Source organism: Solibacillus palustris (assembly GCF_022549215.1).
In the GTDB taxonomy this organism is placed as follows: domain Bacteria; phylum Bacillota; class Bacilli; order Bacillales_A; family Planococcaceae; genus Solibacillus; species Solibacillus daqui.
Genome location: NZ_JAKZFC010000004.1, coordinates 1 through 115,343 on the forward strand (window position 1 = coordinate 1; position 115,343 = coordinate 115,343).

The 115,343-nt window shown below is 35.5% G+C and carries 99 protein-coding genes, 1 tRNA gene and 2 pseudogenes (1 of these 102 running past the window's edge); 74 read left to right on the forward strand and 28 right to left on the reverse strand.

The annotated features are described in order from the left end of the window. The first annotated feature begins 28 nt into the window (after positions 1–28). From LZ480_RS11400 to LZ480_RS11430, 7 genes are all read left to right on the forward strand, one after another. Positions 29–4,639 (forward strand): non-ribosomal peptide synthetase, encoded by a 4,611-nt coding sequence (locus LZ480_RS11400; protein ID WP_241369568.1) that lies wholly within the window; start codon positions 29–31, stop codon positions 4,637–4,639. A gap of 486 nt (positions 4,640–5,125) precedes the next feature. Next, the gene (locus LZ480_RS11405) at positions 5,126–8,959 is read left to right on the forward strand and encodes an amino acid adenylation domain-containing protein (protein WP_241369569.1); all 3,834 of its coding nucleotides are present in this window, start codon (positions 5,126–5,128) and stop codon (positions 8,957–8,959) included. Between the two features lie 36 nt (positions 8,960–8,995). Next, complete coding sequence (locus LZ480_RS11410) at positions 8,996–11,305, forward strand: ABC transporter permease (protein ID WP_241369570.1); 2,310 nt, start codon at positions 8,996–8,998, stop codon at positions 11,303–11,305. A gap of 4 nt (positions 11,306–11,309) precedes the next feature. Further along, positions 11,310–12,068 (forward strand): ABC transporter ATP-binding protein, encoded by a 759-nt coding sequence (locus LZ480_RS11415; RefSeq protein ID WP_241369571.1) that lies wholly within the window; start codon positions 11,310–11,312, stop codon positions 12,066–12,068. Between the two features lie 83 nt (positions 12,069–12,151). Next, positions 12,152–13,468, forward strand: coding sequence for an MFS transporter (locus LZ480_RS11420; RefSeq protein ID WP_241369572.1), 1,317 nt, complete (start codon positions 12,152–12,154; stop codon positions 13,466–13,468). 489 nt (positions 13,469–13,957) lie between these two features. Next, positions 13,958–14,653 (forward strand): 4'-phosphopantetheinyl transferase family protein, encoded by a 696-nt coding sequence (locus tag LZ480_RS11425; RefSeq protein ID WP_241369573.1) that lies wholly within the window; start codon positions 13,958–13,960, stop codon positions 14,651–14,653. Between the two features lie 749 nt (positions 14,654–15,402). Then, the gene (locus tag LZ480_RS11430; protein ID WP_241369574.1) at positions 15,403–16,095 is read left to right on the forward strand and encodes a thioesterase II family protein; all 693 of its coding nucleotides are present in this window, start codon (positions 15,403–15,405) and stop codon (positions 16,093–16,095) included. 99 nt (positions 16,096–16,194) lie between these two features. Here LZ480_RS11430 and LZ480_RS19895 read toward each other — a convergent pair whose 3' ends face one another. The 4 genes from LZ480_RS19895 to LZ480_RS11445 form a co-directional block, all read right to left on the reverse strand. Next, positions 16,195–16,323, reverse strand: coding sequence for a hypothetical protein (locus LZ480_RS19895; protein ID WP_255731403.1), 129 nt, complete (start codon positions 16,321–16,323; stop codon positions 16,195–16,197). 447 nt (positions 16,324–16,770) lie between these two features. Then, entirely contained in the window at positions 16,771–17,730 is a 960-nt protein-coding gene (locus tag LZ480_RS11435; RefSeq protein ID WP_241369575.1) for a tyrosine-type recombinase/integrase, read from the reverse strand. Further along, positions 17,727–18,812, reverse strand: a complete 1,086-nt coding sequence (locus LZ480_RS11440) for a tyrosine-type recombinase/integrase (protein ID WP_241369576.1) — start codon at positions 18,810–18,812, stop codon at positions 17,727–17,729. Before LZ480_RS11440 ends, LZ480_RS11435 begins: the two co-directional genes overlap by 4 nt. Positions 18,813–18,814: 2 nt before the next feature. Beyond that, on the reverse strand, positions 18,815–20,122 hold the full coding sequence (locus LZ480_RS11445) for a tyrosine-type recombinase/integrase (RefSeq protein WP_241369577.1): 1,308 nt from the start codon (positions 20,120–20,122) through the stop codon (positions 18,815–18,817). 527 nt (positions 20,123–20,649) lie between these two features. Between LZ480_RS11445 and LZ480_RS11450 the strand changes: the two genes are divergently transcribed. From LZ480_RS11450 to LZ480_RS11470, 5 genes are all read left to right on the forward strand, one after another. After that, positions 20,650–21,558 (forward strand): hypothetical protein, encoded by a 909-nt coding sequence (locus LZ480_RS11450; RefSeq protein ID WP_241369578.1) that lies wholly within the window; start codon positions 20,650–20,652, stop codon positions 21,556–21,558. Between the two features lie 1,202 nt (positions 21,559–22,760). Continuing rightward, positions 22,761–27,704: a hypothetical protein gene (locus LZ480_RS11455; protein ID WP_241369579.1), complete on the forward strand. Its 4,944-nt coding sequence runs from the start codon at positions 22,761–22,763 to the stop codon at positions 27,702–27,704. 181 nt (positions 27,705–27,885) lie between these two features. Continuing rightward, a complete protein-coding gene (locus tag LZ480_RS11460; RefSeq protein WP_241369580.1) occupies positions 27,886–28,065 on the forward strand; it encodes a hypothetical protein in 180 nt (59 codons plus the stop codon). A 15-nt stretch (positions 28,066–28,080) separates the two neighbouring features. After that, a complete protein-coding gene (locus LZ480_RS11465) occupies positions 28,081–28,266 on the forward strand; it encodes a helix-turn-helix domain-containing protein (RefSeq protein ID WP_241369581.1) in 186 nt (61 codons plus the stop codon). 102 nt (positions 28,267–28,368) lie between these two features. After that, positions 28,369–29,502, forward strand: a complete 1,134-nt coding sequence (locus LZ480_RS11470; protein ID WP_241369582.1) for a site-specific integrase — start codon at positions 28,369–28,371, stop codon at positions 29,500–29,502. A gap of 123 nt (positions 29,503–29,625) precedes the next feature. On the opposite strand, the gene LZ480_RS11475 is transcribed toward LZ480_RS11470, so the two are convergent. Both LZ480_RS11475 and LZ480_RS11480 read right to left on the reverse strand, forming a co-directional pair. Next, positions 29,626–29,698 (reverse strand) — tRNA-Val (locus LZ480_RS11475). A 129-nt stretch (positions 29,699–29,827) separates the two neighbouring features. After that, positions 29,828–30,046, reverse strand: coding sequence for a hypothetical protein (locus LZ480_RS11480; RefSeq protein ID WP_241369583.1), 219 nt, complete (start codon positions 30,044–30,046; stop codon positions 29,828–29,830). A 415-nt stretch (positions 30,047–30,461) separates the two neighbouring features. Between LZ480_RS11480 and LZ480_RS11485 the strand changes: the two genes are divergently transcribed. The 17 genes from LZ480_RS11485 to LZ480_RS11565 all read left to right on the forward strand — a co-directional run bounded on the left by LZ480_RS11485 (position 30,462) and on the right by LZ480_RS11565 (position 44,757). Further along, complete coding sequence (locus LZ480_RS11485; RefSeq protein ID WP_241369584.1) at positions 30,462–31,724, forward strand: M48 family metallopeptidase; 1,263 nt, start codon at positions 30,462–30,464, stop codon at positions 31,722–31,724. A 199-nt stretch (positions 31,725–31,923) separates the two neighbouring features. Further along, positions 31,924–32,142 (forward strand): hypothetical protein, encoded by a 219-nt coding sequence (locus LZ480_RS11490; RefSeq protein ID WP_241369585.1) that lies wholly within the window; start codon positions 31,924–31,926, stop codon positions 32,140–32,142. 68 nt (positions 32,143–32,210) lie between these two features. Further along, complete coding sequence (locus tag LZ480_RS11495) at positions 32,211–32,537, forward strand: metalloregulator ArsR/SmtB family transcription factor (protein WP_241369586.1); 327 nt, start codon at positions 32,211–32,213, stop codon at positions 32,535–32,537. Continuing rightward, positions 32,524–33,222, forward strand: a complete 699-nt coding sequence (locus LZ480_RS11500; RefSeq protein WP_241369587.1) for an SRPBCC domain-containing protein — start codon at positions 32,524–32,526, stop codon at positions 33,220–33,222. Before LZ480_RS11495 ends, LZ480_RS11500 begins: the two co-directional genes overlap by 14 nt. A gap of 313 nt (positions 33,223–33,535) precedes the next feature. Further along, positions 33,536–34,249 (forward strand): GntR family transcriptional regulator, encoded by a 714-nt coding sequence (locus LZ480_RS11505; protein ID WP_241369588.1) that lies wholly within the window; start codon positions 33,536–33,538, stop codon positions 34,247–34,249. Positions 34,250–34,505: 256 nt separating this feature from the next. Then, a complete protein-coding gene (gene phnG / locus LZ480_RS11510) occupies positions 34,506–34,943 on the forward strand; it encodes a phosphonate C-P lyase system protein PhnG (protein WP_241369589.1) in 438 nt (145 codons plus the stop codon). Next, a complete protein-coding gene (gene phnH / locus LZ480_RS11515; RefSeq protein WP_241369590.1) occupies positions 34,943–35,521 on the forward strand; it encodes a phosphonate C-P lyase system protein PhnH in 579 nt (192 codons plus the stop codon). The genes phnG and phnH overlap by 1 nt, the downstream gene beginning before the upstream one ends. Next, on the forward strand, positions 35,521–36,603 hold the full coding sequence (locus tag LZ480_RS11520; RefSeq protein WP_241369591.1) for a carbon-phosphorus lyase complex subunit PhnI: 1,083 nt from the start codon (positions 35,521–35,523) through the stop codon (positions 36,601–36,603). The genes phnH and LZ480_RS11520 overlap by 1 nt, the downstream gene beginning before the upstream one ends. Continuing rightward, entirely contained in the window at positions 36,600–37,445 is an 846-nt protein-coding gene (locus LZ480_RS11525) for an alpha-D-ribose 1-methylphosphonate 5-phosphate C-P-lyase PhnJ (RefSeq protein WP_241369592.1), read from the forward strand. Before LZ480_RS11520 ends, LZ480_RS11525 begins: the two co-directional genes overlap by 4 nt. Beyond that, a complete protein-coding gene (locus LZ480_RS11530) occupies positions 37,445–38,281 on the forward strand; it encodes an ATP-binding cassette domain-containing protein (protein ID WP_241369593.1) in 837 nt (278 codons plus the stop codon). The genes LZ480_RS11525 and LZ480_RS11530 overlap by 1 nt, the downstream gene beginning before the upstream one ends. Positions 38,282–38,293: 12 nt before the next feature. Then, a complete protein-coding gene (gene phnM, locus LZ480_RS11535; protein WP_241369594.1) occupies positions 38,294–39,466 on the forward strand; it encodes a phosphonate metabolism protein PhnM in 1,173 nt (390 codons plus the stop codon). Positions 39,467–39,479: 13 nt separating this feature from the next. Continuing rightward, entirely contained in the window at positions 39,480–40,178 is a 699-nt protein-coding gene (locus tag LZ480_RS11540) for a phosphonate C-P lyase system protein PhnL (RefSeq protein WP_241369595.1), read from the forward strand. Beyond that, complete coding sequence (locus LZ480_RS11545; RefSeq protein WP_241369596.1) at positions 40,175–40,996, forward strand: PHP domain-containing protein; 822 nt, start codon at positions 40,175–40,177, stop codon at positions 40,994–40,996. Before LZ480_RS11540 ends, LZ480_RS11545 begins: the two co-directional genes overlap by 4 nt. 106 nt (positions 40,997–41,102) lie before the next feature. Then, the gene (locus tag LZ480_RS11550) at positions 41,103–42,134 is read left to right on the forward strand and encodes a PhnD/SsuA/transferrin family substrate-binding protein (protein WP_241369597.1); all 1,032 of its coding nucleotides are present in this window, start codon (positions 41,103–41,105) and stop codon (positions 42,132–42,134) included. 110 nt (positions 42,135–42,244) lie between these two features. After that, entirely contained in the window at positions 42,245–43,099 is an 855-nt protein-coding gene (phnC, locus tag LZ480_RS11555; RefSeq protein WP_241369598.1) for a phosphonate ABC transporter ATP-binding protein, read from the forward strand. Positions 43,100–43,123: 24 nt separating this feature from the next. Beyond that, the gene (locus tag LZ480_RS11560; protein WP_241369599.1) at positions 43,124–43,912 is read left to right on the forward strand and encodes an ABC transporter permease subunit; all 789 of its coding nucleotides are present in this window, start codon (positions 43,124–43,126) and stop codon (positions 43,910–43,912) included. After that, the gene (locus LZ480_RS11565) at positions 43,912–44,757 is read left to right on the forward strand and encodes a PhnE/PtxC family ABC transporter permease (protein WP_241369600.1); all 846 of its coding nucleotides are present in this window, start codon (positions 43,912–43,914) and stop codon (positions 44,755–44,757) included. Before LZ480_RS11560 ends, LZ480_RS11565 begins: the two co-directional genes overlap by 1 nt. A gap of 177 nt (positions 44,758–44,934) precedes the next feature. Here LZ480_RS11565 and LZ480_RS11570 read toward each other — a convergent pair whose 3' ends face one another. After that, positions 44,935–45,609, reverse strand: coding sequence for a glucosaminidase domain-containing protein (locus tag LZ480_RS11570; protein ID WP_241369601.1), 675 nt, complete (start codon positions 45,607–45,609; stop codon positions 44,935–44,937). A 352-nt stretch (positions 45,610–45,961) separates the two neighbouring features. Between LZ480_RS11570 and LZ480_RS11575 the strand changes: the two genes are divergently transcribed. Both LZ480_RS11575 and LZ480_RS11580 read left to right on the forward strand, forming a co-directional pair. Next, complete coding sequence (locus LZ480_RS11575) at positions 45,962–46,384, forward strand: DUF1801 domain-containing protein (protein ID WP_241369602.1); 423 nt, start codon at positions 45,962–45,964, stop codon at positions 46,382–46,384. Between the two features lie 197 nt (positions 46,385–46,581). After that, on the forward strand, positions 46,582–47,307 hold the full coding sequence (locus tag LZ480_RS11580; RefSeq protein WP_241369603.1) for a YwaF family protein: 726 nt from the start codon (positions 46,582–46,584) through the stop codon (positions 47,305–47,307). 91 nt (positions 47,308–47,398) lie between these two features. On the opposite strand, the gene LZ480_RS11585 is transcribed toward LZ480_RS11580, so the two are convergent. The 3 genes from LZ480_RS11585 to LZ480_RS11595 are packed head-to-tail and all read right to left on the reverse strand — an operon-like array spanning position 47,399 to position 49,847. Further along, the gene (locus LZ480_RS11585) at positions 47,399–48,454 is read right to left on the reverse strand and encodes an LLM class flavin-dependent oxidoreductase (protein ID WP_241369604.1); all 1,056 of its coding nucleotides are present in this window, start codon (positions 48,452–48,454) and stop codon (positions 47,399–47,401) included. A 13-nt stretch (positions 48,455–48,467) separates the two neighbouring features. After that, on the reverse strand, positions 48,468–49,406 hold the full coding sequence (locus tag LZ480_RS11590) for a ring-cleaving dioxygenase (protein ID WP_241369605.1): 939 nt from the start codon (positions 49,404–49,406) through the stop codon (positions 48,468–48,470). A 12-nt stretch (positions 49,407–49,418) separates the two neighbouring features. After that, the gene (locus LZ480_RS11595; protein ID WP_241369833.1) at positions 49,419–49,847 is read right to left on the reverse strand and encodes a MarR family winged helix-turn-helix transcriptional regulator; all 429 of its coding nucleotides are present in this window, start codon (positions 49,845–49,847) and stop codon (positions 49,419–49,421) included. 136 nt (positions 49,848–49,983) lie between these two features. Here LZ480_RS11595 and LZ480_RS11600 point away from each other — a divergent pair, with 136 nt between their 5' ends. After that, positions 49,984–51,105, forward strand: a complete 1,122-nt coding sequence (locus LZ480_RS11600; RefSeq protein WP_241369606.1) for a DUF4362 domain-containing protein — start codon at positions 49,984–49,986, stop codon at positions 51,103–51,105. Between the two features lie 127 nt (positions 51,106–51,232). On the opposite strand, the gene LZ480_RS11605 is transcribed toward LZ480_RS11600, so the two are convergent. From LZ480_RS11605 to mscL, 3 genes are all read right to left on the reverse strand, one after another. Then, on the reverse strand, positions 51,233–52,402 hold the full coding sequence (locus LZ480_RS11605; RefSeq protein WP_241369607.1) for an aminotransferase class I/II-fold pyridoxal phosphate-dependent enzyme: 1,170 nt from the start codon (positions 52,400–52,402) through the stop codon (positions 51,233–51,235). Continuing rightward, a complete protein-coding gene (locus tag LZ480_RS11610; protein ID WP_241369608.1) occupies positions 52,399–53,514 on the reverse strand; it encodes a methionine biosynthesis PLP-dependent protein in 1,116 nt (371 codons plus the stop codon). Before LZ480_RS11610 ends, LZ480_RS11605 begins: the two co-directional genes overlap by 4 nt. A 205-nt stretch (positions 53,515–53,719) precedes the next feature. Further along, entirely contained in the window at positions 53,720–54,112 is a 393-nt protein-coding gene (gene mscL / locus LZ480_RS11615) for a large conductance mechanosensitive channel protein MscL (protein WP_241369609.1), read from the reverse strand. A gap of 139 nt (positions 54,113–54,251) precedes the next feature. Here mscL and LZ480_RS11620 point away from each other — a divergent pair, with 139 nt between their 5' ends. Further along, positions 54,252–54,941 (forward strand): lytic transglycosylase domain-containing protein, encoded by a 690-nt coding sequence (locus LZ480_RS11620; protein WP_241369610.1) that lies wholly within the window; start codon positions 54,252–54,254, stop codon positions 54,939–54,941. Between the two features lie 78 nt (positions 54,942–55,019). Here LZ480_RS11620 and LZ480_RS11625 read toward each other — a convergent pair whose 3' ends face one another. Both LZ480_RS11625 and LZ480_RS11630 read right to left on the reverse strand, forming a co-directional pair. Continuing rightward, a complete protein-coding gene (locus tag LZ480_RS11625; RefSeq protein WP_241369611.1) occupies positions 55,020–55,277 on the reverse strand; it encodes a GlsB/YeaQ/YmgE family stress response membrane protein in 258 nt (85 codons plus the stop codon). Between the two features lie 111 nt (positions 55,278–55,388). Beyond that, complete coding sequence (locus tag LZ480_RS11630) at positions 55,389–55,934, reverse strand: cysteine hydrolase family protein (protein WP_241369612.1); 546 nt, start codon at positions 55,932–55,934, stop codon at positions 55,389–55,391. A gap of 367 nt (positions 55,935–56,301) precedes the next feature. Here LZ480_RS11630 and LZ480_RS11635 point away from each other — a divergent pair, with 367 nt between their 5' ends. The 11 genes from LZ480_RS11635 to LZ480_RS11685 all read left to right on the forward strand — a co-directional run bounded on the left by LZ480_RS11635 (position 56,302) and on the right by LZ480_RS11685 (position 70,286). Beyond that, positions 56,302–57,477 carry an alanine racemase gene (locus tag LZ480_RS11635; RefSeq protein WP_241369613.1) on the forward strand — a complete coding sequence of 392 codons (1,176 nt, stop codon included), beginning with the start codon at positions 56,302–56,304 and terminating at the stop codon, positions 57,475–57,477. Further along, positions 57,465–58,790, forward strand: a complete 1,326-nt coding sequence (locus LZ480_RS11640; RefSeq protein WP_241369614.1) for a D-arabinono-1,4-lactone oxidase — start codon at positions 57,465–57,467, stop codon at positions 58,788–58,790. Before LZ480_RS11635 ends, LZ480_RS11640 begins: the two co-directional genes overlap by 13 nt. A gap of 341 nt (positions 58,791–59,131) precedes the next feature. Then, positions 59,132–60,802, forward strand: coding sequence for a dihydroxy-acid dehydratase (gene ilvD, locus LZ480_RS11645; protein WP_241369615.1), 1,671 nt, complete (start codon positions 59,132–59,134; stop codon positions 60,800–60,802). A gap of 635 nt (positions 60,803–61,437) precedes the next feature. Further along, positions 61,438–63,180, forward strand: coding sequence for a biosynthetic-type acetolactate synthase large subunit (gene ilvB, locus LZ480_RS11650; protein WP_241369616.1), 1,743 nt, complete (start codon positions 61,438–61,440; stop codon positions 63,178–63,180). Then, complete coding sequence (gene ilvN / locus LZ480_RS11655) at positions 63,177–63,692, forward strand: acetolactate synthase small subunit (protein ID WP_241369617.1); 516 nt, start codon at positions 63,177–63,179, stop codon at positions 63,690–63,692. Before ilvB ends, ilvN begins: the two co-directional genes overlap by 4 nt. A gap of 81 nt (positions 63,693–63,773) precedes the next feature. Beyond that, positions 63,774–64,787, forward strand: coding sequence for a ketol-acid reductoisomerase (gene ilvC, locus LZ480_RS11660; protein ID WP_241369618.1), 1,014 nt, complete (start codon positions 63,774–63,776; stop codon positions 64,785–64,787). A 1-nt stretch (position 64,788) separates the two neighbouring features. Then, positions 64,789–66,333, forward strand: coding sequence for a 2-isopropylmalate synthase (locus tag LZ480_RS11665; RefSeq protein ID WP_241369619.1), 1,545 nt, complete (start codon positions 64,789–64,791; stop codon positions 66,331–66,333). 110 nt (positions 66,334–66,443) lie between these two features. Then, positions 66,444–67,544: a 3-isopropylmalate dehydrogenase gene (leuB, locus tag LZ480_RS11670; protein WP_241369620.1), complete on the forward strand. Its 1,101-nt coding sequence runs from the start codon at positions 66,444–66,446 to the stop codon at positions 67,542–67,544. Between the two features lie 15 nt (positions 67,545–67,559). Continuing rightward, entirely contained in the window at positions 67,560–68,969 is a 1,410-nt protein-coding gene (gene leuC, locus LZ480_RS11675) for a 3-isopropylmalate dehydratase large subunit (RefSeq protein WP_241369621.1), read from the forward strand. Between the two features lie 11 nt (positions 68,970–68,980). Then, positions 68,981–69,571 carry a 3-isopropylmalate dehydratase small subunit gene (leuD, locus tag LZ480_RS11680; protein ID WP_241369622.1) on the forward strand — a complete coding sequence of 197 codons (591 nt, stop codon included), beginning with the start codon at positions 68,981–68,983 and terminating at the stop codon, positions 69,569–69,571. A 142-nt stretch (positions 69,572–69,713) separates the two neighbouring features. Then, positions 69,714–70,286 carry an ABC transporter substrate-binding protein gene (locus LZ480_RS11685; RefSeq protein WP_241369623.1) on the forward strand — a complete coding sequence of 191 codons (573 nt, stop codon included), beginning with the start codon at positions 69,714–69,716 and terminating at the stop codon, positions 70,284–70,286. Positions 70,287–70,553: 267 nt separating this feature from the next. Here the strand turns inward: LZ480_RS11685 and LZ480_RS11690 are convergent, their stop codons facing one another. After that, complete coding sequence (locus LZ480_RS11690) at positions 70,554–72,290, reverse strand: ABC transporter ATP-binding protein (protein WP_241369624.1); 1,737 nt, start codon at positions 72,288–72,290, stop codon at positions 70,554–70,556. 153 nt (positions 72,291–72,443) lie between these two features. On the opposite strand from LZ480_RS11690, the gene LZ480_RS11695 reads away from it, so the two are divergent. The 4 genes from LZ480_RS11695 to LZ480_RS11710 all read left to right on the forward strand — a co-directional run bounded on the left by LZ480_RS11695 (position 72,444) and on the right by LZ480_RS11710 (position 79,265). Continuing rightward, positions 72,444–73,847 (forward strand): ABC transporter permease, encoded by a 1,404-nt coding sequence (locus tag LZ480_RS11695; protein WP_241369625.1) that lies wholly within the window; start codon positions 72,444–72,446, stop codon positions 73,845–73,847. 13 nt (positions 73,848–73,860) lie between these two features. Then, complete coding sequence (locus tag LZ480_RS11700; protein WP_241369626.1) at positions 73,861–75,357, forward strand: ABC transporter permease; 1,497 nt, start codon at positions 73,861–73,863, stop codon at positions 75,355–75,357. 20 nt (positions 75,358–75,377) lie between these two features. Then, entirely contained in the window at positions 75,378–77,192 is a 1,815-nt protein-coding gene (locus LZ480_RS11705; RefSeq protein WP_241369627.1) for an ABC transporter substrate-binding protein, read from the forward strand. A 255-nt stretch (positions 77,193–77,447) separates the two neighbouring features. Further along, complete coding sequence (locus LZ480_RS11710; protein WP_241369628.1) at positions 77,448–79,265, forward strand: S-layer homology domain-containing protein; 1,818 nt, start codon at positions 77,448–77,450, stop codon at positions 79,263–79,265. Between the two features lie 213 nt (positions 79,266–79,478). Here LZ480_RS11710 and LZ480_RS11715 read toward each other — a convergent pair whose 3' ends face one another. Continuing rightward, positions 79,479–79,793 (reverse strand): antibiotic biosynthesis monooxygenase, encoded by a 315-nt coding sequence (locus tag LZ480_RS11715; protein WP_241369629.1) that lies wholly within the window; start codon positions 79,791–79,793, stop codon positions 79,479–79,481. A gap of 356 nt (positions 79,794–80,149) precedes the next feature. On the opposite strand from LZ480_RS11715, the gene LZ480_RS11720 reads away from it, so the two are divergent. The 4 genes from LZ480_RS11720 (at position 80,150) to LZ480_RS11735 (ending at position 83,857) form a co-directional block, all read left to right on the forward strand. After that, positions 80,150–80,602: a nucleoside deaminase gene (locus LZ480_RS11720; protein ID WP_241369630.1), complete on the forward strand. Its 453-nt coding sequence runs from the start codon at positions 80,150–80,152 to the stop codon at positions 80,600–80,602. A 246-nt stretch (positions 80,603–80,848) separates the two neighbouring features. Further along, a complete protein-coding gene (locus tag LZ480_RS11725; RefSeq protein ID WP_241369631.1) occupies positions 80,849–81,352 on the forward strand; it encodes an RNA polymerase sigma factor in 504 nt (167 codons plus the stop codon). Then, positions 81,345–82,217, forward strand: coding sequence for an RsiV family protein (locus LZ480_RS11730; protein ID WP_241369632.1), 873 nt, complete (start codon positions 81,345–81,347; stop codon positions 82,215–82,217). Before LZ480_RS11725 ends, LZ480_RS11730 begins: the two co-directional genes overlap by 8 nt. Positions 82,218–82,504: 287 nt before the next feature. Further along, positions 82,505–83,857, forward strand: a complete 1,353-nt coding sequence (locus tag LZ480_RS11735; RefSeq protein WP_241369633.1) for a TraB/GumN family protein — start codon at positions 82,505–82,507, stop codon at positions 83,855–83,857. 62 nt (positions 83,858–83,919) lie between these two features. On the opposite strand, the gene LZ480_RS11740 is transcribed toward LZ480_RS11735, so the two are convergent. After that, positions 83,920–85,287 carry an FAD-binding oxidoreductase gene (locus LZ480_RS11740; protein ID WP_241369634.1) on the reverse strand — a complete coding sequence of 456 codons (1,368 nt, stop codon included), beginning with the start codon at positions 85,285–85,287 and terminating at the stop codon, positions 83,920–83,922. Between the two features lie 174 nt (positions 85,288–85,461). Between LZ480_RS11740 and LZ480_RS11745 the strand changes: the two genes are divergently transcribed. Beyond that, complete coding sequence (locus LZ480_RS11745; RefSeq protein WP_241369635.1) at positions 85,462–85,977, forward strand: sigma-70 family RNA polymerase sigma factor; 516 nt, start codon at positions 85,462–85,464, stop codon at positions 85,975–85,977. Continuing rightward, positions 85,964–87,256 carry a hypothetical protein gene (locus tag LZ480_RS11750; protein WP_241369636.1) on the forward strand — a complete coding sequence of 431 codons (1,293 nt, stop codon included), beginning with the start codon at positions 85,964–85,966 and terminating at the stop codon, positions 87,254–87,256. The genes LZ480_RS11745 and LZ480_RS11750 overlap by 14 nt, the downstream gene beginning before the upstream one ends. An 81-nt stretch (positions 87,257–87,337) precedes the next feature. Here LZ480_RS11750 and LZ480_RS11755 read toward each other — a convergent pair whose 3' ends face one another. Further along, on the reverse strand, positions 87,338–87,676 hold the full coding sequence (locus tag LZ480_RS11755) for a GlpM family protein (RefSeq protein ID WP_241369637.1): 339 nt from the start codon (positions 87,674–87,676) through the stop codon (positions 87,338–87,340). Positions 87,677–87,861: 185 nt separating this feature from the next. On the opposite strand from LZ480_RS11755, the pseudogene LZ480_RS11760 reads away from it, so the two are divergent. The 5 genes and pseudogenes from LZ480_RS11760 to LZ480_RS11780 all read left to right on the forward strand — a co-directional run. After that, positions 87,862–88,260, forward strand: a pseudogene (locus tag LZ480_RS11760) (ABC transporter ATP-binding protein); the annotation flags it as partial. Next, positions 88,250–88,546 (forward strand): hypothetical protein, encoded by a 297-nt coding sequence (locus LZ480_RS11765; RefSeq protein WP_241369638.1) that lies wholly within the window; start codon positions 88,250–88,252, stop codon positions 88,544–88,546. The pseudogene LZ480_RS11760 and the gene LZ480_RS11765, both read left to right, overlap by 11 nt. A gap of 329 nt (positions 88,547–88,875) precedes the next feature. Beyond that, the gene (gene yidC / locus LZ480_RS11770) at positions 88,876–89,637 is read left to right on the forward strand and encodes a membrane protein insertase YidC (protein ID WP_241369639.1); all 762 of its coding nucleotides are present in this window, start codon (positions 88,876–88,878) and stop codon (positions 89,635–89,637) included. 260 nt (positions 89,638–89,897) lie between these two features. Continuing rightward, positions 89,898–90,488, forward strand: a complete 591-nt coding sequence (locus LZ480_RS11775; RefSeq protein ID WP_241369640.1) for an NADPH-dependent FMN reductase — start codon at positions 89,898–89,900, stop codon at positions 90,486–90,488. 92 nt (positions 90,489–90,580) lie between these two features. Beyond that, positions 90,581–91,213 (forward strand): nitroreductase family protein, encoded by a 633-nt coding sequence (locus tag LZ480_RS11780; RefSeq protein ID WP_241369641.1) that lies wholly within the window; start codon positions 90,581–90,583, stop codon positions 91,211–91,213. A gap of 247 nt (positions 91,214–91,460) precedes the next feature. Here LZ480_RS11780 and LZ480_RS11785 read toward each other — a convergent pair whose 3' ends face one another. Further along, complete coding sequence (locus LZ480_RS11785) at positions 91,461–92,651, reverse strand: MFS transporter (RefSeq protein WP_241369642.1); 1,191 nt, start codon at positions 92,649–92,651, stop codon at positions 91,461–91,463. Positions 92,652–92,742: 91 nt separating this feature from the next. Between LZ480_RS11785 and LZ480_RS11790 the strand changes: the two genes are divergently transcribed. Beyond that, on the forward strand, positions 92,743–94,395 hold the full coding sequence (locus LZ480_RS11790) for an ABC transporter substrate-binding protein (protein ID WP_241369643.1): 1,653 nt from the start codon (positions 92,743–92,745) through the stop codon (positions 94,393–94,395). A 437-nt stretch (positions 94,396–94,832) separates the two neighbouring features. On the opposite strand, the gene LZ480_RS11795 is transcribed toward LZ480_RS11790, so the two are convergent. Further along, positions 94,833–96,155: a DUF2252 domain-containing protein gene (locus LZ480_RS11795; protein ID WP_241369644.1), complete on the reverse strand. Its 1,323-nt coding sequence runs from the start codon at positions 96,153–96,155 to the stop codon at positions 94,833–94,835. A gap of 179 nt (positions 96,156–96,334) precedes the next feature. Here LZ480_RS11795 and LZ480_RS11800 point away from each other — a divergent pair, with 179 nt between their 5' ends. Continuing rightward, the gene (locus LZ480_RS11800) at positions 96,335–96,790 is read left to right on the forward strand and encodes a helix-turn-helix transcriptional regulator (RefSeq protein ID WP_241369645.1); all 456 of its coding nucleotides are present in this window, start codon (positions 96,335–96,337) and stop codon (positions 96,788–96,790) included. A gap of 883 nt (positions 96,791–97,673) precedes the next feature. On the opposite strand, the gene LZ480_RS11805 is transcribed toward LZ480_RS11800, so the two are convergent. Further along, positions 97,674–98,333, reverse strand: a complete 660-nt coding sequence (locus LZ480_RS11805; protein WP_241369646.1) for a DUF2711 family protein — start codon at positions 98,331–98,333, stop codon at positions 97,674–97,676. Between the two features lie 453 nt (positions 98,334–98,786). Here LZ480_RS11805 and rsgA point away from each other — a divergent pair, with 453 nt between their 5' ends. After that, the gene (rsgA, locus tag LZ480_RS11810) at positions 98,787–99,842 is read left to right on the forward strand and encodes a ribosome small subunit-dependent GTPase A (RefSeq protein WP_241369647.1); all 1,056 of its coding nucleotides are present in this window, start codon (positions 98,787–98,789) and stop codon (positions 99,840–99,842) included. Between the two features lie 135 nt (positions 99,843–99,977). On the opposite strand, the gene LZ480_RS11815 is transcribed toward rsgA, so the two are convergent. Then, positions 99,978–100,367: a spore coat protein gene (locus tag LZ480_RS11815; RefSeq protein WP_241369648.1), complete on the reverse strand. Its 390-nt coding sequence runs from the start codon at positions 100,365–100,367 to the stop codon at positions 99,978–99,980. A gap of 594 nt (positions 100,368–100,961) precedes the next feature. On the opposite strand from LZ480_RS11815, the gene LZ480_RS11820 reads away from it, so the two are divergent. Further along, positions 100,962–101,462: a hypothetical protein gene (locus LZ480_RS11820; protein WP_241369649.1), complete on the forward strand. Its 501-nt coding sequence runs from the start codon at positions 100,962–100,964 to the stop codon at positions 101,460–101,462. A gap of 99 nt (positions 101,463–101,561) precedes the next feature. Then, complete coding sequence (locus LZ480_RS11825) at positions 101,562–101,747, forward strand: hypothetical protein (RefSeq protein ID WP_241369650.1); 186 nt, start codon at positions 101,562–101,564, stop codon at positions 101,745–101,747. 18 nt (positions 101,748–101,765) lie between these two features. On the opposite strand, the gene LZ480_RS11830 is transcribed toward LZ480_RS11825, so the two are convergent. Further along, positions 101,766–102,122: a gamma-type small acid-soluble spore protein gene (locus tag LZ480_RS11830; protein WP_241369651.1), complete on the reverse strand. Its 357-nt coding sequence runs from the start codon at positions 102,120–102,122 to the stop codon at positions 101,766–101,768. A gap of 148 nt (positions 102,123–102,270) precedes the next feature. Here LZ480_RS11830 and LZ480_RS11835 point away from each other — a divergent pair, with 148 nt between their 5' ends. Further along, positions 102,271–102,435: a hypothetical protein gene (locus LZ480_RS11835; protein WP_241369652.1), complete on the forward strand. Its 165-nt coding sequence runs from the start codon at positions 102,271–102,273 to the stop codon at positions 102,433–102,435. Positions 102,436–102,508: 73 nt separating this feature from the next. On the opposite strand, the pseudogene LZ480_RS11840 reads toward LZ480_RS11835, so the two are convergent. Continuing rightward, positions 102,509–102,811, reverse strand: a pseudogene (locus LZ480_RS11840) (DUF3231 family protein); the annotation flags it as partial. Positions 102,812–102,900: 89 nt separating this feature from the next. Between LZ480_RS11840 and LZ480_RS11845 the strand changes: the two are divergent. From LZ480_RS11845 to LZ480_RS11855, 3 genes are all read left to right on the forward strand, one after another. Continuing rightward, positions 102,901–103,410 (forward strand): MepB family protein, encoded by a 510-nt coding sequence (locus tag LZ480_RS11845; protein ID WP_241369653.1) that lies wholly within the window; start codon positions 102,901–102,903, stop codon positions 103,408–103,410. Between the two features lie 443 nt (positions 103,411–103,853). Beyond that, positions 103,854–105,302 carry a cardiolipin synthase gene (gene cls / locus LZ480_RS11850; RefSeq protein WP_241369654.1) on the forward strand — a complete coding sequence of 483 codons (1,449 nt, stop codon included), beginning with the start codon at positions 103,854–103,856 and terminating at the stop codon, positions 105,300–105,302. 251 nt (positions 105,303–105,553) lie between these two features. Next, the gene (locus tag LZ480_RS11855) at positions 105,554–107,350 is read left to right on the forward strand and encodes a M3 family oligoendopeptidase (protein WP_241369655.1); all 1,797 of its coding nucleotides are present in this window, start codon (positions 105,554–105,556) and stop codon (positions 107,348–107,350) included. 48 nt (positions 107,351–107,398) lie between these two features. Here LZ480_RS11855 and LZ480_RS11860 read toward each other — a convergent pair whose 3' ends face one another. After that, positions 107,399–108,463, reverse strand: a complete 1,065-nt coding sequence (locus tag LZ480_RS11860) for a nucleoid-associated protein (protein WP_241369656.1) — start codon at positions 108,461–108,463, stop codon at positions 107,399–107,401. 624 nt (positions 108,464–109,087) lie between these two features. On the opposite strand from LZ480_RS11860, the gene LZ480_RS11865 reads away from it, so the two are divergent. From LZ480_RS11865 to LZ480_RS11870, 4 genes are all read left to right on the forward strand, one after another. Then, a complete protein-coding gene (locus LZ480_RS11865) occupies positions 109,088–109,594 on the forward strand; it encodes a hypothetical protein (protein WP_241369657.1) in 507 nt (168 codons plus the stop codon). Positions 109,595–109,773: 179 nt separating this feature from the next. Further along, the gene (locus tag LZ480_RS20080; RefSeq protein WP_408641617.1) at positions 109,774–110,031 is read left to right on the forward strand and encodes an ArsB/NhaD family transporter; all 258 of its coding nucleotides are present in this window, start codon (positions 109,774–109,776) and stop codon (positions 110,029–110,031) included. Positions 110,032–110,037: 6 nt separating this feature from the next. Beyond that, complete coding sequence (locus tag LZ480_RS20085; protein WP_408641615.1) at positions 110,038–110,211, forward strand: ArsB/NhaD family transporter; 174 nt, start codon at positions 110,038–110,040, stop codon at positions 110,209–110,211. Between the two features lie 47 nt (positions 110,212–110,258). Continuing rightward, complete coding sequence (locus tag LZ480_RS11870) at positions 110,259–110,936, forward strand: hypothetical protein (RefSeq protein WP_241369658.1); 678 nt, start codon at positions 110,259–110,261, stop codon at positions 110,934–110,936. Positions 110,937–111,993: 1,057 nt separating this feature from the next. On the opposite strand, the gene LZ480_RS11875 is transcribed toward LZ480_RS11870, so the two are convergent. Continuing rightward, complete coding sequence (locus LZ480_RS11875) at positions 111,994–113,352, reverse strand: arsenic transporter (RefSeq protein ID WP_241369659.1); 1,359 nt, start codon at positions 113,350–113,352, stop codon at positions 111,994–111,996. Between the two features lie 388 nt (positions 113,353–113,740). Beyond that, a complete protein-coding gene (locus LZ480_RS11880; protein WP_241369660.1) occupies positions 113,741–114,049 on the reverse strand; it encodes an IS110 family transposase in 309 nt (102 codons plus the stop codon). 681 nt (positions 114,050–114,730) lie between these two features. Between LZ480_RS11880 and LZ480_RS20090 the strand changes: the two genes are divergently transcribed. Beyond that, positions 114,731–114,808, forward strand: a complete 78-nt coding sequence (locus LZ480_RS20090) for an IS3 family transposase (protein ID WP_408641618.1) — start codon at positions 114,731–114,733, stop codon at positions 114,806–114,808. A 508-nt stretch (positions 114,809–115,316) separates the two neighbouring features. Further along, on the forward strand, positions 115,317–115,343 hold the 5' end (the start) of the coding sequence (locus LZ480_RS11885) for a YpjP family protein (protein ID WP_241369661.1). Its footprint extends 570 nt past the window's final position; 27 of the gene's 597 nt are visible here — the first part of the coding sequence; the start codon lies at positions 115,317–115,319; its stop codon lies beyond the right edge, outside the window.

The following is a 115,343-nucleotide window of genomic DNA, read 5'->3' on the forward strand; positions in this document are numbered from 1 at the left end:
GATATTAGCAGGCAGAATTCATAAAGAGATGAATATAGATATTCCACTGAAAGAAATATTTAGTCGAGAAAACATAAAAGGTCTTAGTGAATATATCTTAACCAATAGTAAGAAACAATACGAAGAAATAGAAAAAGTAGAAGAAAAAGAGTACTATGAAGCATCCTCTGTACAAAAAAGAATGTATATGCTGCAAGAGTATGATAGAGATAGTATTGCCTATAATATGCCAGGAATTTTAGAGATAACAGGTAAACTGGATATAAATAGATTAAATAAAGCATTTGCAAAATTAATTGAAAGACATGAAACATTAAGGACAAGTTTTTATGCTAAAGAAGATAAGATTGTACAAAAAGTCCATTCAGCAGAAGAGATAAAATTTGAAACAGAAGAAGTAGAAGTTCAAAGTGAGGAAGAAATAAAAGTAAAAGCAAAGGAATTCATAAAACCATTTGACTTAGAGGAGGCTCCATTACTAAGAGTTTCTGTATTAAGTCCAGAGAAAGACAGACATATTATGCTATTTGATATGCATCACATAATATCGGACGGAGTTTCCTTGAGTATATTAACAAATGAATTTAGCGAGCTTTATGCAGGGAAAGATTTAGCAGAACTCAAGGTGCAATACAAGGATTATTCATCTTGGCAATTGAAGAAAAGAGAAGGTGAAGAATTTAGAAAACAGGAAGAATATTGGCTAAAGGAATTTAGTGGAGAGTTGCCAGTATTAAATCTACCTACGGACTACACAAGGCCAAAAGTGAAAGATTTTAGCGGCGAAAGTATCAGCTTTGTTTTGGATAAGGAAATAACAAAAAAATTAAAAAATATTGCTAAAGAAGCCAGCAGCACTCTGTACATGATTTTATTAGCTAACATTAATATTTTACTATCTAGATACAGCGGTCAAGAAGATATAGTAGTTGGAAGTGCAATAGCTGGAAGAAATCATAGAGACTTAGAAAACATAATTGGTATGTTTGTAAATACTTTAGCAATAAGAACTAATGTAGATAGTGAGATAAATTTTAAAGATTATTTGAAATCTGTTAGAGAAAAGACATTAAGTGCTTTTGAAAACCAAGACTACCAATTTGAAGAATTAGTTGAAAAGGCAGCAGTAAGTAGAGAATTAAATAGAAATCCAATATTTGATGTGATGTTTGTTCTACAAAACACGGAAGAAGAAAAGTTAGAAGCAGAGGATTTAACTTTTAAGCCTTATCATACAAGTTATGATGTGGAAAAATTCGATATAACAATTAATGCAGTAGAGGAAAATGATGAAATTAACTTTCATTTAAGTTATGCAACAAGCCTATATAAGCATGAAACTATAGAAAGAATGGTAAGTCATTTCTTAAATATAGTAAAAGAAATTGTAAGAAATTCTAAGGCTAAACTAAAGGATATAGAAATACTAGACGAAAATGAAAAGAATAAATTAATTGTAGAGTTTAATGATACGGTAACAGATTATCCAAGAGAAAAGGTAATACATGAATTATTTGAAGAACAAGTAAACAATGTACCAGATAATATTGCAGTGGTATTTGAGAACAAGAAACTAACATATAAAGAACTTAATGAAAGATCTAATTCCTTGGCAAGAGTTTTAAAAGAAAAAGGTGTAGGACCAGACGTTATTGTAGGAATAATAACAGAACGTTCGGTGGAAGTGATTGTAGGTATAATGGCTATACTAAAGGCAGGTGGAGCATATTTACCTATAGATTTTGAATATCCGCAAAATAGAATAAAATATATGATTGAAAACAGTAATATCAGAATACTATTAGCTCAAAATGATGTAAGAAAATATACTGATTTCGGTTGCGAGATATTGGATTTAAGCAATGAAAACTTATTCAGCGAAGATAATAGAAACCTTGACAACATACATTCGAGTAATCATTTAGCTTATGTTATATATACTTCGGGAACTACTGGAATACCAAAAGGTGTAGAAGTTATTCAAAGAAATGTAGTAAGACTTGTTAAAAATACTAACTATATAGAGATTAAGGATCATGATAAGATCCTTCAAACAGGTTCAATAGCTTTTGATGCATCAACCTTTGAAATTTGGGGAGCACTATTAAACGGGGCAACTTTACATCTAGTAAGTAATGAAATCATATTAAATGCCAATAACTTAGAACAATATTTATCAAAAAACAGAATAACGATCTTATGGTTAACATCAGCTTTATTTAATAAGTTAGTTGAAGATCATAACAATCTATTTAAATATCTAAAATACTTATTAGTTGGTGGGGATGTAGTTTCCTTAAAACATGTCATGATAGTAAAGAAACAAGCCCCAAATATTAAAGTGATTAATGGATACGGTCCAACTGAAAATACAACATTTTCAACGTACTATGAAATTTATGACACAACAAGTACACTACCTATTGGAAAGCCGATAGCAAATTCAACTGCTTATATTTTGGATAAACATAATAAATTAGTTCCAATTGGTGTGCCAGGAGAATTATGTGTTGGTGGAGATGGGGTTGCTAGAGGTTACTTGAATAATGAGGAATTAACTAAAGCTAAATTTGTAAAGAATCCATATAAGTATGGAGAAAAACTGTATAGAACGGGAGATATAACAAGGTGGTTACCGGACGGTAATATAGAGTTTTTAGGAAGAATAGATAAGCAAGTTAAAATTAGAGGCTTTAGAATAGAGCTTGACGGAATTGAAAATAGATTATCAGAAATAGTAGGAATAAAAGCAGCAGTAGTAGTAGATAAGGGTGAAGCTGAGAATAAGTATTTATGCGCTTATTATGTGGCAGAAAAGGAGTATAGTGTAGCTGAATTAAGAGAAAATCTAAAAAATAATTTACCAGACTATATGATACCATCATACTTTATAAAGTTAAAGGAAATGCCTTTAACATCCAATGGTAAAGTAGATAGGAGGTCATTACCAGAACCAGAAGGAGAAATCAATACAGGAGCAGAATATGAAGCTCCAAGAAATGAATTGGAAAAGCAATTGGTAACCGTATGGGAAAGTGTTCTGGGATTAAATCATATAGGAATTAATGATGATTTTTTTGTATTAGGCGGGCATTCTTTAAAAGCAACAAAATTAGTAGGTAGAATTCATAAGGAGTTAAATGTACAAGTTCCATTAAAAGAAGTTTTTAATTTCAGAAGTATCAAAGGACTCAGTGAATATATAGTAGCTGCTGGCAAAGAAGAATATAAGTCTATAGGTTTAGCTGAGAAAAAGGATTATTATGAAGTTTCATCAGCACAAAAGAGAATGTATATTTTACAAGAATTTGATAAAGACAGTATAGCTTATAATATTCCAATGGCTGTAGAAATCGCTGGTGATTTTCAATTAGAAAGAATGAACGAAATATTTTTGGAGTTAATGAACAGGCATGAAACCTTAAGAACAACTTTTCATACTAAAAACCGAGAAATAGTACAACTAATTCACAGTATAGAAGAGATTCAGTTCAACATTGATAAAATGGATCTTAGTGATAAAGATGAAGTAATTAAAGAGGATCAATTACGAGAGCGAATTAAAGAATTTGTAAAACCATTTGATTTGGAAAAACTTCCATTATTCAGAGTATCTATCATACGATTAGAAAAAAATGAATTTTTAATGTTGCTGGATATGCATCATATTATTTCAGATGGAACTTCAATGGCAATCCTAACAAAAGAGTTTGCCGACTTATATGCAAATAAAAAATTAGAAGACTTAAGGATTCAATATAAAGATTATTCTACATGGCAGCTAAATCGCAGGAAAAAAATAGAGTTTAAAAGGCAAGAAGAGTATTGGTTAAAAGAGTTTAGTGGTACCATACCAACATTAAATTTGCCTACCGTGGATTATACTAGACCTGAAATTAATCATTTTAATGGGGATAATATACAATTTATTTTGGATAAAGAAACCACTCATAACATAATTGAGGTTGCCAAAGAAACAGGAAGTACTCTATATATGATTCTATTAGCTAATATCAATATATTGTTATCAAAGTATAGTGGACAAGAGGAAATCATAGTTGGAACACCAATAGCCGGTAGAAATCATAGAGATTTAGAAAACTTAGTGGGAATGTTTGTAAACACCTTGGCTATAAGGACTATGGTGAAAGAAGAATTAAGCTTTAAGGACTATTTGAAAATGGTTAAAGAAAAGACATTAAAAGCTTATGAAAACCAAGATTATCAATTTGAAGAATTAGTTGATAAGGTAGATGCCAGACGTTCACTAAATAAAAATCCAATATTTGATATTATGTTTGTACTACAAAATTTTGAAGAAAGCAGCATTAAACTAGATAATATAACGTTAAAACCATATGACTTAAATGGTTTTGAAAATACTGGAAGGTTTGACATAACGATAGAAGCTTTTCAAAGTGATGATGAAATTCACTTTAAAGTAAGTTATTTAACTAGTTTATATGATCAACAAACGATAGAAAGAATGGTTCAATTACTACAAGATTTAATGAAATTAACAAGTACTAATTTAGGCAAAGTAATAGGTGATATTGAGTTATTGACTAATGATGAGAAAAGCTTTTTTGAAAAGGAAGTTGACTACTACAATTCAAACGAATTTGAATTCACATTTTAAAAGATTAGCGGCTTAAAAACAGAAAGGAGGATAAATGGGGAAGATAAAGAATATTGAATATAATTATAGGTCAAGATTATGAAAAAGTTAACTTAAGAATGTAGACATGTTTATTCAAAGAAGTCATTAGTAAGAAAAAAATAATAAAAGCTTATGTATATCAATCAATCTTTTGATATGCATGAGCTTTACACTTCAAAGGAATTTTTTAATAAGGTTAATGTTTATTATTGCATGAAGAATATTATGTATTTAATTTTTCCTTTATGGATCAATTAGATAAATCAATTGTGCTCCTTTTCGATAAACCGTCACTTAATAACAACTATTCTAGAATAAGTTGGGTTCAAAAGAAGTCAATTATACAATGATTTTGGCACAATCTTGGGGAAATATGAAATCTGACTTAATTGACAAGAAAGAACTATTGACTAATGAAGAAAAAGCTTTTTTGCGGCTTAGAATCCTGAAAGGGGATATGGTTTTATGAATAACAATGTGAAAGCAAGAGAATATTGGAACAAAATGATAGGTGAAGATTACGAAAAAGTAAACTTCAATAAAGAATACAATGGGAATAAAAGGGAGAATAATCAGGTTGAATTGAAACTAGCCCCAGAGAAATCGGAGTATTTATTAAAAATCTGTAAGAATGATGACATGCTTATTCACATGTTTATCCTAACAGTACTTAAAGTAGTATTAACTAAATATTTACAAAGCACAAAATTAGTCATTGGAATTCCACAATATATTAAAAAAAGTGATGTAGAGAGTAATAACCCATTTATCGTTTTAAATAATAAAATGAATATAGAAGATTCATTTAAAGAAGTCATTAATAATACAAAAAAGCAAATGTTAGAAGCTTATGTATATCAATTTTTTGATATAAATGAGCTTTATACCTCTAAGAATTTTTATCAAAAGGTGAATATATATTATTGCATGAAGAATATTCATAGCAAAAGTCAGATAGACAATATTCTTAGTTTAAATGAAAACGAGCTTACATTAGTTTTAGATAAAAATAATAACGAAATTGAGCTAACGTTTCATTACTGGGATCAATCACTATCCACTGACGTTAAAATAATTGGAAATATTTTTGAAAATGTATTAGATACTATTTTAAAAAATATATCAATACAGGTAAAAGATATAGAAATAGTAAGTAATGATGAAAAGCAAAAACTATTAGTCGAGTTCAATGATACAAAAATAACCTATTCAGAAAATAAAACCATACCTCAATTGTTTGAGGAACAAGTAGAAAAAACGCCTAATCATATAGCGATAGCATATGTTGGTGAGAAATTAACGTATAAAGAACTTAATGAAAAAGCGAATGCTTTTGCGCGAGTGTTAAAAGAAAAGGGCGTTGGTCCAGAGGTAATAGTTGCGGTTATGGTAAATCGGTCAATAGAAATGGTTATAGGGATGATGGCTGTATTAAAAGCAGGTGGAGCATACTTACCAATTGACCCTAAATATCCACAAAATAGAATTGAATATATGCTAAAAAATAGTGGAGTAAAAATCTTATTAACACAAAGTAGCTTAATAAACCTGTGTAAATTTGGGTGTGAAGTAATCGATTTAAATAATGAAAAGTTATATCAAGGAGATAATAGCAATTTTCATGAAATAACAAATAATACAAATCTAGCATATGTCATATTTACCTCTGGAACAACTGGAAATCCTAAGGGGGTTGCTATAGAGCATAAGGGAATAATAAATTTAACAAATACCTTTAAAAAAGACTTTGGGATCAATTCCAATTTGAAGATATTACAATTTGCAAGTATATCTTTTGATGCCTTTGCTTGGGAACTATATATGGCTGTTTTGTTTGGAGCAGAATTACATATTACAACCGAAGAAATCATAATGAATCCAATAAAATTAAGTCAATATATAAAGGATCATGAGATAAATATATTAACAGTGCCGCCATTTGTAGCCAATGAACTAGATTTTGAAGATTCTAAAGTTGAATTGATTATTACAGCTGGAAGTGATGCAAAAAGGAATATGGTTAGCAAGCTTTCTAAAAAAAGTAGATATATCAATGCTTATGGACCAACTGAATGTACAATTTGTGCAACCATGTGGAAGTCTGAAAGTGAAGAATGTAACACAATTCCAATTGGAAAACCTATAAGGAATACAAGGGTTTATATCGTTGATAAGGAACATCATTTGTTGCCAACAGGTGTAGCAGGTGAGTTATGCATTAGTGGAGATGGAATTGCTAGAGGTTACTTAGCTAATCAAGCCTTAACCGATCAAAAATTTGTGAATAACCCCTTTGAGTTAGGTAAGAAAATGTACAAAACAGGTGATTTAGCAAGATGGTTACCTGATGGAAACATAGAGTTTTTAGGAAGAATAGACCATCAAGTGAAAATAAGAGGGTTCAGAATTGAGCTTCCAGAGATAGAAAATCGGTTGTTGGAAATTGAAGGTGTTAAAGAGGTAATTGTTTTAGATAAAGGCGATAGTGAGAGTAAATATGTATGTGCCTATTATGTATCAGAAAAAACATATAAGGTAAATGAGCTGAGAGAAGAACTAAAAAAATATTTGCCGGATTATATGATACCTTCGTATTTTATAAAACTAAGTGAAATGCCTCTAACCACCAATGGAAAAATTGATAGAAAAGCATTACCGGGACCAAATAGTGAAATTAATACAGGTGCAATATATGAAGAACCAAGAAATGAAATTGAAAATGTATTAGTAAAAGTATGGGAGCAAGTGTTAGGAGTTAATAGAATAAGTATTAGTGATAATTATTTTAGTTTAGGTGGGAACTCACTAAATGCTATCAAGATAGCTTCAATACTTCAAGAAGAGAACATAACTATTACACTAAGCGATATATTTATGTATCAGGATATAAAAAGTATTTGTAATAATTACGTTGCACAACATAACGATAATGATCAAAGTAATGATTCTAATGATTCAGATATGACTGATGAATGTAATAGTGAGGCATTTATACAAGGATATATAGACTTGACTAGAAATAAAGTAAACACAGAATATCATGAATTTACAAAAAAAATAATAAATAGAAACGTAATGAATAAATACAAACTTGCAGAAATACAAAAAATGAGTCAAAAAATAGGTTTGACAAAGTCAGGAACAAAAGTCGAATTTAATTTCGAAGTAGATATACAAAGATTGGAAAGTGCAGTAAGTTCTTTAATAAATCGAGAGGAGATGCTTAGAGCGGCAATAGTAGAAAAACAATCTGAGATGTATTTATATGAATACGATACGATAGAAAATGTAAAATTGCCATATCTAGATTTAAGTAAAATAGAGAAAGATAAAAGAGCATTTGTATTAAAGGAAGTAATAAAAGATATAAATATAAAGGTCCATGAAAATAGTAATTATACAAAAAATAAAATTTACTATGCGTTTATCCTAGTTAAAAATGCAAGTAATAGATTTGTTTTATATCTGATGGTAAATCACTTAATATTTGATGGTATGAGTTCAGAAATAGTAAAGAATTTAATCTATAAAGAGTATATGAATGATGGCAGCAACAGATTACAGAGAGATTCTAAAGCTACTTATTTGGATTATATAAATCAAATTAAAAAAGGCCCTCAAGAGATTATGGAAGAAGATATAATAAAGGAATTTAATTTAAATGAGTTTGAGGAAGTTTCTAAAATTTACAACGAAAAGTTAACTGAAATAAAACATAAATTAGTTTTTAAACAACTTGAATTTGATGTACCGCACGAGATTTTAAATAATCAGGATCAGATGTGGGAATTTGCGTTTGGAAAATTTATTGAAATTTATAGAAAAAATTTAGATATAGTGAATTTACCAGTAAGCATTTTAAACATGGGAAGAAGATTTGGAGAAAAAAATTACTTCACAGTAATTGGAGAATTTTTAGATATTGTTCCATACACTTGTACAAAAGGTGATTCTAACTTAGGAAATATAAGTAGCATTATGAAATTAGCAGGTGAAAAGAATATAAATTTTTTAACTATAATGAAGGATGAGGAATTATCAAAAAAGTATAAAAAAGTTGGTCGAATTTTAAATCAATCTAAAATTATGGACTTTGATGTACCAATATTTAATTATTTGGGAGTATATAATGCTGATTATAAAATAGCACAATTGTTTCAATTAAGTGATGATACTAAGCATACTAAAGAAGTTAAAACGCAAAGAGGAGCTAATTGCTATGTAAGCGAGAATAAATTAATCATGTTTATTGATATATTAGAAGATATACCTGGTAATAAAGTGCTAGTAACCATCTAGTAATGTCATTCAACTTTTTTAAGGAGAAAAATTATAATGTGGAAGAAAAAAATTAGAAATAGCAAACTATCATTTGTGTTAATTGCCGTAATATTAATGGTTACCTCTGGCTTACTTTCAACATCTCGTATCTTTATAGATAGTATAAATAGTTCCATAACAGATTACTATAGTAACCCTGCGTTTCCTGATGTATATTTATTTAATTCATCAGATAAAGAATTGGAAATGCTCGAAGAACAAGCTGGTGAAGGAAAACTAATAAAAGATTTCCAAGAATACAAAGCCATGTATTCATCCATGAACATAAATAAATGGAACCATGAAAAGTTTAATGAAGATAGAAACCTTATCATATCTATAAAAGATATAGAAGATTTAAACTGGAAATTAACAATTTTAGAGGGAGAACACTTGTCGTCCCCAGAAGCAGGGGAGATTTGGATTTCTAAAATATTAGCAGATAAGAAAGGCTTGAAATTGAATGATGTTATTGAAATTGATAAAGCGGGTGAAAGTCAGTTTAAAATTTCGGCCATAATAAATGATTCACAAAATTCATCCTTAGCTAATCCTGCCAAAATAATGTATATCAATGAAAGAGATGTTCAGTTGTTCGATGAAGAAGTTAGAGGGGGATTTGTTGTATTCAAATATGCAAGTGAAAAGGAAGCTGTGGCGGATTATCTTCATGAGAATTTTACAAGTAATGAATATTATATGGAAAAGTATTATCTCATATTAAATCAACTAGCTGATACTGGTTTAGTATCGGTTATTATGACTTTTGCAGGTATATTAACGTTAATAAGTGGGATTATTGTCGTCTTATTTACTTTGAAAAGTAATTTAATGAAAGAAATTAAATCGATTGGAACTTACAAAGCACTAGGATTTACGGCATCCGCAATCAAGAAAATATATAGTAAAGCTTATCTTTTTGTAGGTATTATTTCAACATCGATCGGTGTGGCCATTAGTTTTCCAGCGGCTTATATTTTACAAAAAAACATCCTGAAGTATTTTGGTGATTTTGGATATAATAGTAGATATTTTATTATAGGTGGAATAATCATCGTACTCTTTAATGTGATTATTCAAATATTTGTGGCTTTAGAATTAAGAAAAATTAATAAAATATCACCAGTAGAAGCAATTTCGGTCACGAACACTCCCAAAAGCGGTAAAAGAAGTTGGACCCTATTTAAACATACAAATAACCCGATTGCGTTATCCATTAATGATATATTAAAAAATAAAAGATTATCATTAAACGTATGTATCATAACCACCATCTACATGTTTACTACGTTACTTTTTATCAATACGGATCATATGTTTGCCGTTTCAAAAGATCATGCAAACATTTGGCTCAATCTACATAAAACATCGGCCACCATAAATACCAACATCACATCTCAAGAAATGGAAACTGAGATTATAGATTATTTTATTAACGACAAACGAGTTGAACATTATGGGTATGGACTCTATCTAAATGCTGGGAATTATATAAAATACGATAGTGAAAAGTATGGTGTATTGGATGTTTATGCGATTGAATCTTTTTCAACGTATGATCATTTAGGATTTGAAATTTATGAAGGTAGATTACCAGAAAAATATAATGAAATCAATATAAGTCTTCAAATGTTAAGGGATACAAATTTGAAAATTGGCGACAAAATGAACTTTAAGATTCATAGTAAAGATGAAGAATTTTTAATAGTAGGGTCTTTTGGCAGCATAAAATATGGCGGGCGTAATGTAAGGCTGCTAAATGAAGCGATGGAACACTATAACTTAAAACCCTATTATAACACCGTAGCTGTTCAGTTGAAAAATCAAGAATCTTATGATGATTTCAAAAAAGATTTTGAACTTCATTTCAAGGATACATTAGTACAAGCTAATTTAGGAAATTATAATGAGCTACTGAATGATATGACTTCTATGGTACCCCCGGTAGTATCGACAATCTCGATTTTCATGCTTATCCTCAGTGCTTTGAATATCATTTCAATCATTGCCATCATTATTATAGATGAAAGAAGGAATTTGGGAATTCAAAAGGCATTAGGGTTTACAAGTAAGTTTCTTAAGGTCAGGATACTTTCGAGAATTGCCATCTTAACAACAATAGGTATAGCTGTCGCTATATTCATTCACAATGGGATATCAAAACCACTAATTGAACTTGTCATCACGAGTCCTAATGCGATCATTTTTTCACCTTTAAAAACCATCATATACTGTGCTCTTATCTTTATCGTAATGTTAATATTTGCATTTTTAGGAACTTCAAAAGTAGAACGTATAAATGCCATAGAATTAATGGAGGAGTAAGAAAATGAAGAGAGCGATCATCAAAACAACCCATTTATGTAAAAGCTTTAGTATAGGGAAAGAAAAATTAGATATTATTAATAATATGAATTTAGAGATATACGAGGGTGACTTTACCATTATCATGGGGAGCTCCGGTGCAGGAAAATCAACATTGCTTTATGCGATAAGCACAATGGACCAATATAGTCAGGGAAAGGTAGAGCTTCTTGGCAAAGATATAACCTCTTTCAATGAAAATCAAATTGCTAAAATCAGAAAAAACGATATGGCATTTATTTTTCAAGGAATTAATTTATTACCTGATATGACTTTATTTGAGAATGTGTCTTTCAATGGATACAGCCCATCAAAAAGCAAAAAATCAGTCAATCAAAAAGCACAATTGTTATTAAAAAAATTAGGTTTAGAAAAGGATGTATATAAATATCCATCTGAAGTATCTGGTGGGCAAAAACAGCGAACGGCAATAGCTAGAGCCTTGATCAATGAGCCTAAAATTATTTTTGCGGATGAGCCAACAGGAGCTTTGAATTCATCCATGGGAATGGTCGTTCTTGATATATTAACACAACTGAATAACGAAGGACAAAGTATTGTCATGGTAACGCATGACTTAAAAGCAGCATCGAGAGGAAATAGGATCTTATATTTAAAAGATGGAAGAATAGATGGAGAATTGAGTTTAGATCATTTAGGAGAAGGTAGTTTAAAAGAAAGGGAGGAAGTTGTATATAAGTTCTTAAATGAAAAAAATTGGTGATTAATAATTAAATGATGCATAGGCCATAAAAATAAAAACGAAGTGTCATATTGGATACTTTTGTTATGAGGAAGATGAATAGTATGGAAAAGGCATTCCAAAATGAAATAATTACAATTACAGATGAAAAAAGTATCAATCGAATGGTTACAAAGAATGTGTTTATACTTATTCTTGGTCAGTTAGTTTCTTTACTTGGAAGCAGCATTTATAGTTTTGCAATGGGATTGTATATTTTAAGTACGACAGGCTCGGGATTGTACTTTTCTATTACTATAGCATTAGGAGTTATACCAAAAATTATATTTGGACCAATCTCAGGTGTTGTTGCGGATAGAGTTGATAGGAAAAAGATGGTTGTAATTATGGATATATTAAGCGGAATTGTTATTATTGCTATATTTGCATTAAGCAGTTTCGATAGCTTGAGATTAATATATATATATATATCAACCTTTTTAATAGCAACATGTACTATTTTTTCTGAAACACCAATGGAAGCTTCCATTCCAAATTTGGTAGATGAAAAAAGACTAACGAAAGTTACTTCTCTAAATCAGGCTGTTTTATCCATTTCAAGCATTGCAGGACCTAGTATTGGTGGAGTAGTTTATGCTTTAATTGATATTAGACTGTTTTTATTATTCAATGGAATATCTTTTATTTTTGCAGGTTTAATGGAAATTTTCCTAGATTTTAAGGTTAAGAATAAAATATATGGTATCGATAAAAAAAGTAATAAAGATAATGATGATTGTGTAAAAAACACCTTTATAGAAGATTTTAAAGAAGGAATTGCCTATATTAGGTCACAGACATGGTTAGTCGTATTAGGAAGTTTTACAGTGTTTTTTAATATGTTCTTTATAATTGGAATTACCGTCACGGTACCTTATATATCTGTTAATATTTGGGGTTTTTCATCGAGTCAACTAGGTATATTAGAGGCTATGTTTCCTTTAGGTATGCTTATTGGTACAGTTATAACGTTTTTATTACCAGAGGCTAAAAGTAATTATAAAAGGATAATGAGCTGTATAGCAGTCGCTTCAATTGGAATGCTTTTTACTGGGATTTTGACATGCGATTTGATCATTACTCTGGATACTATTTTATATTTTATCATTTCAATTATTATATTTATCATTCTGGCAATATGTTCAGTTTCATATAACATACCTTTTTTTGTATCACTACAAAAGAATGTGCCAAATGAAATGTTAGGCAGAGTAAGAAGTGTAATCTTAACCTTTGTTACGGGGTTAACTCCAGTAGGTGCAGTTATTGGAGGAGTTTTAGTAGATATAGTATCTCCATGGTTATTACCAATGGTATGTGGAATTATTATGGTGGTACTTACAATTATGATGAGTAGAATGAAAGCACTAAAGGATATTTAAGGCGTACCCCTATCATTCATATAGTTCATTTCTGCCCAAAAGTTTCCGTCACAATTTTCTAGTGGACAGCAACAAAGAGTAGATTTTGCTAGAGCTTGTGATAAATGAACTACAGATTGTTTTGGCAGTCGAGCCTACGAGAATCCTGATTATAAGTAATGTGTGTATGTTACTGGATGTATTAAAGAGAATCAATATTGAAAAATGTAAAACGGTCATTTAAGGTATGTATAATACAAATATGTAATTATATGTTGAATGGTTAATAAAAATACGTGATGGTAGGGTTAAAGTAGATAGTATATTTATAATTAAACTTATTGTAAAAGTCATATTAATTAAAAAGTCTTGAGAATCCTATTCATGGCTGTCACGAAATTTACATCATTAATAGGGATTTTTCTCTTGCTTTTTATATTTCTTTATTGGGAGACACTCAAAAATGGCGCGAGCCATTGATACATCAACATTTATAGAGGGAGGTTAGAAATGCTAGATTCAAAGTCAATTATCTATGCATTAAAAATAGATTTTAATATTGAGCAAACTCAATACAATCAATTATTAACAAAACTCACATGCGAGAGACAAAGAAAGGTGAAACAATTTCGAAAAAGAGAGGATGCTATCCGATGTATTTTTGCTGATATATTGGCAAGATATGTTGTCCATAAATTTAATGGATGCACGGTAGATGAAGTCCAAAAGAAGGTAGGGGTAAATGGTAAACCAATCTTAACTTTCCCAAGGAACGTACATTTTAATGTATCACACGCTGGGATTTGGCTTGTATGTATAGTAGATGAAAAGCCAGTAGGAATCGATATTGAAAGAATTCAGGAAATTGACATCGATATTGCACAAAGCTTTTTTACTAAAGAAGAATATGCTTACATAATATATCCAATGACAATAGATGAACAGCAAAAGCGTTTTTTCCAAATTTGGACTATGAAGGAATGCTATGTTAAAGCAACTGGAGAGGGTCTAAGTAAGAATTTGCTTTCCTTTTCCGTACATTTTAATAATCAATACAGTCCCACAATCATAGATAATTCTATCAAGCAACAACTTGATTGGCAATTTGAACAATATATGATAGATGAAAGTTACATTCTATCAGTAGCAAGTCATAAAAAATCTAAAAAAATTAAATTTTTGGAATCGGGAATATTTTTAAATTAATATTGGGGCATTCCTGTTAGAAAGAATTTCAGGGGCTTGAAATAGAAAAAGTCCTCTTGTATGATGCTTGAGTATTAAACGCTAAATTGACTCATACCCATACTGGAGGATTCCATACATGTAATCTAATATGAATCAAAAAATTATTTAAGTTTCTAAAATACGCTTGTGATCGGGATTGATATCCCCAAACATAAACACTATTCTTGTGTGATTGAAAACTGAAGAAGTGGCTTTAAAAATCTTTTCCGTGTTCACAAACATGTGATGTATTGAATCTTATTATGGAAAAGACCAAGCAAGCGCATAATAAAACAACTGAAATTCTCGTTTGTTTTGAGCCTAATAACAACTACTGGATGAATTCAGCTGCTTATCTAAGTGGGTATGGCGGCATCCCATATGTCATGGTGAATCCTCATCACGTCAATCGTTTAAAGGAGTTTAACCATAACATTCGAACGGAGAATGACCAAAAATGCGCTTGTTATTACCCGCTTAATGGGTGAAGGATGCTTCAGTTACCCAAGACTTCTTGAAGGGATTGAAGCAGGAAGCAGCACTCACGCGAGGAAGAACAGCAAGCCTTATTACGGAAAACTTGATGTGTTTTTATCCTGGTGGTGTAGTATAAAAGAAGTGAGCTTAGCTTGAAAAGAGTTGGGTATAAGCAGCCAAAATAATTTTGACACCCAGGATGGTGTGAGCCATTGATATATCAACATTTAAATAGGAAGGGTATGGACAATATGACAAAAACAACATTGATATGTTTCCCTTATGCAGGTGGGTCTTCTGCAATATATAAGCCAATTGACGGATTTTTATCAGAAAAAATAGAACTTGTCACCATGGAACTTCCCGGGCGGGGTAGTCGTTTTTCAGAAAAAACATTTACTACTATTGATGAGATGGTAAATGATGCTTTACTTTGGTTCAATGAAAATCAACCCCGAAACTATGCGCTTCTTGGCTATAGCATGGGCAGTATAGTTGCATATGAGTTTTATTATAAAATATTACAAAATAGATTTAAGCCGCCTCTACATATGTTTTTAGCAGCCTGTGAACCTGTGGGAGTTAAAAGAAAACCAAAGGGTATTGCACAAATGTCAGATTCAGAGTTTATAAATTTTTTAATGAATATGAATGGCACTCCAAAAGAGGTTTTTGCTAATCAAGAACTACTTGATATCATAATTCCTAGTATTCGTGCAGACTTTTTAGCCGTTGATGAATATAATTATAAACCACGTAATTTACAAATAGGTTGTGATGTTACAGTATTTGCTGGAGAAGATGATAGTATCTCAAGAGAAAATATTCTATTGTGGGATAAATATGTTCGAAACGGTTGTAAATATAAATTCTTTAAGGGAGATCATTTTTTTATTAGAGATTCACATAACGAAATTGCTGAGATTATTAATAAAGCTCTGTAATTTTGAGTGTAGATGAGCCTTTAAGTTTTGGATTGTCAGCACTAGACCCAATTATATAAAATAAGAAATCAGGAAATTTTCGAGGTATTTGTAGAAAAATTACAAGCTACTATTAAATCTAATTATCAAATAACTACGAGTGATGAATTGTATAGGGGTGTTAACTCCTATTGGTGCAATTAATACCCAAGCAATTATTTTCCATTTAGTAGTTTGGTCTAATGTCATATAAAACCTCCTATTTTAATCCTAATATTCGATAAAAACTAACTACTTCAAATAGGATTATTTTTTATTATATCTTGAGTATTAATAAAAATGAACCCAAACACTGCTTTAGGAACAATGTTATGTACAACTCGCGGAAAAATACAGCGTAATAAAATTGCTGTTAAAACGAAACAAGAAGACAATATCTTACGCTTTATGACTTAAAGTCCGCAAATTTAGATTATGGTTATTTCCACCCTGGTGGATTAATGTAAATACAAGTTTCTAAAATTAAATAACTTTAAATTTTAGTTCTTATAAGTTATTAGGTGAGTATACAGGTAAAACTTCGTATTTTGATCAAACTTTGTTCGAAATACGAAGTTTTTTTATCCGGAAATTTAGACTTGTTTGTAAATTTTTATCACTATTTATTTGAAAATGTCTTAAATTTCAAGTGTTTGTTCATAATTTTTTCTTTAAATAATCTAAGATTAATTCATTGTTAGGTATGATAAAATTTCTATTTCTTACGTAATGTGGATTGATATATTCCTTTGTTGTAATTAAACTTTCGTGACCTAATAATTGCCTGATAATGTCCATAGGGGCACCTTGGTCTGCCATTAAAGTAGCAAAGGTATGCCTCAATCCATGTATATTAATTGGAGGCAAATTTGCTAATTGTAAATATTTTTTCAACAAAAGCTCTACATCATTACGTGTATATTGTTTTTGGGAATCTTTCATAAATAAATAATCTGAAGCCTTTCGGTTTAAACTTAATGTATACTTATGAATCTCAATTCCCATTCCTGGCCGGAGAAAAATCATTCGTTGGTGTTTAGTTTTAGTTTTTACTAATAAAAATTTGTCGTTTTCAAAATCAATATCTTCACATTTTAAATTTAAAATTTCTGAAATCCTACAACCTGTTGAAATTAGAAGCGTAAAGAGAAGAATGTCTGTCATTAAATTGTTGGAATGGGTAATAATAGAGTTCAGTAATTTTAGTATATTACCTCTGGTTAATACCTTTGAGAATTTCTTTTCAGGTAAATAATCTTTCAACTGAAATTTGATTTGAATCATAGGGTTTTCAAAATAATAATTGTTTTCCAAAAATCTAAAAAAACTCATTAAGGCTTTATATTTATCTTTCAGAACATGGTAGCTTTTATCTTTCAATAATAAGAAATAGTTGTCAATTACAATGCTATTAATGGACATATATCTAAGTGGTTTACCGGAAGAATCTATTAATAAAATTACCTTATCTAAATAAATATCCTTTGGATTAGTATTCATTTCATTTGATAAATAGGAGATGAATTTCTTTAACGAATAGTTATAATTGGTTAGGGTTTTTTTAGATAAACGTACATTACTGTTATAAATTTTAAGCTCATCGAGTACTGTTTTCACTTCTTATCCTCACTAATTGTACTTAGTAGAATTTCGAAAGGGTAGGGGAATTTATTGATAATTTCATCTCTTAGATCTTCGCCACGTAATTTAGTATAAGTCATTGTCGTTTTAGGATCAGAATGTCCTAAAATCTCTGTAAGATGGTGCTCCTTTATTCCAATTTTCAGACAAAAAACGGCAAATGTATGTCGAAATGAATGGACTTTAATAGAAGAAAGTTCTGGTTGATGTTTTCGAATTCTTTCTACTAAATGCTCAATTGTTCGAATAGGAAAATTTCTATTTCGTACAATTCCTTCATCTCTAGCGAATAAAAACCCTTCACATTGTGGATGCCAATTTGACATGCCGCTTTTTTGCAAATACATTAAAATCTCCCCTTTTAATTCAGGAAACATTGGGATAACTCTGTCTTTCTTTCCTTTGCCATTATATATATAAATCAGATTTTCCATCACATTGAAATCTTTAACTTTAATTTTGGAAACTTCACTGACTCTGCAACCTGTTAATAATAAAAACATAATTATGGCTCTACAGCGATAAGGCTTAAACAAATGTTCGACAGTTTCTAATATTTTTTTTATTTGTGCTTCCTTAATATATCGGGGAAGTAATGAAGTTTTTTCTAATTGGAATTTGTTACGGAAATCTTTATTGGTATAATCCATCTCGTATGCAAATTTTAAAAAGCTTTTCATAATGGCGTAATATTTATTAATTGTTCGTACGGAAAACGAATGTTCATATTCATTATCTTTCGTAATTATTTCGTTTATGATAATTTCATTTAGCTCATTTACTTGCAAATTAGGATAGTTAAGTAATAAAAATTTTTTTATTCTCAAAATGAAGTTGTTATAAGTTTTAAGTGTTTCTTCAGATCGTTTATTAAGCTTTACCAAATTAATAAGATGTTCTTGATACTTTTCTAATACATATAAAGCAGTTTTTTCATTATCAATAATACTTTCTCTGTTAGGTGCACTACCTAAAAAATCCAATAATGAATTTTCAGAAACTCCTAGTTGATTACAAATTTCTTCTAACGATATATTTAGTGATTTTTCAATTGCCATGGTCAACCTCCATTAAAAAGTTTTTTATCCATAAATAGTTTCTTCATGTGATTAATATCTCGATAAAAATAATAGTGTGTTGAAATTAAATGTTTATGACCAACGGATTCTTTTACTTGATCAATATGGATATTATGATTGAGCGCATTGGTAATAAAGGTGTGTCTAAGTGTTTTAGGAGTAAAACGAATTTCATTAAACACTTTTAAATTAAATTTTCTGAAAAGATGAGTAATATGATCGCTACGTATTTGTGCACCTGTACCTGAGGCGGCTAAAAACAAAGCCTTTGAATTGAGTTGGGGTAAATAATTTTCTCTGATTTGTAAATATTGTTTGATAAATGAAAGAGTGGTTTCTGTTAAGGTCAGCGTCCTTTGATTTGATTTTTTACACTTTAAAACAATTAATTTCTCATGAAAATAAATATCGTCAATATTCAAATTTTCAATTTCAATGGGTCTACATCCAGTCTCGAGAATAATCAGAAATATAGAAATATCCTGTAAAATATTCTTAGAAAGTTCAAATATTTTTTCTATTACCAATAAGATATTTTGAATTGAAGCGTATTCATTGCTTCTTTTTCCATTTTGAATAAGTCTCTTTGGTATGTGATAACTAAAATGAATTTGATTTTCTTCAGATAAAAATCGCAAAAATAATCTGACTGCTTTTAAATATGAGTATGCTGTGGAAGTAGCAATTTTTTCTAAATTCACTTCCTTTGTTAAATGCTTTTCAAACTGATGGATACTCAATTGCCAAAATTCATTCGGATGTCGCTTACCTTGTTGATAGTTTGAATAAGACAAAAAGTATTTAATGCTTGCTCGATAAATGTGAATTGTAGTTAATGCATAACGTTTGATTTCCAAATATTTTTCGAACTTTCTGATAATACAGTCTTCCAAGTTCATTTTCGAAAAAGAATTCCGACTATGTTTAGGGGGCATATAGTATAGATTTGATATTTCTTTTTTTCTAAGGAAGCTACAAAAAATTTTTAAATATTTCAAAATTATGAGTCCTTTAGAATTTTCGAGTTCACTTTGTGTAAATAATAATTGAACATGTTTTTGTATTTTTAAAATGTGAACTAACTCTAATTTACTCATCTGTATTCCAGCGTTTTTTTGGGGGAAAAGATCCTTTTCCTTTTTCAATACCATATATATTTCATAGGTGAAATACTCAAAAAAATCTGAATTTTTGATACGATATTCTAGTCCGAATTCTTCTATCAATGAAAGATAAGCATTATCATTAATGTTTGAAATCGGCAGTTGATGCTGCTTTTTCTGTTCCATTTAATCCCACTTTCTTATCGGTATTAGTTGTTACAAAAAATCCCTTATTTTGTATTGCAAACGAAATTTGTAACCTTTATAATGAAAATAATAATTAATTTAACTTTTGGCCTTAACCAAACGGTGGAGGCAATTTATTAGCACTTTTGATAAGTGTTCAAACGATTCTATTCCTATTCGTAGGATTCGTCTGTCCATTTATCAAAAGTGCTTTTTTGTTTTGAAATAAAAAATGGACAAAATTATAAACTCACAGCTTGTTTCACCTATTTCTGTCCATTTAGTTAGAAAAATAAACAAAAGTTGCGGGGAATTTAAGTTCCCCGCAACTTTAAGGGGGAATGTAATGAGAAATTTATCTCATTTTCTTACAGAAGTAGCATTCACAAGTGAACGGTGATATTTTGGAATGCAACTTATTAAAGTATTGGTTTAAGTTGAAAAACTTATATTCTTGGCCGAAATATCGGCCAAGAATTACTGTGAAGTTTCGTTACTTTAGTATCTGTATCAGGTGATGATTTAAGATGCAAAAGCTAACAAAACATTATGCTGACTATCTAATAATGATAGTGGAATTAATAAAAGGTGAAATAGATTTTGAGGGATATTTCAAAAAAAGAGGAATAAATCAAAAAGTTATTTTGAACGAAGTTAAATTTATATTAAATAATCCGATTATGTTTAACTTGTTTCTTTCTAAGATATCAATTGGAGTACGTTGCATGGCGATGAAAGCCATTTTTGATTTAAATAATAGACAGATTGTTGATTTAAGTTATTCTTTGAGTCAAACTTATAATTCAAAGACAACAATTGGTGATTTTATTAATGATTATTTAGATGAATCAATAAGTAGCAACTTAAATAAAAAAAGGACATATAATGCTGAATTATATTATGATTTGTCAATTATTTTGGATATACCATTTAGATACCTTATAGACCCTGTAGTACTATATAAAATGACAGGATCATTTGATGAATATGATAGAGAAAAAATTAAATTATACAAATTTAAAGATTTAGTAGTAGAGTTACTTATGATATCAAAAAACTTAACAGGGAACGAAAGGAAAATTTCGGGTATTAAAATTAAAAAAGAAGATTTTTTTGAGTTCGGGGAAGATTTAAAGACGCGAATAGATATAAGGGAAAAGCATTTTACGATCGAAATTCACATTGAAAATGAATCTGATATAGAATACTCAAAAATTTTAAAACTAAAAAAATTATTAAAAGTTCATTGTAAAGTTTATATTCGAGATGGATTTCTACGGGAAAATAAAAAATTAGTTTTTTTAGTAATTTTAGACGATAGTATTAATCCTGATATTTCTTATTTAAGGAACGAACTATTGTTCGAGAATTTATTATTAATGAAAGATACATTGAAAGAATATAATAACAGTTTATTTAATAAGAAGCCCTTCTAAAATATAAATTTCGGGATAATTGCTGAGTAGTGACGTGTAGGTAGTTCTCAATCGCCTGTATTTCTATAATCAGCATATTATTATTACGCAAATTGCAAATAGGTATACTACTTGCGTAGAAGTTGCCGTGTTGGAGATTCTGAAAGCGGTAAATGCACCCTTTTTTAGACGTAGCGACGTGGACCTAGTAATACGTCGTTAATCTAACTTTGACCGGTTTGTATGATGACCGTTGCAATAATTATCGTTAAGACATCGCTATAAGCTTCGCCGTATATGCGCTTGATGTCCAAATGGTGAGATCGACGAACGGGATCGGAGTGGACGAACTGGCGCTTTACGGAGCGCGTGGAACCTATCATACAAAGCACTATAAGACAAATCGAAGTTTTGCTTAACTAGCGAGGGCAGTAATAGATTAGTAGATACGTTGAGTAGATATCTATACTGATCCATGTACTTGCGTTTGCCGAGCTTACATGACCGATTAATTACGTTGAAATACGTACTTGTCGGCATGTAGGTAGGCGAACTGCGTCCAAGCCGCAGTTCTATGATGGCGAGGCGTTGAGTTAATGTCAAGCAAGTAAATAAAAATTTTCTAATAACTATTGTTAAGTAGAACGACATTTTTAGACCTCCGAAGACTTTACCAACCATGGTCAGTATTTTTTTCTTCCCATTCTTTATTTTCTTGTTCTGCTTCAAAATCTTTTTGTCTCTGTTCGTCTGCTTGTTGTTCTGCTAATTTCTTGGCATTTAGTTCTTCCTCTAAGCAATATAGACAGGCTTTCTATCGGCGATTTAAAATATTTAAAAGGGGGAGCAGGCTCAAAATTGTTAGCTAAAGACATTTTGAATTGCGTTAAATAAGCTTATTAAGCTGACTATGCACAAGGCTGTCAGCTTTTTTGTTTTGTAAATGGGTGAAAGAAAATGATGACTTGTTTTGAGGAGTATAACACTGTGTAATTTATAAATACTATTTAAACTTTGAGAAATCAACGTTTTTATTTGGTTCAAACGTTAAGGGAATAGTTACCCAACGACGCTTACAGCTACAATAAAAAAACAGATCTTGTTTATAAATTAGCTATATACCGATTAATAATTGATAATATTATAAAATCCAACTGTATTTCGTTATTTTTTTGTCGAATTATAGTATAATATTTCCAATAAGAAGATTAGGAGCTGAGTATATGAAAAATGTCGTTTTATTACCCAACGTTATAAATATGGAGCCCCCTGCAACACTACCTTATAGTATTGAAAAAGAATATACGAGAGACAGTATATTAAGGAATATTTCTTCAAACCTTAACGATAAAAATACAGCAATTGTTCTATTAGGAGATAAATTTTCTGGCAAAACAACAGTTTTAAAGCAATTTTATCATCAAAATATCCACCGTACTGGTATATATTTTGTACAAAACGATAGCTACAAAGATAGAATCGACTATATTCTTGGAGATATATGTAAGCAGCTCTTACCTATGTGCAGTGTTAAAGTACAGGAAAAAATAAGTAATAACGATTTAGATTATTTTAATGCAGACCGAATTAATGATGCATTTAGAAAAATTTATCTAGATTTATGTAATAAGGCTAGAAAAGAATCCTCTAAGTATTATATTATATTCGACGGTATTGATAAACTAAGTCCAGATGTGGCTACAGAATTAATAAGTTTAATTCCACCTGGAGATTTTAATGGGGTTTATATAATCATTAGTTTTGAAACTAATTATCCAATTAACTTAAATTTTAATTATTTACCCGTCACAGTATTTAATTTTTCAGCTGCTGAAACCGAGTATATTTTAAAGGACATTATATATGATAAAGCATTGATTAATAACATTCATGAATTTTGTGATGGCTTACCAGCATATATAAATGAATTAAGTATTAAGGCTGAAAATGACCCAGATATTATTCGTAAAGGTTTTAGTGAAGGGATACCTAAGGATTTTTCTGAATATACAGATAGCTTGTGGTGCAAAATTGAACATCGCTCTAATACGTATGAACTTGATTTACTAGCAATATTAACTTTCTCTAAAGAAAAATTGAAACTAAACACTTTATGTGATTTCTTACCTGTATCTATTGAAGATATTTATGAAATGAACTCTGAAAATGATTTTATTCGATTAGAAGATGAATATATTTCTATTCCAAATATTTATTATGAGTACTTAAAACATAAATTAGTAGAACGTGAATTATTTGCCAATGAATTCTTAATAAATTTTTATGAAAAGCAAGATTTAATGGACGTTAAAACTATTTCTATGCTATCAGACTTATATCTTGAAAATAACAATTATTCAAAACTGAGAGATTTAATGTCGATACAAACAATTCAATACAACATACAAGAGTTCAATGATACTCAAAATATAAATAATAGCTTAAAACTTTTGTCTAAAATGAGCTTTAGAGAACAAGATTGGGCAACCTATCAAAAAGCTACAATAATTACAGGCATATTAAATGAGATTAAAGGGACACCCCCAACTTTAGAGCATGAAATAAGAACTTTACTAACTCTTAGAAAGTTTGATGAGGCTATAAAAACTACTTATATGTGCTCTCTAAACGAGGATCGAGCTTATTTACTGTCCGTAATTTGTAGAGAATATACTAAAATAAATGAACCTGTACCCAACGCTATTATCCAAGAAATAAACGACTATTTAGATAAAACAAAATTATTTACAGAATTTAATAAAGAACTAATTGATAAACTTACTAGTATAAGCACTAATCTATTTCCTGCCGATATGAATCTATCCTTAGATATAATTAAAAAAATAGTTGAAAAAAGTTCTGCCGATATTTCTAAAGAAAAACTACTAGATTATATGCTTTTAAAATTATTTTTAAAACTAGGGGATGAAATTTCAGAAGAAAGTGGAATTGAAGAAATAACTACTTCCATTGATAATAGTGAAATTAAAAATTACTTAAATTTTATAACCACTTCGAGTATTGAAAGTTTTGATCATGTAAAAGAACGTATTCTGCAAATCACAGATACCTCTGCAAAAATGTTTTATTTAATCAACTGGTCTATTAATCATAAAAATAACGAACAAATTCTTGAGGCCATTGAATTTACTCTAGATTTATTTATTAATAATATAGATCATTCTTTAAGCATTCGAGATTTAAGGATATTAATAGAGTCTTTGATTGAGAATATAGATAATAATGATAAAGAGCATGTAAAAATAATATTAGTAAAGGCGAAGGATGCTAAAGAAAAATTAACTGTAGGAATTAAAAAAGAGAATATTAAATTCTCTATAATTGTCTCTAAAATTGAAACTTATATTAATAAAAGTTCGGCTCAAAATCAATTTCTTGAGTTAATTAATTATGTTAATTCTATAGAAGAGCTAGATACAAAATGCTTGGGCTTGGTTATATTACTTCAAGAAACTTTAAATATCCTAGGTGAAGAAAATATAGAGTATTACAACATGCTGAAAAACGATTTTAATTCAAGTTTCAATAAATTGATTATCAACGCTGCTGATCATTATTCTATTACATCAGAAATTTTTTACGAGTTATCTAAATGTGAACTAAACTTAACTTTTATATATTTTAATAAAATTAATACAGAAAAAAATAGATTTAGAATTTACCAACATATCCTAAAGGGGATAGTTGAAACTAATCAATTCAAACTTGAACATTTAATAAAAATTTTCCAATTATTTAGAGATCCTGGAAATCAAGACTTTTTGGTATTTAGGCTTTTACAAACTTTACAAGAAGATGAGTATATTCTTTCTAGGGATGAAATTTCAAGATTGAAGTCAGTAGTATTAAAAATAAAGCTGACACAATCAAAAGTAATATCATTCTCCATGCTCTATAATTTATCTAGAAATTTTCTTGATTTACAGGAAGAAATATATGATCAAATGAATATTGCCATCGAGAATCTTTCTGTTCATCAAGATAGAAATAAAATTCTATACTATATCATAAAAAATATAAGCACTGATTCAGTAGAAAAAGCTAATAAAATTTATGATACATTGCTAGCTCAAGATTCTAGCATATTTACCGATTCTAGGTTATCAGTAATGCATACACACTTTATTTCGATCCTAATTAAAATGATTCCAGAACTAACAAAAAATCAACAACTTGAATTTTATATAAAATCTATACTGTCTCATATAGAAAAAGCTAATTTTATAGTAGATAAAGCAATGCTATTAAATGAGCTTGGAATAATGCTAATTAAAACTAATAAACACGAACTGCTTAATTTGTTTGCTAAAAAATATTTTGATATATTTACTAATTACTCGGAAAACACAGCTATTTTATTTGATTTAATGCGGGAAAATAGTGTTTTATTATATTTTAAAAATGAAAATCTATACTTTGAATTACTTGAAAAAGTAACATATAGAGAATATAAAGAGACAAGTATCCTAAATAATATTATTTATTTAAGTTCAAAGAAATTAGCTACCGATATAAATGATTTAGAAAGCCTAGCCGTGCATATAAATTTTGAAACAGCAAAAAAGATTGAGACTTTAATTGGTCATTTAAAAATTGACTCTAATATTTCTTTAGCACTGAATATTTTTGCACAAGTTCTTGAAAATTCTATTACAAGAAGCGAATATTCAATCAGAGAAGTTGAGATTTCAAATTTCTATAACAGTTTAATTAATCAAATAGCAGAAATATTCCCTGATTCAGTCAATATTCAACATAATGGATATCTTATTCTATCTAAAGCTAGATTTAGTAAATTTAGAGGATTACGTCTAAAAAACGAAGGAGTTAGAAAAAAACTCCCTATACCAAATGAACTTTTTAATGAAGCCAAAAGCATAAATAACATAGCTGATAGAATCTTCGTATATACCTATATTGCGAAGTTTTGTTATCGTGAAGATTCCAACTTATCAGAGTTAATTCTAAGTGAGGCAGAAAAAGAATTAGAAAAGATTTTAAACTATACGGATAAAATCGATAGAGCAGAACTTATAGCTGAAACATATTATCAGTTAGGCTTAAATAATTCTGCAAGACAAGCTATCATGAAAATTTTAGAGATGCTCCACTATCAAAAAATTACTAAAGGCGACTATAATAACAAAGATTTAGAAAATTTAATTGAACTTTCTCACAAAATACATCCAGAATTTGCACAGTCTCTGAGTAAAGGCTTCGACTCACCTAATGAAAAAATTGAAATTAAAAGAACATTACAAACGATGAACTTCCATAGTACCCCTTCTAAAATCAAAGAAGCTAAAAATGTAACTGGACCTTCTTTAAAAGCATTTTATATTAAAACTTTAAAGTCCTTAAACTCTGGGCGAGGTCATCTATACGATGAAACCTTAATTATGGAAACTTTAAATACCTTAAAAGTTCTAGAACTTGATATCATCTTCTTAGCATTGGAATGGTATATCGAAAATATTAATAAATCCAGAGCAGAGACAAATGGTGTATCTAAACTAAATGATCAATTTAGCATAATTCAACATATCTTAGATTTTATTATAGGTATGGATGCTTACATTGTTAATAATGGGAATAAAAACGCATCAGTAAATAATCTTTATTCATTATATGATGATAAACAAATCAAACATATACGATACGGTGAAGGAAATGAGGCCCTAAGGTATCTTATAGAGTGGATTAATAACAATGCAAAAGAGTCCTTAACTATATTCGAACCATACTTCTCACTTGATGAGCTTCATATATTTTTAAAGATTTTCCTAAAAGATAATATTACTATTATTTCTGCAGCCAAGGATGAACCTAAAGAGGAAATTCAAAATGCATATATAAACAAGTGGAAAGAGCTGAGTAATCAGGCACCCCCATCTATAAGTTTTATAACATTGTCAGCTCCAAATGCAAAGACACCTATGCATGACAGATATATAATTGGAGATGAACTCAGTTTAGAATTGGGTACATCTATAAATGGATTTAATACTAATGATTTTAAGATTAAGGAAGTAGATTCTTCTGAAACTCAAAATACATTACAGAATACGATCATGCCCTATTTATTAAATCCTCCTAGAATTTTCGAAGGGAACACAATAAAGATTTACAAATTTCAGATTGATTAAATGTTTGACAGTAAATCCCTCCAGGGACGTAATAATGTTGTTTTAGAAAATAGCACAAATAAAAATACAAGGTTAGAATAAGAATTTCCACAGCAAAACTTCTTGGCCAAAATATTGGCCAAATGAAAATAATGTTTTTTTTTAGAAACCCTCTTAAGAGAAAAACTTAGGAGGGTTTATTTTGGTTAAAAAAGATTTAGGAAAGTCAAAAAGTAAACAGCAAAAAGCAATGGCAATTTTGAAGTTGTGGGAGGAAGAACTAAAAATTAAGAATGAGGTTAATGAGAACAAAGTCTATTCAAAAGAGAAAAATGAAAGCCTAAAAATCAATGACTCAAAATGTTTAAAAAAGACAAAGTGACGTGTGAAAAATTGTATGAAGCAATCTGAAATCGACTTGTATCCTATTGTCTTAACCGCCATTGAAATTAGTGAAATATTAAAAATTTCCAAACCAACTGCTTATGAACTCATGAATAGACATGACTTTCCACTAATAAAAATAGGAAGGTGCAAAAGAGTGCTAAGAGATGAGTTCTTTTTATGGTTAAGTAATCGCTAATAACTCGCTGCCATTATAAAAGTTTGAACGAGTGGTCAGACTGAGTATCAGACCACTTGTTTACTTTTTGTTGTGCAAAAATGATTTGGAGGTATGTACTAATTGGCGCACATCAGAAAAAGAGGTAAAACTTATTCGTATGCAATTGATATTGGTCATGACCCGTTAACTGGGAAACGTAAGCAAATAAGCAAAGGCGGATTTATTAAAAAGAAGGATGCCGAGGCAGCTGCGCGGAAGATTGAATTGCTGTTAGACGAAAATCGATTTATAGTTCTCAGCAAAGAGATCTTCTCGGAGTATATTGTCAATTGGTTTGAAAACCATTACAAAAATCGAATTAAACAAACATCTGCAACAAATAGTCAGTACATCATAGAGAAACATATCTTAGCTGAAAATCCATTTGCAACGAAAGAAATTGCCAAGGTAACGACTGCTGATATTGACCTTTTCTATAGCCTAAAATTAAAAGAGAATTATAGTACCAGCTATATTCGAAAGATGCATCAACTTTTAAATCAGGCATTCGGACAAGCCGTTAAATGGAAGAAGATTGCGGTTAACCCAGTAGCTGATGCCGATCCACCTTCTGTGAAGTATGAAGAGATGTCCATCTGGTCACTCGATGCGATTCACGAATTTCTTCAACATTGTAAAGGGGAGAGACACTATTTAACCTTTTTACTTGCGATTTATACTGGCATGCGAAGAGGAGAAATTTTAGGCTTACAGTGGCGTGACATTGATTTTGATAAAAAGATGATTCACGTAAGTAGATCGTTAGCGCATGTCTCGAAAAGTGGTTATCTATTGACGACATTGAAAACGAAAAACTCGAGACGACAAATCCCGATTCCAGAATTTGTACTACATGAATTACGCATGCATAAACAACGCCAAGAAGAGTGGAAGGGATTAGTAGGGGAGCTATATGAAGATAACGACTTAGTCATATGTACCAATACCGGGACCTTACAAGATCCACGAAATGTTGTGCGTGTCATGAAGCGCCTTGTTAAAAGCACGAAGGTACCAAACATTCGTTTTCATGACATTCGGCACACGCATGCATCAATTTTAATTTCAGAAGGTGTGGATATCGTAAAAATTTCGAGGCGATTAGGTCATGCCAACCCTAAAATTACGTTAGAGTTTTATGCACATTTATTGCCGAATGCAGATAATGACATTGCAGACATTTTTCACAAAGCCATCCAAACTAACACTAAATAATTGGAAAAAATCTTGCGGACAAATTGCGGACAAATCCTAAAATAGAGATGTAAGATAATAAGTCATTAAAAAAGAAAAACCTGAAAACGTTGATATAACAACGTTTTCAGGCACTTTAAATGATGGTCCCGACAAGTCTCGAACTTGCGACCCCCACCTTGTCGAGGTGGTGCTCTCCCAACTGAGCTACAAGACCGTGATAAGTTACAAAATAACTTGTTCTTATATATCATCATAGCATGTAAGGTGGAAGAGGTACATAGAAAACTACTAAATTTTACTTTTTATGATTCAAAATGGAATGTTTGCGCTTTCCTCCTACACACTAACGTCTTTTCTTTTTATCGTCTTTTAGTAATAGTTCCTTCTTAATTAATTTTTCTAAGATTACATGGACGTGATATTTGTTCTCTTCAATTTGAATGACATTTATAACTTTCCCATTACGGCCTTTAATTCTAATGCTTTCATCGACTTCTGGTATACGTTGTAAACATTGACTAAGTACAGATGTGTTTTTTTCAAAATAATGAATTGCAATCATTTCGATACGCTCCTTGTAAACTCAAATATAAGATTGAGTGAATTTTTTTTCAATTTATGATGATTTCGGAGCGTATAGAACCGACAGAAAAAGGAAAATCAATTGCGCCTCTGCTAACTTTCGTCCAGATTTTTTTCAAGTTCTGGGCCACATGACGTGGATCAGTCAGCCGTTGTCACACGATGTGACGACTTTAGGCTGACATCCTCTTTAAAACTCCTCTAAAAAATCTGTGACATCCGCCCGGGCTTGGGCCAACACGATGTTGGTCACTCAGGCGTTGCCGCACGACGCGGCGTTCTTAGCCTGAGTTCCCCTAGGGGGACTTCTACTGAATCAAGTTAAAAACTTTGAAAATAGTTTCCACCTTTCAATAATATGATAGGGTAATCGAATGAATTGAGGTGGAGAAGAAATGAAGAAAAAATGGGGTTTAATAGCTGTACTAACATTTGGTTTGTATGTTGTGGCGATGTATTTCTATTTTTTTTATAGCCAAAATAGCGGGATACCAGCCACTCTTAAAGGAACGGCAGCGGATCCAAGTACTTTTCTAACAGCGCAGGAATTGGTGTTAAGTGAGGATTTATCAAAAATAAGAAATTTCCTATTTTTTATAGCAACGCCGTTTGAATGGTTGCTTTACATTGTTATTATGAGTACGGGTATCTCACGTTTATTCGAAAGATGGAGCCCCGAACAACAAAAATGGGCCATTTGGAGAAATGCAATGTATATATTTTTGCTATCCTTTCTATTGTTCATCCTCCAATTACCGCTAGACTATTACCAGTATACGTTAAGCAAAAGCTATGGTATAAGTACGCAGCTTTTTTCCTCATGGATGAGGGATAATGTGATTGATTTTTGGTTGGATTTTGGGATGTCGGTTATCATCGTAACGGTTCTCTATTGGCTCATCAAAAAAAGTATGAAGAGATGGTGGTTATATGCATGGGCATTAACTGTTCCATTTTCAATTTTCCTTCTGTTCATCCAACCAGTCGTGATCGACCCAATATACAATGATTTTTCTCCACTAAAAGATAAGGTATTAGAGACGAAGATTCTTTCACTCGCAGAGCAAGCGGATATTCCTTCAGAGCATGTGTATGAAGTGAATATGTCGGAGAAGACGAATGCTTTTAATGCCTATGTGACAGGGATTGGTGAAAATTCTAGGATTGTGCTGTGGGATACGACATTAAACCGATTAACGGATGAAGAAATACTCTTTATAATGGCTCATGAGATGGGCCACTACGTGAAAAAGGATATTTACCTAAACATCACAGTATACTTGTTGATGACGCTCATTGGACTATGGTTAATTGCAAAAATCATGCCTTGGATGATCAGTCGTTATGGATCGATATTAAAAATTAAACAAATGAGCAATATTCATTCATTGCCATTGTTTTTATTGATTTCATCTTTTCTATTATTCTTCTCAAACCCATTGTCAAATGTAGTTTCACGCTATCAAGAGGTCCGAGCCGATGAATATGCAATGGAACTAGTAGAAAATCCCGAGGCTGCGGTCTCGACGTTTCAACAGTTAACCAAAGCTGGACTTGGCGAAGTAAACCCATCAGCACTTGTCAAATGGTTTCGCTACTCCCATCCGCCAATGTTAGATAGAATCAATAAAGTAGCCGATCAAGCTAAAGAGGAATAGAACTAAGATTGTTTCTTGTACTGGTTTCAGCTATAGGATGTATCAAGGTTCAGTTTGAACAAATCGAAAAGCGCATCAAACCCTTTCATCTTAAGGATTTGATGCGTTTTCCCTTTTTTTGAGAAATCGTCAGAACCAAACACCGCTTTAGATGCACACAGACCTAACACCGGATATGGTGTTTTACGGGGACATTCATATGACACTGTTAAGAAGCTATGCTACGAAGATTTTGTGTAACGCACGCAGCGTTGGGATAGAACTCGTCGATGCGACGTATGTCATTTTGGACGGTTCTTTTGGTACGAATACGATTCAATTTGTTCGTGTTCCATATGACCGAGCAGCTGAATTACAAGCTGCACGTGAGCTATGGTTGGATTCTGTGTCTTTATTTGTATTTTCAGAAAAGTCTTGACATTGTTTTTGCTACAATTTATATTTTATATAACTAAATGGTTATATGTATAAAGTGAGGGAATGATCATGCCAAATGTTTATCGGGCATTAGGTGATTCAACGCGCCGCCGTATATTACGTATGCTTAAAGAGGGAAGCAAAACCCAAAAGGAGATCGTTGAGGCATTTGATATCTCTCAACCAGCCATTAAGAAGCATTTGAGTATTTTATTGGAGGAAAAAATTATTTCAGAGAGCATGAATGGAAAGTATCGTATCTATTCAATAAATCTTAACATGCTCCAAATTGCCTCCCAGGAGATGCTTCAATTTATTGGAGAACTGCTTGATGATAGGCTCTTAAGTTTAAAAAATTATGTTGAAGAAGGAGCGTTTAGCGATGAAGAAGATTGAAAATTCTATTAAGAGAAAAATTGTTGTTCATGCACCTTTGAAGCAAGTTTGGGATGCTTTAACGAAGCCCGAGCATTTAAACAATTGGTATACAAAAAATGCTGATATCGATTTTCGCATTGGTGGAAACTGTTATATGAATCATGGCTGGGGGGCAACTTCTGAAGGGATATTCACAGAAATAGATCCAATGAAATTCTTTGTAATTCGTAGCCTGGATGGAGATTTTACGACCATTACATCTTTAGAAAAAGTTGAAAATGGTATTCTGGTGAGTATTGAATATCAGGCTTCATTTATTAGTGAAATGAATCAATCTACAAAGGAAAATATGTTGTTTGGTACAAGTCAATTTTTAGAAAATTTAAAGAGCGTCTATGAAAATGGTATTGATAATCGTGCAAAGTTTTGGAGAACATGGATTGGTATATCACACACAACAAATGATGGGAATAGGGGCATAAAGGTTTTACAGGTAAAAGAAGGTTCGGTAGCTGCAGCAGCTGGAATTGAACCTAAAGATACTATATTGGAGATGGATGGTGAAGAAATAGAAGGCTATGAATCCTTTGAAAGAATATTAAATGAAAAAGATATCAATTCCAATGTTCTATTAACAATAGAAAGTAATAGTGAAAAGGTACACGTAAACTGTCTTGTAGCTGCTTATCCTGTACCTTATTAATAATCATCAGATTCGACAAAATTCAACGCTCTTTCTCGATTGATGAAAATTATTTCAAACTTTTACTTTTCCTTTTTCAGCTAAAGATCCATTTAATGAAACTCATCTGATAAACCCTAGATCCCGTAACCTTGTCCACGAATGGTCTGCATGCCGCCATATAATTTAATGCAACGCTAGTGATCTTCTAGGGTGATTTGATTTTCTAGTATTATTGTTAGTTAATATTTACATTTCTTATCACAACCTTAATAATTCGTTTAGTTCAATGCGTTATTATAGGATAAATACTAAATTAATAGAGGTGAACAAGTTGGATGCACAGGAGCTGAAAATTAAGGACTACTTGTTAGAAGGCATTGTTACAGAGCAATTTAAGCAAGATAAAAAAATGCCAAGCGAATATATGTTGGTAGAGCAATTTAATGTACCACGTATAAAAGTACGAAACGTCTATAACTTGCTTGAAAAGATGGGTTATATATATTCGCGACAAGGAATTGGTCGTTTTATGAAGCATCAGCGTAAGCAGTTGGATGTTGTCATGACAGGGGATGTAAGTTTCACAGAAAAGATGATGAATCAAACAGCACATTATAAGTCGATTGTGACAAAAGTCGAACAGGTGTCACCTGAGCATTCAATTTATAGCAAGCCATATGTCGATGCATCCAATACATTATATTTAATTGAACGTCTCCGATTTATCGAGGACGAACCGGCAGCGATTCATCGTTCCTATGTCGTTGTAGAAAACTTTTCTGAAATTAAGCAGGCCAGCAACCGCATTTCTTCGATGTATGCATTTTATAAGCAACATGGTTTTACGGATTTTCATAGCTCCTTTTCACAGCTAGAGGTAGCTTTTCCGACAGAGCTAGACCGCGTTATGCTCGGCTGCGAAATGCTAGTTCCTCTAGTACGTGTTGAGTCAGATAATTGGGCGAATGATCAGCAAATTTTACTTGAGTATACCGAAATACTTTATCGCACAGATCGTTTTTCCTTCCAACTTTTAGAGAAGTAGCAAGCAATATAAAAAAGAAGAAAAGAGATCAACTCCCGCTATTTGGCGTGAGTTGTGTTTTTCTAGTGCACAAAATCCCATCACTTTGACTACTGTCAAAATGATGGGATTTTATTTTTGGGAAATAAGCACTTTTCCATTACGTCGAGCAAGTTGGCGCCAATTTTGTAAATGGAAATTTACACAACATTCATGAAACCTTGACACTGTATGACTTGGCAACAAGTTACTATGGGTGTTGAAAGGAGCTGGTTATGTGAAACGAGCACAACGAACAAAGCTACTCATCGAAGTAGGACGTCAAGAGGCACAGTATTTAGCACAACAAATAGTAGAACAATATGAGGTCATTGAACTACAAGCTCCGAAACAAGGGCTTGTTATGATCAAACAACGTGAATCTGCACAAAACACATTATTTTACATTGGAGAGACACTTGTTACAGAAACTAAAGTGAAAATTGGTAACGCATATGGCATTGGTATTGTTCGAGAAAATGAACCAGAGCTGTCGACGGCCTTAGCTATTATTGACGCAGCTTACACAGGCGAATTACCGGAGACACAATTATGGGCTACTACATTTGATACATTGCAGCAACGGTTATTAGAGCAACAGCAACATATAAAACGCTCGATTGAACGTACGAAAGTTCAATTCGACACGATGATTACAGAGCAGGGGGCAAAATAATGGATTTAACACACTTTACACAAGACATTTTTCGAAAGTTAGTCGATTGCTTTGCGCGTCCAGGTACGACGGCGCCAATGCCAATGCTAGCAAAGGTAAACATCAACGGATTATATGATGAAACGATGTCTGTCGTGATGGCGCTTTTAGATGGTGAAGTGAGCTTCTATATTGCTTCAACTAATGAACAGCTTCAAAAGGATGTGCGCATGCTAACAGGAGCCAAAATAACAAATTTGGCTGAGGCAGATTTTATTGTAATTCCACATGATGCAACAGCTCAGCAAGTTGAGTCCGTGTTCCATAATGCAAAATCAGGAGACTTAATTGACCCACAAAAATCAGCAACGATCTTATATGAAGTCGCACCAAATGCATCTAGAAATAATTTTTCGCTACAAGGGCCAGGTATTAAATCAAAATATGATATAGCAGTGGGGATTTCTCAGCAACTTATGGAAATTCGGGCAAAGCGTAATAAAGAGTTTCCGCTTGGTATCGATTTAATCATGATCGACAAGCAACAAGAAGTCTATGCGATACCGCGAACAACAGTTATGACGGAGGTGGCAAACTGATGGCATATGTAGCAGTCCGTGGCGGAAAAGAAGCAATTGAGGCGTCACTTGAACATTTATTTTATGAACGTGTGAAGCATGGAGAAAATGTTCAGATCGAAACACTAATCGCAACAATGCGCGGCTTTTTAGATCAGATTATGTCAGAAAGTAGCATATTTAGCGAACGTTTGGCGGCTTTAGCAATGAAGCAAAGTGAGGGCAATTTTGAAGAAGCAGTATTTTTATTACGTGCACATCGCTCAACATTACCACGTATTCATTATTCAACGGTAACGGATCCGCGCGATATGTTCGTGCTCCGTCGTATTTCAGCTAGCTTTAAAGATATTCCAGGTGGACAAATTTTAGGGGCATCGCATGATTATTTCCATCGTTTATTAGATTTTACCTTAGAGGGTGAAACGCAGGCAGATGTGCTTTTAAAGAAAGCGGGCTTCGAGCAGGCAGAGTTACCAGAGATGAGTAATTTACCATTAGAGCGTTTGCCAAAAGTGATGGATTATTTACGGCAGGAAGGCTTGCTGCGCGAGTTTCCAGAAAGTAATGCTGAACCGAGCGATGTTACAAAAGAGGCGTTTGAATTTCCGACAAATCGTTCGCAGCGTCTGCAAACATTGACACGTGGTATTACAGGAACTGTGACATCTTTAGGCTATGCAGGCTTGCGTGGTTACGGCGCATCACACCCAAACGTAGGGGAAGTACGTGTCGGCTGGCAACCTATTCATCTAGTGATTGATGACGAGGAAGATCCTTATTATATCGGCTCATTTAAGCTTACTGAGGTAGAATCTTTTATCCCAGTTAATGTTGAAAAGAATGGGAAGCAAGAGCTAGAGTTTGATGTTGGCTACGGTGCATGCTTCGGGCAAAATGAGACGAAAGCAATTGCAATGTCAATTGTTGACCATGCATTAGAAGTAGGAGGAGATACGCCAATTCATGATGAGGAATTTGTACTACGTCATGTTGATATTATCGAATCTACCGGCTTCATTTCACACTTGAAGATGCCGCATTATGTAACGTTCCAATCGAAGCTTGAGCAAATTCGTAGCATTAAAAAGGAGGAGCAATGATGAGTGTTCCATTTGCATTATTAGATGAGCAATCAAAGCGTGAAATTCGACGTGCAGTGTTGAAGGGAATTTCGATCCCAGGCTATCAGGTGCCATTCGCTTCACGAGAGCTACCAATTGCACGCGGTTGGGGAACAGGTGGGCTACAAGTAACACTAGCATTAATCGGTAAAGAGGATGTGCTGAAAGTAATCGACCAAGGCTCAGATGATTCCGTCAATGCGGTGAATATTAAAAAGTTGGTACAAAATACAACAGGTGTGGACACGACAATTCGTACGCAAGAGGCAACATTGATCCAATCGCGACATCGTATTCCTGAAGTACCGTTACGTGCAGATCAAATTTTAGTACTACAAGTGCCAGAGCCAGAACCACTTCGACAAATTGAGCATAGTGAATATAAAACAAAACGCTATCATGCGGAGAAGGAATATAGCGGTGCATATTTAATGCTATTTGAGCAAATTATGCGTTACAACCAAACATCGCAAGGGGCGGATTATCCAGTAATGGTAAATGGCCGTTATGTAATGAATCCAAGTCCAATCCCGCGCTTTGACAATCCAAAAATTAATAATAGTGACGCACTTATTTTATTCGGTGCGGGCCGTGAAAAGAAAATTTATGCAGTGCCACCACATACGCATGTTGTTTCATTAGCATTTGACGATTATCCATTTGTCGTAGAGCAGTTTGTAGGAAAGGCATGTCGTGAAACGGGCTTAAAGAATGTATTCCTTGATGAGCTGACAAATGAAGTGACAGGTGAGAAGTACTATATGACAAATGATACAAGCTATATGGATGAAATTTTACAGCAAAAGGCGGCGACAAAATAATGCTAGAGCAACCAGTATTAACAGTGCGAAATTTATCAAAGCAATACGGTGAAGGCTGTGAGCATTGTGTTGACACGCAGACACAGCTTGAAAAAAACTACTGTCCAGTATGTAAAACGATATATGCGTGTCGCGATGTATCATTTGATTTATATCGTGGTGAAATTTTAGGTATTGTCGGTGAAAGTGGTAGTGGAAAATCAACACTGATGAAAAGCTTATACTTCGATGAAACAATCACGTCTGGAGAAGGGTATTTAGCCGATTATGAAAATGGTGAAACGAATATTTTCACAGAATCAAACCAAATGAAGCGTGCCATTCGCAATGATATTTTAGGGATGGTTTATCAAAATCCAATGCTTGGCTTAAAGATGAATTTTTCTTCGTTAAGTAATATTGCTGAAAAGCAAATCGCGGCGGGCAATCGTCATGTGCGTCAAATGGAAAACCGTAGTTATGAGCTTTTAGAGCGTGTCAATATTCCTTTGCATCGTAGTAAAGAAGCGCCGAAAAATTTCTCTGGTGGTATGCAGCAGCGTGTACAAATTGCCAAAGCGTTATCCAATAATCCACCTGTTTTATTACTTGATGAAGTAACGACGGGGCTTGATTTGTCTGTACAGGCAGATGTGTTGGATTTAATTAAGCAAATACAACGCGAGCTGCAAATTTCGATGATTGTCGTATCGCATGATTTAGCTGTAATTCGTATGTTAGCAGACCGCACAATTGTTATGCTAAACGGTCAAATTATTGAGCACGGCTTAACGGATCAAGTATTAGAAGACCCGCAACATAAATTTACGCAGCAGCTTGTGTACTCATTACTTTAAGGAGGTAGTTCCATGTTAGCAATTAAAAATGGTGTCATCGTAACAGAACAACAATTTTTGCACGGACACGTAGTATTAGTGAACGGTACGACGATTGAGGGGATTTTGCCAGAGTCTTTAGTAAATCTAGCAAATTATGAGGTTGTTGATGCACAAGGTGGCTATATTTCACCAGGCTTTGTCGATATTCATTCTGATTATATTGAGACAATTGTTAGCCCACGTCCGACGTCAATGATGGATGTCAATCTTGGTTTACGTGAGAGTGAGCGTATTTTAATGACGCACGGGATTACAACGATTTTTCACTCGTTATCTTATTATGGTGACGATAAATATTCGCATAAGCTTATTCGTAATCCAGAAAACGTACAACGCTGCGTTGATGCTATTCATGCGACACATGACGAGCCCCATTTAATACGTCACCGTCTACATGCACGCTTTGAAATTGATTCTTTAGATCAAATACCCAACCTTGAGCGAAATATTTTAGATGGTAAGGTACATCTCTTGTCGTTCATGGATCATACACCAGGGCAAGGACAATATCGCAATTTAGAATTATATAAAAATATTATGCGCGGTTACCGTGATATAACAGATGGCGAGGCAACAACGCTAATTAAAGAGCAGACAGAAAAGGAAAAAATGTCACTGGACGAAATTGAGCGTATTAGCTGTTTAGCAATTGAGCGTAATATTGCCGTTGCTTCGCATGATGACGACGATATAACAAAGCTTGCACTTGTACAGTCTTACGGGACAACGATTAGTGAATTTCCGATTACGTTAGATGTAGCAAAAGAGGCGAAGCGTATTGGCATGCAAACAATTGCTGGCGCACCAAATATTTTACTTGGTGGCTCACATTCGGGGAATTTAAGTGCAGCAGAAGCAATTCAAGCACGTGCCATTGATATTATTTGCAGTGATTACTATCCGCCTGCTATGTTACACGGTATTTTCGAGTTAGCGAATAAATACGAAGAAGATTTGCATAGCCTCTTCCAGCTTGTAACGATTAATCCAGCACGTGCGGTCAATATGGCACATGAAATTGGTTCGATTGAAGTGGGTAAAAAAGCCGATTTACTAATAATTGAGCAAATGGAAGATGGTTACCCTGTTGTAACGACGACAATTGTAGACGGCAAAACGATTATGAAAACGAACTATCGCTAAGGAGGCGTCATCATTGATTACAATCGAAAATCTACAAAAGTCTTTTACGATTCATCATTTAAATCAAACGTTTCCAGCATTAGAAAACTTAACTTTACACGTGCAAGAGGGTGGTTTTTTAGGCATCGTCGGTAAAAGCGGTAGCGGTAAGTCAACTATTTTAAAAAGTATTTACCGCACATACGAGCCTCAAGCGGGAAGTATTTGGTATGATTCAGCAGCGTTTGGCGAAATCGATTTATTAACAGCTTCTTTACGTGACATTATTTATTTACGTAAACATGAAATTGGCTACGTCTCACAGTTTTTAAATGTAATGCCACGTACGACAGCCTTAGAGCTTGTAATGCAGTCACTGTATGGTGTTGGCGCAAAAGAGGAAGAGGCACTAGAGAAGGCAAAGTCAGCGCTACGTCATTTTGATATTGATGAAAAGCTTTGGAATAGCTATCCAAACAATTTTTCTGGAGGCGAAAAGCTCCGTTTGAACATTGCATGTGCAGTCGTAAAAGAGCCGCGTCTATTGCTTTTAGATGAGCCAACAGCAAGCTTAGATCATGCATCAAAAATTAAAGTGCGTGAATCAATCGAAAAATTAAAGGCAAGAGGTACGACATTAATTGGAATTTTCCATGACTTAGAATTTATGGAAGGACTATGTGACCAAGTATTTACGATGACAAAGCTTTCAGAAGAGAGGACCGCTATATGACGACAGATTTGCATACGCACAGCCGCTATTCGGACGGTTCTTCAACACTTGAAGAGCTATTTATAGAAGCTAAAAAAGCAGGCATTACACAGCTTGGTGTCGTTGACCATGATACGATAAAGCACCATGCAGAGGGCCGCAGATTGGCTGTGCAATATGGTATCGATTTTGTTGCAGGTATAGAGATTTCTGCGTTCGATTATAAGCGAAATCGAAAGGTGCACCTACTTGGCTACGGGTTTACAGGAGACTGTGCAAATATGGAAGAGCTTTGTCGGCCATTACTTGCGCGCCGTCATGCCCATTCAATTTGGCAGCTTGAACGTATCAAGGAAGTCGGTTTCCAGCTTGATCTAGAGCGAGCGCTACACTATGCCGAGACGTGTGGAACACTATATAAGCAGCACATTATGCATGCATTAACTGATGCACCGTATAATTCAAAAAGTTATCAAACGATATACCGTTCTTTATTTAAAAATAATGGTGTAGCATCAGGTGATATACGATACGTTGATGCCTTTGATGCGATGCACGCTATTCATGCGGACGGCGGAATTGCAGTGCTAGCACATCCAGGACAGCTACAATCATTTGAAATTGCTGAAGAGCTTATTGCTAATGGCTTAGATGGTATCGAAGTCATTCATCCAGATCACTCAATGGAGGATATCGACTTGGCTAACAAGCTTGCTGAGAAATATCGCTTAATTAAAACAGGTGGCTCCGATTATCATGCTCAATACGGTAATTCTGTAAAGCTAGGTCAATATACTTGTCAGCCTTTACAAACTGCTGAATTGTTAAGCAAACGTTAAGTATTTTAAAGACAACACAAACAATATTTTCAAATGAAAAAAATGATGTTTTAATGGCACTATAGGTAAGTGCCTATAAAATCGAACATAAAAAGGGAGATTAATAATGAACAAAAAGTGGTTAACGGCTTTAATGGCAATGCTATGTGTACTTTTTTTATCAGCATGTAATTCTTCGAGCAACGATGCAGCATCGACAGATGCATCAACTGGTCCAGTAACACTTGTATGGTATCCAAATGAATCTGGCTCAGAACTGTCGGCTTCTCGTGATGCATTTTCAGCATTAATTAAAGAGGCTACTGGTCGTGATGTAGAGCATAAATTAACGACAGACTATGCGATTGCGATCGAATCAATCGCCAATGGTAATGCACATATCGCGTTTATGGGTCCACAAGGTTATATCGAAGCAAATAACAAAAGCAAAGATGTACAAGCATTAGTCGTACCATCTGGTGAATCAGGCACGTTAGACGATGCTGTTTATTATAGCTGGTTAGCTGTACCGAAAGAAAAAGCTGAAGATTATAAAGTAGATGGCGAATTTTCAATGGATGCAATTGAAGGGAAATCAATCTCATTCGTATCAACATCTTCTACTTCAGGATTTAAAGTACCAACAAGTTCTATTATTTCTCACTTTAGCGATAAAAACTTAACAGAAGAAAAACTGATGGAAGGTAACGATGTGTTCCCGACAGTATTATTCGGTGACTCTCACCAAGGCTCAGCGGTAAATATGTTAATGGAACGTTCAGATGTATCGGCATTTTGTGACACTTGTGTAAGCTCATATGTTGAGCTAGTTGAAGGTGAAGCAAATAAACCAGGCGCAGTTTATCGTGTAAAGGACGATGCAGCCGCACCATTTAATACTTTAACAGGTGAAGAATTCACATTGATTCAAGTAACGGCAGTATTAAATTCCCCATTCGTAGTAAACAAATCTGTGTTAACAGAAGAGGAAATTACGAAGCTTAAAGAAGCTTTCATTTCAGATGAAACAGCAAATAACACAGAGATTTTCGTACCAGAAGATTCAGGTGAAGCCGGTTTATTCTCTAAATCAGCGGATGAGCGTTTTTTAGAAGTAGAGGATGCTTGGTTTAACCCAATTCGCGAGCTATCTAAATAAGTAAGAAATAGGCGGGCGGACTTTGTCATGATGATAAAGCCGCCCTTTATTCAAAAAATGACTAGGTTACACCTTTAATTTTAAGCCAATACAAAAGGAGAGCGAACAATATGGTTACTTCTGCGGTGAAAGAAAAACAACGAATTCAACAAAAGCAAACGTTTAGTTATCCACAAGTGGAAGGCTATGAGGATTTACCAACCACAGTTTTAAAGTTAACTAATCTTGTGAAAAGCTATGATCGCCAAACGACTGTGCTTGACGGTATTAATCTAGAGCTTCAAGAAGGAGAGTTTGTATCGATTATCGGAAAATCTGGTGCTGGTAAATCGACACTACTACGCTGTATAAATCGTATGATTGAGCCGTCAAGCGGTACCATTTTATTCAATAATACATCGCTTACTAAGCTTAATAAACGTGAACTACGTAAAGAGCGTACAAAAATCGGAATGATATTCCAACATTATAATTTAGTTTCACGATTAACCGTTTTTGAAAATGTATTACATGGTCGCTTCGGTTATAAATCATCATTAAAAGGCATTTTAGGTATATACAGTGAAGAGGAAAAACTACTTGCCCTACAAATTTTAGATAAGTTAGGAATGAAAGAGCATATTTATAAGCGATGTGACCAGCTAAGTGGTGGACAAAAGCAACGCGTCGGCATTGCCCGTGCACTTGTACAGGAGCCAACACTGTTACTATGTGACGAACCAATCGCTTCACTCGATCCGAACGCGTCAAAGGTAATCATGGATCATTTAAAAGAAATTTCACAATCGATGGGTATTACAGTGTTAGTCAACTTGCACCAAGTCGATGTGGCAATGCGTTATTCAGACCGGATTATCGGGTTAAGTAAAGGTGAAAAAGTGTTCGACGGTAAACCAAAGAATTTAACGCAGCATAACATTAAAGATATTTACGGCTCAGAAGTGGATGAATTAATTTTTGAATAAAATGATGCAAAGTGGAGGCATAGCATGACGGATATAAATATTTTACGAGTGAAAAAATGGCGTATGACAGGTATTTTCGTAGTGATTATTGGGCTATTATATGGCTCGTCGGTGCTGACAAAATTTAATCTTGTAGAAGGCATCGCATCGATTCCGGGGACATTTGCTTGGATGGTTGCAAATCTCATTCCTTCAGCCGAATCATTAGAAAATTTACCGCGTGTACTTGAAAGTTTATGGGAGACGATCATTTTATCGGTGCTCGTAACGACAACGGCTGCGATATTTGCCTTGCTATTTGCTTTAATGGGTGCTAAAACGACACAAGTGAACCATACATTTGGCTTTATTGTACGTTTTATTGCATCGGTATTTCGAAATATCCCAGTCGTAGCATGGGCTTTAGTGCTTGTTATATCATTTGGTCATAATGTGATTACAGGCTATTTTGCGTTATTTTTCTCAACGTTCGGTATTTTAGTGCGTATGTTTATTGAGACGATTGATGAGACGAGTTCGGATGGGGTAGAGGCGCTAACATCAACGGGTGCGAGCTACTTCCAAATGGTGTTTCGAGGCGTTATTCCAGATACGCTACCCCAAATGCTAAGCTGGGTATTTTATATGATTGAGACAAATATTCGTAGCGCTACTTTAGTCGGTATTTTAACAGGTACTGGTATCGGCTTTTTATTTGATATGTACTATAAGCGAATGGACTACGGCATGCTTGGGCTTATTACAATTGCCATCATTATTATCGTAATGGCGATCGAATTTTCATCGAATTACGTAAGGAGAGCGATTTCATAATGCAAGTAATTTCAATCATGCAAGGCGTAAAACAAAAAAATAACCGCATTCAAATAAAATTAATGACAAAATCAAGCCTGGTCATGCGTATTGTACTTTGGTCATTTGCGGTCTTCACAATAATGGGACCTTTTTTATTAAATTATGGCACAGTCGATTGGGGAACAGCGGCATCATTAACACTAAATAATTTAAAAATGATGTTCCTGCAGCCCGCGTTTAACCAAATAACATTTACAGGTACGCTCATTCAAATCTCTATTACATTAGCACTTGCGCTATTAGCGACTGTTTTAGGGGCAATCATTGCATTTTTCTTAGCCATTTTTAGTGCGAAAAACTTAGCCCCCGCATGGCTATCTAATGTAATTATCGCGGGCAATTCATTTGTTCGTGCAGTGCCGACAGTTCTTTGGGTATTAATCTTTGCAATTGTTGCAGGATTAGGTGCCGTTGCTTGTGTTATCGGGATGATTTTTCATACAGTTGCCTATTTAACAAAAGCTTTTGCAGAATCATTTGAGGAATTAGATGAAGGAACAATCGAAGCGTTACGTGCATCGGGTGCCAATTGGTGGCATATTATTTTTGGCGCAGTAGTACCACAATCTTCTTCGTACATTGTATCATGGACGTTTTTACGCTTTGAATCAAATTATGGCGTAGCAGTAGCAATGGGAGCAGCAGCTGCTGCAGGTGGTATTGGTTTCGATCTATTTATGTCTTCAAGCTTCTACTATGACTTGCATGAGGTTGGAATGATTACTTACTGTGCATTAATTGTAGCGATTATTTTGGAGCTCATTTCTATACGTATTAAAAAGAAGCTCATGGCACAAAATTGATGAAATGCAGCATTGAATAGTGAAACTCTAGGCGCCAGGCATAGACACAATTTATTGGTATGAAACGAGTAATCCCATATCTATCATGGGTTTGCACGTTTTTGTATTGTGTGAGTACCGTGTACCGATAATAAATAAAAAAACAAGGATTTGAGTACTTTTACTCAAATCCTTTTTCTAATAATAAATATTTAATGATTGTCCTGCTTCAAGATTATTGGAATTTAGTTGGTTCCATTGCTTAATGGAAGTGACCTTAACATGATGAGCTTCTGCAATTAGAGTTAGTGAATCGCCAGCTTCTACTTGTATCGTTTTTTTGCTTTGTATCGGATAATCGTACTGCGCTAAGTCATATTGTGCAATGAGAGCGTTGAGTTTTTCATTGTATTTGGAATCTGTGGCGTAGGTGCCTGTTAAGAAGTGGGTCGCATCTTTATATGAAGCTGTGTTACTTTTGAATACGTTCATATAAAATTGTTTATTCCACGAGACGCCGTTTCGAAGTAAGTTCACATAATCTTTTAATGACTCTTCATAGGAAGTATACTTGCGGAAATCAGCTTGAATCGTTGTCATATTGCCTTCACCATCATCTTCTAACGTTTCAAGGACGACCGAATTGTTTTGATATTTTCCCTTGATGCCAAATAAATTATAGTTTGGGGATGCAGCGAGTCCACTTTGTCCACTTTTACTCTCAAGAATGGCTTGCGCAATCATAACAGATGCATATAAATCATTGTCAGCACCAAGCTTGCGAGCAGTTTCAGCAATTTCGCCTATAAATGCTTCAACAGTAGGGGTTTCCTCGATCTGTTGAGGAGTAGCTGTGTTCGTTGGCGTAAACAAAAAACGGTCGAGTCCGAAAACTAAGAGCCCAAGGATGGCACCAAGAAATAGGGTAGCTAGCAGAACTTTTCGAATGAATGCCATGCGAATTTACAGATGTTGAAAGCTTACAACATCTTCCTCCTTTCTATTGTCATAAAATATTATTGTTATTAAGTAAAGTTTATCATTATTATAACGAAATTGAGTGTGAAATAGTTTCAAAGAATGGATTTTTAACCTAGACCTTTTCATCCGCAAAAAGGATCATTGGAAGCATTTGTTTTGATACGTTGATTGCTGTAACATAGTAATTTCAAAAGGTAAATTGTGTAGTAAAAAAGTTAGATCATACTAGGTGAGGTGTGGAAATATGTACGAGCTAAAAACGAAGGAAACGGATGAAAATGTAATTGAATTTATTGAAAACGTTGAGAGCCCAAAAAAACGTGAAGATGCGTATAGATTGCTCCAATTATTTACGGAAGTGACAGGCTTTGAAGCGAAAATGTGGGGGCCGAGTATTATTGGATTCGGAGCATACCATTACGTTTATAAAACAGGTCATGAAGGGGACGCACCCCTTGTTGGTTTTTCACCACGTAAAGCAAAAATCAGTCTGTATTTTGCACCGGGTGATACGGCACGTGAAACGCTCCTTGCGAAATTTGGTAAGCATACGACTGGCAAAGCATGTGTCTACATTAATAAAGTTGACGATATTGATACAGATATTTTAAAAGAGTTAATCCATCAATCGATTCTGTTTTTACAAAGTCAGTATCCTGAAAAATAGCGGAACGGGTATTCAAACGAACTTGACGTATCAATGTGACAACCGCTAACAACTTTGCATCGTGCGTCCCTAAATTCAAATCACCTTTGTAAATTTCAGCATTTAGCGACCAGTCGTGCACACAATTCTCTTGCAATTTATAAAATAGAGAATAAGGGAAACATTTATCTTTTTCGTATTAAAAAGAGGTGTTTAGTGTGCTATATGAGACGTTTCAATCATTAGAAAATGGCTTTCGATTATTTGATTGGTATCACCTCAGCTGGTTGATGTTAACGGTGCTTGTTATTTGTATTATGTATAATATTTATAGTAGTGCGGATTTAAAATTGAAAAGAAAAATAAGAATACGATGGGCGCTTGTAATTTTGTTGCTGGAGAGCATAAAAAATTTAGTATTAGTCTGGCAAGGAGAATTTTGGTACGGTTCGTTACCACTACATCTTTGCGGGCTGGGCATTTTTATTGTATTGGCACATGCTTTTTTGAAAGGTCACCACCTAGATATGATTCTCTATTTTTTGACGATGCCAGGTGCATTCATGTCACTCGTAACACCAGATTGGACGAATGTGTCAGCATTTAATTACTTGCATTTTCATAGTTTTTTATTTCATGTATTATTATTTGCCTATCCTGTGACAATGCTATTATCAAAAGAATTAACGTTATCCATACGTAAAATGTGGCAGCCAATTTTATTCTTATGCGTGACCGTTCCAGTTATTTACGTCTTGAATGTGTTGTGGGAAACGAATTTTATGTTTATCAACCAAGCTGCGGAAGGGACACCATTGATGCTACTCGAGCAATATTTAGGGAGGCAGTATTATATCCTAGGCTTCATTGGTCTTGTAATGGTTTTTTGGCTCCTATTGCTTTTGCCAATAATAGTTTGTAATAGCTATAGGAGAACCTATTAGCAATTGAAAATATTGAACAAAGAAAGCAGCTAATAAATCGCTATTAGATTTATTAGCTGCTAAATATTTTGTGTAAAAATTTTTTTAAATCCTATTTCCCCGTAAACTTCTTCACCGCAGGAATGATATCATTACCAATAATCTCAATGTTTTTCATTACTTTTTCTAATGGCACACCACCAAAGTCAATTTGTGCCATAAAGCGTTGCATGCCGTATAGCTCGTATTGATAGTGCAGCTTTTCAATAATTTGATTAGTTGAACCAACCATTAACGCATCTGTTACGGAAGTAGATGCCTCGAATTGTCCACGAGGGTAGCCTTGACCGCGAATCGCCTGCATACCACCATTTAAGTGTGGGTACATGCCTTCTAATGCTTCAGCTTCTGTTTCGGCTACATAGAATAAGCTCGTTGTTGCAATCGGTAGTTTTGATGCATCATGGCCACTGCGCGTTGCTGCTTCACGATATGCATCCACAGAAGGAGCGAATGCCATAGCAGGACCACCTAATGTTGTTAGCATCATTGGAATACCCATATTGCCGGCTTTAATCGCGCTTTCCGGCGGACCACCAACTGCACGCCAAATAGGCAGAGACCCATTAAGTGGCTGAGGTAAAATATGTGCATTGTTTAAAGGTGCGCGGAAATTCCCGTTGTAATTGACGATTTCCTTGTCATTTAATTGCTTTAATAACGCTAATTTATCCTCAAAAATCTCCTCATAATCACGTAGGCTCACACCGAATAATTCATGTGCACCAACTCGTGAACCTCGTCCTGCAACGATTTCTGCACGTCCATTTGATATTAAATCAAGTGTTGCAAAATCCTCATACACACGTACCGGATCGGCGACACTAAGAACCGTTGCCGAGCTTGCAAGTTTAATTTTCGAAGTTGCCTGAGCAATTGCGCCAAGAACAACGGAATGGGCTTGCGTTGCGAAGTATTGCTGATGGCTTTCACCGACAGCAAATACATCTATGCCCGCTTGCTCTGCTAGTTTACTTGTTTCGATAATTTCATGGATACGCTCCTGTGTTGAAATGCGCGTGCCAGTTAAAGGATTCGGGATATGATCGCCTAATGTGTAAAGACCAAATTCCAAGCCGTTTTTTTCATTAATTCGATAGTTTTCCATTTGGAAACACTCCTTATTCAATCGGTTTTAATTTTGCTGTAATTTCTGCTCGTTTTGGCTCTAAAAAGTCTGGCAAATCTAGCTGTTCGCCTAACGTTTCGATGTTCCCATCTATTAAAAATCCTGGGCCGTCTGTCGCAATTTCAAATAAAATGCCGTTCGATTCACGGAAGTATAAGCTCTTGAAGTAGAAACGATCAACAATACCAGAGCTCATAAAGCCGCGTTTTTTCACCTGTTCGTTCCAATAAATCAATTCTTCCTCGTTTTTTACGCGAATTGCTAAATGGTGAATGCTTCCTCGGCCAGGTTTTTCAGAGATGCCATCTTGCTCAATAATATAAATTTCGCCGAATAATTCATTATCAATCGATTGCATAAGCGTAGTTGTAGCTGTTTCCGTTGCTACGCTATAGCCAAAAATTTCACTTAATGTGGCTTTCAATTTGTGCATATTTTTAACAGTTATTTCTACTGTACCCATCCCTTGAATTTGGTGCTCAGTTGGAACAGGGGAGCCTTCATATGTTTCCCAATGCGCAACCTTCGTGTTTGGTGAAGCAATAAGTGCCATACGTAATCCTTCAGAATCCTCAAAAAGGAGAGCAGGTCGACCAGCATACATTGTGATTTCACTCTGTTCAACACCAAAAGAAGTCAGGCGTTGTTGCCAATAAACTAAACTTTCTTCACTCGGTACGATCAAGCCGATTTTCGTAATAGCATTCGTCCCACGGTGTGTACGACCAACTAATGGAATTTCAAAAAAGGATAGCTCTGTGCCAGGGCTGCCAGTTTTATCACCGTAAAATAAGTGATACATAGATGTGTCGTCTTGGTTCACTGTCAGCTTCACTCTACGTAATCCTAAAACTTCGCGGTAGTAGTGATTATTTGATTTTGCATTTTTTGTAATCATTGAAATGTGATGATGTCCTGGAATTGTGTACATATAAAAATCCTCCTAATGTTTTTGACTGTTTTTTTCAACGCGTGATACTAAATCATATAACTGTTTCTGTTGATCTCTTGTTAATACATCATCAAAAAACGATGATTGAAATTGAATTTGTGCATCCAATGCGTTTGTTAATAATAGTTTTCCTTTTTCGGTTAGCGCAATATGTTTTGTTTTCCATTGCTGTGTTCGTGTAATAAGCTCATCCTGCTCAAGACGTGTCAGCATACGGGAAATACCACCTTCTGTAACCGTTACTTTTTTTGCAAGCTCACTTTGGGTAATCGGCTGGGCAATTGAAATTTGGAGCAGCACATCAAATTGTGCGGTCGTCAAATCGTATTGTTTTAAAAATTCGTTTGATAATAAATTGCTTTGGTGTGTAAACCGCATCATTCGTAACCAAATGAGTGTGCCGAGCGTATTATTTTTCAATGTTCCACGTCCTTTCTTAATCATCACTTTACTACTCAAGTGATAACAAGTCAACGAAAATATCTTGAAATCAAAATAAATTTCATTTGTAACTTATTGGATGGTCAAACGTCAAATGCAAAAAGGGGATGAAACGATGAAAAAATGGTTGCTTCTGTTAGGTATTATGCTTTTAGTAGCATGCTCGGATAAGGAACCAATAAATGAAATTAAGCGCGTGCAATTAGAAAAAGTAAATACACCCGAGGAAATTCAAGTTTTTGAACAGCCCGAGCTTGCGTTCATTTCAGAACAATTACAAAAAGTGAAATGGCAACCAAACGTGAAAGCAGAGATGGCACGAATAGAAGATATACAATTACAATTATTTATTGAACGCGAGCCAAACATGCCAGAATATATCATTACCTACCGCATCTGGATTGAAAAAAATCAGTCCTTGACAATCATTAGTTCGGATGAAAAAGAAGGTTACGGACGACTAGATTCCAAAAAAGCCAAGCCCCTTGTGAAATTTTTATTTGAGAAAATGGATTCACTAAAACCGGTCATAGACAAGCATGGGCAAATCGAAAACGGTGAGGTGTTTGAGCAATTTGTACAGCAAGTAAACAACAAAAAGCCAGCAAGTGTAAATATTACACATTACACGATTGAAGGCGACCCGATTTACTACCGTACCGATTACGATGGCACAAAATTTCATTTAGAAATCGATAAGCGTGAAGATAAGTTCGGAAATGGTGGGTTTGAATATTACAGCTGTGAAGTGTTGACTGATGTTCATAATGGAGAATTGTTAGAATATTACTTATCGCAATGTGAGGATACGGAGGCAAAACTTCATTTACTTGTAATGCCATTTAATACTGACAACGAACAATTTACAAAATCTCATCTTCCTGAAATGTCACTTACAATCGGTGAACGGGCTCTCGCTGTTCAAAAGGGAGCGTATTCTTGGACATTGCCAACAAATAATCATGTAGAAATGATGACTATAAGTGTAGACCATGCCGCACCCAATCAAATGGTCAACATGGCTAACGGAGTGAAGGTGGATAAATTCGCTTCCCGAAACATCCAATTTGAAGTAGAGCCGAGCCGTGTGGAATACCGTGTGTGGAATGATGAAAAAATGCTGGGCACATACCCATCACTAAAAGACATTGATACATCCGAGCCGTTTATTTTAGAGGTTTTTGCGTATTGGTGCGAAAACTACGCAAGCTATGTAACCGCAATGCAATTTGAATAGTGAAAGGGTGTCTTTGTAATTGTTCAAGGACACCTTTTTTATTTAAAAGCTATTCATATTTTTTCCAGTACATAAACAAAGGCCAATCAATCCAAAGCAGGATTCATTGACCTTTGATTAATGTATGTTATTTAACTGCCACATTACTAGCGACAGCTAGTGCTTGTGCAAAATCTTCGAGTAAATCATCTTCGTTTTCTAAGCCAACTGAAAAGCGAAGTAAACCGTCTGTAATACCACGTTTTGCCCGTTCTTCTGGTTCCATTGCTGCGTGACTCATTTTTGCAGGGTACGATAAGATCGATTCCACACCGCCAAGACTTACCGCGAATACTGGGATTTGCATCGCATCAACAAAAGCTTTCGCGACCGCATAGCTCGGTAAACTAAATGATAAAACGGCACCAGTTGAAGTGGATTGACCATTGTGAATAGCAGCACCCGGATGTGATGCTAACCCTGGATAATACACCTTTTCAACAAGTGGCTGCTGCTCTAAAAATTCAGCAATACGTCCGGCAACGCGTGTTTGTTCGTTGAAGCGCACCGCCGTTGTTTTCATGTTTTGAATTAATGTAAAACTATCTTGCACACCTAATACTGAACCAAATGAGTTTTGAATGAAGTAAATTTGATTGCCTAACTCCCCATCCTTCGTAACAACTAAGCCCGCTAAAATATCCGAATGCCCTGATAAAAACTTCGTAGCCGAGTGTATTACAACATCGACCCCTAAATCAAGTGGACGCTGGTGAAGTGGTGTCATAAAGGTATTATCTAAAAACGTCATAGCACCGTGTTGTTTAGCAATGTCAACAACAGCGCGAATATCGATAATACCTAGTGTAGGGTTAGAAGGGGTTTCCATATAAATGAGCTTTGTTTCGGGCGTTACTGCAGCTTTTACCGCTTCGACATCAGTAAAATCTACAAATGTGTGTGTAATGCCGTAGCGAGGTAATACTTTTGTGACGAAGCGATAGGTACCGCCGTAAACATCTTCTGTAATCACAATATGATCACCTGCAGATAATATCATAAAGCATGCTGATACAGCCGCCATTCCAGTAGAAAATGCAAAGCCACGATTTCCGCCTTCTAGTTCGGCAATGGCCATTTCAAGTGCTGCACGTGTTGGATTACCTGAACGTGCGTAATCATATTCACCAAATTCATCGATCGATTCTTGATGGAAAGTCGAGCTTAAATAAACAGGAACATTCACTGCACCTTTTTTATCGACATAGCCTTCACGAATTGCCCCATGTATTAGCGCCGTTTCAAGACGTTTACTCATGCAAATTCACCTCGTAATTTGTCGAATACTTGCTGTAAATCGGCAATTAAATCTTCCGCTTCTTCAATACCAACAGAGAAGCGTAGTAAACGGTCACAAACACCACGTGCTACACGCTCCTCATATGGCATATCCGCATGTGTTTGCGTTGCTGGGTATGTAATAAAGCTTTCGACACCGCCTAAGCTTTCTGCGAATGTAATTAGGTTTACTCCCTTTAAGAAAGGATTAATCATTGCCGCATCTTTCACTCGGAATGACAGCATGCCACCTTTACCTGTGTATAAAACGTCTGTAACAAGTGCTTCATTGTTTAAAAATGCCGCTACTTTTTTCGCGTTGGCATCATGTTGCTTTAATCGTAAGTGCAGCGTTTTTAACCCGCGAATTAATAACCAAGAATCCATTGGCGCTAACACCATACCAATCCCATTGTGGAAGAATGCTAATTTTTCACATAGTGCTTCCCCTTTGGCAACAACTAATCCTGCTAATACATCATTGTGTCCACCAATATATTTAGTAGCACTATGTAGCACAATATCAGCACCTAGCTCAATAGGACGTTGGAAGTATGGTGTGTAAAATGTATTATCTACGATTAAAAGTAGGTTGTGCTTTTTTGCAAGCGTTGCATACACCATTAAATCAATTTCCTGCATTAACGGGTTCGTTGGTGTTTCGATGAATAGTGCTTTTGTGTTTTCCGTAATTAAACTTTCAACTTCTTCGACATTCGTAAAAGTATTATAAACTGGCTTAATGTTATAGTTTTCTGCAAACGTTTTAAACAAACGATAAGTCCCGCCATATAAGTCTTCAGGAACGATTAATTCGTCATTTGGCTTGAATAACGACATGACAAGCTGGACAGCTGCCATACCAGAGCTACAGGCAAAACCTTGGTCGCCGCTTTCTAAATCTGCGATGCCTTGTTCTAAAATGGTACGTGTTGGGTTTTTCGTACGTGTATAGTCAAATCCTGTAGATTCACCAATACCCTCGTGCTTATAGGCAGTAGACATATAAATAGGGGGATTGACTGCACCTGTTTTTGCATCTGATAAATTTCCAAGTTGGACAAGCTTTGTTTCGATAGAGCGTTGTGACATGAAAACACTTCCTTAGAATATACTTATAATTTCGAATGAATCGATTATTACATCAATTTAACAAAAAACACTGTATGAAACAATAGTCTACGATAGGAATTCAGAAAAAGTTGTGGAAAAGTAAAGCAGTTGGGAATAGCGCGCTAGTAAGATAGGGAAATAAAAACCCCCTAAATTGCAAAAGAGCATCTTAGGGGGTGGAGGATTATTTTGATTGTGGTTGCTTTAATAAGTCGCGAATCTCTTTTAGTAATTCTTCTTTCACATCTACCTCAGGTGTCGGCTCTTCTACAACTGCTTCTTCCTTCTTGCGATTTAATTTTGTAATTAAACGCAATGCCATAAAGATTGCAAAAGCAATAATGAAGAAATCAATGATCGATTGAACAAATACACCAAGTGCCACCTGTGCATCACCTGAACCAAATGTCCATTTTTTTGTTAAGTCAATGCCACCTGTTAGCATACCAACTAAAGGCATAATAATATTTTCTACTAATGAAGTAACAATTTTACCGAATGCAGCCCCAATAACAACTGCTACTGCTAAATCGATTACATTCCCCTTCATCGCAAATGCTTTAAAATCTTTCCACATAAAAACAGCTCCTTAAAATGTAAATTGTTGCGAATTATTATTGTACAGGTTGTTTTTAACAACTTCAACTAGGAATCTAGTATTCACTTCTATTATAATAGAGGAAGAATCTCACCAAGAAAAAAGGTTGGAGGCATATATGGCTAAAAAGAAACAAAAAAAACCAATATTAACACCGAATGTAAAGCTTTTTTTAATTGTATTATTAATTCCAATTGCATTAACACTCTACATATTTGCCTATTTTAGTTGGCAGCAAATTCGTGAATTACCATTTATGGATTATTTCGCTGAAAAGTCGGTGTACCAGCAAATTCAAGAGCAGTTCGATTTAGCGATTCCGATTGAATACATTCCGGTATATGTAGCGGCAGAAGAAGAATATGGTGTTCCTTGGACACTTTTAGCTGCACATCATCGAGTTGAAACACGTTTTTCAACAATGAAAACACTTGTCTCACCAGTTGGGGCAGAGGGGCATCTGCAGTTTATGCCGTGTACCTTTGTTGGCTGGAAGCATCCATCTTGCAAAGGGTTAGGTCAAGGTGAAATTCCTGAAAAAGATAAAACGAACCCAAATATTATCAAAAAATACGGGGGATATGGGGTAGACGCAAATGGTGATGGAGTAGCAGACCCATTTGATATTGAAGATGCCGTTTTTAGTGCCGCCAAATTTTTATCTCTTGCCGGTGTAAAGGACGGTCAATTTAAAAAGGCCATTTTCCAATACAACCATAGTGACGAATATGTTCAGGATGTATTACACTTCTACAACCAATATAAAGAATACGATGAGCAATTAAAATTAGTAGCACTCAAAAAATAAGTTCTTGATTATTGTCACAAAAAAGGGAATGTCCCAGAAAATATTCCAGGACATTCCCATTAATGAAAGATGCAAAGACTATGTTGCTTTACGCATGGATTTCATGATAAGGCTTACGATGAAAATCAATACGACTGCACCGATTAATGCTGGGAAGACATAGAAGTCAGATACTCTCCAACCCCAGTTACCTAAAACCATACTACCTATCCAAGAACCAATGACACCTGCAACGATATTACCAATAATTCCACCCGGAACGTCTTTACCTAAAATAACACCTGCTAACCATCCAAGAATACCTCCGATGATTAAAAACCAAATGAAACTCATCATTTTCCTTCACTCCTTTGAAAAATATGAAAGATAATTGCATCTAATAAATTATTTCCAATATACCGAAGGATTAAACATGTTTTATTAAAAAATATATTTACAATTGATGTTTTATATGATATTTGCACCTAAAGATGATTCAAAATGACTAATTACCCATTCATGCCCAATTTTATTAAAACTTGCAACTGCATCTTTATATACAGTTATGTTGTAACCTAAGTTATAACTGTCAACTGCAGTATGTAGTACGCAAATATCGGTACATACGCCGACTAATACAACTTCGTTTACATTTCGCTCACGCAGCAATATATTTAAATTTGTACCAGCAAATGCACTATAACGATTTTTATCAAATGAAATGACATCGTGTTGATATTTTTCATACATGTCCTTTACTGTTCCGTATAGCTCACGTCCGTGTGTACCTTCAATATTATGTGGAGGGAAAAGCTTTGTCTCAGGGTGAAACAGATCATTTTCCTTATGCAAATCATTTGCGAAAAATACATATTGTTTTTCTTGAACAAATTGTTCGATTAAAGATGCAATTTTCTGTTCAATTGCTTGACCGGGTCGTCCACAGGTTAGTTTGCCGTCTGTTGCGACGAAATCATAAGTGTAATCAATAACAATTAATGCTTTATTTCTCATAATGAACCTCCTAAAGTTTGTCATTCTATTATGCCATGAATGTAGAATTTATGTTTAGTAAACAAAATGTAATATAATCATAAAATTTTGATTTTTAAATTCAGATAATATATAGTAATAGCATACACATTCAAATGAGGTGATCATAATGGATATGGCTTTAATGAAAAAGTTAAATCGTCAAGGTCTATTGTTTGTGGGAATTCACACTTTAATCGTGTTAAATTTTGCATTGGAATTTTTATTACTAAAGTAAATACAGAAAATCTAAACCTAGCAGACGGATGCTAGGTTTTTTTATGTGAGTTAAAGGGAATTAGCGCGTTATGGAGAACTTTTCATTTAGAAACATCTGTGGGGTGAGGATATGGAACATTACAATGAAGCATTTAAAAACTTGGAGCATCCATTTGCGTGGTTGGATTTAGATGCGCTCAATCAAAATATCGAGTACGTCAACAATAGCTGTGGTAATAAACAGGTACGTATTGCGACAAAGTCGATTCGTTCGGTTGCTGTACTGGAGTATATTGCGAAGCGCCTTAATAATTTTGCGGGTTTCATGACATTTACTGCAAGTGAATCTTTATTTTTATTAGAAAAGGGCTTTGATAATTTACTTATCGGTTACCCGGTTTATGAAGAAAACGCCATTATGAAGCTTGCGGAATGGATAAAAAAAGGGAAGTCACTGACATTTATGGTCGACCATGTGCAGCAAGCATCTTTATTAAACGCAATTGCACGAAAAATGGACGTGATATTGCAAATTTGTATTGATGTTAATGTTTCGACCGATTTTAAAGTACTGTATTTTGGCTCTAAGCGTTCGCCGATTACTAATTTCGCAAAATTAGATGAACTACTAAAACAAGTACAAACATTCCCGTATATTAATGTAAACGCGGTTATGGCCTATGATGCACAAATTGCAGGGGTTGCCGATCAAACGACGACTTATTTTGGGGCAAAAGGTGCGCTTATTCGCACATTAAAAAAACAATCATTGAAAAAGATTACAGCACTACGTCGGCTTGCTGTTTCGTATGTGAAAAGCAGGTATAACATCTCATTTGTGAATGCGGGTGGTTCAGGAAGTATGAAATGGTGCAGCAAGCAATGGGATGTCACAGAAATTACAGTAGGCTCAGCATTTTTTGCTCCTAAGCTATTTGATCACTATATAAACCTGCAATTGACGCCAGCTGTAGGCTTTGCGTTACGAGTGACACGCCAATTTTCTGATGACATTGTCGTTTGTCATGGTGGAGGGTATAGTGCGTCTGGTGCTGCTGGAATCGACCGTCTACCCGCATTTTTTGAGCAGGAACGCTTTAGTCTTCTTCCATTAGAAGGTGCTGGCGAGGTACAAACACCAGTACATGTGAAAGAGGGGAAAGTGGCGATAGGTGATACGATTTATATGCGTCATGCAAAAGCTGGAGAACTATGTGAGCGATTCAATGTGCTCCATACTATTGAAGGTGGGACATACAAAGGACCACTCAAAACATATCGGGGGGAAGGGCAATGTTTTCTTTAAACAAATGGAAAAACGGACAAAAGTGGAAGAACTGGTCCGAAAACTATGTGGCGTATCCAAGCATGTATTACGCACCACATACAATTGAGGAAGTATGCAAAATCGTCAAGGAACATGTGGTATTAAAACGGACGATTCGTGTAACAGGGGCAGCGCATTCATTTAGTCCGATTGCTTTACCGGAACAATCTGCACTGTCACTACATAATATGCGCGGGCTCATTGCAGTTAATAAAGAACAACAAACCGCTACATTTTGGGCGGGAACTTATTTATATGAAGTAGGTTCGATGTTAGCGCAGTATGGATTTGCACTGAGCAATATGGGGGATATACAACAGCAAACGTTGGCAGGTGCAATATCGACAGGTACACATGGGACAGGTATTGAATTAGGCTCCTTTTCTTCAATGGTGACAAGTTGGGGATTTGTAAATGGTGAAGGAGATTACATTCAGCATGAACGCGGAAATGATGCGCTTTCCGAAAGTTTGCATGTATCGGTTGGTATGCTTGGAATTTTAGTGAAAGTAACGTTAAAGGTTGTGCCACTTTATAGTTTGGCCTACACGTCTGAGCGTAGCAATTTTTATAGCGAGGTGTCCCAGTTCCAACAAACGATTCGAGATTATCGAAATGCGGAGTGGTTTTACTTCCCGGGAAGTGATTATATCCAAGTGAAAAAAATGCAGTCGGTTGCACCGGTAGATCAACCAAAGCTAGAAAAGTTCGTTGATCAAGTAAAGATACAAGCGTTAGAAAATGGCGTGTTTTATTTAGCCTCTGAATTTTGCAAGTTTGTGCCAAAAGCAAGTTTAAAGGTGAGTAAGTTGACTTCCAAAGTGGTCGGGGGAGAACAGAGAACGGGGAAAAGCTATGAAATATATCCGTCACCAAGACATGTGAAGTTTGTCGAGACCGAATATGCCGTAGCGCTGTCACAGGCTGAAGCATGTTTAGAAGAAGTACATGCAATGTTTAACAAGAAAAAGTTTGACGTGCATTTTCCAATTGAAATTCGAACAACAGCCGGAGAAGTGGGCTATTTAAGTCCAACGCAAGGGCAAGAGAGTGCGTTTATTGCGTTTCATATGTACAAAGGCATGAACGAAGACCCATTTTTTGATTGGGTACACGAAACGATGCAAAAATATAACGGTCGTCCACATTGGGGTAAAATGAATCGCTATAACAAGGACAACATCGATACGTATTATGTGAATGCACAAAATTTTAATGAAATTCGGAAGCAGCAAGATCCACAAGACGTTTTTTTAACACATTATTTCCGTAACATCTTTCCACGGCAGTAGAAAATTTGGAGTTTCGACATAAAATTTTAAAAATTAAAATTTTCAAAAAATAGTACCAGAAGAGAAAAAGTATGCAAGAATGAGGATGAAAGCGATTCCAAAATTTTTAAACTTTTTGAATTGTGTAAAATATTCAAAAAATAGTGTTGACGCAGTGGGCAGATTCATACTATGATAACAACAATTTAGTACACCACTTCGTAAAACTTCACAGTGATGTTAGTTTACAGCGAAGCAATGTTCGACACTTATGAAAGTAAAAGTTCGAATATTTAGAGTTTTATAGATTTTAGTATAAATATATAGCGTGAGTAAATGTATTGCGTTGAGGGGCGTTAAAAATGAGAAGTGATATGATTAAACTTGGGGTTGACCGAGCTCCACACCGAAGTCTTTTATACGCTACTGGTAAAGTAAAGGCGAAAGATTTAGAAAAGCCGTTTATCGGTGTTTGTAACTCTTACATTGATATTATTCCTGGACATGTTCACTTGCGAGAGTTTGCGGATGTTGTTAAGGAAGCCATTATAGAAGCGGGTGGGATTCCATTTGAATTCAACACAATTGGCGTAGATGACGGTATTGCGATGGGTCACATTGGAATGCGTTATTCATTACCATCACGTGAAATTATTGCAGATGCAGCCGAAACAGTTATTAACGCACACTGGCTTGACGGTGTGTTCTACATTCCAAACTGTGACAAGATTACTCCAGGAATGTTAATGGCAGCGGTTCGTACAAACGTACCATCTGTATTTGTATCAGGCGGTCCAATGGAGGCAGGTATATCGGCAACGGGTAAAACACTTTCTTTAACAAGTGTATTCGAAGGTGTCGGCGCTCACAAAGCTGGTACGATGACTGCGGAAGAATTGCTTGATATTGAAAACAATGCATGTCCGACATGTGGTTCTTGCTCAGGGATGTTCACAGCGAACTCCATGAACTGTTTAATGGAAATGCTAGGTTTAGCATTACCAGGTAACGGTACCATTGTTGCAACGAGTGAAAAACGTAAAGAATTAATCTACGAAGCAGCAAAACATTTGGTGCGCATGATTAAAGAAGACGTAAAACCACGCGACATCGTAACAAAAGCAGCAATTGATGATGCATTTGCGTTAGATATGGCAATGGGTGGTTCTACAAACACTGTACTTCACACATTAGCGATTGCAAATGAAGCAGAGATTGATTATAACATTGAAGATATTAATAGAGTTGCAGAGCGCGTACCGTACTTAGCGAAAATTATGCCAGCATCCGATATTTCAATGGATGACATAGCAAAAGCAGGCGGCGTGCAAGCAATCATTAACGAGTTAACAAAAATTCCAGGTGCGATTCACCCAGACCGTCCTACTATTGCTGGTGTGACAATGCGTGAACTTGTCAAAGATTATGAAATCTCAAACGACAAAGTCATTCGCACAAAGGATAATCCATATAGCCCGGTCGGAGGTTTATCGGTATTATTCGGTAACATCGCACCAGAGGGATCAGTTATTAAAGTAGGTGCAGTTGATCCTTCAATTAAGACATTTACAGGAGAAGCTATCGTCTTCAATTCACAAGAAGAGGCACAACAGGCAATTGACGAAGGTGTTGTTCGTGAAGGACATGTCGTAGTTATCCGTTATGAAGGGCCAAAAGGTGGTCCGGGTATGCCTGAAATGCTTGCTCCAACGTCAGCGATTCAAGGTCGCGGGCTAGGAACGAAAGTCGCATTAATTACGGACGGACGTTTCTCAGGAGCATCGCGCGGTATTTCAATCGGTCATATTTCTCCAGAAGCAGCTGAAGGCGGTCCAATCGCTTTAGTCAATAACGGAGACATAATTGAGATTGACTTACCGAGTCGTACAATTAATTTAATCATTTCCGGTGAAGAATTAGCAAAGCGTCGTGAAAGTTTACAACCATTTGAACCAAAAATTAAACGCGGCTGGCTAGCTCGTTACTCAGCATTAGTAACGAATGCTTCTAAAGGCGGCGTCATGAAAATCTAACTTGAATCATATAAGTTAAAACGTTGATGAGGTTAAAGGTTACAGAGTTTTGTATTTAACAGAGAGCCGGTACTGGTGGAAGCCGGCGATACAACTGTATCCGACATCCCCTCGGAGTGAGCTATTAAACGCGTTTCGCAATTAGATAGCTCCGGGCATAATCGAAGTGCTCGTTATTAATGAATCGTGCGCAAGAGCTTAGTTGCACAGTTTTCTCATACGAAAATTGGAGCTTTGCGGTCAACACGGTTTGCGAGGTAGCAAAATGATATGGGTTGCTTTTATTAGAAGCACCTATTTATTGAAGCTATAGACAAGGGTGGTACCATGGAAAGTCTTTTTCATCCCTACGCAAGAGGTTTTCTTTTGCGTGCGGAGAAAGGGCTTTTTCTTTTTATCTAAAATTTCATTTAACTTGCTTCAGTTAAAGACTTCTACTTCTATAAGTAGCGGATGAATGAAAAGTATGACCTTCACTTATTGGGGCTCAACAACAGCTGAATCAAGTTAATGCCCCCGGCGGATGTTACAGATTTTTAAAGGAGTTTTTCGAGTATGCTCGAAAAAAATCTGAACGCAATTACGACAAGTCGTAATTGATAATATAATTTTCAACCTAGGAAGGAGAATTTTTCATGAGTGCAAATGTTTCAGCTAATCAAGAAACCGAGTCACAAGTAGAAGAAATCAAAAAAGCACGTGATGGTGCTGATATTTTAGTGCAAGCGCTACACGATCAGGATGTAGATATCATTTTCGGTTACCCAGGTGGAGCCGTATTACAAATTTATGATGCAATCTACCGCAATCCGATTCGCCATATTTTAACTCGACATGAGCAAGGTGCGATCCACGCAGCAGAGGGGTATGCACGTGTTACGAATAAACCAGGTGTTGTCATCGCAACATCGGGCCCAGGTGCTACAAACTTAGTAACGGGAATTGCCGATGCGATGATTGATTCGATTCCACTTGTTATTTTTACAGGTCAGGTGGCGACTTCAGTAATCGGTACAGATGCTTTCCAAGAAGCCGACATTATGGGCATTACAACGCCAATTACAAAGCATAATTACCAAGTGCAAGACGTACGTGATATTCCGCGTATCGTAAAAGAAGCGTTCCATATTGCGAACACAGGTCGTAAAGGGCCGGTAGTTATTGACTTCCCGAAAAATATTTCTCAAACGGTATTCCAAGATGAAATTCAAACACCAGAAGAAATTTACCTACCGGGTTATCAGCCAACTACAAAGCCGAACTATTTACAAATCCAAAAGGCAATCCAAGCGCTTTCGTTAGCGAAAAAGCCGTTAGTACTTGCAGGCGCGGGTGTATTATTTGCCGATGCACGTGAGCAATTAACTGAATTTATAGAAAAATACAATTTACCAGTAGTAAATACCTTACTAGGTCTTGGTAGCATTCATGGCGAGCATGAGCAATTCTATGGAATGGCAGGGATGCATGGTTACGCAACGGCAAACGATGCCATCACAAAATGTGATTTATTAATCAATATTGGTGCACGATTTGATGACCGTTTAACAGGTGATTTAGCAACATTTGCACCGAACGCAACGATTGTTCATATCGATATCGATCCAGCTGAAATCGGTAAAAACGTACCGACCGATATTCCAATCGTAGCAGACGCAAAAGAAGCGCTATATGCGTTCTTGAAAAAGGATTTCCAAGTGGCTGACACATCGGCTTGGATTCAATATTTAAACGATAATCGTGAAAAGTATCCATTATGGTATGAAGAAGCTGGAGAAGAAATTTTACCACAGCAAGCGATGGAAATCATTCACCGTTTAACAGGTGGAGAAGCCGTTGTAACAACAGATGTAGGGCAACATCAAATGTGGGCAGCACAATACTACCGACTAAACAATCCACATGGCTGGGTAACTTCAGGTGGACTTGGTACGATGGGCTTCGGTTTCCCTGCTGCAATCGGTGCACAATTTGCCAAACCGGATAAAAAAGTAATTTCAATTGTTGGGGATGCCGGTTTCCAAATGACAAACCAAGAACTAGCGCTATTAAAAGAGTTCAACTTACCAGTAAAAGTTGTCATCATAAATAACAGCTGTTTAGGCATGGTACGTCAATGGCAAGAAACGTTTTACGAGGAACGCTATTCTCAAAGCTTAATGCCGATTCAGCCTGATTTCGTAAAATTAGCGGAAGCATATGGCATTCAAGGGGTTCGCATCGAAAAGCTATCTGAAGCAGAAGCGATGTTTGCTGAAGCGATTAATTCTGATGAGCCAGTCGTAATTGATTGCCGGGTGAAGCAGTTAGTGAGCGTATTCCCAATGGTAGCACCTGGTAAAGGATTACATGAAATGATTGGAGTGAAAAAGCCATGAAACGTGTTATCACTGTGACAGTAATTAACCAAAGTGGTGTATTAAACCGCGTGACTGGTTTATTAATGAAGCGTCAATTTAATATCGAATCAATTACAGTAGGTCATACGGAGCAATTAAACTCCTCAAAAATGACCTTCATCGTAAATGTAGAAGACGAAACAAAAATTGAACAGCTGATTAAACAGTTGTCAAAACAAATTGACGTATTAAAGGTCAATGATATTACTGAAAAGGCCATTGTTTTACGTGAATTAGCGTTAATCAAAGTCGTATCACCACCAAACTTACGCTTAGAAATGAACTCAATTGTAGAGCCATTCCGCCCACAAGTAGTGGACACATCGAAAAACGTTGTAACGTATGAAGTGGTTGGTCATCCAGAAAAAATTGACGCGTTTATTGAGTTAATCCGCCCATATGGCATTAAAGAATTAACACGTACAGGAGCAACAGCAGCAATCCGCGAAGCACAAAAAGTAGAAGGACCTCAGCTGTCGATTTTGAAATAAGGTTATCCATACGGGGCGGCGGATGCCATCCAATGCCCGTATTTCAAAAATAAATTACTTTACTTATTGGAGGAAATGAAAATGTCAAAAATGTATTATGAAAACGAAATCAACGAACAAGCACTACAAGGTAAAAAAATTGCAATCATCGGTTACGGTTCTCAAGGCCATGCTCATGCGCTTAACTTAAAAGAATCAGGCTTTAACGTAGTAGTAGGTGTACGCCCAGGTAAATCATTTGACCAAGCAAAAGAAGACGGTGTTGAAGTGAAAACAGTAGCAGAGGCAGCAGCTGAAGCAGATGTTATCCAAATCTTACTTCCAGACGAGCGCCAAAAAGCAGTATACGAAGCAGAAATCGCGCCACACTTAACAGCTGGTAAAGCATTAATGTTCGCACATGGATTTAATGTGCACTTTGATCAAATCCAACCACCAGCAGACGTTGACGTATTCCTAGTTGCGCCAAAAGGTCCTGGTCACTTAGTTCGTCGCCAATTCACTGAAGGTGCAGGCGTTCCTGGTTTATTCGCAATTCATCAAGATGCTACTGGTCAAGCTCGTGATTTAGCACTTGCTTACGGTAAAGGAATCGGATCAGCTCGTGGTGGATTACTTGAAACTACTTTCGCTGAAGAAACAGTAACTGACCTATTCGGTGAGCAAGCAGTACTTTGCGGTGGTACAACAGAATTAGTAAAAGCAGGTTTCGAGACATTAGTAGAAGCAGGCTATCAACCAGAATTAGCTTACTTCGAAACATTACACGAGCTTAAGTTAATCGTTGACTTAATGTTCGAAGGTGGTATGGCTACTATGCGTTACTCCATCTCAGATACAGCTGAGTGGGGAGACTATGTATCAGGTCCACGTATCATCGATGCTTCAGTAAAAGCTCGTATGAAAGACGTATTAACAGACATCCAAGACGGTACATTCGCGAAACGTTGGATCGAAGAAAACGAAACAGGTCGCCCAGAGTACACAAAATTCAAAGAAGCTGGTGCAAACCACCAAATCGAAGAAGTAGGCGAAAAATTACGTGCGATGATGCCATTCATTAACCAAGGAAAACAAAAGGTAACAGTGAAATAATATGCGAAAAATTGACATTTTTGATACAACATTGCGCGATGGGGAGCAATCGGCTGGTATTAATTTAAATACAGCAGAAAAGCTAGAAATCGCAAAGCAAATAGAGCGTTTAGGTGTCACAATTATTGAGGCGGGATTCCCTGCCTCATCTCCTGGTGATTTAGAGGCGGTATCTTTAATTGCCAAAACGGTGAAAAACTCAATCGTGACAGGCTTAGCACGTGCAGTTAAAGGTGATATCGATGCAGTTTGGGAAGCGATTAAACATGCGGAGCAACCACATGTCCACACATTTATTGCTACAAGCCCAATCCACATGGAATACAAACTAAAGAAAAATCCAGATGAAGTCGTAGAACAGGCAGTTGCAGCAGTAAAATATGCAAAAGAAAAATTCTCATTAGTGGAATTTTCTGCAGAGGATGCATTCCGTTCTGACAAGGAATTTTTAGTACGTATTTGCCAAGAAGTTATTAAAGCAGGAGCAACAACAATCAACATTCCAGATACAGTTGGTTATGCGTCCCCTGAAGAATACGGTGCATTATTCCGTTACCTACGTGAAAATGTGATCGGTTCTGAAAACATTAAGTTCTCAGCTCACTGCCATGACGATTTAGGGATGGCGGTAGCGAACTCGATTGCAGCCGTACAAAACGGTGCAGACCAAGTAGAATGTACAATTAACGGTATCGGTGAACGTGCCGGAAACGCCGCATTAGAAGAAATCGGTGTTGCACTTCATATCCGTAAAGACTTCTATGGTGTCGAAACAGGTTTGAACTTAAAAGAAATTAAACGTACATCACAATTGGTAAGCCGTTTAACGAATGTAGTCATTCAACCGAACAAAGCGGTTGTAGGTAAAAATGCATTTGCACATGAATCAGGCATTCACCAAGATGGCGTTCTGAAAAATCCTGAAACATACGAAATCATCTCACCAGCACTTGTAGGTGAAGACGAAGTGCCATTAGTTTTAGGGAAGCACTCTGGTCGTGCTGCATTCCGTGATCGTGCGGAAACAATGGGCTTCCAGTTATCAGACGAAAAACTAAACAAAGCATTCGCCGAGTTCAAAAAATTAGCGGATCGCAAAAAAGAAGTAACCGAAGAAGATTTGACAACGATTTTAACCGAACAACAAGTGTCAATCGAAAACGTGCCACTATTCGAGTTAAAATCAGTGCAAGTTCAATACGGTACTGAAAATATCCCAACAGCGACAGCATCCGTTGTAACGCCTGAGGGAGAAGTAAAAACACTTGCTGCTACAGGCTCTGGTTCAGTAGAAGCAATCTTCAACACATTAGAGCAATTAGTAAACGGTACAGTGAACATTTTAGATTACCGCGTAAAATCAGTAGGCAAAGGCCGCGACGCACTTGGTGAAGCTGTTGTTAACTTAAAATATAATGGATTCACATCAACAGGCCGCGACTCAGCACAAGACGTACTAGAAGCGTCAGCCAAAGCCTACCTAAATGCAATCAATCGTCAATTAATCCAACAGCGCGTTCGCGAGGAACAAGCTGTGATGAACTAATTGGTAAAATTTAAGTAAGTGCCCATTATTTTTGATACAAAACGAGCGCCATCAACTTGGTGGCGTTTCTACTACAAGTAATTTCACGTCGAAAGAAAGGTGTTTTTCAAATGGAAAAGAAAATTACAGTACTACCAGGTGATGGCATTGGTCCAGAAGTTGTTGCAAGTGCAGTAAAAGTATTACAAGTAATCGGGAAGCGTTTTAATCATACGTTTCATTTAGACTATGCGGCAATTGGTGGTGCAGCAATTGATCAATATAACAACCCACTTCCAGATGAAACAATTGCAAAATGTGAAGCGAGCGATGCGATTTTATTAGGCGCTGTTGGAGGTCCAAAATGGGATAACAATCCACCAGAATTGCGCCCAGAAAAAGGTTTGTTAAAAATTCGTAAGCACTTTGATTTGTTTGCCAATTTACGTCCTGTAAAAGCATTCCCAAGTTTACTTGCGTCTTCTCCATTAAAACGTGAAGTTGCGGAAAATGTTGACTTAATGATCGTCCGCGAATTAACAGGAGGGCTTTACTTTGGAGAGCCACGTAAAAAAACAGATGCAGGTGCTATTGATACATGTGTGTATTCCCGTGAAGAAATCGAGCGAATTGTAGAAAATGCTTTCGAATTAGCTCGCTTACGTCGCGGCAAACTTTGCTCGGTAGACAAAGCAAACGTACTTGATACTTCACGTTTATGGCGTGAGATTGTTGAAGAAAAGAAAAAGCAGTACCCAGATGTAGAAACAGAACATAATTTAGTGGATTCAGTAGCAATGAAGCTGATCACAAATCCTGGTCACTATGATGTCGTTGTGACAGAAAATTTATTCGGCGACATTTTAAGTGACGAAGCTTCTGTTATTACGGGTTCTTTAGGTGTATTACCTTCTGCTTCAATTCGCGGCGATAACTTTGGTCTTTATGAGCCAGTACATGGTTCAGCACCAGAAATCGCAGGCCAAGGTGTCGCAAACCCAGCTGCTACGATTCTTTCAGTGGCAATGTTATTACAATATTCATTTGGCTTAAAAGATGAAGCAGCAGAAATCGAACGTGCAGTTGCCGCAGTATTCGATGATGGCTACTATACAGCCGACTTAGCACAAGAACATACACGTTCACTTTCTACAAATGAATGGACAGAAAAAGTACTAAATGAAATCGACGCAAGCTTCGTTTCAGATAGCATTATGATTTCATATAACTAAGGAACGGTGAAAACTATGGGGAAAAATATAATTGAAAAAGTGTGGGAACAACATGTCGTACATCGTGAAGATGGCAAGCCAGATTTACTGTACATTGATTTACACTTAATTCATGAAGTAACAAGCCCGCAAGCGTTCGAGGGACTACGCTTAGCTGGCCGTAAAGTACGTCGCACAGACCTATGCTTTGCTACAATGGACCACAATGTACCAACAAAAAACCTACCAACAATTAACGATCCAATTGCGAAAAAGCAAATTATGACACTTGCTGAAAACGCAAAAGAGTTCGGAGTTGAACTTGCAGATATCGGTCACCCAGATCAAGGAATAGTACACGTTATTGGGCCAGAGCTAGGGCTTACGCAACCTGGTAAAACAATTGTTTGTGGTGATTCACATACAGCAACGCACGGCGCATTCGGTGCTATCGCATTCGGTATTGGTACTTCAGAGGTTGAGCACGTACTTTCAACACAAACATTATGGCAATTAAAGCCACCAACAATGGAAATCCGTGTTAACGGAGAGCTAGGTGTTGGCGTAACAGCAAAGGATATCATTTTAGCAATTATTGCGAAATGGGGCATCGGCGTTGGTACAGGGCATATTGTCGAGTACACTGGGGAAGCAATTCGCAAACTATCAATGGAAGAACGTATGACAATTTGTAATATGTCAATCGAAGCAGGTGCAAAAGCTGGTTTAATTTCACCAGACGAAACAACAGTAGAATTCCTACGTGGTCGTCGTCATGCTCCACAAGGCGAAACGTTTGAAGAAGCGACAAAATACTGGTTAAGCCTAGCTTCAGATGCAGATGCAACATATGATGTTGTCCTTGAAATCGAAGCGGATGAAATCGAACCAATCGTAACTTGGGGTACAAACCCAGCAATGGGCGTTGGCGTATCAAAAACGGTACCTACAGCGAGCGATTATGATAATGAAACAGACAAAGCAGCTTTAGATAAAGCACTTGCCTATATGGATTTACAAGCAGGTCAAAAAATTACCGATATCGAGATTCAGCACGTGTTTATTGGCTCTTGTACAAACTCACGCATTAACGACTTACGCGCAGCAGCCGAAATCGTCAATGGTGAAAAACTAGCACCAGGCGTGACGGGCATTGTTGTTCCAGGATCTTGGTCAACTAAAAAACAAGCAGAAGAAGAAGGCTTACACCAAATATTCATAGATGCAGGTTTTGAATGGCGCGAATCAGGCTGCTCGGCATGCTTAGGGATGAACGAAGACGTAATTCCTTATGGTGAGCGCTGTGCATCAACATCAAATCGTAATTTTGAAGGACGTCAAGGCGCGGGTGCTCGTACGCACTTAGTGTCACCAGCAATGGCTGCAGCTGCGGCTATTCACGGTCGTTTCGTAGACGTTCGTCAACTACAAAAGCAAGAGGCGTAAGGAGAGATTGTATGAAACCGATTAATATCGTGAACAGCATTTATGCGCCGCTAGATCGCAAAAATGTTGATACAGACCAAATTATTTCAAAAGAATTTTTAAAACGTATTGAGCGTACAGGCTTCGGTCAATTCGTATTTTTTCACTGGCGTTTTGATGCGAACGACAATCCAATCGAGGACTTCGTATTAAACAAACCAGCATACAAAGGTGCAGAAATTTTAGTTGCGCAAGATAATTTCGGCTGTGGTTCATCACGTGAGCACGCACCATGGGCTATTTTAGATTATGGTTTCCGTGTCGTTATTGCACCAAGCTTTGCGGATATTTTCCACAATAACTGCTTCAAAAACGGGATTTTACCGATCAAATTAATGGAAGCAGAGTGTGACGAATTACTTGAAAAAGGGATCGCAGAAGCACAAGCAATCGAAGTCAACCTTGAAGCACAAACAGTAACAACTGGCTACGGTAAAATGTATACATTTACAATTGACCCGTATTATAAAGAAATGTTACTAAATGGCTGGGATGAAATTTCGTTAACATTCAAATACGAAGAGCAAATCGCAGCATACGAGAAAAATCGTGTAGCATATTAAATGTTTAGACTAGGTTAAAAGCACAGGCTTTCAACCTAGTCTATTTTATTTTTACATAAATTGGTACGAGATAATATTGTTGCTTATAAAGATAAGTGGTATAATTTTACATAATTGTAAAGTTTAGATTAGGGGTGTTTTCGTGAAAAGTTTTTGGGGCATTATAGGGATTATTTTTGTGGTCTTACTGATTATTGGCTTTATTATGAGTTATTGGCTGTATATCGTAGGCGCCATAGCTGCATTTTACTTTGTGAAATGGTTGCTAAAGTTTAAGAAAGAACGACAATTGCAAAAGATTGAGCAAGAAGAGCGGAGACGGGAGTTAGAGCATCAATCCACTCTTGAGTACAAAATGAATCGACTATTAAAGCTTGCCAACTATAATACGAATAATCCGAATGTTCGTCATGCCTATCAAACGAAATCTGTATTGAATTTGCAGGATTATTGGCATCAGTACATAGATTTACGCGCAAAACTTTCATTGAATGATACGAATACATATCGTGAAGAAAGTGTAATTGATTTAATGTGCGATGAGCTGTTACAACGATTAGATAACGCTGAGTATGAAACAACGGATGTTATTAAGAAGGAATTTATTGAGTCTAATTTAACGCCTTTGTTAAAAGACGTAGTAGAAATTATGGATGGTATTAGCCCTGAAACATCGATTAACATTAATGCATATCAGCTGTTAAAAGCAAAGTAAGTGATAGAAAAACGGCATTTATTACACGCTCAACGCCCCGCGACCTAAACATACCATTTGTTTAGGTCATGGGGCTTTTTAATGTCCGTGATTTATGTGGAAGGAACATCCATTTTTCCCCTAGCTGCTCTTGCAGTGTATAAGGAGAAAACAATGATGCCTTGCCCATTCAAAATCGAAAAATGCTTTAAATGAATGTCGCTATTAATGAAATGAAACTATCAAAAAAAGATTCTCGGCGCAACATTTGCCGAGAATCTTCCTGTATTAAATCGCTACCCAATGCCCGTCAGAAACCTCAACAAGCTTCGTATTCTCTACATCAAAACGATTGGACAATAACTGTTCTTCAGTCATAACTTCACGTTTTTTTTGTTTTTCGATTGCTGGGTCTGGAATTGGGATTGAATTTAACAGCATTTTTGTATAAGGATGCTGTGGATTCGCATATAATTCTTCGCTTTCTGCTAGCTCCACAATTTTACCACCATACATCACAGCTACACGGTCACTAATATGTTTAACCATCGATAAATCATGCGCAATAAATAAGTAGGTCAATCCAAGGCGTTGCTGCAAATCTTTAAGTAAATCGACAACTTGCTTCTGAATCGATACATCAAGTGCAGATAATGGCTCATCACATACGATAAATTGAGGCTCAACTGCCAGTGCACGTGCAATGCCAATTCGCTGACGCTGACCACCACTAAATTCGTGTGGGTAACGTAGAGCATGTTCTTTATTCAAGCCAACAAGTTCGAGCAATTCCTCTACACGTGCGCGGCGCTGTTCCTTTGATGTTGTTAGCTTGTGTAAATCTAACGCCTCGCCAATTATATCAAGCACCTTTTTACGTGGGTTTAATGACGAATAAGGGTCTTGGAAAATAATTTGCATATGACGACGCATGCATTTTAATTCTTTTTTCGTTAAGCGGCTTACAGGAACCCCTTTATATAACACTTCACCATCTGTTGGCTCATGTAATTGAAGAAGCGTACGACCCGTAGTTGATTTACCAGAACCGGATTCTCCAACGAGACCTAAAGTTTCACCTGGATAAATTTGAAACGATAAATCGTCAACCGCTTTTAAGACATTGCCTTTCGCTAGTTCGAAATGCTTTGAAATATGCTTTACTTCAACAAGCGGTACATTAATATCAAGCTCCGGTGCTAAATTCGGCATCACTTTTGGTTCTTTCTTTTCATGCAGTTTTGGTAGTGCGTTCAGTAAGCGTTTTGTATATTCATGTTGAGGATTTTCGAAAATGTCTTCCGTTGTCCCTTGCTCGACCACTTCGCCCTCCTTCATAACAATAACGCGGTCACACATACCTGCTACAACACCTAAATCATGGGTAATTAAAATGATTGATGTCCCAAGACGTTGCTGCATTTGCTTCATTAATGAAAGAATTTGCGCTTGAATCGTAACATCGAGTGCAGTTGTTGGTTCGTCAGCTATGAGTAGGGAAGGATTACAAGCAAGTGCCATGGCAATCATTACGCGCTGTCGCATACCACCACTAAATTCATGTGGATATTGATTATATCGTTCTTCACTATTTTTAATTCCGACTAATTTTAATAGCTCAATTGTTTTGGTATGTGCTTCTTTTTTCGACAATCCTTGGTGCTTAATCAAGCCTTCTGCAATCTGTTCACCGATACGGATCGTTGGGTTCGTTGAAGTCATCGGATCTTGGAAAATCATACTAATATCTTTTCCGCGAATCGCTTCCATTTGCTTTTCGCTTTGCTGTACGAGATTTTTTCCTTGAAATTCAATTGTACCTGATTTCAAATACGAAGGCGGGGAAGGTAATAATCGCATAATCGAACGCGCAGTTACACTTTTACCACTTCCTGATTCGCCTACAATGCCGACTGTTTCGCCAGCATTCACATGAAAGCTTACACCTTTTACAGCTTCAAATTCTGACTCATTCGTAATAAAAGAAACACGTAAGTCCTTTACGTTTAGCAGTTTTTCACTCATTTTTTACTCATCCTTTAAAAAATTTTGAATATTTGATATTGACGAAACGTTGTTACTAATACATACTGTACTAAACAGGTAGGAATTATGCAATATAAAGTTTTGAACTATTCCGTATCATGTACATAAGAATAGTAGAAAGGGGTTGCACAGGTGAAAGTAGGGCAGATCTTGCATGATAGCTTTGAAAAAAACGCTTCACATAAAAGCTATTTCGTTGCCTATATTTTATTAGGCTTCATCGTGCATATTGTCACATATCTTCTATATATAAGTGGCGGTATGAAAACGAAAAACAGTAACAAAACTGTGGAAATCGAAAAGCAACTAGTTGATGATGGCCATGTACTTAGATGGACAAATGAATATGAAATACAAGAGCGAGCGAAAGCCACATTTTTTAAGCAGACAATTGATGACAAAAAAATCAAGATGCAAGCACAGCAACTAACGCTGCAAAAATTAGAACGAGTGATAGCTAAAGAGCTTGCAGCACAGGGGATAGAGCAAAATACGTATAGTTATTATTTTGGGCAACTATTAAAAAAACCACAGTTTTTATTCATTAGTTTTATACCTGGAATATTCATGTATGTACTACTTTTTATTTCTAGTAATCCATTTATTCGATTTATCTTTGAAAGAATCCTTCAAAGTATTTTCGTAATTTTAGGGGTTGCGACACTTGTTTTTACGATTTTGTACATTTCGCCATTCGATCCTGCTCGTAACTTACTCGGAGCAGAGGCAACGGCAGAGCAAGTTGCCAACTTTAATCGATTATATGGCTTAGATCAACCGTATTTGGTACAGCTATGGCATTCATTGTCTGGATTATTTACGTTTGATTTAGGAACATCATTTGCTGGGAAAGAAGATGTAACGCAGAGTATTTTAAATAAATTCCCGGTAACGTTGGAAATCGCGCTATTCTCGTTATTAATGGCGGTAGCAATTGCGATACCAGTAGGGATTATTTCAGCGGTACGTCCCAATTCATTTGTAGACTATGTATTTATGTTGATTGCATTAATCGGTCTTTCGATTCCAAGCTTCTGGCAAGGGTTAATTTTCATTTTAACGTTCAGTTTAGAACTAAAATGGTTTCCAGCTACTTACAATCCAAACAACTGGATGTCGCTCGTTTTACCGATTGTCGTACTAGGAACTTCAATTACAGCTTCCATTGCACGTATGACACGTTCGAGTATGCTGGAAGTAATTCATGAAGATTATATTATTACTGCAAAGGCAAAAGGATTGTCAGGGCGTAAAGTCATAACCAAACATGCGATTCGCAATGCGATGATTCCGATTATTACGGTAATTGGTTTATTATTCGGTGGGATGCTAGGCGGAGCGTCTGTAACAGAAAAGGTATTTAATATTAGCGGTCTTGGTAGTTATATAGTAGATAAGCAATTCATTCCTGATATTCCTGCTATTTTAGGTGGGGTTGTTTACATTGCAATTACTATTTCAATCGTCAATATGCTTATAGATATTTTATACGCATTCTTTGATCCACGTATTCGTTCAAAAATGAAGAAGTCATAGGAGAGGGTAATAGGTGAAATTCATTTCTGATGTAAAACTGCTATTGAAAATCACACAAGAATATGTAAATGCACAGTTTACCATTGCTTTTTCGGCGATTTTTTCAATGTTGTTTTTACTTTATAGTTTTAATTTTAATGAACAAAATTGGCGACCAATTGTGTTAATATTTTTCGCCATATATGGAGTAACAACGCTTTATGTCGCCATTCTAGCATTATTGATAAAGAAGGATTTGGCTGCTCATAGTGAAATTTCGAAGCGAACTAGATTGTTAGGAATCCCACTAATTTTAACGATTCTCGTAGGTAATGTGTTTGCGGCAGGCTTTGGCTTTATGCTCGCAACGAAAAATAAAACAGTGGAATATACATTTATCGTTTATGCATTTAATACACAAATTTTTCTATTATTGATTTCAAGTTTAAATATTTTTAAACCGTATGTTGTTGATACGTTTTTAGTGGCGATGGGGGCGTTTATTGCGCTAGCGGTGGTGTTTTTAGTCGTAGCGATTTTAGTTGCACGCCAAGTGACACCAATAACTGCACCTAAATGGATGTTTTGGCTTGGGGTTGTGCTACTTATCCCAGTTATTACGGGAAATTTCTTCTCCCTACTGGCGGGCATTACATTAATTCGCAAGGCACGCAATGCGGATCCATCTGCCGTTGAAAAATGGCAAAAAATGTGGGATAAAATTTTGCGCAATACGATGGCATTATTCGGCTTATTTTTCATTGTCTTTATGTTTAGCTTATCCGTTATTAGCCGCTGGACTTTTGACTATGATTTTGCAGTGGAAAATAACTACAGTGCGCTATTATTAACGCCGACATTGGAATTTCCATTAGGTACAGATAACTTCGGGCGTGACTTGTTTTCAAGGATTGTGTTCGGGGCGCAAATTTCACTAATTGTTGGTTTTTGTGCCACAGTCATTCCCGCCTTAATTGGTGGCGCGCTTGGTGCAATTTCGGGGTATTATGGAAAAAATACGGACAATATCATTATGCGCGCATTGGATATTTTATATGCGATTCCTGGTATTTTATTAGCCATTGCGATTATTGCAGCATTTGGTGCGAATACAACGAACTTAATCATCGCATTAAGTGTCGGCGCAATCCCGACTTATGCAAGGACGATGCGTGCAAACGTCATGCAAATTTCCAACTATGAATTTGTAGAATCTGCTCGTGCTTTAGGTGCAAGTGACGGTGCGATCATATTCAAGCATATTGTTCCGAATGCACTTGCTCCAATGATTGTTAAAGCAACATTAACTATTGGTGGCGCTGTTATTTCTACAAGTAGTTTAAGTTTCCTTGGGCTTGGGATTGAACCTCATATTCCAGAGTGGGGCAATATTTTAAAAGTCGGTAGCACATACCTTGAGTCACAATCTTATTTAGCCATTTTCCCAGGGTTATGTATTATGCTACTTGTTTTATCATTTAACTTTTTCGGTGATGGCTTGCGTGATGCACTTGACCCGAAATCTAATTAACTTTTTGGAGGAATTTACTTATGAACAAGAAATTATTTACGTTAGCTTCAACTGCAACAGTTGCAGCGGTGGCATTAGCAGGTTGTGTAGAAACAAAATCGGATGTAAAAGAAAATGATGGCAATACAACGGAAACAGCAAGCGCAAAACCATCAATTGAATTACTAGGGATGGCTTCTTCAGAGCAAGATATGAACATTGTACGTGACCAATTAGTGAAGAATGGCTTTGATGTTAAATTAAACATTCAACCAGATTATGGCTCGTTCAAAGCTCAACAAGATGCCGGAAATTTTGATGTTTCGATATCAGGTTGGACTACAGTAACAGGTAACCCTGACTATGCAGTACGTGGTTTATTTAAAACAGGTGGCGACTATAGCAATACTTCAGATGAAACGGTTGATAAATTAATTGATGAAGCAAGTACATTAACAGGTGACGAAGCAAAAGAAAAGTATAAAGAGCTAGAACAAGCGTTAGTATTCGACAATGCTTATATCGCACCATTATATATATCTCAAAAATTCCAAGGGATATACAAAGCAGAAGTAAATCCAGATACAGTGCGTTTACCGAAATCACGCGCACAAGCTTGGGAAACAATCTCATTCAATGATGAAGGGAAAAATGATAGTGAGACGTTAAATTTACACCAAGCGTTAGCATCATTAACTTCACTTGACCCTGTAAAAGGAAACGACGGCTCGATAAACACATTAAATACAAATATGTATGTACGATTAGTAAATTTATCAGATACAGATGAAGTTGTTTCAGAGGGTTCATTATCATATGATCATGTAGCTGCTGAAAATAACGAAGAATACTATTTTGTATTACGAGATGACATCAACTTTGCAAAAGTAGAAGGTGAAAAAGCAGTAGATACGGGTGATTTAGTATCGGCAGAGGATGTCGTGTTTTCATTAAACCGTGCAAAGGATAAAGAATCGGTACCAGATCACCGAACTTATTCAATTCACGAAAACATTGATACAGTAGAAATCGTATCAGATATTACAGCATTAGAATCAGTGAAAACGGCTGACGGTAAATCTGTGTTAGAAGAGCTTTCTGATAAATTACCTGCAGCGATTTCAGAAATCGTAACAGATGAAAAAGCAGTAGATAACGCAGCTGGGAAATACCAAGTGGTAAAACTAACAACGCCAAAACCATTCCCACAAGTATTAAACTATTTAGCGCATCAATCTGGTGGTATTGTGTCAGAAGCAGCCGTAACAGCAGTCAATACGTTTGACGTAGCAAGCTATGATCCTAATAAGGATATCGCTTACGGTGACCAATCAACAGTGACAGAAGGCGCAACGTATGCCAATCATTTAGCAGCATCAGGTCCATACATTTTAGTAAAGAAAAATGACTATGAAGCAAAATTCGTAAAAAACCCTGCTTACCAAGTAGGTACTGAAAATGAACCGAAAATTAATAACATTTCAGTTCGCTTCATCCAAGACAACGACAGTGCACTTTCAGCATTACGTAACGGTGAAATCCACGTGTTACAATCAGTGCCAGAAACAAAAACAGATGTAGTAGAAGGGGATTCAAATTTACAATTGAAAACAGCGGACAGCAACGCAGTATCTTACTTATTATTTAACACAACTGGCCGTGAAACTTCAAAATCAGCTGATTTACGTAAAGCCGTTCTTTACTCAATCAACCAAGATGAATTCATCAGCTACTACCAAGGAAAGAAAAAACCAGCCGTATCAACAGTTTCTCCTTTAGTAGACACAGGTCTTAAATTAGAAGCAGATGCAGCAAAAGTAAAAGAATTCTTAAACGCATATAACGAATCTAAGTAATTTCTTAAAAGCCGAAGCCACGATTGATCGTGAGCTTCGGTTTTTTGGTGAGATAAAAGTTATATTTATCTTGGAAATTTGTAACCAACATCGTGTTGGCTCCCCGTATTGTAGCAGAACGCATTCTATGAAAATAAATCTCTCCCATCATATGGTGGAGAATCAAATATACATAAAATAAGGAAAATCAAACAACCAATGCTAATTTCATGTTACACTACTGTTACGATTGAAATTCTAGAAAGGTTGATTGACATGAATAACAAAAAATCAGCATTTTTACTATCAATAGCCGCAATTCCAGCTGCCGTGACATTTGTAAGTAATGATGTGTCTGCCAACAATACATATGACTGGACCCAAATTCAAGAAGTTATCAAATTAATCGATAAAATCGACCCGACAAGCACTACATATAATTACTATTTGACAGAAGCGTACAATGCATATTATCGCCTGTCAGAATATGAGCGCCAATATGTTTCGAATTCTTCTCGCTTATTTAATTATTATAATAATACAGACTCTAATGGTAATTATATACAAAATAGTTTAGATGTCTTTATTAAAAAAATGAATTCGATTTCGATTAGTAAATCTTCATTTTTACGTGATGTAAAAGAAGCGAATCGTTATTATGATGCCTTATCCGCAGCACAAAAGGCGGGGCTTTCACAATACTATGTGAAGCAGCTTACTACATATAATACAAATATTGCTAAAATGACAGAGGTGGAAAATAGCTTCAATGCGCTCGATGTAATGGATGCTAACTATGTGGACAATTATTTAGCTGCGTTACGCGACTACAATAGGCTCGATTATAGCTATCGTAAGCTAATCGAAACAGTAGTAAACAAAAAGATAGAGCAATACAATCAATACCATAGCGCAGATTATAATCGTTCCATTGCACAGCAGGTTATTACAGCTATATCCAAATTGACGACTTCATCAAATGGAGCGGATGTTGTGAAAGTTCGCGCCTTATATAACGGGCTAACAACCATCCAAAAAAGCTATATCTCGAACTATCGCGACCTGCAATATATCGAGGATGTACAAAAGAATATCGAAAATGGCTGGAATCCCGACTATGAAAATGAAGATGAAGAGGATATCCCAAAAGACGAGATTTCTGTCATTGAAAGTGGAACTACCTACACGGTTTATTTGCCAGTTGCAAAAATGAAAAAGCATTCCTCTACTACGATTAAAGTGTCTGATACAATCACGCTGTCGATTCCAAAGTCAGCCATTCCTGAATCAAATAAAAGTGCCGTAGTCGTGATAACAATTGACGATTATGAGGATTATGGATTAAATTTTAATGCAACAATGTACGATAAGGAACTTGAATTTTCAACGTATATCGATATTATTGTCAAAGGCTTGAGCGCAAGCGATACGATTTTAAAAGTGGCAGAAAACGGGGATACTGTGGCCGCGCCATTTAAACGTGCATCACAGCAACATACGATTAAAACAAAGACATCAAATGAATATGTCGTTGAAAATGTGGAGCCGCACTTTTATGATATCGCCAAAGAACCACTCCAATACGAAATTATGCAATTAGCAAAGCGTAAAATTGTATCGGGCTTAGAAGAAAATTATTACAAGCCTAAAGCAAACGTAACGATTGCACAATACGCAGTGATGATTAGCCGCGCGATGGATTTAACGACATCGGACCATGCTACATATAGCGACATTCGCGGGAAATGGTTTGAAGATGCCATTGAATCACTTATTGCAGCCAATATTTTAGACAGCAATTCAGGCAGCAATTTTTACCCAAATCAAATCGTGACACGAAAGCAAGCGGCACAAATGTCCATTCGAATGTTAGAGCATGCAGGAGTTGCCATTACTGAACCTAACTATTCAGCCGTGGCGTTCAAAGATTTTAAACAAATGACAGGAACTGAACGTTATTATGCGGCAGTTGCTAATGAATTAGGAATTTTCGGTGGGAAAGCAGATGGTCGCTTTGATCCAAACGGTCAATTAACACGCTCTCAAATGGCAAAAGTTTTATACCGTACACTACAAATTGCTAAAATGATGTAAAGAATGACAGAGATATCAGAATACAACATTTGACAAATGACTTGCGTCTAACCTAGCATTAGAAAACCTGCTAAGTGGGGGAACCAATTTGTTTTAGCAAAGTTATATTTACATCAAAAAACTTAAAACATGAGATAAACTAAAAAGATGTTCGGAAATTGGTACACACCATTTCTGAACATCTTTTTTATTTGCGTTGATTCGATAGGGTTGTTATTTAGCTAACACCCCAGCAATTTCAGAAATGACGACACGATTTGAAATAACAGGAGACTCACCGCTACCGCTAGCTTGACGGCTGTGTATCGCTTTGAAGTCATCCGAAATTCTCCAAGATTCAAATTGCTCCAATGTATCCCAGTAGCTCATAATATTCATTTCATCGTGATCTTCAGGTTGTGTACAAACATTTACTTCCACTTTGTTGAAGCCATCCCAATTTAATAATGATTTACTAGCTATAAATGCGGGTGCCATTTTGTGACCGAAGCCCTTTTTTACACAAATACGGTTTGTAACTGTGAACATATTTCCAGCTCTCCTTTATTATTTTTATTTGATAATGATAATCAGTTGATAATAAAACATAGATTAATTGAGAATACAATATCTTGTTTTAAAGGTTTGTTTATCGTTATTGATTACTGACAATCATTATCATTTAAATAAAATGAAATTTATTATTGATAATGAGAATCAATAAGCTATAAATTAGTATTAATTATATGAAAAAATGGAAGTGTTTATGCACGGCGATGCTGACAATGGCACTAGCAGCATTGGATTTACTTAATTATTGTTTTGAAAAGGTAATAAATATATCATATGCATTATAGGAATACGCACAAATGTTTGCTAAAATTAAGTAGTAAGGGGGCGTTTAAATGAATTCATTTATGGAACGAGCAATCGAGCTAGCAATTGCAAATGTTAAAGAAGGTGGCCAGCCTTTTGGCGCGGTGCTAGTGAAGGACGATCAAATTATTACAGAAGGTGTAAATGAGTTACATATCGTACATGACATTAGTGGGCATGCTGAGTTACTTGCAATTCGCCGTGCACAGCAACAATTAAACACGAATGATTTAACAGGCTTTACGATGTATGCAAGTGGTGAACCGTGCCCAATGTGCTTAGCCGCGATGTATTTTGCAAATGTGAAAGATATTTACTTCGCAGAATCAGTAGAGCAAGCAGCGAAAGTCGGTCTTAGTAAATCTAAATTTATTTATAACGAATTAAAACAAGATAAACATGACCGTTCAATGATGATAAAGCAGCTACCAATTGAAGAAAAATCAATCAGCCCGATGCAAATCTGGAAAGATAATCAATAATACACGACTACTATGCATTTTTGATGTATAGTAGTTTTTTTTGTGGGTAGAAATGTATAAATCTTCGAATACAGTCCACATCAGAAAAGCGAATTGACATGATTAGCCGTGAAATATATTCTTCTAAACTAGTGTTATACGAAGCGGATCAGACCCTTTTAACAAAATTTAAAAATTATTTAAACTTTTTCCTCTACCTTAACCGTCTATTAAGTGTAGATAAAAGAAAAGAAAGGGTCCTACAAGATGAATTCACACATAGAACAGCTATTTATTAACTATGTACGGGACAACAAAAACCAGCTTTACATACTGGCATATAGCTATGTAAAAAATGAGCAAGATGCACTCGATGTCGTTCAAGATAGTATTCAAAAAGGTTGGACGGCGTTAGATACTCTTGAAAATCAACACCAAATAAAAAGCTGGTTATATAAAATTGTTGTGCGTACAGCCATAGATTTTTTACGTAAAATGAAACGCATTCAAGTTACAGAAGACGATACTTTGAATTACTTAAGTGAACAACAGCAAGATGCCTATCGTAATGTTGATTTGGAAAGTGCACTGGAAAATTTACCTTTTTCATTGAAGCAAATAATTATTCTCCGATTTTTTGAAGACTTAAAGCTAGAAGATGTAGCTAATATTTTAGATATTCCATTGAGTACAGCGAAATCTAGACTTTATAAAGCGTTAAAGCTTTTAAAAATTGATATGGAAGATGAGGAGAAAATACATCATGGATAAAAAACTAAGGGATTTAAAAAAGCAGTATCAAAATATTTCAATACCTAAAGAGTTAGATGATGTTGTTGAGCAAGCATTGCAACGCAAAAAGAAAAAACAATGGAAACCACAATGGTTCTTCACATTAGCAGCAGCGTCTGTTTTGCTCTTTACAATTTCAATAAATACCAACTCAGTTTTTGCTAAAAATATGGCGAACATCCCGATCATCAATTCAATTGTAGAAGTACTCACATTTTCAAAAATAGAAGATCATCAAGGCAATCATGAAGCATCGATTGAAATCCCAAAAATTACAGGGGATTCAGAGGAAATTGCCGCGCTCAATGCCCAGTATGCTGCAGAGGGTAGAGAAATTTATGAGCAATACTTGGAATTTTCTGCGGAAATGGATAAGGACGGCCATTTTGGTGTAGAAAGCGGATATCAAGTGTTAACAGATAATGAACAAATCTTGTCCTTTGCACGCTATGTTGTAGAAATGGTAGGTTCATCATCAACTATAATGCGCTATACAACGATTGATAAAGCACAGCAAATTGCGATTACATTGCAAGGTCTATTTAGAGATGAACGCTATGTTGAGACAATTAGCAGCTACATTGTAGAGCAAATGAAGCTAGAGATGGAACAATCGAAAGGTGAGAAAGTTTACTGGGTAGCGACAGGGAAAGAAGATGATGCACTCTTTGAAAATTTCGAAAAGATTCAAAAAGAGCAAAACTTCTATATTACAAATGATGGCAAGCTTGTCATCTCTTTTGATAAATATGAAGTTGCGCCAGGCTATATGGGCATTGTAGACTTTGAAATCCCAACCGAACTTATTCAGCCTTTACTCGTAAGCAATACGTATATTAAATAATTGCTTGAAAATTACAGCAAAATATAGCTTTGGATTTGGGAAATAGTTAAACGGTCACTAATTTTAAGCACACGAAAAAGTACAATTTTTATGCAAAGAGAAATTGTACTTTTTTTAGAACGACGTTTAAATAAAGATACTCTTTGTTATACTCAACACTTGGAGATGAGCTAATAAATGTATAAATAACCCAATAATTTAACAAGGAATACAATATTTTCTAATTTATTTATGTTATAATTGTTTTTGTTCTATGCATATTTATATATTTGTAAGGGGATGAACTCATGAATAAATTAACAAAAACAGCTTTTGCAACAACAATAGGGGCATCGTTACTATTAACGTCCGTAGTGCCGTTAGTAAAAGCAGAACAATTAATGCCGAGCATTAGCGATTGGGCAATTGAAACGTTAAATGAAGGGGAAAAATACGGGATTTTCCCACTTGAATGGTATTATGAAGATTTTCAAACTGCCATTTCTCAAGAGCGATTAAATACATTATTACAATTAACAGAAGAGAAAATAGCCTCTCTTGAATTAGAAAAAAATGCGCAATTCAAACCAGCTGTAGTAAAAGGTAATAATACGCGTGGTGATATTGTTAATCGTTTATATAATATTGCTGCTCAGTATAATATTGGTTCAGGGAAAGACCCAGTTACAGATTTGCAGCAACGTAATGTATTGCGTGGATCTGGAACAGGGCTGATGCTTGAAGAGAAGGCAACAACACAGCAGGCTGTCATTTTTGCCATTCGTTTAATTCAGAATGTTTATGAGCAAGCAAACGCTGGAGCCAAGGGAGTTGCTTGGGTAGTAGCGGACGAAGATACGACAGTTTATTTATTAGGCTCGATTCATCTAGGCGTGCCAGATATGTATCCAATGCATAAAAAGCTAACAAATGCCTTTAATGAATCACAAGGTTTATTTGTAGAAGCGAATATCGTAGATCCAGAAGGTATGGAATACTATATGGAAAAAGCGATATATGAAGAAGGCAAATCTATAAAAGACGATATTAGTGAAGAAGCGTATGCCAAGCTACAAGAAGTTGCTGAGCTGCTAGAGATGCCAATCGAAGAACTGGAAACAATGAAGCCATGGTTAATTACTAATAATTTTTCAACATTAGCGATGGATGGAGCATTTGGTTTATCGGTTGAGGAAATGGCAATGCATGGAATCGATATGCAGTTTTTACTAAAGGCTTATTTACAGCAAAAGCCGATTTATGAGCTAGAGGGTGTCAATGCACAGGTTGATATGTTTGATGGATTATCAAAAGAAGCACAAGAAGAATCTCTAGTTGGTGTGCTTGATAGCATTTTAGAGCCAGTAGAACAAACGGATGAAGACATTGCATTACTGTCAGAATGGTTTATGAACTGGAAAGTTGGAGATGTTGATAAATTCGCGAAGAGCTTAACTGAAGTCGAAGGCGATGAATCAGAATATAATAAAATGCTATTCGGTAAACGTGACGAAAACATGGCGAATTCGATTGTGGAAGTCCTTAAAAATGAACCAGGTAAATTCTTTGTCGTTGTTGGGGCAGGACATTTCTTAGTCGATAAAAATATTCGCTACCATTTAGAGCAAGCTGGATATAGTGTAACACCATTTTACGAATAACATTTCTCCATTGTAACAAGCTCCAAAGCATGATATTAACTATGCTTTGGAGCTTTTGTGATTTAAATAAGTTTATATGGGTTCAATATATTTTTTGGGTCAAGTGCATGCTTGATTGCTTTCATTGCTGCAAGTGCATTGCCATGCTCTTGTTGCTGATATTCCATTTTTCCAACACCAACTCCATGTTCGCCAGTACAAGTACCCCCGATAGACAAAGCATATTCTACAATTTTTTTATTGTATTGCTTCGCTCGTGTAACCTCATCTGCATGATTCAAATCAATCATTATTAACGCATGGAAGTTGCCATCGCCTACATGGCCAGTCAGCCCTCCAATTAAACCGCTCACTTCTAACTCTTTGCGCGCAAACTCAATCGCATTTGCTAATTCGTTAATTGGCACACAAACATCGGTAGACATAAGCTTTTTACCGGGATTGGCATGAATAAATGCGTACGCTAAATTATGGCGTGCATTCCATAATTGATTACGGGCGGCGGTGTCCGATTCAAATTGTATATGGGAACAACCAAAATCTTGTAAAATTTCCGTAGCAAATTCTATATCCTGTTGTAAACCAGCTTCATTGCCGTGAAATTCTAAAAATAATGTAGGCTGTTCTGGATAATCTGTTTCACTATATTGATTTACCATACGGATTGATGCAGGGTCTACCAACTCAACACGACCAATTGGAATCCCTGCATGTTTTATTGCAGTAACAGCTTGCACCGCAATATTGGTTGAAGAAAATACTGCACGGCCAGCCACTTCATGTTCTGGAATACCATATACACGCAAGGTAAGCTCTGTAATACAGCCTAATATTCCTTCTGATCCAACAAACAAGCCATTCAAATGCAAACCTGACGAAGATTTAGCAGCCGAATTACCTGTATGAATAATGTCGCCATTCGCCAAAACAACCTCTAAATCACGCACTTGATCGCGCATAACCCCATAACGTACCGCCGTCGTACCACTAGCATTTGTAGCAGCCATTCCACCTAATGAAGCATCTGCGCCAGGGTCAACTGAGAAAAATAAGCCATGCTTTTTAAGCGCTTGATTTAGTTGAGAGCGAGTGACACCAGGTTGTACTTTTACGAGTAAATTTTCAGGTTCAATGGCTAAAATCGCATTCATTTCATTAAAATCAATAGAAATACCACCATTGTATGGAATGATATGACCTTCCAAACTCGAACCGCGTCCAAATGGAATGACGGGAACTTCATACGTATTTGCTATTTTTAAAATGTCACTAACCTCTTGTGTTGAGCGAGGAAAAACAACTAAATCTGGTAATGCGGGTACGTGATAGGATTCGTCTTGTCCATGTTGAGCACGAATAATGTCATTATCAGAAACTTGTTCAGGCGTTAAGAAAGCAAGTAACTCAACTTTTATTTGTTCATAATGCATAACATTGCCCCCAATAATCGTAATGTACGTCAACAATAACGAAATTTCTTGAAATTGTAAATGTGTTTCTGAATTTTCTTGATATTAAGGATTGTATATTTATTGAAATAATAATAAAATTTTCAACCATCATACATTTCGCCTCGTTATACTAAATAGAAGGGAGTGAAAACCGTGAATGAACAGCAGCTCGACTTACTAATGAAACAACATAGTGCGCAACTTCTGCGCATTGCCTATTATTACACGAAAAATTTACATACAGCTGAAGACATTGTGCAGGATGTGTTTATAAAGTTTTATCATTTGAGGCAGCCCATAGATCCGACAATAACCGAACGATATTTAATAAAAATGACAGTCAATAAAGCGAAGGACTATTTAAAAAGCTGGCATTATCAGCGACTCGTTTTTCAAGAAAAATGGCTGTCTTTAAAAACTTCTCAACAGGATGCACTCATCGTGCGTGATGAGGAACAGCTAATAAGTGATGCGGTACTAAACTTACCAATGAAAGAGCGAGAAATTGTTGCGTATTACTATCTAGAAGGGTTGACGTTAAAGGCAATTTCGGAGCTTCTTCAAATTAATGAAAATACATTAAAATCACGGCTAGTAAAAGCAAGAAAGCTATTAAGAGTGCAATTACAAGAAGTGGAATGGGAGGTGTTAAAGGATGACACGTTATAAATTAAAACAAGTAAAGCAAACTGATGAAATCGAACAGCGTATACGACAAAAGGTGCAGCAGCAAATTAGCCAACCAAAGCGACAACGCAATTTTCTTATTCCGATATTAACGATCGTCGTAAGTACAGCCCTTATCTTTTTACTCATTCAGCTATTAACACCGATTGACACACGACACAATACAGCAAGCAAGCCAACCTTAATGAATATTTTTCACGAAATAGAAGGAGATGGCGTCACCTATAATCAAAATTATATGGCTTTCGATATGCAGCATATAAGAACACTTAAATATTATAAAGAAGTTCCATATACCGAATTTTTACAAAAGACCAACGTGAGTACAATTGATATTCCTACACCATTTCAAGTAAAGGATGGCAACGTAATTGCAGTCAATGATGGGTATTTTACCGAACTTCAATTCCATTTTCCACACGAAGAAGAGTTTATCAATATTTCGATGTCAAGAACATACTTTGAACCAATCGATTATGACACGCTTGCTGCAACACCAGCAGATGCTTACGGAACACCGATTGAGCTAGAGCGCTTAAATCCTTCGACAACACTAGTAAAAAAATTTTTAGAGGGTAATGGGGGATTAGTGTACACGTATTATTCTTATGATGAAGAGAATAATAGCGTTCATTTGACAGCGACGACTGCTAATGAATTTTATACGATTGCAGATGGCTATATTTATTACATCGGATTTAGTGAAAATAGCTCGTTATCAAAAACACAAATGACGGAATTCGTGAAAACTTTTATTGAACACAATGAATTTAAAACGCTAGAATTCGAACAAGCAACATATGAAGCTTCATGGCTTACTCGTGGTGGAAAAACAATGCTCATTTGTTTAGTAATCGCGATTGTCAGTTTAGTGGGTGTGCCGCTACTCATACAGAAACGTTCGCAAAAGGTACAAAAAATGGTATGGTCACTCGTATGGATTGTCATTCAAACGCCAATTTTGACATGGCTTATTGGTTTTTCCGTAGGCACGTTGTATCGTGACGGTTTTGCCGCTATTGGTATGATGTTGATCACATTCCCATCATTACTGATTCTCGGGATACTAATCATCATTTTTGCAAACAAAAACCGAATAACATGGCTGGTCATCCTGCATGTTCTTACATTTGTCTTTGCTTTTAGTACGTCGATATGGAACGAAATCGGTCATAATACAGAAAATGATGCAGCAATGTATGATTTCCCTGTACCGAACTCAACCGAACTCGACTCGACAAAAACCATCAGTCATGAATAGAGTTGAGATCAGGTAAGTTGCATTTCTCACCCGTATTAAAAAACGTAACCGCGCTCCTCGTAAATGAGAAGCGCGGTTTTTTCAGCTTTGTAGCATGGCCATAATCGGCTTACCGATCACCATAAACACAATATAAATCCCAAGCGCACTTAGTACGGCTTGACCTGGCTTCCAAATGCTTGAGAAATAAAATACTAGGCTTGTAAACAGCACCATACCAATCGCACCGAAAATCGCATTTTGCTGCACAAGCTGAAATGTTTCCGCCGTCATGCTTTTCATTTGCAGGCGCATATTAAGCAGCGTTAAAATCGGCAACAGTGTAATAACACCCGATAAAAAATGCAAGTTCGAACGACTTAACCATGAAGCAAGCAGCATCACGGTGCCGCCAATAATAAATTGAATAATGTAAAACACTCAATAACTCCCTCAATTCCACTAAAATACAATTACTATATCGTAGTGAGAATGTTTGCACAATAGTATTTACTACGGAATAGCAACAAAGCCAACATGAAAGAAATAACCAAACAATTTTTAGCAAAATTTTGCTCGCTCATATTAAAAAAGTCCATTTAACGACCGGCTATTAACAAGCACGAATTATTGAAGACTTAAATGTGTCGATACCTGAAGGCAAGGTGACGACGATTATTGGTCCGAATGGTTGTGGAAAATCAACATTATTAAAAACGCTTGGTCGTATTTTAAAAAAAGAGCGTGGAGATATTTTTCTTCAATAAGAAAATATGAATTCAATGTCTACAAAAGAAATCGCAAAAAAATTAGCACTCCTTGCACAATCACCTTCTGCACCTGGGCAATTAAAGGTGCATGAATTGATTGCTTATGGCCGTTATCCGCTCCGTAAAAATGTCGATCGCCTAACAAAAGAAGACGTTGAAAAAATCAACTGGGCGATGGAAGTTACACAAACAATCGAATTTCGTGAACGTGAAATCGCAGCATTATCAGGGGGGCAGCGTCAGCGTGTGTGGCTTACAACACCCGCTTGTATTTACAAAATATGTAGCACTAAGCCCATCGATTTGGTGGAACGATCACGAATCACTAGGCATTTTACAAAGTACCGATTTACAAAATCCAGCACCACTTTATATTACAGTTGGTGGTGAGGAAGGCGATATTGTTGACGATGCACAAAAATTCCATGAAATTGCCCACACAAAAGGCATTCAAAGTGAGTTTTATGTCGCAGAATGTGAAAATCATGCGTCGATTATACCGACAACAATGAGCCGTGTATTACGATTTATAAAGGCATAATGATGTAGGAAAAAGGCTTTTGCTTCGGTAAAAGCCTTTTTGAAGATTCGAAATAGTGGAATGTATTTCTGGAGAGAAAGTAATACGAAGCAAGGTTTATACCAAACAGAGCATCTAAAAGAAGCAATAGACCAAGAGAAACGTAATTCTACAAAATATTGCGAAATTCTCGTAATAAAATGTAAAGAGCCAAATGACACCACTCGCGCTAGTATGTTGCGAGTTTTTTTTACTAAAGAAAAACTTCCAAAATTTCAGAGTTAATACTGTTGTAAATGTAAAAAATAGTGTACGATATTTACGTTACAAATAATGCAAGCAGGTGAATCATGAAAAAATTACAATTAAGCTTATTGTTATTAAGCACAACAATTTTATTAGCAGGTTGTCAAAGCGTTGAAAATAAGGAAGGCTTCTTCTATGGAACGTTTGTTAAGCCGATGAACTGGGCACTCGATACATTAGGAAATGCCTTTGATGGTAGCTACGGTTTAACAATTATCGCCATTACATTAATTGTTCGTTTAATCTTACTACCATTTATGTTGAAAACTTATAAGAGTCAATCCGAAATGAAAGTAAAAATGGACAGAGTTCGTCCGCAAATGACTGACATTCAGACGCGATTGAAAGAAGCAAAAACGCAAGAAGAAAAAATGAGCGTTCAACAAGAAATGATGGCCTTATACAAAGAGCATAATTTAAACCCATTAAATGTAGGGTGCTTACCGACGCTTATCCAAATGCCAATCGTAATGGGACTTTATTTTGCAATTTTGAATTCGACTGAAATTAAAACGCACTCGTTCTTATGGTTTGACCTTGGTTCTCCTGATTTAATCATGACGGCAATTGCAGGTATTGTCTACTTCATCCAAGCAAGAGTATCATTACAGACCGTTCCAGAAGCGCAAAAGGCACAAATGAAATTAATGATCTATATTTCGCCAATTATGATTGTGTTTATTTCATTATCATCTATGGCTGCACTTCCATTGTATTGGGCAGTGGGAGGAGCATTTTTAATTATCCAAACGTATATAGGAAGAAAGCTATATCCACCAGCACCTGTTGCAGAAAAAAATGAATAAACGTTTAAGACTACTGGCTAAACTGTCGGTAGTCTTTTTATTTTGTGGAAATGAAAGGATAAGTTTTTCAATAAAATCTACATTAGAAAAGATGTAAAAACGCGGAAAAGCAGCAATAATTGTGCTTTGAAATGACTTTATAAAAGTTAGTTACTTTTTGTAACTTATTTGTTGACACATACTTTGCGACGTGATATATTTATCTCGAATTTAAAATAATTAAATTCAAGGTAAAATATTTAAATGAGGTGACTTAAGTCATGAGCTTTTTCAATAAATTATTTGGTAAACACAAAGAGGAGGATTTACAAATGACACAAACATTAAACATCGGGATTATTATCGGTTCAACTCGTGAAGGACGCGTATCTCCACAAGTAGCTGCATGGGTAAAAGAAGTAGCTGACAAACGAGGCGATGCAAATTATACAATTATCGACATCGCGGATTACAACTTACCATTTCTAGGAACGGCTGATGCACCAGGCGCAGCAGATTGGTCTAAAGCGGTTGGCGAACAAGATGGATTCGTATTTATCGTACAAGAATATAATCACTCAATTACAGGGGCACTTAAAAACGCATTAGATTACTTACGTGTGGAATGGAACAATAAAGCAGCTGGTATCGTTTCGTACGGTTCAGTTGGTGGAGCACGTGCAGCCGAGCATTTACGCGGTATTTTAGGGGAATTATTGGTAGCAGATGTACGCGTACATCCAGCATTATCATTATTTACAGATTTTGAAAATGGTACAAAATTCACTCCGAAAGATGTACAAAAGGATTCTGTAAACCAAATGTTAGATCAAGTAATTCCATGGTCAACAGCGTTAAAAACGATTCGATAATATGGTAGAATAGTGAATGGAATGTCCGAAAGGATTTTTCGTGACAACCCATTCCTATTTTTCATACATAATATATAAAGTGAGGGGTTAAGATGGATTTCGAACATTTAGCAACAGCGCGTCATTCAGCAGTTAATTTTGAAAAAGACTTTAAAATGACAGAAGCAGATTTTGAAAAAATTTTCAACTTAACAAAAACCGCGCCGAGTGCATACAATTTACAATTTACAAACTATTTAGTTGTTATGGACGATGATAAAAAAGAACGTGTACGTGCATTAAACTACGAACAATATAAAATTCATTCTGCAAGTGCTGCGGTTATTGTAATGGGGAATCGACAAGGCATTGAGATGGAAAATGCAGAAAAAATTTATGGTCCAATGAAAATGCTAAAAATGATGGATGAACATACATACGACATGACAATGGATCTAATTCGTGGTTATTCAGAAGGCTTAAAAACAAATAATACATTAGTAAGAGAGGAGATTATCCGTAACTCCGGTCTTCATGCGATGCTGTTCATGCTTGCTGCAAAACATTATGGCTTTGATACTTGTCCTATGCATATTCATAATGTGGCAGATTTGAAAAAGGAGTTTAATATTCCAGATCACCTTGAGCCAATAATGCTAATTACGATTGGTAAAAGCGTAGACAAAATTCGTCCACGTGGTTACCGTAAGCCTGTTGGAGAATTTGTACAATTTAATAGTTTTTGATTTTAGAAACTAACTGTGATGAACTGCTGCAGTTAGTTTTTTTCTGCTGTTGGGTGGGGCGGAACATTAGAGCAGCCTGAATACGAGCATATCGAATATAATGAGTTTTTTTAGTGGATAAGAAATAGTCACTTTCATCTATCGGGCGTTGCTAGCAACCCTCTGTAGAAGTGCGATGATACCGTTTTTATATGTACCCCAAAAAATAAAGGAGCGTTCTAATATACAGAATGCCCTTAATTTTTTATTAAACCGTATGTTGAAAGTTGTTTTTTAGCAATAAGACAAAGTTAAATAATATCACTGCCGCACTTAATAAAAAGATTGGAGCAACTGGCAAGATGTCTGCCCAGATCCCGCCGATAAATAAACCTACTGGTAATGCGAGCTTCATTATCATCGAAGTGGTACCCGCAACACGGCCGAGTAAATGATTTGGTGTCGTTTCTTGTCGGATTGCTAAATACACAATATTGGTCATGGTGGAAGTTGCAGTTCGAATGGCCAATAAAAAGCCCATCAATAGCCAATGCCCACTGAAAAACATGAGTGTTAAAGCAGTTGCATCTGCTAACATACTAAACGTATAAATTTGTCCACGTGTAAAGCGTATACGCAATGGATGGATTAATTTAGCTCCGATAATCCCTCCGAATGCAGATACAGTAAACATAAAGCCTAACTGTTCTTTCGTAAAATGCAGCTGATCTAACACATAAAATGTGAGGACGCCAATAACTAGGCTTGATGCAAAATTTGAGAAAAAGATCGTCCATGTTTGTAATAATAACGATGGATTCCCTACCAAAGCATGTATACCTTCTCTCATCTCAGCGATAATTGAGCTTTTATTATTGCGTTTTGGTGTCGGTACGGAATCAACAAATAGTGCAATAACCGTTATACAAAGCTGGCAAAAAACAAAGAGCCATAAAAACAATTCATTTGAAAGCCATAAGAGCAGCATCCCAAGTAGGCCAGGTCCGATAATAGTAATCATTGTACTTAACAGTGAAAACTTAGCCTGCATGTCTGTCATAAGTGCCTTATCAAACAATTGTGGCATAATCGCGTTTAACGCACTTCCCACTGTATAGCCAATTGTCGATAATAAAAACCCAAGAACATACACATGCCACAGCACAAAATCTGTCGCAGTTAATATGTATACAAACGTTAAGGAAATAACTAATCGAATTATATTGCCGTATACTAAAACGAATTTTCGATTGATTCGATCTACAAAAACCCCAATCAGCATTCCGAGTAAAATATTTGGCAAGAAATCCATCATCCGCATTGTGCTCATCGCGAGTGCAGATTTTGTTAAGTCATACAAAATAATCGGTAAAATAAATGAAAAAATGGTCATTGAAATATTGACGAAAAAATGCATGGTATAAATTTTTCGAAAAGTATGATTTTTATATATATTCATATCCCTCACTCCTTAAAATCAGTGTAAACTAATAAAAGGAGAACAAAAAGTGAATAGTAATTTTGATTACTTCACCTTTTAGGAGGTAGCTATGAATTATGAACTAGCATTATTCAAACATTTCGAGCCGCATCAACGGACAGAAACGTCAATTGAGTTAATTGCATCCATTTGGCATTGTTCGACACGACATGCGAAAACACAATTGCATCGTTTACATGATGAGCAACTGATTCAGTGGGAACCGTTTAAAGGGCGCGGAAAAAAACCGTTTTTAACAATTACTGCAGAAGAAATTGACATACTGCTTTATGCAATGAAAACATTTTGGAAGAAAAATAAATATGAAGAAGCCATTCAACTAGCAAAGGACATGGAAAAACTCAATCATTCAACAATTCAACAATGGCTGAATGATCAATTTGGCTTGCAAAATGAAAATAACAACCACGTCTTTCGTCAAACCATGTATTATGTGGAACTTTGTTTAGATCCATTAAAGGCCTTGTCTCGCCATGATATGCATGTGTTAGAGCAAATTCATGAAACGTTATTTAAAATAGACGATTGTGGCATTGCACAACCGAATTTATTATTTCATTACGCTACGAAGGACTCTCGTACTTGGCATTATATCTTAAAAAAAGGTGTACAATTTCATCACTTGCAAGAATTGACTGCTCAAGATGTTGTAGCAACACTTATAGCCTCTGCCCATTACTTTTCTCATTTATTTGAAATGGTATCAATAAAAGCAAGGGGACGTTACGAATTTTATTTAGAATTGAAAAAGCCCTGTGCACTCTTACCGTATTTTTTAGCGAGCACACGTCTCGTTATTTTACCAACGGATCGGTCGCCACAAATTGGCTGTGGGGCATTTAAGTTAAAGGCGAGTAGTGATAAGGGGTTAACACTGCAAGCATTTGATAATTATTTTAATGAACGTCCTTGGATTGACAAAGTGGATATTGTATACAATGAGGCGTTTCAAAGTGATTCGATTCGTTATGATCCTTTCGACAAATCCATTCCGAGTCGAAAAATTGTATATAAAGAACCGGGAGCTTGTTACATGTGTCTCAATAGCCGCTATGGCCCATTAGTAGATAAAGAGTTGCGTGCATCTATTTGGCATAGGATAAAGGCGTCAGAGTATATACTGCTTGAAGAAAACGAATGCGTGGCACATGGTTGGCAGTTAGATGCAACACCAATTAATTTAGTAGAATCTAATAAAAAGCTGTCATTTGCAGGACAATTAAAGATTGGTTACCAACAAATTCGTGAAGGGGTTAACCATAAAGAAAAGGCCGAAGTTTTGCAAAAGCAACTAGCAAATATGGGGATCGCTTCAACCTTACAATGCATTAATTTTAAGGAAACACAGGAAGATTTAAATCAACGAATTGATATTTTTATCGGTGGAATTGCGATAGGGAAAAATGTCCCTTTATCACTCGTACAAATGTATTTAGCCGAACCTAAACCTATGATGCAATTTGCGACGATTGAAGAAGAGGAACAAATTACAAAACGATTGCAAACAGTCTTAGAAACGAATGCAGACCTTACATCTTTCGAAGGGATGGAGCATCGTTTACAGCAAAATTATTCGTTGAAATTTTTAACGCATCGTCATCATATTTACTACGTTAGAGAAGATACACCCTACAAACACGTTCAGTTTGATAAAAATGGTCGTATTGATTATCGAAATATGTATTATTCAATGGATACTTAAATCGCAAATTAATTTGCCAATGTGACGGATTTGTAACCTTTTAATTAGGGCCTCATAACGAGTATTTTTCAATACAAAATTTGGAGGCAAGTGCATGTAATATTGTATACAGCGTACTAATTTTTTCATCAACGCCGCCTCGCGATAGCGCAAGCGGCAGCATTTTGCGCTCTTAAAAATATAGAAATGCAACATTTTAGTTTGGTGGGCCTTGCATGCGGCATTAAAGACAGTAGTATGGACACGTACCACGTGGCCATAATGCAGTCATGCCGTAGCCCGCCAAAAATAAGTTACACTGCACTTAATCCATTTTTTGTTAGTGAATTTACTCAAAGTTAGTTAAATAACTGCGATTTCTAGATTTAATTACAAGTAAAAAGTCGATTCATACTAAAAAATTTAGTGTGAATCGACTTTCAGTGCCTAAAAGCGTGCTAGATGGACTTTTCTAACTGTGAGTTCATATGTTGCGCTTCAAAGTGCTGTAAATAATCTGTAAACAATGCGTAATCGGCGTTAACAATCTGCTTATAGCGCATTGCTTGTAGAATAATTGCCTCGATAAAAATTTCCTCATTTCCGCGCAATTGTTTTAAAATTTCATCCTCGCTGTGATACGTAAAGACAGGTGAATAATCCAAATCAGCACGTGCGTGAATTTTAGCTGCGATTTTCCCCATAATTTCAGTTGTCGTGTAGTAATCCTCTAATGTGCGGTAGTTTTTTGGCTTCACTTTCCGTTTGTACGGGGAACGCTCCCGAATATAATATTCCTTGTCGTTCATTGTCACATATGCTAAATGTGGGTCCTGTAAATGGTGCATGGCCTTTTGTGTCCCGACGACACGTGCCCCCTGATGCACATAATGGTTCCAAAATGGCTTATTGTAAGGCAGGAAATAGGCAGGTATCGCTGAACGTACTTCTTTCATTTCTAGCACTAAATCCTTACCACCAAGTGCATCTTGATGGCTATTTACAAGTAAATAATAGCGTTCCAATCCGATTGATGCCGTACCGGAGCCATATTTAATGGCAATATCTTTTACATGATAGTTTGGGACAAGTGCTACAATTTTCGCAAAAAGTGCATTGTCAATTGGTTGAATTTCGTCATTCCAAATAAACACACGTTCTCCATTTGCGTTTATTTCTGTAATGTCATCTATTAGTGCTTCACGTTGGCGTTTTTCTAATTTTTTTAACACACGCTTAATTGGGCCTTTTGTTTTCTGTTGCGTAAATACAAAACTAAGTGCGTCATCCTTTTTACTTTGGAATCGCTTTAATTGCTTTATGTAGGCTTGTAAAAAGCGCTCAATTGCTTGCTGTTGCGTGGATTCATCAAGCTGCTGCTCCTCTAAATAAAGTCCGATACTAATGCTCATACGAAGTACATCGTATAAAAACGATCCAACATAGCCTTCGTCAAAATCATTGACATCAAAAACAATGTCGCCATTTTCATTTTGGAAGGCACCAAAGTTGTCCATATGCATATCGCCCATAATCCATGTCGGACGATCCTCAGGCGTATGGAACGGAGAAGGTGAATTTGTCGTGTCGTAATAAAAAAGGTAAGCACTGCCACGGAAATAACGAAACGGGCTATCCGCCATTTTTTTATATTTTTCGATGCGCTGTTCAGGCGTTAAGTGCAATTTGTGATGGTCAAATTGTTCAAAAATTGTTTGTATCTGTTCTTTACGCAATAAAATTCGTGTGTTTTGTACACTATCGAATAGTTGTTGTGTCATTATTAAAAACCCCCAATTAAGATTGTAACGATTGTATATGCTATTCATTTTACCTTATTTTGGTGAACAGCATCAATATAACTAGGGATCTGAGAAATTGAAAAGTAAGAAAATAGAATCCTGTAGTTGAAAAATTACAATAAAGATGTAAAATTACACTAAAAGGGAGGGGTTTGTCTGTGGAGAAACAACAATTTATTGCACTCATATCACAAAAAATTAAACTCGTGCGTACAGAGCAGGATTATTCGCAAGACAAAATGGCGGAACTACTTGGTATTTCGAAAAAAACGCTCGTTCAAATTGAAAAGGGGCGCAGTGAAGCAGGCTGGACAACGGTAGTCGCATTTTGTGCAATTTTTAATCGGAGTGAGCTCTTACAAACGATTCTTGGCGATGAACCATTGTATTTTGTTCAGTTGTTAACGAATAAAAATGAGATTGTACCAAAGGATAAAACACTTGGTGGGAAAGTATGGTGGAAGGAAATTGAGGTGCGAGGTGAATTTCGTTTGCAGCAAAATATAATTAGTAGCCATTACCGAATTTTAGATGGCGAGCATTTTCGTATGTATAGTTCGTTTGATTTGCAAGATGCAAAAAAAAGACTGCAAGAGCTTTGGCAAGTAGTATAAAAGACATTATTTTAGGAAATCTGATTTCATATTTCAGTTCCATTTATTTTGTTTATTCAATGCAAGCTTTGGAAGGGTGGGACGGTTATTTTAAACCTTTAACAGCGATGCAGCTACTCTTATTCGTCAGTCTGCTTAATATAGTGCCACAATATTTTATTGTGAAACGAATAAATGGGAAAATGGGGAGGCTAGATAATGAATAAACGGTTATTCTTCTTTTGGATGGTTATTGTATTTAGCTTTTGCGTCAATCTCATGCCATCTTTGAAATATCCAGACAGTACTTTAACGAGCATCCATTTTCTATTTTCATGTGTTGTCATATTAGCTCTCTTGCTTTTAACGAATAAACAATTGAAAATGGTTCTTTTCATAAGTGGTATCGCAGGAGCCCTTATATATTCATCAACTTATCAGTGGTCAGTAAAGCGCGGGTAAATAATTCATTATTAGATATTTTATTATCAATTGAATACCCGCTTTATGCCATAATCGTAACGCCCTTATTTGGATTAAACTTTTTATTTTCAATAGATTATGCACATTTTGCGTTAGGCATAGCGACAATAAGCGGTGTAGTTTTACTATCACTTGTCCTACTTAGACGAGAGAAACGTGCTGAAAACATGTAGAATTTTCGATTTTACTAAGCTAAGTAAAAAAGTGACTTGAAATCATGACGGAGAGAGGGTTACTTCTTACTTTCACAATCTTTAGCAAGTCACTTATTTAACCAGGCTAAATATTTGAACCATAAACTAGTCGAATCGAAATGGCCCAACAAAATGGGAATGCAATTTAGGAAAAACATAAATAGAACCATTTCCTACTATTTTCTTCATTGTGCGATGTACTCCTTTTGAAATGCACAAATACTACATCATAAAGTATCTTTTTTGACCCAAAACCAAAGAGGCGTATTTTCATCGCAGATAATCGTTTCTAAGGCAAGAGATTTTAACAATGGCACATTAAGTGCAGTGTTGGATAGGTAAGTCGTTACGAAGGAATCAAAACGACTTAACCAAACAATTGACATTGTTTCATTGGAAACGAGTAATTCCTGTTCAGGTAAATTAACAAATAATTCCGGTTCAACGAAATCAAGTGGTAATACAGAGCTTTGCTGAATAATAGGGCTCGACCAGTACAGTTTTTTACTATTGCTCTTGATTAAAAGCTTTAAAAACGCTGGCCATAAAAGTGGTGACGTTTCATCGGAAGTTGGGAAAAATATATTTTTCGGCAAATATTTATGTAATTGTTCCACTAAATCTGGTCGTGCATAGGGCTCGAGTAAGGCATCAGAGTCGGAAAGTAACGCGAGTAATACATCTTCTTTACGTTTAAAATGACAAAGCTGACAAATCGTTTCCCAACGGACAGGTTTTCCGTACTGCATTTGTTGTTCGGTTGTTGGGTATTGGATAAAATGTTCTGGCATTTCAACAAACGGGTGTAAAATAAGTGCGGCACTTTTATAGTAATCCGGTATTTGCGATAAAATCGGATCTATATGCTCTATCCAAATATAATGCATGCAAAAACCCTCCTAAAATAAATGATTTTGACCACAATTTTGCAATAAATTATTAAATAAATTATTCCAAGTTGCTCTTAAATATACAATATTCAAAAAGTGAAAAAAATTTAGCGTGATTTTAAAATGAAAACGCTTTAAGCTTTGTTATGCAAGACTTTGTGCAGCTTTTAATATTTTAAAACAAACTGTCAGATTGTATTGACAAAACATTTGTAAGCCTGTTATAGTGATGATAACAAATTTCGGAAGTAGGTGAGGAATATGACAAATCAATTAGAGAATGTATTCATGCAATGGGACTTGTCATATGTTGCTCACCATACGTGTGCCTTTTAGGTATATGCTTCTTTAACGTACGTGTGTAGCCTTATGAGAAGCTTCTATTGCCCATCATAAGGCTTTTTGTTTGCCTAAAAACAAAAAAATCATACGCCTAGGAGGCAAACGGAATTGAATAAACAACTATTAGGATTTAATGAATTTTTTGAACAGCAACTTGAACAATTTGAAACAACAAATAAATTAGTAGGTCGCGTGATGTTAGAACATAAGCATTCGTACCGTGTGATGACAGAGCAGGGAGAGCTATTAGCTACCGTGTCTGGTAATTTTGCTTACCATGCATTTTCACGTAAAGATTATCCTGCAGTTGGGGACTTTGTGTTAGTTGAAAAAATGCAAGGCGAGGAGCGCGCAATCATTCATGAGTTATTTGAGCGCAAATCAAAATTTACGCGTAAAATGGCAGGTCTAGAAATTGATGAACAAATTGTAGCGGCTAATGTAGATTTAGTTTTTTTAGTAATGAGCTTAAATGCGGATTTTAATGTACGTCGTTTAGAGCGCTATTTAGTAGCAGCTTGGGATTCGGGGGCAACACCAGTTATTGTATTAACAAAGGCTGATCTATGTGAAGATGTGGAAAGCTATGTTGGTGAAGTCGAGGCAATTGCCTTTGGGGTAGATGTCCTTGTTGTCAGTGCCTTATCAGGGAAAGGCATCGAGCACTTAAATAACCTTTTAATAGAAGGTAAAACTGCGGCATTATTAGGCTCTTCAGGCGCAGGGAAATCGACCTTAACAAATGCTTTATTAAACAGCGAGCAAATGAAGGTTTCTCATATTCGTGAGGACGACGCAAAAGGCCGTCATACAACAACACACCGAGAGCTTGTTGTATTACCAACAGGCGCTTGTTTAATCGATACACCTGGTATGCGCGAATTACAGCTTTGGGATCAGGGAGATAGCTTGGCAGCGAGCTTTGCTGATATTGAACAGCTAGCGGAAAATTGCCGTTTCCGAGACTGCACACATAAAAACGAACCTCATTGCGCGGTACAAAAAGCCATTAAGCAAGGCGAAATAGAACCCGCACGTTTAACGAGCTACTTTAAATTACAGCGTGAACTTGCTTATATTGAAAAGAAAACGAATACCGATGCACAGCTAGCAGAAAAGCGAAAATGGAAACAAATATCAAAGTCGTTGAAAAAACTGAAATAACAAAAAGCAGATGTGTTTCATTATGAAGCGCATCTGCTTTTCTTTAAGATACTTACATATGAAATTTGCAATTCTTATCATAAAATAAATTGGTTGCTCGTTTTCAGTGTCATTTCATTAAAAAAGGGGATACATTTAGTTAATGAAATTTTGAGGAATACATTCACGAACACCAGAATTTCTCATAGAGTTAAATAATGCTGCACCGATTCTTAATAGAACATTGTTATCAGTGCCATTTTCTAAATCATAGATTACATAATATGCATTATCAACTGAAAAAATACATTTACGTTCTAATTTAAATCCAGGTGGTACTGTTGGAAGTTTAAAAACTGGGACAATCACAGGTGTATCTCCTTCAGCTCTTATTAAATTGAAAGTTTGTTGATCAATCTCATAGATATTCACTGGATCAATCTCCACACCTTGATCTGGAATTGTAATTTCATCTTCAACTAATAGGAAAAAGCGTTCGTTTCGAAAATTGAAAAGACTTCTCGCTCCAATCTCAAAGGATGCCATTTTATATTCACCTCCTTTTCTATTTTAGTAAGGTAACGTTAGCCTTACTTTATTAACATATGATTTGAAAAAGAAATTTGATTGGATAATTGTCTATTAAGTAATGAATTACTTTTACAAAAAAAAAATAGTTGATAGTCCATTTTAAGATTTCATTTTTGTACGTTAGTACCATTTTTAATGGAAAAGTGTGCTGGACACGTGGGCGTTTCACATTCGGCTATTTCGTAACAGGTAATTTTAACAATAACGTTAGGCGTTATATGGTATGGAAGTTATCGGGGCTAAATAGAAATACATCGCTAACGATTATAGTGTTTACGGATGAGAAAAAGCAGATAATGCAAAAATTAAAGAGTTGTTTTACCAGTATGAAAAAGATGAATATTTCGGCAACTACGAAAATAAACGCAAGAAATTAAGGAAGAATGGGGCAGTGGGGGATATGAACTTTCTGCTCTAAAATCCAAATTAAATTAATCGAAAAATCGTGAAGAAGTAACAAAGCATTCCGTCAATGACATTAAGTTGAACAAGGAAAATGAGAACAGTAAGTTATTCTTAGAAATGATTGAGGAAAAGAGGGTAGAAAAAATGGACATGAATGCACGAAAAGCAAGGTTAGAGCTGCTATTACAAAAGCAAAAAGAGAAAGAAAAAAATGATGAAATGCAAATGCAATTAGGCTTGATGTTAAAACCTTTTTCAACTAAAGAAGGTATTTGGCAGTTAGATGATAAGGAAAGGGGAAAAATGAAAACTGAACTTATAGAGAGTATCCCAATAATTGAGTGGGTTAGCCTTGATTTAGAGAAAATGCACAACAAGTTCGTGATACCCAATGTTAATAGCGATAAGGTGGCATCGTTTTTTATAGATAAAGAACTATACACGGAGAATTCAGTTTATCTTTTCTTACAAGACGACCTGCCACCTTTTAGCACATGGCCGTGGGTAAAGATGCCACTATCAAAAATTATTGAAGATATTATTGATCTAGCAGCAGAAGATGCCTATCCACAGTATGTATTTAGCCCATTACCCAAATTTGTAATAGAATTCATTGAACCAGACGTAATAACCGTTGCTTGGTAACGGTGAACTTAACTTAGTTACTCCAATAAAGAAACATAATACGTAAGAAGATAAGAATGAGTAGGTGGAAGTTTGTAATGAGCCAATTAATGAGCAATCGTGGTTAAGTATCAAAAGAAACAAACAGAGTGTCGTTGTTGTGGCAGAGATTTTTACGAGAGCGATTTAAATTTGGAAATGTTAAAGAAATTTGAAGTTACTGTTAATGGTTTTTTCAAATGGACTGAGAAAAGTAATGGAAATAAGGTAGAAAATAAAAAAACCGGTAAAAAAATACCGGTTTAGAATGGAGAATGAATAAACTTAATTTGTATTGTTTTCGTTATTTAGAAAACTACCAGAGGCTTGATTTTTATTAGCTTCTGATTTTTGGAGTTGTTGTTTGACTTGGTTAACGTCGGTCTCCATTCCGAATTCTACGTTCATTGAGTTCATTGCATTCGGAGTTGCAAAACTACCAGAGGCTTGATTTTTATTAGCTTCTGATTTTTGGAGTTGTTGTTTGAATTGGTTAACGTCAGTCTCCATTCCGAATTCTTCGTTCATTGAGTTCATTACATTCGGAGTTGCAAAACGACCTGAAGCTTGAGTTTTGTTAGCTTCTGCCTGTTGAATCTTTTGTTTGATTTGGTTAAGGTATTGATTGTTGTTATTTGGCATGAATTTCACCTCCCGAATTTAGTCTGTTCAGAAGAATTTTTATTATCCTTAGATTTTTTCGGGTTGCATTTAAACTTAAATTTACCCATTAAACAATCAAGAATAGATTCTCTCATAAAGGTTAATTTAACCTTAGGAGGTGATGACATTGTCGAATAAAAAGCAGAACAAAAATGAAGCAAATAAAGAAGAATTTGCAGAAGATTTAAGTCCTGATGATTTGGATATCCGCGAAGAGAATGATTTAACGGAAGAACAGTATAAGAATTCAAATCAAGGAAAACAATCCGATAATACTAATAATAAGAAGTAAAAAAATCCCCAGTTTTAAACTGGGGACTAATTTTTAACCCGCTGTATAAATACATATTATTTTCCTGGATGATTTACTGTAATGGTGGAGGCACTAACCACCCCTTATTTTTGTTGAGGCGTAATAGTTTAGCGCCAAGCGGTGCTTTAGCTGTATGAAATTGACCATACATTAGTGCGATGACTTCTCTATTACACATCCCCATTGATTGCCTACATGCAACTAAACCTGGAGCAGCGTCTAATGATAATGCCGCACTTATTTCAGGATCATTAAATTTTGCTCCAGGAGGAATATCTTCTGGTCTTGCGTATGGACGTTCAGGAGGCGCTGGAGGTAAGGCAATACCGTTTGTTATTAGAATCTCTTGTACCTTAGTTAGACATTTTGAAAAAGATGCACAATAATGGTAACTAGTCCGCAGATGCTATATTGGTACATCTTAGTTACGATAGGAGTAAAACTATGAACAAATTTAATAAGACGTTAGCATATGCAAATAAATTACTTTATGAACCGAATAATTTAACAATAAAAAACTTCCGTGAAGAAACTCAAAATTCAGATTATGGGGCTGGGATATTTCAGTTAAATTCTAAATTGGTTAGATTTAGAGTAGCAAAAATAACACCTACCAAGATAGGACAGTTTGTTTCCTTTTGGGAAAAGGATAACACTAACAAAAACCAGGCATTTTCATTTGACAATGCCACTGATTTACTGGTAATAAACACTTTTAATGATAATGGTGATTTTGGTCAATTCGTTTTTCCAAAAGAGGTACTTTTAAAACAAAACATCCTTAAAACAGCTAATACAAAGGGGAAAATGGCAATAAGAGTTTATCCTAGTTGGGATACACCCACAAGCAAACAAGCTATAGCCACACAAAAATGGCAATTACCATATTTTGTTAAAGTGGGTGAAGCTGCTAGTTTGCAAATACAAGAGCTATTAAAGTTATACTCCAACTAAAATTAGATGCTTTAATACAAAAGGATTATCGGGAAAATATGATTAAAAACCGTTAAAACAGGTGCATGTTCCAGTTACAATAATTTGAGACTAATGGAATTTTCCTAATTTTATGTCGTCGCATTATATATATTGTCTAGGTATTTTACTGCGAGAGCGATGTATACAGGGGTTTATTTAGTGATGAATTGCTATAAGAAGTAGCTACCTTTAAAAAAATATCCAGTTAATAAGCAAGGAATTGCACATGAAAAAATAATTGCAGATGATGAGGTTGGCTTAAAAACCGTGCTCAATTATAAATCGAATTCCTTTATGTGTGAATTTATTGGTCTATTAGAGATCACAAAATGGTATCATCTAAAAGTAATAGGTTTATTTATTGTCATTTGGGCAATTGTAATGAAAGCTTATAATTAAAAATTCAAATCGGGGTGAAATCCATGACAGTCGCTAGTGTATTGACAATTACACTCTATGTATTAAACATTATTTTTGCACTTATTGTTATTTTTATAAGTAGAAAAAGTCCTTCATCCACATGGGCTTGGCTATTCGTATTCTTTTTCTTGCCAATTGTAGGATTTTTCCTATATTTATTATTTGGAAGAAATTTACGAAAGAAACATTTCGTTCGTTGGCGAGCAATTCACCAACACGAATTATTAGATACGTATAAAGAACAACAACAGCATATTCATAATGGTACATATGATTATCCGAATGCAATTTCAAAAAAATATGCACCGTTAATTCAAATGAATGTCGATTATAATCACGCGATGTTAAGCGCACATAATGATGTGAAACTATTCACAAATGGGAATGAAAAGTTTGATGCTGTAGTTGAGGACATTATGCAGGCGAAGGAATCGATCCATATACAATACTATATTTACAAAATGGACGATGTCGGCAAACGAATTTTTAATGCATTAGTGCAAAAGGCAAAAGAAGGGGTAGAAGTTAAGCTAATTTATGATGATTTGGGTTCGCGAAAATTACGAACGCGCCATTTACAACAATTAATCGATGCAGGTGGACAAGCTGTGGCGTTCTTTTCATCGGTTTTCAAAATTCTAAATCCACGTGTCAATTTCCGCAATCACCGAAAGTTAGTAATTATCGATGGCAAAATAGGTTACATCGGTGGCTTTAATGTCGGGAACGAGTATGTTGGTTTAGATGAAAAATTCGGCTATTGGCGTGATACACATTTACGAATCGAAGGGCATTCAGTCTATAGTATGCAAGCCCATTTTTTATTCGATTGGCATCAAGCACGCAATGAAGAATTTAAGTCAGGGGATGAAAAATATTTTCCTTCATTTAAAATAGCAAAAACGATACCGGTTCAAATTGTTTCTAGCGGGCCAGATACCGATTTTGAGTCGATTAAAAATAGTTATATTCGCATGATTCTTAGTGCAAAACGCTATGTATATATTCAATCACCATACTTTGTCCCTGATGAGGCCTTTTTACATGCCATTCAAATTGCGGCAAGTTCTGGAGTAGATGTGCGCGTGATGACACCAGAAAATACCGACCACCCATTTATTTATGGGGCAAACTCAGCCTATAATGGTGATTTACTTGAGCATGGTGGACGCGTATTTCGTTATACGAAAGGTTTTTTACATGCGAAAATGCTTGTCATTGATGATGAAGTGGCTACGATTGGTACAACAAACATTGATGTACGAAGCTTTAGTTTAAACTTTGAAATTAATGCCCTTATTTATGATTCAGATATTGCAATGCAATGCCGTCAATTATTTGAACAAGATCAGCAAGATTGTTTTGAAATGACTAATGAGCGATTTGCACAACGAACGAAATGGACAAAAGTACGTGAAGCCATTTCACGATTAATCTCACCGATACTTTAATATTAACTTGCTAAAAAATAAAAGTCCCGGCAGATGTCACCGATTTGAGGAGTTTTTCGAGAGTCGAGAGTGTTTGTAAAAAATCTGGACGGGAGTAATTCGAGAAATAATTGATAAGCCTACATGATTTCTTTATATAGAAATTGTGTAGGTTATTTTTTATTTCAATTTCCGAAATAAATACGAGATTTTTTTACGAAAGTTTAGTAAAATGGGAATTGAATTACAATTCTGAAAGTGAGGCGTTTTACATGACAATCACAACGTATCCACAAGTATGGGACTTAGATGTATTTTTCCCAGGAGGCTCAGCTTCACCCGAGTTAAAACAGCATATTGAAAACTTGAAACCAAAGTTTGATGTATTAAAAGAAAAGGTGGATCGATTAGAAATCCCAACTTCTACAGATGCTGCTCCAACGTTATTATCAATTTTAGAGAGCATTAAAGAAACGTTTATGCACATTTCACAAGCGGGTGCGATGCTTTCGTGTTTAACAGCGCAAGATATTAATGACCGTGAAGCACTTTTATTACAAGGTCAATTATCAGGAATTGCGGCAAACTTCTCGCCGATTTTAGAAAGCTTCAACCAAAAGCTTGGTCAAATCGAGCAAGCAACATTTGATGAATTAGTGAATGACACAGATTTAAACGAATTTGAGTTTATTTTAACGGAATGGCGCGAACACTCAAAAGAGTCATTGTCTGAAGAAGAAGAAGCATTAATTTCAGCGTTAGGTGTAGATGGTTACAGTTCATGGGGTCAGTTATATAGTATGCTAATTGGCGACATTAAAGTGGAAGTAGAAGTGGACGGCGAGAAAAAATTATTATCAGTCGGTCAAGCGAATAACCTATCTTCTCATAAAGATCGCACAGTGCGTAAAGCGGCGTTTGATGCGTTGGAGAACGTGTTTACAGAGCGTGAGGAATTTTTCGCTAAAACGTTAAACCACTTAGCTGGCTTCCGTTTAGCTGTTTATAAAAAGCGCGGATGGGAATCGGTAACAAAAGAGCCACTACAAATTAACCGTATGAAGCAAGAAACAATCGATGCCATGTGGGGTGCCATTACGTCTCGCAAAGCAACGTTTGCCAACTACTTAACACATAAAGCGAACATGCTTGGCACTGAAAAGTTAGATTGGTTCGATTTTGACGCACCGGTAACGGATTCAACAGCGACAATGCCGTATCAAGAGGGAGCAGAGTTCATTTTAAAACATTTCGGCCGTTTCGGTAAGGAAATGGAAAGCTTTGCACGTAAAGCATTTGAAGATGGTTGGATTGAAGCAGAAGATCGCGACAACAAACGTCCAGGTGGTTTCTGTACAGGCATGCCGTTATCTGAGCAATCACGTATTTTCATGACATACTCAGGTTCAATGTCAAACGTTTCAACATTAGCGCACGAGCTTGGACATGCATTCCATACGTATGCATTACGTCCAGTGCATCCATTAAACCGCCGCTATGCAATGAACGTTGCTGAAACAGCCTCAACATTCGCAGAAATGATCGTAGCCGATGCTGCGGTGCAAGAAGCAACAAATGAACAAGAAAAAATCGCATTATTAGAAGATAAAATCCAACGTTCTGTGGCATTCTTCATGAATATCCATGCACGCTACTTATTTGAAACAAGCTTCTATGAAGAGCGAAAAAACGGTGTTGTATCAACAAAACGTATCAATGAGCTAATGGAAGAAGCACAAATTGAGGCACATGCAGGAGGCTTAGGCGAAACACACCCACACTTCTGGGCATCAAAAATGCATTTTTACATTACTGGCGTGCCATTCTACAACTTCCCGTATACATTCGGTTACCTTTTCTCTTTAAGCATTTACGCAAAAGCGAAAGAAGAGGGTACAGGCTTCGAGGAAAAATACATGGCGTTACTACGCGACACAGCGATTATGACAGTAGAAGACCTTGCGATGAAACATTTAGGTGAGGACATTACAAAACAAGACTTCTGGTTAAAAGGCATCGCACTATGTGAAGAAGATGTAGTAGAATTTATTGCATTAACTTCGAAATAATAAAACAGGCTGCTACGCAATTTGACGTAGCAGCCTGATTTTTTACTATTATAATGTTTTCTTACGCAATTTAAAGTCAACTGCATCGGCATCACGAATGGTAATTGTAAATGTGCCGTTTACTTGGTCTTGATGTACTTCGATTTTGTCGTCTAAACGTTTGTCATAACGGAAAAATATTTCACCTTCAGCAGATTTATAAATAACATTTAAATCATCACGCTTTACTTCGAACATAGGGGTGAAATCTGGGTTGCGATCTGTGAATTCGTTAATGAATAATTTCGCGCCTTGCTCGACAAAATTCTCGTCATTATTTTCCGGTGCAATGGCTGTGTATATATTGTGTACGGATGCATCTAGCTCGACATATTTTCCGTGTTCAAATTCATCATCAATGACACGTTGTAGGCGCGGCTTTTCTTCGTCTTCCATAGATTCAGCTATTTTTTCGTACAATTCCTTCATCAGCATTTTTGTTTTCTTTTTGTCAGATGCAATAGGTGTTGCTTGTAGGAATGTTTCCATGAAAAACTTTGCAGGCTCACCGTCTGATTGCTTATCAAGAACATAGACGTTTTCTTCAAGTGGGTTATAATCCATGCGAATCAATGCACATTTTTGCACGCGGCTAGTGGCGTCAGGTAAAATGTTTTCTATGGTTGACAGTTCTAACGTTTCTAAATCAATTTGAACGGCGTCTTTTGGATCTAGTTTTAACAATAAAATATAATTCTCACCAATCATTTCAAGATGCGCAACGAACACTGAGCCATTTGAATTCGATACATTCTGCATAATTTGATAGAGCTTGTTCGAAAGGTCATTTGCTAGCGACAAAAAGTGTGTATCATCGGTAAATTCAATATAACGATTCATTTTTGTTAAAATGTCGTTGTCGCGATCTAAAAACTTACATGCGACCGCTTTTGGGCTGTTCATAGTCGCATCAATATAGCTTTCGAAAAATTCGCTATAAACACCTGATTCAAGTTGTGTTAAGTCCATTGTTTGACTTGCTGATACAAATCGGCTTTGCTGCATATCAAGCAATGTTACCGCCATTCGCTTCATTTTGATGGCTAATGTTGTTTCTTCTTGTAATTCTGTCATTTTCCCGTACTCCTTTACTTCACATTCACTTAGTATATCGAACAAACGATGTAAGCTCAATTCTTTACAAATACGAACGTATATGCTAGTATAATAATGTGCTATTTTAGGTAGTACTATAAATAAATTGGCATTTCTGCTAGTGTTTTTGAGGATACTTATTCACACTGGCGCAAGCTTAAGGGCTGCAAGGACATAGTAGCAGGTAGGGACTATGTTGCTTAAGTTAGAAAAGATTAGTGGAATTTTACCGCGGTTAAAACAGAAGGACATGCACTTCTAATGATATTAATTCCCCGGATGATCGGGTTGAGACTTACATTTATTTATACAACTATCTATTAAATACTAAAGGGGGTTCCTGACATTCAGGAGCCCCCTTGTCCAATATATTAGGCAACTACATACATGTGGTTGCTTTTTACATTGGACAAAATAAAAATCCTTTCAGCTGCATAAGCCGAGTGTGATTTTTGCATTTTGATTCTATTCCCAGTTTCCAGTATAAATAACCGACATACACTAGGCAGAAAAGTATATTCTTTTCTAAATGGGCATTTCCAATAGGTTAATTTTTCAAGTACACATACAGATAGCAAGACAATAAAAATGGGAGGGAAAAGAATGAACAAAAAAATGCTTATGTCATTAGTTGATAAAGTTGTAAAGGTGGATCGAGGAGGTCCAGAATCGCGAGTTGGAAAGTTATTGACAGCTGGAGACGATCATTTTGTGTTACTAACAGAAAAAGACGGTATCGTTTATTATAGAACGCAACACATTAAAAGCATTACCCACAATACAAGAGAGGGTATGGAATTTAATGTTGAAGTTCCAGAGGATCAAACTTATTTACTGCCAACTGATTTTAGATCAGCTGTCAGTAATTTACATCATCAATGGGTGAAAATAAATCGTGGTGGACCAGAAATGTTAGAAGGAATAATGGATGAGGTCACAGATGATTATATTACCATTTTCTCAAAAGATGAAATTATCCGTCTTGCCATGTATCACGTTCGTAATATTAGTTTAGGAACGACTAGTAAAAAAGAAAAGGAAGCTAATAAGGACGAGAACACTGAAGGCAATAACGATAAGGAAAGAAGTTCTAGAAATCGAAAAAGCTAATGTTTTTTTGTATACAGTTTGGCTATAGAAAGGAGGAAGGAATTTGATTATGCTCCTTTACTTCTCTATCATTGGTGGTTTATTTTATAAACTATTTCTTGCTACACCTATAGATCGTAGCCAAGAGATTACAATAAATTCTACTCATTACAACTCCAATCATTATACACATAGTCAAAATCCTTCATTTTAAACCTCATCAAGTATTACCTTATTTAATTTCAGGGGCACTGATTGCTACAGCTGCTAGTGCTCCTATTCCGGTAAGTAATATTTCTAATCTGATTGCTCTAGAAATTGTTGGGCTAAGTTTAAATAGTTACGTGGAAATGGTTTTTGTCCCATCAATGACTGGAATTATTACTATTACGCTTTTGTTAAATTTCTATTTTAAAAGTCTATCCCCAAAAGAACGAAACCTATTCCGATCAATATGAATATAAATGAACAGCTGTTGCATTCTCACCCATATAGGTGCACTATTAACGCCTATAGGAACTATAGCAACGCTCTTTCGGATGTTTATTTTAAAAAAACATGGAATCTTAATTACTTTGGGTAATTATCTAAAGGTAACCATTCTGGTAATCCCTAGGCTTAATTGTAAGCTTATTTAGTTTATATATATGGGTCGCCTTAATATTTGAAAAGAGGAGGGGAGACATTGAAAAATTTGATTCATGATATAGATAAAGTAATTGTTAAAGTGGAAATAACAGGGAAAAATATACTTAGAGGAATATTAATAGATAGTAGTAGCGAGTTAGTTGTATTATTTAACGGTAAAGAATATTTTTATATTCCTTATCGTCATATTCATGAGATAAAAATAGATTACTTTAACGAAGATGGTCTCAAAATCCCATCAATTGATACACAGCATAAACTATTTAACGGTATCAATGAAGAAATGACGTTTGAAAAAGTTCTTACAAATTCTATTGGGACCTATTTAGAAGTCCACGTGTTAAATAACCAGCCATTACATGGATATATATCCAATATACTAAAGGATTATATTGTATTCCAATCTCCCATTTACAAAAAGTTACTTGTTTCAATGAAACATATAAAGACAATAATTCCTTATAATAACAACCTGAAACCGTATCAATTATCAGACAATGAGTTTTTTATTGAAGAATGTAACGAAAATTTCCAAGATACTTTTGAAGCACAAATTGGAAATTTAAGAAATAAACTAACCGTATTAAATGTAAGTGAAAAGAATAATTTTACCGGAGTTATAACTGATGTAAATGGGTCAATTATTGAGTTTCGATCAGCTAAGGATAACTTCTATTATAATATTCAGCATATAAAAACGATACACACGTCTTAATGTGAGTAACGAGTTAATTTTTTATTGAATAATAATAAGTACAATGTATTTCATTTGTATAAATGGATTTCACAAGCAATTAAATGTACCTATAAGATGGACACTTTTGAAAAAGTCCTTCTTGTAGGGTACTTTTGTATATCATGAAAAAAGATGTTGGAGCTGATCAAAAATGACAAAAAAGATTCTTATCGAAATAACCAAGCACTACGAAAGGGAAATTCTTAAGTAATATCAGTCACCGATAAATCAATTATTAACCTACCCGCAAAGAGCGAAGGTAACGAAGAAACACCGTACATGCATGTCGGAACGAAATAAAGCGCAACTTCAAGCAAGGTGTGGCAGGGAAAGTATTGCTAACAAACATCACGCATTTGACGTATCAAAACGGAAACGTGCTAATTTATCAACGATTAAAAACACCTAAACGAACGAAATTTTAGCTCATGAGGGGGCAGATTATCTATCCTTAGATAATGACCTCAATATGCTAAAGAAATTAAGGAAACATAATGGTTTAGCAGAAGTGGCCATTATTCCCTGAGATCAAGGGTTCTATTATACAAGTACGATCTATCAAGCATTAGTGAAGAAAATGGGCATAGAACGGTCCATGTCATGCCGTGGAAAAAGTTGGGATAAGGCGCCTCAAGAATCATTTTTTGGCCATATTATATAAGAAACATTTATAAAAGATTGCGTAACACTGGTAGAAGTAAAATGAAAAATCAAGAGTTACATTACATAATATAATAACTATCGAGAGTAATGAAGATTTATAAACTGCCGCCTGTAAAATACAGACAGCAGCTTCAACAAGTTTCCTAAGCTTTTTCAAAATGTCCATTACAAAGGGGACACTTTAAACTTAATATGACTTTCACATTTTTTCATAAGCTAGCATATATTATAAAGAAGGAAGGCAATGTTTATATGAAAATACTACTCTAATCAAAGGTAATCTTTATATTTAGTAGCTCAACTAATAAATATAAAGATTATTGACATTATAGGCTGAAAAATGGTTGGATATTTAAAAAGTAAAATTATTCTTTTACTTAAGAAAAACTAATTGAACCCAATAGAAGAGCAGAAAAAGTGTGAATACTGTTGTAATTGGAATAACAATCATTGAAACGCTTAAATATTCTTTCCATTTCACTTTAATTTTATTTTGCTTTAAAATATGCATCCAGATGAGCGATGCTAGAGTTCCAATCGGTAATAATAATGACCCTATATCACTACCAATAATATTAGCAAGATAAATCGTTTTTAATGTGATCGGGTCTAGCCCCATTTCTGTTAACGTAATGGTTCCAATCATTAATGCTGGATGATTGTTAAAAATATTAGATAAAATTGAAACTAATCCACCCATAATAAAGCTTGCTTGGAATAATCCTTGATTTACGATGGGCTCACAAAATTGAACGAGTATTTCTGTCAAACCGATATTATGCAATCCATATATGAGAACATACATTGAGAAAGCAAAGATTAAAATATGCCAAGGTGTTTTCTTTAAAATGTCGATTGGATTTGTACCTAATTGATACCATCTCCAAACCAGTAGAACGACTGAACCAAGTACAGCAACTAGCGCGATTGGAATAGCGAAGTATGAAGCAACGAAAAGTAAGCATCTGATGATAAAAACAAACAATAACACTTTTAACATAAGTTTTGTTCGCTTCTTTTTTGTATCAACTGAAATAGTTCCTTTTAATGAATGATATTGCTTAGTGAAAAATAACTCTTCAATATCATACGCCGTATCTGGTAACTTCTTTGGTAATTTCTTTTTTATAACGATAAACATAATGTATGACATAAATAATAAACCAATTGTTGCAGGTACGAACATCATTGCAGTATGCATATAAAGTGTCATATGGATAATTTCTAATGCGATTAGATTCACGATATTACTAACACCAATCGGTGCACTGGAAGCTGTTGCAATTAGAGCTCCACTTAATAAATAGGGAATCATTTGGTGTGGTTTTAGACGAAGATTTCTTAAGAGTAAAATTAAAATGGGAGTTGTAATTAAAATGCTACCATCATTATTAAATAATAGGGTCATTAAAAAGCAAAGTAGTTGAATATACCAGTATAGCCTGTATCCTGATCCTTTAGACAATACCGCTAACCGTGCAGCTGCCCAGTGGAAAAATCCAAAACTTTCTAAGATAACTGCCATAACGATTGTCGCCATAATGGTTATGGAAGCCCCTCCAATTTTATCAATGATATCCATAACATCACCTTGTGACACAGTCCCTGTTAATAAAATAACTCCTGCACCGAATGCAGCCGGCCAGGTTTCATTTAAACCACCTGGTCTCCAAAATATAATTGATATCGTCATTAAGAAAACGAAAATGGTTAATCCTATTTCAAATGTCATGATTCTATTCCTCCCTCTATAAATGTTGATATATCAATAACTAACGCCATTTTTGAATGCCATAAAATTATTTTCGACATATATATTTATCAGAATTTCGTAAGTGTCGATTTTTTTAACAATCTAATTGAAAGCTCCACTAAATTAATAACTATTTAATGGGTATTTATTCCTTTATCCAGTACGATACTTAAATGCACTTTTGAATCTCTGCTTTGCTTAAAATGTCGGGCCTCACGTAGTTTACAATTACCTTGTTTAGAAATGCGCTTTTGTCCATTTTGCTGAACAGGAGAGTTTTCGCGTAATGTGAGCCACGCTAGATTAATTAATTGGAGTAGATCTTTAAGTAAACACTAAACGGGAAATGACGAACGCATCCTTTTGGTTATTTTTTTGTCTGAAGGTTGACATCTAATTTCTTCGAGCTATTGAAGTACATTGGATCGCCCATTACAAATGGAATCAGGTAGTTGTTAATAAACGATGCTAAGTTCATCCAATATTGACCTGTTGATTCGAAACCTACCGGGATTCCTTGTTTTTCATGTGATGCTTTTAATGTAAGCAGATGTTCATAAAACGCTTCAAATTCGATACGTGACTGTAAGATTGGAAATGATTTTTGGAGCACACGGCCAAGAACATCGATAGCACAAGCGATATGATTGTGTTTGGCGATGTCGATGCCGATCACGAGTGTATTTTCAGAAACTGATTTATTTTTTCATTCGTATTAAAATTCATTAAACGGAGTCCGCTCTGTAGATGTATGAGTCAATGACCGTTGACACTCAAGCATCTTACAGGAGGGCTTTTTTGTTTTTATGTCCCCGAAAATGTTTCTAACAAAAATCCTTGGAATGGTAACACTTTTGAACAACTTTTTTAAGGGTTTCTTTTAAGCATAAGGGACGGACAGGTTGCTTGAGATGGAGTCTCTATAGGTATGATTCGTTGCGCCAAGAATCCTGCTAGATAGGGGGTGACTTAGCCAAGTGAGGCTATCATGCCCAATGCTCCATATAAAGCCCTTCTTAGTTGAAGGAGATAGTAATTGATTCTTATTCTCTATAAAAACTGTCCATTAAGTGTAGCCTATCAACCTCCTTTCTCTTCGAAATAATTGGATTTTTCATTATAAAAATAAACTTCTTTATATGTATACTCATCCTTACTAAAAGTAACTGGATAAATATCTAAAGAATAGAAAATATATGTCTCTTCAGAACAAATAATGGAACTAATTGAAAAGGAATCATATGATACATAACTTGTCTTGTAAGTGAAATTAGATGATGCTGTCATGGAGAACTCTTTGGTTTATAAACGGCTGAATTACCTTATTATCAAGGATTTGAAATAAGGCAATTCAGAAGTGGAGCAATATATTTATTATTACTACCACAAACGAGTCAAGGGGAAGTTAAAAGGAATGAGCCCTATTCAATACTGAACTAACTCCCATTCCAATTGTTTATAGGGCTTTTTAAAATGTGTCAGTAATACAAAAAAAGATTGAAGCTTAATAGAAGCCTCAATCTTTCCACCTTACCTATTTCCGTACATATGCCGCTTATAGTATTTGTTTGCTCCAATTAGCCTCAGAGCGACTCAAATCAGGGTCACACCTGCTCCAATATAAAGCATTAGTATACATTAAATGAAATTCAAAAATAATAGCTGAAACTGTATGATGCGGCATTTTACAAACGAATTGTTTTTTGTATGCACTTATACTAAATTAGTCCGTGAAGCATAAAGAAGTCATATAACCAAGCATACATAATAAGCCTAAGCCGATTGCAATTGTCATAATTTTGTAAACCTCCCTTAAATAACTCACAATATCTTCCTTTTTATTGTACAATGTTTATAAGGAAGATGAAACCTTTTCTTAGGACATACGTATATATTTATAGAAGAAGTTTAAAAATTATACATAATTAAAGTAGGTGGAAATTATGAAAAAATGGCTTTATAAATCACTT

Bases quoted from the DNA above. Each gene is read 5' to 3' on its own strand.
- LZ480_RS11400 (WP_241369568.1), top strand. From the start codon at position 29: ATGAATATAGATATTCCACTGAAAGAAATATTTAGTCGAGAAAACATA.
- LZ480_RS11405 (WP_241369569.1), top strand. From the start codon at position 5,126: ATGAATAACAATGTGAAAGCAAGAGAATATTGGAACAAAATGATAGGT.
- LZ480_RS11410 (WP_241369570.1), top strand. From the start codon at position 8,996: ATGTGGAAGAAAAAAATTAGAAATAGCAAACTATCATTTGTGTTAATT.
- LZ480_RS11415 (WP_241369571.1), top strand. From the start codon at position 11,310: ATGAAGAGAGCGATCATCAAAACAACCCATTTATGTAAAAGCTTTAGT.
- LZ480_RS11420 (WP_241369572.1), top strand. From the start codon at position 12,152: ATGGAAAAGGCATTCCAAAATGAAATAATTACAATTACAGATGAAAAA.
- LZ480_RS11425 (WP_241369573.1), top strand. From the start codon at position 13,958: ATGCTAGATTCAAAGTCAATTATCTATGCATTAAAAATAGATTTTAAT.
- LZ480_RS11430 (WP_241369574.1), top strand. From the start codon at position 15,403: ATGACAAAAACAACATTGATATGTTTCCCTTATGCAGGTGGGTCTTCT.
- LZ480_RS19895 (WP_255731403.1), bottom strand. From the start codon at position 16,323: ATGACATTAGACCAAACTACTAAATGGAAAATAATTGCTTGGGTATTA.
- LZ480_RS11440 (WP_241369576.1), bottom strand. From the start codon at position 18,812: ATGGCAATTGAAAAATCACTAAATATATCGTTAGAAGAAATTTGTAAT.
- LZ480_RS11445 (WP_241369577.1), bottom strand. From the start codon at position 20,122: ATGGAACAGAAAAAGCAGCATCAACTGCCGATTTCAAACATTAATGAT.
- LZ480_RS11450 (WP_241369578.1), top strand. From the start codon at position 20,650: ATGCAAAAGCTAACAAAACATTATGCTGACTATCTAATAATGATAGTG.
- LZ480_RS11455 (WP_241369579.1), top strand. From the start codon at position 22,761: ATGAAAAATGTCGTTTTATTACCCAACGTTATAAATATGGAGCCCCCT.
- LZ480_RS11465 (WP_241369581.1), top strand. From the start codon at position 28,081: ATGAAGCAATCTGAAATCGACTTGTATCCTATTGTCTTAACCGCCATT.
- LZ480_RS11480 (WP_241369583.1), bottom strand. From the start codon at position 30,046: ATGATTGCAATTCATTATTTTGAAAAAAACACATCTGTACTTAGTCAA.
- LZ480_RS11485 (WP_241369584.1), top strand. From the start codon at position 30,462: ATGAAGAAAAAATGGGGTTTAATAGCTGTACTAACATTTGGTTTGTAT.
- LZ480_RS11490 (WP_241369585.1), top strand. From the start codon at position 31,924: ATGACACTGTTAAGAAGCTATGCTACGAAGATTTTGTGTAACGCACGC.
- LZ480_RS11495 (WP_241369586.1), top strand. From the start codon at position 32,211: ATGCCAAATGTTTATCGGGCATTAGGTGATTCAACGCGCCGCCGTATA.
- LZ480_RS11500 (WP_241369587.1), top strand. From the start codon at position 32,524: ATGAAGAAGATTGAAAATTCTATTAAGAGAAAAATTGTTGTTCATGCA.
- phnH (WP_241369590.1), top strand. From the start codon at position 34,943: ATGGATTTAACACACTTTACACAAGACATTTTTCGAAAGTTAGTCGAT.
- LZ480_RS11520 (WP_241369591.1), top strand. From the start codon at position 35,521: ATGGCATATGTAGCAGTCCGTGGCGGAAAAGAAGCAATTGAGGCGTCA.
- LZ480_RS11525 (WP_241369592.1), top strand. From the start codon at position 36,600: ATGATGAGTGTTCCATTTGCATTATTAGATGAGCAATCAAAGCGTGAA.
- LZ480_RS11530 (WP_241369593.1), top strand. From the start codon at position 37,445: ATGCTAGAGCAACCAGTATTAACAGTGCGAAATTTATCAAAGCAATAC.
- phnM (WP_241369594.1), top strand. From the start codon at position 38,294: ATGTTAGCAATTAAAAATGGTGTCATCGTAACAGAACAACAATTTTTG.
- LZ480_RS11545 (WP_241369596.1), top strand. From the start codon at position 40,175: ATGACGACAGATTTGCATACGCACAGCCGCTATTCGGACGGTTCTTCA.
- LZ480_RS11550 (WP_241369597.1), top strand. From the start codon at position 41,103: ATGAACAAAAAGTGGTTAACGGCTTTAATGGCAATGCTATGTGTACTT.
- phnC (WP_241369598.1), top strand. From the start codon at position 42,245: ATGGTTACTTCTGCGGTGAAAGAAAAACAACGAATTCAACAAAAGCAA.
- LZ480_RS11560 (WP_241369599.1), top strand. From the start codon at position 43,124: ATGACGGATATAAATATTTTACGAGTGAAAAAATGGCGTATGACAGGT.
- LZ480_RS11565 (WP_241369600.1), top strand. From the start codon at position 43,912: ATGCAAGTAATTTCAATCATGCAAGGCGTAAAACAAAAAAATAACCGC.
- LZ480_RS11575 (WP_241369602.1), top strand. From the start codon at position 45,962: ATGTACGAGCTAAAAACGAAGGAAACGGATGAAAATGTAATTGAATTT.
- LZ480_RS11585 (WP_241369604.1), bottom strand. From the start codon at position 48,454: ATGGAAAACTATCGAATTAATGAAAAAAACGGCTTGGAATTTGGTCTT.
- LZ480_RS11590 (WP_241369605.1), bottom strand. From the start codon at position 49,406: ATGTACACAATTCCAGGACATCATCACATTTCAATGATTACAAAAAAT.
- LZ480_RS11600 (WP_241369606.1), top strand. From the start codon at position 49,984: ATGAAAAAATGGTTGCTTCTGTTAGGTATTATGCTTTTAGTAGCATGC.
- LZ480_RS11605 (WP_241369607.1), bottom strand. From the start codon at position 52,402: ATGAGTAAACGTCTTGAAACGGCGCTAATACATGGGGCAATTCGTGAA.
- LZ480_RS11610 (WP_241369608.1), bottom strand. From the start codon at position 53,514: ATGTCACAACGCTCTATCGAAACAAAGCTTGTCCAACTTGGAAATTTA.
- mscL (WP_241369609.1), bottom strand. From the start codon at position 54,112: ATGTGGAAAGATTTTAAAGCATTTGCGATGAAGGGGAATGTAATCGAT.
- LZ480_RS11620 (WP_241369610.1), top strand. From the start codon at position 54,252: ATGGCTAAAAAGAAACAAAAAAAACCAATATTAACACCGAATGTAAAG.
- LZ480_RS11625 (WP_241369611.1), bottom strand. From the start codon at position 55,277: ATGATGAGTTTCATTTGGTTTTTAATCATCGGAGGTATTCTTGGATGG.
- LZ480_RS11630 (WP_241369612.1), bottom strand. From the start codon at position 55,934: ATGAGAAATAAAGCATTAATTGTTATTGATTACACTTATGATTTCGTC.
- LZ480_RS11635 (WP_241369613.1), top strand. From the start codon at position 56,302: ATGGAACATTACAATGAAGCATTTAAAAACTTGGAGCATCCATTTGCG.
- LZ480_RS11640 (WP_241369614.1), top strand. From the start codon at position 57,465: ATGTTTTCTTTAAACAAATGGAAAAACGGACAAAAGTGGAAGAACTGG.
- ilvD (WP_241369615.1), top strand. From the start codon at position 59,132: ATGAGAAGTGATATGATTAAACTTGGGGTTGACCGAGCTCCACACCGA.
- ilvB (WP_241369616.1), top strand. From the start codon at position 61,438: ATGAGTGCAAATGTTTCAGCTAATCAAGAAACCGAGTCACAAGTAGAA.
- ilvN (WP_241369617.1), top strand. From the start codon at position 63,177: ATGAAACGTGTTATCACTGTGACAGTAATTAACCAAAGTGGTGTATTA.
- ilvC (WP_241369618.1), top strand. From the start codon at position 63,774: ATGTCAAAAATGTATTATGAAAACGAAATCAACGAACAAGCACTACAA.
- LZ480_RS11665 (WP_241369619.1), top strand. From the start codon at position 64,789: ATGCGAAAAATTGACATTTTTGATACAACATTGCGCGATGGGGAGCAA.
- leuB (WP_241369620.1), top strand. From the start codon at position 66,444: ATGGAAAAGAAAATTACAGTACTACCAGGTGATGGCATTGGTCCAGAA.
- leuC (WP_241369621.1), top strand. From the start codon at position 67,560: ATGGGGAAAAATATAATTGAAAAAGTGTGGGAACAACATGTCGTACAT.
- leuD (WP_241369622.1), top strand. From the start codon at position 68,981: ATGAAACCGATTAATATCGTGAACAGCATTTATGCGCCGCTAGATCGC.
- LZ480_RS11690 (WP_241369624.1), bottom strand. From the start codon at position 72,290: ATGAGTGAAAAACTGCTAAACGTAAAGGACTTACGTGTTTCTTTTATT.
- LZ480_RS11705 (WP_241369627.1), top strand. From the start codon at position 75,378: ATGAACAAGAAATTATTTACGTTAGCTTCAACTGCAACAGTTGCAGCG.
- LZ480_RS11710 (WP_241369628.1), top strand. From the start codon at position 77,448: ATGAATAACAAAAAATCAGCATTTTTACTATCAATAGCCGCAATTCCA.
- LZ480_RS11715 (WP_241369629.1), bottom strand. From the start codon at position 79,793: ATGTTCACAGTTACAAACCGTATTTGTGTAAAAAAGGGCTTCGGTCAC.
- LZ480_RS11720 (WP_241369630.1), top strand. From the start codon at position 80,150: ATGAATTCATTTATGGAACGAGCAATCGAGCTAGCAATTGCAAATGTT.
- LZ480_RS11725 (WP_241369631.1), top strand. From the start codon at position 80,849: ATGAATTCACACATAGAACAGCTATTTATTAACTATGTACGGGACAAC.
- LZ480_RS11730 (WP_241369632.1), top strand. From the start codon at position 81,345: ATGGATAAAAAACTAAGGGATTTAAAAAAGCAGTATCAAAATATTTCA.
- LZ480_RS11735 (WP_241369633.1), top strand. From the start codon at position 82,505: ATGAATAAATTAACAAAAACAGCTTTTGCAACAACAATAGGGGCATCG.
- LZ480_RS11740 (WP_241369634.1), bottom strand. From the start codon at position 85,287: ATGCATTATGAACAAATAAAAGTTGAGTTACTTGCTTTCTTAACGCCT.
- LZ480_RS11750 (WP_241369636.1), top strand. From the start codon at position 85,964: ATGACACGTTATAAATTAAAACAAGTAAAGCAAACTGATGAAATCGAA.
- yidC (WP_241369639.1), top strand. From the start codon at position 88,876: ATGAAAAAATTACAATTAAGCTTATTGTTATTAAGCACAACAATTTTA.
- LZ480_RS11775 (WP_241369640.1), top strand. From the start codon at position 89,898: ATGAGCTTTTTCAATAAATTATTTGGTAAACACAAAGAGGAGGATTTA.
- LZ480_RS11780 (WP_241369641.1), top strand. From the start codon at position 90,581: ATGGATTTCGAACATTTAGCAACAGCGCGTCATTCAGCAGTTAATTTT.
- LZ480_RS11785 (WP_241369642.1), bottom strand. From the start codon at position 92,651: ATGAATATATATAAAAATCATACTTTTCGAAAAATTTATACCATGCAT.
- LZ480_RS11790 (WP_241369643.1), top strand. From the start codon at position 92,743: ATGAATTATGAACTAGCATTATTCAAACATTTCGAGCCGCATCAACGG.
- LZ480_RS11795 (WP_241369644.1), bottom strand. From the start codon at position 96,155: ATGACACAACAACTATTCGATAGTGTACAAAACACACGAATTTTATTG.
- LZ480_RS11805 (WP_241369646.1), bottom strand. From the start codon at position 98,333: ATGCATTATATTTGGATAGAGCATATAGATCCGATTTTATCGCAAATA.
- LZ480_RS11815 (WP_241369648.1), bottom strand. From the start codon at position 100,367: ATGGCATCCTTTGAGATTGGAGCGAGAAGTCTTTTCAATTTTCGAAAC.
- LZ480_RS11820 (WP_241369649.1), top strand. From the start codon at position 100,962: ATGGACATGAATGCACGAAAAGCAAGGTTAGAGCTGCTATTACAAAAG.
- LZ480_RS11830 (WP_241369651.1), bottom strand. From the start codon at position 102,122: ATGCCAAATAACAACAATCAATACCTTAACCAAATCAAACAAAAGATT.
- LZ480_RS11845 (WP_241369653.1), top strand. From the start codon at position 102,901: ATGAACAAATTTAATAAGACGTTAGCATATGCAAATAAATTACTTTAT.
- cls (WP_241369654.1), top strand. From the start codon at position 103,854: ATGACAGTCGCTAGTGTATTGACAATTACACTCTATGTATTAAACATT.
- LZ480_RS11855 (WP_241369655.1), top strand. From the start codon at position 105,554: ATGACAATCACAACGTATCCACAAGTATGGGACTTAGATGTATTTTTC.
- LZ480_RS11860 (WP_241369656.1), bottom strand. From the start codon at position 108,463: ATGACAGAATTACAAGAAGAAACAACATTAGCCATCAAAATGAAGCGA.
- LZ480_RS11865 (WP_241369657.1), top strand. From the start codon at position 109,088: ATGAACAAAAAAATGCTTATGTCATTAGTTGATAAAGTTGTAAAGGTG.
- LZ480_RS20085 (WP_408641615.1), top strand. From the start codon at position 110,038: ATGAACAGCTGTTGCATTCTCACCCATATAGGTGCACTATTAACGCCT.
- LZ480_RS11875 (WP_241369659.1), bottom strand. From the start codon at position 113,352: ATGACATTTGAAATAGGATTAACCATTTTCGTTTTCTTAATGACGATA.